General features: G+C 52.4%; 104 protein-coding genes and 2 pseudogenes (1 of these 106 running past the window's edge). 59 read left to right on the top strand and 47 right to left on the bottom strand.

Annotation, left to right across the window (positions count from 1 at the left end; genetic code table 11):
- The 3 genes from glgX to asd all read right to left on the bottom strand — a co-directional run.
- Positions 1 to 393, bottom strand: partial view of a glycogen debranching protein GlgX gene (glgX, locus tag D9742_RS00530; protein WP_130235646.1) — the beginning only. It extends 1,581 nt beyond the left edge of the window; 393 of the gene's 1,974 nt are visible here — the first part of the coding sequence; it begins with the start codon at positions 391 to 393; the stop codon falls past the left edge of the window.
- Positions 390 to 2,576, bottom strand: coding sequence for a 1,4-alpha-glucan branching enzyme (gene glgB / locus D9742_RS00525; RefSeq protein WP_130235645.1), 2,187 nt, complete (start codon positions 2,574 to 2,576; stop codon positions 390 to 392). Before glgB ends, glgX begins: the two co-directional genes overlap by 4 nt.
- Positions 2,577 to 2,847: 271 nt before the next feature.
- A complete protein-coding gene (gene asd, locus D9742_RS00520) occupies positions 2,848 to 3,951 on the bottom strand; it encodes an aspartate-semialdehyde dehydrogenase (RefSeq protein WP_130235644.1) in 1,104 nt (367 codons plus the stop codon).
- Between the two features lie 191 nt (positions 3,952 to 4,142).
- Between asd and yhgN the strand changes: the two genes are divergently transcribed.
- Positions 4,143 to 4,736 (top strand): NAAT family transporter YhgN, encoded by a 594-nt coding sequence (yhgN, locus tag D9742_RS00515; RefSeq protein ID WP_001002544.1) that lies wholly within the window; start codon positions 4,143 to 4,145, stop codon positions 4,734 to 4,736.
- 56 nt (positions 4,737 to 4,792) lie between these two features.
- Here yhgN and gntU read toward each other — a convergent pair whose 3' ends face one another.
- From gntU to D9742_RS00490, 5 genes are all read right to left on the bottom strand, one after another.
- Positions 4,793 to 6,133: a gluconate transporter gene (gntU, locus tag D9742_RS00510; protein ID WP_000210111.1), complete on the bottom strand. Its 1,341-nt coding sequence runs from the start codon at positions 6,131 to 6,133 to the stop codon at positions 4,793 to 4,795.
- A 3-nt stretch (positions 6,134 to 6,136) separates the two neighbouring features.
- Positions 6,137 to 6,664: a gluconokinase gene (gene gntK, locus D9742_RS00505; protein WP_000108320.1), complete on the bottom strand. Its 528-nt coding sequence runs from the start codon at positions 6,662 to 6,664 to the stop codon at positions 6,137 to 6,139.
- A 138-nt stretch (positions 6,665 to 6,802) separates the two neighbouring features.
- Positions 6,803 to 7,798, bottom strand: coding sequence for a gluconate operon transcriptional repressor GntR (gene gntR / locus D9742_RS00500; RefSeq protein WP_096970452.1), 996 nt, complete (start codon positions 7,796 to 7,798; stop codon positions 6,803 to 6,805).
- A gap of 93 nt (positions 7,799 to 7,891) precedes the next feature.
- Positions 7,892 to 8,587: a quercetin 2,3-dioxygenase gene (gene yhhW / locus D9742_RS00495; protein ID WP_130235643.1), complete on the bottom strand. Its 696-nt coding sequence runs from the start codon at positions 8,585 to 8,587 to the stop codon at positions 7,892 to 7,894.
- A gap of 122 nt (positions 8,588 to 8,709) precedes the next feature.
- Positions 8,710 to 9,747 carry an oxidoreductase gene (locus D9742_RS00490; RefSeq protein WP_130235642.1) on the bottom strand — a complete coding sequence of 346 codons (1,038 nt, stop codon included), beginning with the start codon at positions 9,745 to 9,747 and terminating at the stop codon, positions 8,710 to 8,712.
- Between the two features lie 475 nt (positions 9,748 to 10,222).
- On the opposite strand from D9742_RS00490, the gene yhhY reads away from it, so the two are divergent.
- A complete protein-coding gene (gene yhhY / locus D9742_RS00485; RefSeq protein WP_032185336.1) occupies positions 10,223 to 10,711 on the top strand; it encodes an N-acetyltransferase in 489 nt (162 codons plus the stop codon).
- Between the two features lie 60 nt (positions 10,712 to 10,771).
- Here the strand turns inward: yhhY and ggt are convergent, their stop codons facing one another.
- Positions 10,772 to 12,517, bottom strand: coding sequence for a gamma-glutamyltransferase (gene ggt, locus D9742_RS00480; protein WP_130235641.1), 1,746 nt, complete (start codon positions 12,515 to 12,517; stop codon positions 10,772 to 10,774).
- A gap of 121 nt (positions 12,518 to 12,638) precedes the next feature.
- Between ggt and D9742_RS00475 the strand changes: the two genes are divergently transcribed.
- Positions 12,639 to 13,079: a DUF2756 family protein gene (locus D9742_RS00475; RefSeq protein ID WP_130235640.1), complete on the top strand. Its 441-nt coding sequence runs from the start codon at positions 12,639 to 12,641 to the stop codon at positions 13,077 to 13,079.
- On the opposite strand, the gene ugpQ is transcribed toward D9742_RS00475, so the two are convergent.
- The 11 genes from ugpQ to livK all read right to left on the bottom strand — a co-directional run bounded on the left by ugpQ (position 13,066) and on the right by livK (position 24,038).
- Positions 13,066 to 13,809 carry a glycerophosphodiester phosphodiesterase gene (gene ugpQ / locus D9742_RS00470; protein WP_130235639.1) on the bottom strand — a complete coding sequence of 248 codons (744 nt, stop codon included), beginning with the start codon at positions 13,807 to 13,809 and terminating at the stop codon, positions 13,066 to 13,068. The genes D9742_RS00475 and ugpQ overlap by 14 nt on opposite strands.
- On the bottom strand, positions 13,806 to 14,876 hold the full coding sequence (ugpC, locus tag D9742_RS00465; RefSeq protein ID WP_001514613.1) for a sn-glycerol 3-phosphate ABC transporter ATP binding protein UgpC: 1,071 nt from the start codon (positions 14,874 to 14,876) through the stop codon (positions 13,806 to 13,808). Before ugpC ends, ugpQ begins: the two co-directional genes overlap by 4 nt.
- Position 14,877: 1 nt before the next feature.
- The gene (gene ugpE / locus D9742_RS00460) at positions 14,878 to 15,723 is read right to left on the bottom strand and encodes a sn-glycerol-3-phosphate ABC transporter permease UgpE (protein WP_000572183.1); all 846 of its coding nucleotides are present in this window, start codon (positions 15,721 to 15,723) and stop codon (positions 14,878 to 14,880) included.
- Positions 15,720 to 16,607 carry a sn-glycerol-3-phosphate ABC transporter permease UgpA gene (ugpA, locus tag D9742_RS00455; RefSeq protein ID WP_000099272.1) on the bottom strand — a complete coding sequence of 296 codons (888 nt, stop codon included), beginning with the start codon at positions 16,605 to 16,607 and terminating at the stop codon, positions 15,720 to 15,722. The genes ugpE and ugpA overlap by 4 nt, the downstream gene beginning before the upstream one ends.
- A 180-nt stretch (positions 16,608 to 16,787) precedes the next feature.
- Positions 16,788 to 18,104 carry a sn-glycerol-3-phosphate ABC transporter substrate-binding protein UgpB gene (gene ugpB / locus D9742_RS00450; RefSeq protein WP_000803204.1) on the bottom strand — a complete coding sequence of 439 codons (1,317 nt, stop codon included), beginning with the start codon at positions 18,102 to 18,104 and terminating at the stop codon, positions 16,788 to 16,790.
- Positions 18,105 to 18,336: 232 nt separating this feature from the next.
- Entirely contained in the window at positions 18,337 to 19,083 is a 747-nt protein-coding gene (locus D9742_RS00445) for a tetratricopeptide repeat protein (RefSeq protein ID WP_130235638.1), read from the bottom strand.
- 118 nt (positions 19,084 to 19,201) lie between these two features.
- Complete coding sequence (gene livF, locus D9742_RS00440; RefSeq protein WP_000416895.1) at positions 19,202 to 19,915, bottom strand: high-affinity branched-chain amino acid ABC transporter ATP-binding protein LivF; 714 nt, start codon at positions 19,913 to 19,915, stop codon at positions 19,202 to 19,204.
- Position 19,916: 1 nt separating this feature from the next.
- Positions 19,917 to 20,684, bottom strand: a complete 768-nt coding sequence (gene livG, locus D9742_RS00435; RefSeq protein WP_000082101.1) for a high-affinity branched-chain amino acid ABC transporter ATP-binding protein LivG — start codon at positions 20,682 to 20,684, stop codon at positions 19,917 to 19,919.
- Entirely contained in the window at positions 20,681 to 21,958 is a 1,278-nt protein-coding gene (livM, locus tag D9742_RS00430; RefSeq protein WP_054494558.1) for a branched chain amino acid ABC transporter permease LivM, read from the bottom strand. Before livM ends, livG begins: the two co-directional genes overlap by 4 nt.
- The gene (livH, locus tag D9742_RS00425) at positions 21,955 to 22,881 is read right to left on the bottom strand and encodes a high-affinity branched-chain amino acid ABC transporter permease LivH (RefSeq protein WP_001295097.1); all 927 of its coding nucleotides are present in this window, start codon (positions 22,879 to 22,881) and stop codon (positions 21,955 to 21,957) included. The genes livM and livH overlap by 4 nt, the downstream gene beginning before the upstream one ends.
- A 47-nt stretch (positions 22,882 to 22,928) precedes the next feature.
- Positions 22,929 to 24,038, bottom strand: coding sequence for a high-affinity branched-chain amino acid ABC transporter substrate-binding protein LivK (gene livK, locus D9742_RS00420; protein WP_000827696.1), 1,110 nt, complete (start codon positions 24,036 to 24,038; stop codon positions 22,929 to 22,931).
- Between the two features lie 423 nt (positions 24,039 to 24,461).
- On the opposite strand from livK, the gene panM reads away from it, so the two are divergent.
- A complete protein-coding gene (gene panM / locus D9742_RS00415) occupies positions 24,462 to 24,845 on the top strand; it encodes an aspartate 1-decarboxylase autocleavage activator PanM (RefSeq protein WP_130235637.1) in 384 nt (127 codons plus the stop codon).
- A gap of 198 nt (positions 24,846 to 25,043) precedes the next feature.
- Here panM and livJ read toward each other — a convergent pair whose 3' ends face one another.
- From livJ to ftsY, 5 genes are all read right to left on the bottom strand, one after another.
- A complete protein-coding gene (livJ, locus tag D9742_RS00410; RefSeq protein WP_130235636.1) occupies positions 25,044 to 26,147 on the bottom strand; it encodes a branched chain amino acid ABC transporter substrate-binding protein LivJ in 1,104 nt (367 codons plus the stop codon).
- A 271-nt stretch (positions 26,148 to 26,418) separates the two neighbouring features.
- The gene (gene rpoH / locus D9742_RS00405; RefSeq protein WP_000130217.1) at positions 26,419 to 27,273 is read right to left on the bottom strand and encodes an RNA polymerase sigma factor RpoH; all 855 of its coding nucleotides are present in this window, start codon (positions 27,271 to 27,273) and stop codon (positions 26,419 to 26,421) included.
- 244 nt (positions 27,274 to 27,517) lie between these two features.
- Positions 27,518 to 28,576 (bottom strand): permease-like cell division protein FtsX, encoded by a 1,059-nt coding sequence (ftsX, locus tag D9742_RS00400; RefSeq protein ID WP_130209080.1) that lies wholly within the window; start codon positions 28,574 to 28,576, stop codon positions 27,518 to 27,520.
- On the bottom strand, positions 28,569 to 29,237 hold the full coding sequence (gene ftsE, locus D9742_RS00395; protein ID WP_000617723.1) for a cell division ATP-binding protein FtsE: 669 nt from the start codon (positions 29,235 to 29,237) through the stop codon (positions 28,569 to 28,571). The genes ftsX and ftsE overlap by 8 nt, the downstream gene beginning before the upstream one ends.
- A gap of 2 nt (positions 29,238 to 29,239) precedes the next feature.
- Positions 29,240 to 30,769, bottom strand: coding sequence for a signal recognition particle-docking protein FtsY (gene ftsY, locus D9742_RS00390; RefSeq protein WP_130235635.1), 1,530 nt, complete (start codon positions 30,767 to 30,769; stop codon positions 29,240 to 29,242).
- A 149-nt stretch (positions 30,770 to 30,918) separates the two neighbouring features.
- On the opposite strand from ftsY, the gene rsmD reads away from it, so the two are divergent.
- Together rsmD and D9742_RS00380 are read left to right on the top strand one after the other, a co-directional pair.
- Entirely contained in the window at positions 30,919 to 31,515 is a 597-nt protein-coding gene (gene rsmD / locus D9742_RS00385; RefSeq protein ID WP_130235634.1) for a 16S rRNA (guanine(966)-N(2))-methyltransferase, read from the top strand.
- Entirely contained in the window at positions 31,505 to 31,774 is a 270-nt protein-coding gene (locus tag D9742_RS00380) for a DUF1145 family protein (RefSeq protein ID WP_130235633.1), read from the top strand. Before rsmD ends, D9742_RS00380 begins: the two co-directional genes overlap by 11 nt.
- 2 nt (positions 31,775 to 31,776) lie before the next feature.
- Here D9742_RS00380 and D9742_RS00375 read toward each other — a convergent pair whose 3' ends face one another.
- On the bottom strand, positions 31,777 to 32,136 hold the full coding sequence (locus tag D9742_RS00375; protein WP_130235632.1) for a DUF2500 domain-containing protein: 360 nt from the start codon (positions 32,134 to 32,136) through the stop codon (positions 31,777 to 31,779).
- 141 nt (positions 32,137 to 32,277) lie between these two features.
- On the opposite strand from D9742_RS00375, the gene D9742_RS00370 reads away from it, so the two are divergent.
- Both D9742_RS00370 and zntA read left to right on the top strand, forming a co-directional pair.
- Positions 32,278 to 32,904: a lysoplasmalogenase gene (locus D9742_RS00370; RefSeq protein ID WP_064527705.1), complete on the top strand. Its 627-nt coding sequence runs from the start codon at positions 32,278 to 32,280 to the stop codon at positions 32,902 to 32,904.
- Positions 32,905 to 32,976: 72 nt separating this feature from the next.
- Complete coding sequence (gene zntA, locus D9742_RS00365) at positions 32,977 to 35,175, top strand: Zn(II)/Cd(II)/Pb(II) translocating P-type ATPase ZntA (protein ID WP_130235631.1); 2,199 nt, start codon at positions 32,977 to 32,979, stop codon at positions 35,173 to 35,175.
- A 32-nt stretch (positions 35,176 to 35,207) separates the two neighbouring features.
- Here zntA and D9742_RS00360 read toward each other — a convergent pair whose 3' ends face one another.
- A complete protein-coding gene (locus D9742_RS00360) occupies positions 35,208 to 35,516 on the bottom strand; it encodes a hypothetical protein (protein ID WP_130235630.1) in 309 nt (102 codons plus the stop codon).
- 144 nt (positions 35,517 to 35,660) lie between these two features.
- Complete coding sequence (gene tusA / locus D9742_RS00355; RefSeq protein WP_000130621.1) at positions 35,661 to 35,906, bottom strand: sulfurtransferase TusA; 246 nt, start codon at positions 35,904 to 35,906, stop codon at positions 35,661 to 35,663.
- A gap of 209 nt (positions 35,907 to 36,115) precedes the next feature.
- Here tusA and D9742_RS00350 point away from each other — a divergent pair, with 209 nt between their 5' ends.
- Positions 36,116 to 36,781 carry a 7-cyano-7-deazaguanine/7-aminomethyl-7-deazaguanine transporter gene (locus D9742_RS00350; RefSeq protein ID WP_130235629.1) on the top strand — a complete coding sequence of 222 codons (666 nt, stop codon included), beginning with the start codon at positions 36,116 to 36,118 and terminating at the stop codon, positions 36,779 to 36,781.
- 72 nt (positions 36,782 to 36,853) lie between these two features.
- Positions 36,854 to 37,411, top strand: a complete 558-nt coding sequence (dcrB, locus tag D9742_RS00345; protein WP_130235628.1) for a phage sensitivity protein DcrB — start codon at positions 36,854 to 36,856, stop codon at positions 37,409 to 37,411.
- 2 nt (positions 37,412 to 37,413) lie between these two features.
- Here dcrB and D9742_RS00340 read toward each other — a convergent pair whose 3' ends face one another.
- The gene (locus D9742_RS00340) at positions 37,414 to 38,664 is read right to left on the bottom strand and encodes an MFS transporter (RefSeq protein WP_130235627.1); all 1,251 of its coding nucleotides are present in this window, start codon (positions 38,662 to 38,664) and stop codon (positions 37,414 to 37,416) included.
- A 98-nt stretch (positions 38,665 to 38,762) separates the two neighbouring features.
- Here D9742_RS00340 and D9742_RS00335 point away from each other — a divergent pair, with 98 nt between their 5' ends.
- The 33 genes from D9742_RS00335 (at position 38,763) to D9742_RS00175 (ending at position 67,487) form a co-directional block, all read left to right on the top strand.
- Entirely contained in the window at positions 38,763 to 39,812 is a 1,050-nt protein-coding gene (locus D9742_RS00335) for an AI-2E family transporter (protein WP_130235626.1), read from the top strand.
- A gap of 395 nt (positions 39,813 to 40,207) precedes the next feature.
- Positions 40,208 to 40,585: a hypothetical protein gene (locus D9742_RS00330; protein ID WP_130209208.1), complete on the top strand. Its 378-nt coding sequence runs from the start codon at positions 40,208 to 40,210 to the stop codon at positions 40,583 to 40,585.
- 68 nt (positions 40,586 to 40,653) lie between these two features.
- Positions 40,654 to 41,712, top strand: coding sequence for a methyltransferase (locus D9742_RS00325; RefSeq protein WP_130235625.1), 1,059 nt, complete (start codon positions 40,654 to 40,656; stop codon positions 41,710 to 41,712).
- Positions 41,713 to 41,752: 40 nt separating this feature from the next.
- The gene (locus tag D9742_RS00320) at positions 41,753 to 42,475 is read left to right on the top strand and encodes a beta-ketoacyl synthase chain length factor (protein ID WP_130235624.1); all 723 of its coding nucleotides are present in this window, start codon (positions 41,753 to 41,755) and stop codon (positions 42,473 to 42,475) included.
- On the top strand, positions 42,472 to 43,293 hold the full coding sequence (locus tag D9742_RS00315) for a lysophospholipid acyltransferase family protein (RefSeq protein ID WP_130235623.1): 822 nt from the start codon (positions 42,472 to 42,474) through the stop codon (positions 43,291 to 43,293). Before D9742_RS00320 ends, D9742_RS00315 begins: the two co-directional genes overlap by 4 nt.
- Entirely contained in the window at positions 43,268 to 43,525 is a 258-nt protein-coding gene (locus D9742_RS00310) for a phosphopantetheine-binding protein (RefSeq protein WP_001592831.1), read from the top strand. The genes D9742_RS00315 and D9742_RS00310 overlap by 26 nt, the downstream gene beginning before the upstream one ends.
- Before the next feature lie 11 nt (positions 43,526 to 43,536).
- The gene (locus D9742_RS00305) at positions 43,537 to 43,788 is read left to right on the top strand and encodes an acyl carrier protein (protein WP_000139646.1); all 252 of its coding nucleotides are present in this window, start codon (positions 43,537 to 43,539) and stop codon (positions 43,786 to 43,788) included.
- A 4-nt stretch (positions 43,789 to 43,792) separates the two neighbouring features.
- A complete protein-coding gene (locus D9742_RS00300) occupies positions 43,793 to 44,374 on the top strand; it encodes a hypothetical protein (RefSeq protein ID WP_130235622.1) in 582 nt (193 codons plus the stop codon).
- Complete coding sequence (locus D9742_RS00295; RefSeq protein WP_130235621.1) at positions 44,371 to 45,732, top strand: acyl-CoA synthetase; 1,362 nt, start codon at positions 44,371 to 44,373, stop codon at positions 45,730 to 45,732. Before D9742_RS00300 ends, D9742_RS00295 begins: the two co-directional genes overlap by 4 nt.
- Positions 45,719 to 46,072: a beta-hydroxyacyl-ACP dehydratase gene (locus D9742_RS00290; protein ID WP_130235620.1), complete on the top strand. Its 354-nt coding sequence runs from the start codon at positions 45,719 to 45,721 to the stop codon at positions 46,070 to 46,072. The genes D9742_RS00295 and D9742_RS00290 overlap by 14 nt, the downstream gene beginning before the upstream one ends.
- Positions 46,063 to 47,739 carry a glycosyltransferase gene (locus tag D9742_RS00285; RefSeq protein WP_130235619.1) on the top strand — a complete coding sequence of 559 codons (1,677 nt, stop codon included), beginning with the start codon at positions 46,063 to 46,065 and terminating at the stop codon, positions 47,737 to 47,739. Before D9742_RS00290 ends, D9742_RS00285 begins: the two co-directional genes overlap by 10 nt.
- 3 nt (positions 47,740 to 47,742) lie before the next feature.
- Complete coding sequence (locus tag D9742_RS00280; protein WP_097315530.1) at positions 47,743 to 48,165, top strand: thioesterase family protein; 423 nt, start codon at positions 47,743 to 47,745, stop codon at positions 48,163 to 48,165.
- Complete coding sequence (locus D9742_RS00275) at positions 48,162 to 48,767, top strand: outer membrane lipoprotein carrier protein LolA (RefSeq protein ID WP_130235618.1); 606 nt, start codon at positions 48,162 to 48,164, stop codon at positions 48,765 to 48,767. Before D9742_RS00280 ends, D9742_RS00275 begins: the two co-directional genes overlap by 4 nt.
- The gene (locus D9742_RS00270) at positions 48,736 to 51,054 is read left to right on the top strand and encodes an MMPL family transporter (RefSeq protein ID WP_130235617.1); all 2,319 of its coding nucleotides are present in this window, start codon (positions 48,736 to 48,738) and stop codon (positions 51,052 to 51,054) included. Before D9742_RS00275 ends, D9742_RS00270 begins: the two co-directional genes overlap by 32 nt.
- Positions 51,051 to 51,635 (top strand): DUF3261 domain-containing protein, encoded by a 585-nt coding sequence (locus tag D9742_RS00265; RefSeq protein ID WP_130235616.1) that lies wholly within the window; start codon positions 51,051 to 51,053, stop codon positions 51,633 to 51,635. The genes D9742_RS00270 and D9742_RS00265 overlap by 4 nt, the downstream gene beginning before the upstream one ends.
- Position 51,636: 1 nt before the next feature.
- Positions 51,637 to 52,806, top strand: coding sequence for a beta-ketoacyl-[acyl-carrier-protein] synthase family protein (locus D9742_RS00260; RefSeq protein ID WP_130235615.1), 1,170 nt, complete (start codon positions 51,637 to 51,639; stop codon positions 52,804 to 52,806).
- Positions 52,803 to 53,267 (top strand): 3-hydroxy-fatty acyl-ACP dehydratase, encoded by a 465-nt coding sequence (locus D9742_RS00255; protein WP_130235614.1) that lies wholly within the window; start codon positions 52,803 to 52,805, stop codon positions 53,265 to 53,267. Before D9742_RS00260 ends, D9742_RS00255 begins: the two co-directional genes overlap by 4 nt.
- On the top strand, positions 53,267 to 53,998 hold the full coding sequence (locus tag D9742_RS00250) for a 3-ketoacyl-ACP reductase FabG2 (RefSeq protein WP_130235613.1): 732 nt from the start codon (positions 53,267 to 53,269) through the stop codon (positions 53,996 to 53,998). The genes D9742_RS00255 and D9742_RS00250 overlap by 1 nt, the downstream gene beginning before the upstream one ends.
- The gene (locus tag D9742_RS00245) at positions 53,995 to 55,224 is read left to right on the top strand and encodes a beta-ketoacyl-ACP synthase (protein WP_130235612.1); all 1,230 of its coding nucleotides are present in this window, start codon (positions 53,995 to 53,997) and stop codon (positions 55,222 to 55,224) included. The genes D9742_RS00250 and D9742_RS00245 overlap by 4 nt, the downstream gene beginning before the upstream one ends.
- A 1-nt stretch (position 55,225) precedes the next feature.
- A complete protein-coding gene (gene acpT, locus D9742_RS00240; protein ID WP_130235611.1) occupies positions 55,226 to 55,813 on the top strand; it encodes a 4'-phosphopantetheinyl transferase AcpT in 588 nt (195 codons plus the stop codon).
- Positions 55,814 to 56,357: 544 nt separating this feature from the next.
- Positions 56,358 to 57,932, top strand: a complete 1,575-nt coding sequence (nikA, locus tag D9742_RS00235; protein WP_130235610.1) for a nickel ABC transporter substrate-binding protein — start codon at positions 56,358 to 56,360, stop codon at positions 57,930 to 57,932.
- Entirely contained in the window at positions 57,932 to 58,876 is a 945-nt protein-coding gene (nikB, locus tag D9742_RS00230) for a nickel ABC transporter permease subunit NikB (RefSeq protein WP_130235609.1), read from the top strand. Before nikA ends, nikB begins: the two co-directional genes overlap by 1 nt.
- Entirely contained in the window at positions 58,873 to 59,706 is an 834-nt protein-coding gene (gene nikC, locus D9742_RS00225) for a nickel ABC transporter permease subunit NikC (RefSeq protein ID WP_001008957.1), read from the top strand. Before nikB ends, nikC begins: the two co-directional genes overlap by 4 nt.
- Complete coding sequence (nikD, locus tag D9742_RS00220; RefSeq protein WP_130235608.1) at positions 59,706 to 60,470, top strand: nickel import ATP-binding protein NikD; 765 nt, start codon at positions 59,706 to 59,708, stop codon at positions 60,468 to 60,470. Before nikC ends, nikD begins: the two co-directional genes overlap by 1 nt.
- The gene (nikE, locus tag D9742_RS00215; RefSeq protein WP_130235607.1) at positions 60,467 to 61,273 is read left to right on the top strand and encodes a nickel import ATP-binding protein NikE; all 807 of its coding nucleotides are present in this window, start codon (positions 60,467 to 60,469) and stop codon (positions 61,271 to 61,273) included. Before nikD ends, nikE begins: the two co-directional genes overlap by 4 nt.
- A gap of 5 nt (positions 61,274 to 61,278) precedes the next feature.
- Positions 61,279 to 61,680: a nickel-responsive transcriptional regulator NikR gene (gene nikR / locus D9742_RS00210; RefSeq protein ID WP_001190062.1), complete on the top strand. Its 402-nt coding sequence runs from the start codon at positions 61,279 to 61,281 to the stop codon at positions 61,678 to 61,680.
- 198 nt (positions 61,681 to 61,878) lie between these two features.
- A complete protein-coding gene (locus tag D9742_RS00205; RefSeq protein ID WP_130235606.1) occupies positions 61,879 to 62,625 on the top strand; it encodes a GntR family transcriptional regulator in 747 nt (248 codons plus the stop codon).
- 23 nt (positions 62,626 to 62,648) lie between these two features.
- Positions 62,649 to 63,122: a PTS sugar transporter subunit IIA gene (locus D9742_RS00200; protein ID WP_130235605.1), complete on the top strand. Its 474-nt coding sequence runs from the start codon at positions 62,649 to 62,651 to the stop codon at positions 63,120 to 63,122.
- Positions 63,119 to 63,400, top strand: coding sequence for a PTS sugar transporter subunit IIB (locus D9742_RS00195; RefSeq protein WP_000084025.1), 282 nt, complete (start codon positions 63,119 to 63,121; stop codon positions 63,398 to 63,400). The genes D9742_RS00200 and D9742_RS00195 overlap by 4 nt, the downstream gene beginning before the upstream one ends.
- A 76-nt stretch (positions 63,401 to 63,476) precedes the next feature.
- Positions 63,477 to 64,835: a PTS galactitol transporter subunit IIC gene (locus D9742_RS00190; RefSeq protein ID WP_001308116.1), complete on the top strand. Its 1,359-nt coding sequence runs from the start codon at positions 63,477 to 63,479 to the stop codon at positions 64,833 to 64,835.
- Positions 64,828 to 66,336, top strand: a complete 1,509-nt coding sequence (locus D9742_RS00185; protein WP_130235604.1) for an FGGY-family carbohydrate kinase — start codon at positions 64,828 to 64,830, stop codon at positions 66,334 to 66,336. Before D9742_RS00190 ends, D9742_RS00185 begins: the two co-directional genes overlap by 8 nt.
- Positions 66,326 to 66,595, top strand: a complete 270-nt coding sequence (locus D9742_RS00180; RefSeq protein ID WP_130235603.1) for an HPr family phosphocarrier protein — start codon at positions 66,326 to 66,328, stop codon at positions 66,593 to 66,595. Before D9742_RS00185 ends, D9742_RS00180 begins: the two co-directional genes overlap by 11 nt.
- Before the next feature lie 31 nt (positions 66,596 to 66,626).
- On the top strand, positions 66,627 to 67,487 hold the full coding sequence (locus tag D9742_RS00175) for a class II aldolase (protein WP_001131788.1): 861 nt from the start codon (positions 66,627 to 66,629) through the stop codon (positions 67,485 to 67,487).
- Positions 67,488 to 67,536: 49 nt separating this feature from the next.
- Here D9742_RS00175 and D9742_RS00170 read toward each other — a convergent pair whose 3' ends face one another.
- The 6 genes and pseudogenes from D9742_RS00170 to D9742_RS23090 form a co-directional block, all read right to left on the bottom strand.
- Positions 67,537 to 67,896, bottom strand: coding sequence for a type II toxin-antitoxin system HicB family antitoxin (locus D9742_RS00170; protein ID WP_000593555.1), 360 nt, complete (start codon positions 67,894 to 67,896; stop codon positions 67,537 to 67,539).
- Positions 67,893 to 68,168, bottom strand: a complete 276-nt coding sequence (locus D9742_RS00165; RefSeq protein ID WP_130235602.1) for a type II toxin-antitoxin system HicA family toxin — start codon at positions 68,166 to 68,168, stop codon at positions 67,893 to 67,895. Before D9742_RS00165 ends, D9742_RS00170 begins: the two co-directional genes overlap by 4 nt.
- A gap of 58 nt (positions 68,169 to 68,226) precedes the next feature.
- Positions 68,227 to 69,351, bottom strand: a complete 1,125-nt coding sequence (locus D9742_RS00160) for an ABC transporter permease (protein ID WP_001314210.1) — start codon at positions 69,349 to 69,351, stop codon at positions 68,227 to 68,229.
- Complete coding sequence (rbbA, locus tag D9742_RS00155) at positions 69,351 to 72,086, bottom strand: ribosome-associated ATPase/putative transporter RbbA (protein ID WP_130235601.1); 2,736 nt, start codon at positions 72,084 to 72,086, stop codon at positions 69,351 to 69,353. The genes D9742_RS00160 and rbbA overlap by 1 nt, the downstream gene beginning before the upstream one ends.
- Positions 72,083 to 73,150, bottom strand: coding sequence for an HlyD family secretion protein (locus D9742_RS00150; protein WP_021565451.1), 1,068 nt, complete (start codon positions 73,148 to 73,150; stop codon positions 72,083 to 72,085). The genes rbbA and D9742_RS00150 overlap by 4 nt, the downstream gene beginning before the upstream one ends.
- 62 nt (positions 73,151 to 73,212) lie before the next feature.
- Positions 73,213 to 73,327 (bottom strand): annotated as a pseudogene (locus tag D9742_RS23090) (hypothetical protein).
- A 537-nt stretch (positions 73,328 to 73,864) separates the two neighbouring features.
- Between D9742_RS23090 and D9742_RS00145 the strand changes: the two are divergent.
- From D9742_RS00145 to D9742_RS00125, 5 genes are all read left to right on the top strand, one after another.
- Complete coding sequence (locus tag D9742_RS00145) at positions 73,865 to 74,917, top strand: DUF2776 family protein (RefSeq protein WP_130235600.1); 1,053 nt, start codon at positions 73,865 to 73,867, stop codon at positions 74,915 to 74,917.
- Positions 74,918 to 75,898: 981 nt separating this feature from the next.
- Positions 75,899 to 84,748 carry a BapA/Bap/LapF family large adhesin gene (locus D9742_RS00140; protein ID WP_130235599.1) on the top strand — a complete coding sequence of 2,950 codons (8,850 nt, stop codon included), beginning with the start codon at positions 75,899 to 75,901 and terminating at the stop codon, positions 84,746 to 84,748.
- Positions 84,749 to 84,823: 75 nt separating this feature from the next.
- A complete protein-coding gene (locus D9742_RS00135) occupies positions 84,824 to 86,227 on the top strand; it encodes a TolC family outer membrane protein (RefSeq protein ID WP_130235598.1) in 1,404 nt (467 codons plus the stop codon).
- Positions 86,224 to 88,401 carry a type I secretion system permease/ATPase gene (locus tag D9742_RS00130; RefSeq protein ID WP_130235597.1) on the top strand — a complete coding sequence of 726 codons (2,178 nt, stop codon included), beginning with the start codon at positions 86,224 to 86,226 and terminating at the stop codon, positions 88,399 to 88,401. Before D9742_RS00135 ends, D9742_RS00130 begins: the two co-directional genes overlap by 4 nt.
- Positions 88,402 to 88,408: 7 nt before the next feature.
- Positions 88,409 to 89,572, top strand: coding sequence for an HlyD family efflux transporter periplasmic adaptor subunit (locus D9742_RS00125; protein WP_130235699.1), 1,164 nt, complete (start codon positions 88,409 to 88,411; stop codon positions 89,570 to 89,572).
- 119 nt (positions 89,573 to 89,691) lie between these two features.
- Here D9742_RS00125 and D9742_RS00120 read toward each other — a convergent pair whose 3' ends face one another.
- Positions 89,692 to 90,885 carry an NAD(P)/FAD-dependent oxidoreductase gene (locus D9742_RS00120; protein ID WP_130235596.1) on the bottom strand — a complete coding sequence of 398 codons (1,194 nt, stop codon included), beginning with the start codon at positions 90,883 to 90,885 and terminating at the stop codon, positions 89,692 to 89,694.
- Positions 90,886 to 91,115: 230 nt separating this feature from the next.
- On the opposite strand from D9742_RS00120, the gene pitA reads away from it, so the two are divergent.
- Entirely contained in the window at positions 91,116 to 92,615 is a 1,500-nt protein-coding gene (gene pitA, locus D9742_RS00115; protein ID WP_130235595.1) for an inorganic phosphate transporter PitA, read from the top strand.
- A gap of 67 nt (positions 92,616 to 92,682) precedes the next feature.
- Here the strand turns inward: pitA and uspB are convergent, their stop codons facing one another.
- A complete protein-coding gene (gene uspB, locus D9742_RS00110; protein WP_000626187.1) occupies positions 92,683 to 93,018 on the bottom strand; it encodes a universal stress protein UspB in 336 nt (111 codons plus the stop codon).
- A gap of 390 nt (positions 93,019 to 93,408) precedes the next feature.
- Between uspB and uspA the strand changes: the two genes are divergently transcribed.
- Both uspA and dtpB read left to right on the top strand, forming a co-directional pair.
- Positions 93,409 to 93,843, top strand: a complete 435-nt coding sequence (uspA, locus tag D9742_RS00105) for a universal stress protein UspA (protein ID WP_000323571.1) — start codon at positions 93,409 to 93,411, stop codon at positions 93,841 to 93,843.
- A 342-nt stretch (positions 93,844 to 94,185) separates the two neighbouring features.
- Entirely contained in the window at positions 94,186 to 95,655 is a 1,470-nt protein-coding gene (gene dtpB, locus D9742_RS00100; RefSeq protein ID WP_130235594.1) for a dipeptide/tripeptide permease DtpB, read from the top strand.
- Between the two features lie 190 nt (positions 95,656 to 95,845).
- Here dtpB and rsmJ read toward each other — a convergent pair whose 3' ends face one another.
- Complete coding sequence (gene rsmJ / locus D9742_RS00095; RefSeq protein ID WP_130235593.1) at positions 95,846 to 96,598, bottom strand: 16S rRNA (guanine(1516)-N(2))-methyltransferase RsmJ; 753 nt, start codon at positions 96,596 to 96,598, stop codon at positions 95,846 to 95,848.
- 7 nt (positions 96,599 to 96,605) lie between these two features.
- A complete protein-coding gene (prlC, locus tag D9742_RS00090) occupies positions 96,606 to 98,648 on the bottom strand; it encodes an oligopeptidase A (protein WP_001298719.1) in 2,043 nt (680 codons plus the stop codon).
- A 202-nt stretch (positions 98,649 to 98,850) separates the two neighbouring features.
- On the opposite strand from prlC, the gene rlmJ reads away from it, so the two are divergent.
- Both rlmJ and gorA read left to right on the top strand, forming a co-directional pair.
- Entirely contained in the window at positions 98,851 to 99,693 is an 843-nt protein-coding gene (gene rlmJ, locus D9742_RS00085; protein ID WP_001308123.1) for a 23S rRNA (adenine(2030)-N(6))-methyltransferase, read from the top strand.
- A 71-nt stretch (positions 99,694 to 99,764) separates the two neighbouring features.
- On the top strand, positions 99,765 to 101,117 hold the full coding sequence (gorA, locus tag D9742_RS00080) for a glutathione-disulfide reductase (protein WP_130235592.1): 1,353 nt from the start codon (positions 99,765 to 99,767) through the stop codon (positions 101,115 to 101,117).
- Positions 101,118 to 101,170: 53 nt separating this feature from the next.
- On the opposite strand, the gene dinQ is transcribed toward gorA, so the two are convergent.
- Positions 101,171 to 101,254, bottom strand: a complete 84-nt coding sequence (gene dinQ, locus D9742_RS00075; protein WP_001295215.1) for a damage-inducible type I toxin DinQ — start codon at positions 101,252 to 101,254, stop codon at positions 101,171 to 101,173.
- Between the two features lie 943 nt (positions 101,255 to 102,197).
- Here dinQ and slp point away from each other — a divergent pair.
- Both slp and D9742_RS00065 read left to right on the top strand, forming a co-directional pair.
- On the top strand, positions 102,198 to 102,767 hold the full coding sequence (slp, locus tag D9742_RS00070; protein ID WP_130235591.1) for an outer membrane lipoprotein Slp: 570 nt from the start codon (positions 102,198 to 102,200) through the stop codon (positions 102,765 to 102,767).
- Between the two features lie 155 nt (positions 102,768 to 102,922).
- Positions 102,923 to 103,453 carry a LuxR C-terminal-related transcriptional regulator gene (locus D9742_RS00065; protein WP_130235590.1) on the top strand — a complete coding sequence of 177 codons (531 nt, stop codon included), beginning with the start codon at positions 102,923 to 102,925 and terminating at the stop codon, positions 103,451 to 103,453.
- A gap of 42 nt (positions 103,454 to 103,495) precedes the next feature.
- Here the strand turns inward: D9742_RS00065 and D9742_RS00060 are convergent, their stop codons facing one another.
- From D9742_RS00060 to hdeA, 3 genes are all read right to left on the bottom strand, one after another.
- Positions 103,496 to 104,143: an MgtC/SapB family protein gene (locus tag D9742_RS00060; protein ID WP_130235589.1), complete on the bottom strand. Its 648-nt coding sequence runs from the start codon at positions 104,141 to 104,143 to the stop codon at positions 103,496 to 103,498.
- A gap of 63 nt (positions 104,144 to 104,206) precedes the next feature.
- A complete protein-coding gene (hdeB, locus tag D9742_RS00055; RefSeq protein ID WP_130235588.1) occupies positions 104,207 to 104,533 on the bottom strand; it encodes an acid-activated periplasmic chaperone HdeB in 327 nt (108 codons plus the stop codon).
- Between the two features lie 115 nt (positions 104,534 to 104,648).
- Positions 104,649 to 104,981, bottom strand: coding sequence for an acid-activated periplasmic chaperone HdeA (gene hdeA / locus D9742_RS00050; protein ID WP_130235587.1), 333 nt, complete (start codon positions 104,979 to 104,981; stop codon positions 104,649 to 104,651).
- A gap of 254 nt (positions 104,982 to 105,235) precedes the next feature.
- Here hdeA and hdeD point away from each other — a divergent pair, with 254 nt between their 5' ends.
- On the top strand, positions 105,236 to 105,805 hold the full coding sequence (gene hdeD / locus D9742_RS00045; protein WP_130235586.1) for an acid-resistance protein HdeD: 570 nt from the start codon (positions 105,236 to 105,238) through the stop codon (positions 105,803 to 105,805).
- Between the two features lie 720 nt (positions 105,806 to 106,525).
- Complete coding sequence (gene gadE, locus D9742_RS00040; RefSeq protein WP_130235698.1) at positions 106,526 to 107,053, top strand: acid resistance transcriptional activator GadE; 528 nt, start codon at positions 106,526 to 106,528, stop codon at positions 107,051 to 107,053.
- Between the two features lie 19 nt (positions 107,054 to 107,072).
- Here gadE and D9742_RS23760 read toward each other — a convergent pair.
- Positions 107,073 to 107,357: pseudogene (locus D9742_RS23760) on the bottom strand (hypothetical protein); the annotation flags it as partial.
- 107 nt (positions 107,358 to 107,464) lie between these two features.
- On the opposite strand from D9742_RS23760, the gene mdtE reads away from it, so the two are divergent.
- Together mdtE and mdtF are read left to right on the top strand one after the other, a co-directional pair.
- Positions 107,465 to 108,574: a multidrug transporter subunit MdtE gene (mdtE, locus tag D9742_RS00030; protein WP_346476982.1), complete on the top strand. Its 1,110-nt coding sequence runs from the start codon at positions 107,465 to 107,467 to the stop codon at positions 108,572 to 108,574.
- Between the two features lie 24 nt (positions 108,575 to 108,598).
- Complete coding sequence (gene mdtF / locus D9742_RS00025; protein WP_130235583.1) at positions 108,599 to 111,712, top strand: multidrug efflux pump RND permease MdtF; 3,114 nt, start codon at positions 108,599 to 108,601, stop codon at positions 111,710 to 111,712.
- Between the two features lie 363 nt (positions 111,713 to 112,075).
- Here mdtF and gadW read toward each other — a convergent pair whose 3' ends face one another.
- The 3 genes from gadW to D9742_RS00005 all read right to left on the bottom strand — a co-directional run.
- Positions 112,076 to 112,804 (bottom strand): acid resistance transcriptional activator GadW, encoded by a 729-nt coding sequence (gene gadW / locus D9742_RS00020; protein ID WP_130235582.1) that lies wholly within the window; start codon positions 112,802 to 112,804, stop codon positions 112,076 to 112,078.
- A gap of 368 nt (positions 112,805 to 113,172) precedes the next feature.
- The gene (gene gadX / locus D9742_RS00010) at positions 113,173 to 113,988 is read right to left on the bottom strand and encodes a DNA-binding transcriptional regulator GadX (protein ID WP_130235697.1); all 816 of its coding nucleotides are present in this window, start codon (positions 113,986 to 113,988) and stop codon (positions 113,173 to 113,175) included.
- 394 nt (positions 113,989 to 114,382) lie between these two features.
- The coding region (locus D9742_RS00005) for a glutamate decarboxylase (protein ID WP_130235580.1) at positions 114,383 to 115,343 on the bottom strand (961 nt) is incomplete at its 5' end.

The raw sequence follows: 115,343 nt of genomic DNA, 5'->3' as shown, positions 1-115,343 counted from the left end.
CACGACGCATTTCGGTGCAATGGCGGCGTTGTCACGATAATCAGGTTCATTATGGCCTGCATGCAGCAGCGGGTTATCTTTAAACTCACCTTCAATTTGCCGCGCGCAGGGATCAATCAACAACTTCGCCGGGTTAAAGCGATGTCCCACAGCAGGTTGCCAGGGGCCATGTACGCGATACCCATAGTGCAAACCCGGGCGTGCATCCGGCAAGTAACCGTGCCAGACATCGCCGCTGCGTCCTGGCAAGTCATACCGGTGTTCTATGCCCTGAGCGTCAAACACACACAGCTCTACCCGCTCGGCATGAGCGGAAAAGAGAGTGAAGTTGACGCCCTGGCCATCATAGTGCGCGCCAAGGGGAGCAGGTTTGCCAATGGCGAGTTGTGTCATTCTCCCTCCCGCACCAGCCAGATAGTGGCCAGCGGTGGTAGAGTAAGGCTCAATGAATGCTGACGACCGTGGCTGGCGATCTCATCGCTATGTACCGCACCGCCATTGCCAGCATTGCTGCCGTGGTAGTGCATGGAATCGGTGTTGAGAATCTCACGCCATTTACCTGGCTGATTAATGCCGAAGCGATAATCATGGCGCGGCACCGGCGTAAAGTTGCTGGCAACGATAATTTCGTTACCCTCTTTATCGCGACGTACAAAAATCAGCACCGAGCGTTCATGGTCATCCACCACCAGCCATTCAAAGCCGTACGCGTCAAAATCCAGCTCGTGCAGTGCTTTGTGGTGACGATAAGTATGGTTCAGATCGCGCACCAATCGCTGGACACCGTGATGCCAGTTGTCGCCACCTTCCAGCAGATGCCAGTCGAGGCTAGCATCGTGGTTCCACTCACGCCCTTGGGCAAATTCGTTACCCATGAACAACAGTTTCTTGCCCGGGAACGCCCACATCCAGCCATAGTAGGCACGCAGATTGGCAAATTTCTGCCATGCATCGCCTGGCATTCTGTCGAGAATCGATTTTTTGCCGTGCACCACTTCATCGTGTGATAACGGAAGGACGAAGTTTTCAGTGTAGTTGTAGAGCATGCCGAACGTCAGTTTATCGTGATGATATTGACGATAAACCGGGTCGAGCTTCATGTAGTCGAGGGTGTCGTGCATCCATCCCAGGTTCCACTTATACCAGAAACCCAGACCGCCCATATCTTGCGGGCGAGAAACGCCAGGAAAGTCGGTAGACTCTTCCGCCATCGTCACCGCGCCAGGTACTTGTTCACCGATAATACGGTTGGTATTGCGAAGGAATTCAATCGCTTCGAGATTCTCGCGTCCACCATACTCGTTCGGGATCCACTCGCCCTCTTTACGGCTGTAATCACGATAAATCATCGAAGCTACAGCATCGACGCGCAGCGCATCGATACCAAAACGCTCGATCCAATACAGCGCGTTACCAACAAGGAAATTGCTGACTTCGCGACGACCATAGTTGTAGATCAGGGTATTCCAGTCCTGATGGTAGCCTTCACGCGGATCGCTGTGTTCATACAGATTTGTGCCGTCAAATTCGGCAAGTGCAAAGTCATCTGTCGGGAAGTGACCCGGCACCCAGTCGAGAATCACGTTCAAACCTGCTGCGTGGGCGGCATCAATGAAATAGCGGAAATCATCGCGGGTGCCAAAACGGCGAGTTGGCGCATATAAACCAGTCGGCTGATAGCCCCAACTGCCATCGAATGGATGCTCGTTAATTGGCAGCAGTTCGAGATGGGTAAAGCCCATCCATTTCGCATAAGGCACCAGTTGATCGGCCAACTCGCGATAGCTTAACCAGAAGTTGTTGTCGGTATGACGACGCCATGACCCCAGGTGAACTTCATAGATAGAAATTGGCGCATCAAACTGATTCGCTTTTTTGCGCTCTTCGGTCTGCACGACCTTTTCAGGCAGTCCGCAAATAAGGGAAGCGGTTTCCGGGCGCATCTGTGCTTCGAAGGCATAAGGATCAGACTTCAAACGCAGATTGCCATTGGCATCAATCATTTCGTATTTATAGAGCTGACCGTTATGCGCGCCAGGGATAAACAGTTCCCAAATGCCGCTCTCTTTACGCAGGCGCATTGGGTGACGACGACCATCCCAGTAGTTGAATTGCCCAACAACCGAGACACGGCGGGCATTTGGCGCCCAGACAGAAAAACGCGTGCCGGTAACGCCATCCATAGTATCCGCGTGCGCGCCTAAGGTTTCGTATGGGCGCAGGTGGGTACCTTCAGATAACAGCCAGGCGTCCATTTCCTGGATTAAAGGGCCAAAACGGTAAGGATCATCAATCAGATTCTGCTGGCCATGCCAGACAACCGCCAACTGATAGCGGAAAAAATTCTTACGCCGCGGAATGACGCCGCTGAAGAATCCACGAGAGTCGAGACACTCCAGTTTAGCGACTTTGCGTCCAGTTTTTGGTTCAATTACCCACACATCAGTGGCGTCAGGTAAAAGGGCACGGACTTCCAGTCCCGCTGTGGTTTTATGCATTCCAAGTACGGAAAAAGGATCCGCAAAATGACCTGCAATTAGCGCGTTAATCACGTCTCTATCGATACGATCGGACATGCTTGTCTTCCTGTTTTATTGTGTCACCCCATCCAACTAATTTTTGACATCTGGTTGTGACATTTTTTTGACCTGAACGGCGCAGCACTCTGTGCATCCTCTCTACGCCGTCCTCACTTCAGGTAAGGCATTGAATACGTATGTATCCCGCCACCCTTAAAGAATAGCCAATGCTCTATTTAACTCCCGGTAAATCATGAAACATCTGCGCTTACTCCTGTACTACGCACTAAAAGGGGCAGCATTACGCCCCAAATTTAATGAATAAACATTACGCCAGTTGACGAAGCATCCGGCGTAGCGGCTCCGCGGCCCCCCACAGCAGCTGGTCGCCCACAGTAAAAGCTGACAGGAACTCAGGTCCCATATTCAGCTTACGCAGACGGCCTACCGGCGTGGTCAGCGTACCGGTGACGGCAGCTGGGGTTAGCTCACGCATAGTGATTTCGCGATCGTTTGGAACCACTTTTGCCCACGGGTTATGGGCCGCCAACAGTTCTTCCACGGTCGGAATAGACACATCTTTTTTCAATTTGATGGTGAATGCCTGGCTGTGGCAGCGCAACGCCCCGACACGCACACACAAACCATCTACCGGAATAACGGAAGATGTGTTGAGAATCTTGTTGGTTTCCGCCTGCCCTTTCCATTCTTCGCGGCTCTGACCGTTATCAAGCTGCTTGTCGATCCACGGAATCAGGCTGCCCGCCAGCGGCACGCCAAAGTTATCCACTGACAACTCGCCGCTGCGGGTTAAGGTCGTGACTTTGCGTTCAATATCGAGAATAGCAGAGGACGGTGTCGCAAGTTCATCCGCCACATGGCCATACAGTTGGCCCATCTGGGTTAACAACTCACGCATATGTCGCGCACCACCGCCGGAAGCCGCCTGGTAGGTTGCAACGGAAACCCAATCAACAAGATCATTGGCGAATAAACCGCCCAACGACATCAACATCAGACTTACGGTACAGTTACCGCCAACAAAAGTCCTGATGCCTTTATTTAATCCGTCAGTAATGACGTCCTGATTGACTGGGTCAAGAATGATGATGGCGTCATCTTTCATGCGCAGAGACGATGCTGCGTCAATCCAGTAACCTTGCCATCCGCTCTCACGGAGCTTTGGATAGATTTCGTTGGTATAATCGCCGCCCTGACAGGTTACGATGATATCGAGGGCCTTCAGCGCCTCCAGATCAAAGGCATCCTGAAGTGTGCCAGAAGCACTGCCAAAGGAAGGTGCAGCCTGACCAGACTGGGAAGTCGAAAAGAAGACAGGGCGAATGGCGTCGAAGTCGCGCTCTTCAACCATGCGTTGCATGAGAACGGAGCCGACCATACCGCGCCAGCCGATAAAACCAACATTTTTCATAAGCGTTTTTTCCTGCAAAGATGTGTGCTGTATATATGTGCCGGTGTCCTCATGGCACATCTTTCACCATACAAAAAGCAGCCAAAGTCGCAAGTGAAATTAATCAATGATAGCGAAGCCATCAGTAATGCGACTTATCCTGCTTTCGTAGCACGCAGAAAGTCCACGGCAATTATCAGGGAACTTGAGTTATGAATGAAATCATTTCTGCAGCAGTTTTATTGATCCTGATTATGGATCCGCTCGGAAACCTACCTATTTTTATGTCCGTACTGAAACATACAGAACCCAAGCGACGTCGGGCAATCATGGTGCGAGAGTTGCTTATTGCTCTCCTGGTGATGCTGGTGTTCCTGTTTGCGGGCGAGAAAATTCTGGCTTTTCTTAGCCTGCGTGCGGAAACCGTCTCCATTTCTGGCGGCATCATTCTGTTTCTGATCGCCATTAAGATGATTTTCCCCAGCGCTTCAGGAAATAGCAGCGGGCTTCCGGCAGGTGAGGAGCCGTTTATTGTTCCGCTGGCAATCCCATTGGTAGCAGGACCGACTATCCTCGCCACCTTAATGCTGCTGTCCCACCAGTACCCGAATCAGATGGGGCATCTGGTGATTGCGCTGCTGCTGGCCTGGGGCGGTACATTTGTCATCCTGTTACAGTCGTCGCTATTTTTACGTCTGCTGGGCGAGAAAGGTGTGAACGCACTGGAACGTCTGATGGGATTGATTCTGGTGATGATGGCAACCCAGATGTTCCTCGACGGCATTCGGATGTGGATGAAGGGGTAACGAGAGGCATTACCAGGAAGGAGCCCGGTAGCGTAAGACCTACCGGGCAAACAGAATTAACTCAACAACTGGAACGCAATCATCCCGACGATAGCACCGACAGTGCCGAGGATGGTTTCCATCATGGTCCAGGTTTTCAGCGTTTCGGCTTCGGTCGCACCTGTAAATTTACCGAACAACCAGAAGCCTGCGTCGTTAACGTGGCTGACAACAATCGAACCACCGGCGATACAAATCGACAGTGCCGCCATTTGCGCACCGGAGTAATTCAGTTGTTCAATGACCGGCATCACCAGCCCCACCGCCGTTAAACAGGCAACGGTGGCAGAACCCTGAATGATGCGCACAGCCGCTGCCAGCACGAAGCAGGTGATAGCAATCGGCAGGCCCATGCCGGTTAACGCTTCGCCCAGCGCCGGACCTACGCCAGAGTCAACCAGCACCTGTTTGAACACGCCGCCTGCACCAATCACCAGCAGAATGATCCCTGCTGGTTGCAGCGCATGACCGCAAATCTCCATGACCTTGTCTTTTGGCATACCCTGACGCATTGCCAGGCCATAAATTGCTACCAGACAAGCAACCAGAATCGCGGTAAATGGATGACCAATAAACTCAAACCATTCGTAAGCAGTTGATCCTTCCGGTACAAAACGCGCGGCAATGGTTTTAAGACCTACCAGTACCAGCGGCAGCAGGATCAGCGACAGGCTGAATCCGAAGGATGGCATTTTGCCTTCACCGAGATGCGGTTCACTGATGTCGTCAGGAATGTGCAGCTCAACGTAACGGCTGATGAAGTTGCCCCACAGCGGCCCGGCAATAATCATTCCTGGAATTGCAGCACACAGGCCAATCAGGATCATCCAGCCAAAGTCGGCATTCATCTGCGATGCCAGCAGCATCGGCGCTGGTCCAGGAACCAGAAATGCCGCCGCTGCCGCCACGCCTGCGAATAATGGGATCACCAGTTTCACCAGGTTCGTACCAGTGTGGCGCGCCATCGAGAAAGCAACGCTAATCAGCAGAACAATCGCCACTTCAAAGAACAGCGGCAGCGCACAAACCAGCCCTGCAAGGCCAATGGCATAATGCGCGCGGCTGTGACCGAAGGATTTGAGCATTTTGACGGCAATCTGATCGACTGCGCCGGTTTCATGTAAGATCTTGCCAAACATGGCTCCCAGGGCGACAACCACCGCCAGGAAGCCGAGGGTGCCTCCCATCCCTTTTTCCATTGTCGCTGCGATTTTATCGAGCGGCATACCGGAAAAAAGGCCAGCCCCCATAGACACCACCATCAAAGCCAGGAAAGCGTGCATACGCGCTTTCATGACTAAAAACAGCAGCAGTAAAACAGACCCTACTGCTGTTAAAACAAGCGTTAATGTAGTCACTACTTATTTGCCTTTTTTAATAACCTCAATGGTGCTTGCCACAACACCTTCCAGCGGTTGATCGATATCCACCACCAGTACATCGGTTTCGTCCGCACCCGGCTCCTGCAGCGTTTCAAACTGCGTCACCAGCATTTGGGTTTTAAAGAAATGGCCTTTGCGCGCTTTCAGGCGGCTTTCAATCACATCAAAATCGCCTTTCAGGTAGATGAAAGAGAGATTCGGATTGCCCTCACGTAGCAGGTCGCGATAGTGCTTTTTCAGTGCGGAACAGACAATCAGCGACACTTTATTGGTACGCTGCATGGCAAATGCGGCGTCGTTCAGCGCCTGTAACCACGGTTTACGATCGTCGTCATTCAGCGGTTCACCAGACGCCATTTTTTCAATATTGCAGCGCGGATGGAGGAAATCGCCATCAAGAAACGCGGCATGAAGTTGATGCGCCACTTCACTGGCGACCGCAGATTTGCCGCTGCCCGATACGCCCATTAAGACGTAAATGTGGTGATCATGATTAGTCGTGCTCAAAGTGGTGCCCCCACAGTACAAGAATTAAGAATGTTACGGGTAACTGTTATCGGTAACATTCTCCAGCCGGACAAAAACAGAAGCAATATCCATCCGTGCCTTAAGTGTATAAGTGTGAGCTACTTCAAATTTGTGAGCTTAAATAGATCCGCCCGGTGACAAGGTGAAACCTAAATCTAACATTTTTGGTGTTACGGCTTCGCCACGAATACGCGCCAGCAGGCGTTCAGCGCCAATGCTGCCCATCCGCTCACGCGGCGTCAGCACGCTCGCCAGCCGCGGCTCCATCACCTGGCCGATATCATGACCGTGGAAACCGGCAATCGCCATATCGTCAGGAACTTTCAACCCCAGACGCTGGCATTCAAACGCTGCGCCGACCGCCAGGTCATCGTTGGTACAGAATACGCCATCCAGCTGCGGATATTCCCGTCTCGCCTGGCGAATCAGTTCAATACCGGAAGAGTAAGATGAAGACTGCTCAACCATCACGCTATACGGCACCAGGCCTGCATCCAGCATCGCCTGTTCATATCCCTTCTGTTTGATGATAGTTCGTTCGTCGAGGCGTGCGCCGAGATAGGCAATGTGGCGATGCCCGCGAGCAATAATCGCGGTGGTCATCTGGCGTGCCGCTTCAAAGTTATCAAAACCGACGGCGATATCGAGGCACGGCGACTTGCTGTCCATCAACTCCACCACTGGAATACCCGCCACTTCAATCATCTTTAAGGTGCGCGGCGTATGGGTGCGTTCGGTGAGGATCAGGCCATCGATATTCCAGGAGAGCATTGATTCAAGGCGTTCTTGCTCCATTTCCGGTTTATAACCGTAGTGCGCCAGCATGGTTTGATAACCGTGCGCGTCGGTGACGCTTTCGATTCCGCGTAATACTTCGGCGAAAACCTGGTTGGTGAGAGAAGGTAACAGGACGCCAATCGCCCGGCTGGTGGCGTTTGAGAGGATATCGGGCGCGCGATTGGGAATATAACCCAGTTCATCAAGAGCGGCGGCAATCTTGCCACGTAGAGCAACGGAAACCTGCTCCGGGTTGCGTAAAAAGCGGCTGACCGTCATTTTGGTCACGCCTACACGGTCAGCCACATCCTGAAGTACGGGTCTTTTCTTTTTCATCGTCCTGAAAGGTACAAAAGGGATAGATTCCTTTAGTTTACCACGGACGCATCACAACCTTCCTGATTCCTCAGGAAGGTTTGTGAGATAAATTTAGACTGGCGGTAAATCGAACAGCAGGATTTCACTGTCGCTATCAGCATGGATGGAAATCGCCTGCTCATCCCAGATTGCCAGACCATCGCTGGTCGAGGCTTTCACGCCGTTAATGGTGACATGACCTTTCACTACCTGGATCCAGACGCGGCGTTCAGCGGCAATCTGATGTATCGACTGCTCATCTTTTACCAGCGCCCAGCGGTACAGTTCCATATCCTGATACACTTTCAGCGAACCGTCACGCGCATCCGGCGAAAGCACCAGTTGTTTGCCCTGCACGGCATCGAAGCGACGCTGTTCATAACGCGGCGTAATACCGTTTTCTTCTGGCATGATCCAGATCTGATACAGGTGCAGACGCTCGGTGCTGCTTGGGTTGTACTCTGAGTGACGAATCCCCGTACCCGCACTCATAATCTGGAACTCGCCCGCCGGAACCTGCTCTTTATTGCCCATGCTGTCCTGGTGCTCAACAGTACCTTCCAGCACGTAGGTCAAAATTTCCATATCTTTATGTGGGTGAGTGCCGAAGCCCTGCCCTGCTTCAATCACGTCGTCGTTAATCACACGCAGCGCGGAGAAGCCCATAAAGTTCGGATCGTAATAGTTGGCAAAAGAGAAAGTATGCCAGGAGTCCAGCCAGCCATGATTTGCATGACCGCGTTCATTTGCTTTGCGTAAGTAGATCATTTGTATTCGCCCCCTGAATGATTTCGATGGGCTTAGTGTGGACCCGATCCGCCTGGGATGATAGAGGGTGAAAATTGACCCCTCTGTTCAAAAAAATTGAACTATTCGAGGGGCCATCAAACTTACTTCGCGAGAGTCACTGTGAAGGGAGAGGCTTGCTCAAATCCGCGTTCAAGGATTTCCAGATTGGTAAGAACTTCAGATTCCTTGACGTAATTTGGCGCCCCGCTGGTGATGGTTTGGTACAACGCATCATAAACGCGCCCATAATCGCCCATCTCCGGCTTCATCTCTTCTCTGACCGTCACGCCCTCGTCATTGACATACTCCAGCACACCGACCGAATCATCCGCCGCGAATCCCGGTTCGCCCGGCATAATATTAGCCTTCAGGCTGGTTTCCTGCTGGTCGATGCCGTATTTAATAAATGTACCTTTCTTACCGTGAACGATAAATTTCGGATAATCGATTTTCACCAGATGGCTGGTTTTGACGATCGCTTTCAGGTCACCATAAAACAACTGCGCTTCGAAGGTGTCGTCAGGATTAGCTTTATTACGCAGGCTGCGGATGTCATAGGCTACATGATCCGGGCGACCAAACAGCGAGATAATCTGGTCCATCGTATGCACGCCAAGACCATAGAACGCGCCATCCTGCGGCAGTCCAGGTTTGGTTTCTACCACCGGGCGGTAATAGTCAAAATGGCTTTCCACTTCAACAATCTCTCCCAGCTTGCCGCTTTCAATCGCTTTTTTCGCCGTCAGGAAGCAGGAGTCAAAGCGACGATTCTGATACGGCGTGACGGTCAGCCCTTTGCTTTTCGCCAACGCAAACAGCTCTTTCGCCTGGGCAAGCGTCGGGGTGAACGGTTTTTCGACCAGCACATTTTTCCCGGCTTCCAGCGCGCGTTTCGCGTACTCGTAGTGGCTGTCCGCGTGGGTGCAGACGACAACCAGCTCAACATCGGGATCGTTTAACACTTCGTCGAGATCGCTGGTGAAATGGATATGGGAATAAATGGGGGCCTGTTCTTCCGACTTCGCATGGCGGCGAAAAATATGCGCGACATGCCAGCTATCCTTGCGGTTAAGTACATACGGCAGATGGTAACGGGTGGTGCTTTTGCCGAAGCCAATAAAGGCGCAGTTGATGACCATGATTTCGTCCTTTTTAAGGTGGTTATTTACACCTTAGCGCAAAGCGGACGTGGTTCCTATGCCTGTGCTTCAGTACGTCAGATTGTTGGCAAAGTGTACTTTGTTCATGCCGGATGCGGCGTGAACGCCTTACCCTGCCTACACAAAATGGCATCGGTTTGTAGGCCTGATAAGCGTAGCGCATCAGGCAATTTTGCATTTGTCTCAACACGAGGAACACTTCCCGTGGACAAAGTAGCAATCAAACCAGTACGAAAGCAAAAAAAAAGCCAGCACCCGGCTGGCTAAGTAATACTGGAAGCAATGTGAGCAATGTCGTGCTTTCAGGTTCTCCGCGAGGGTCTTCCTGATCGCGAGACAATAATAATCATTCTCATTCGCACTTGTCCAACACTTTTTGCAAAAAAATGCATTTGACTCGCATTTGAAAGTCAATGATGTTGAAAGGGACATTTACCCTAAAGAGGACAGAAGAATGAGTGAGATAGTGATACGCCATGCTGAAACGCGCGATTACGAGGCCATCAGGCAGATTCACGCCCAGCCAGAGGTGTATTACAACACGCTACAGGTGCCTCATCCGTCAGAGCCAATGTGGCAGGATCGACTCGCCGATCGCCCCGGCATCAAGCAACTCGTCGCCTGTATTGATGGAGACGTCGTAGGCCATCTCACCATTGACGTGCAACAACGCCCGCGACGCAGTCATGTTGCCGATTTTGGTATCTGTGTCGACTCTCGTTGGAAGAACCGCGGCGTCGCCAGCGCCCTGATGCGAGAGATGATTGAAATGTGCGACAACTGGTTGCGGGTAGATCGTATTGAGCTAACGGTGTTCGTCGATAACGCGCCAGCGATTAAGGTCTATAAAAAATTCGGCTTTGAGATTGAAGGGACCGGTAAGAAGTACGCATTGCGAAACGGTGAATATGTTGATGCGTATTATATGGCGCGGGTGAAATAAAGGATTTGCAATCCAGGGTTGTCACTTAAGCCCTCACCTACCGGGAGAGGGCTTAAGATATTAGTACCCCGCCGTTAAATCATCCACCGAGCGCGGATCGGATGCACCGTACAACTCACCGTCAGGCCCAACCATAATGCTTTGCGTGCTACCCATCGCCTCTTTCAGCGCCACTTTCTGACCTTTTGCTTCCAGCAGTTTGAGCGTATCCGGGCTAAACCCTTTTTCGACACGTAGCTCGTCCGGCAACCACTGATGGTGGAAACGCGGCGCATTGGTCGCTTCGGCGACATTCATGCCATAATCGATGCTATTCACCACCATTTGCAGCACGGTGGTGATAATCCGGCTTCCGCCAGGGCTTCCGGTGACCAGCCAGGTTTTACCATCTTTCACCACAATGGTTGGTGACATCGATGACAGCGGGCGTTTGTTCGGCCCGACGGCATTGGCATCCCCGCCCACCAGCCCGTAAACGTTCGGTACGCCCGGTTTGGCGGAGAAATCATCCATCTGGTTATTGAGCAAAATACCGCTCTCGCCCGCGACAATCCCCGTACCGAAGGTGGTGTTCAGCGTATAGGTCACCGCCACCGCGTTACCGTCTTTATCCACCACTGAGTAATGGGTAGTTTGATTACTCTCATAAGGTGCAAGCTTGCCAGGACGAATTTCGCTGGATGGCTTCGCTTTATTGATATCAATTTGATCGGCAATAGATTTGGCATAGGCTTTATTGGTCAACGCCTGCCACGGGACTTTGACAAAATCCGGGTCGCCAAGATATTCCGAGCGGTCGGCGTAGGCGTGTTTCTCAGCTTCTGCCATGATTTGCATCGCATCGGCACTGCCAAAGCCGTATTTCTGCATATCGAAGTTTTCCAGAATATTGAGGATCTGTACGATATGAATCCCGCCGGAAGATGGCGGTGGCATGGAGTAAACCTGATACCCACGATAATCGCCGCTAATCGGTGTACGTTCGACCGCTTTATAGGCCGCTAAATCCTCTTTAGTGATCAAACCACCATTTTTCTGCATCTCCTGGGCAATCTGTTCCGCTATCGTGCCTTTGTAGAATTCGTCCGGGCCGTTTTCGGCAATCATCTCCAGGCTCTTTGCCAGGTTCGCCTGCACCAGCTTGTCGCCCTTTTTCAGCGGCTCGCCCTCTTTCCAGAAGATAGCTTTGCTGTTTTCGTGATTTGGTAGCACTTCACTGCCGTAGGTTTTGAGATCGTCGGCCAGCGCGTCGTTAACGATAAAACCATCGCGTGCCAGTTTAAACGCCGGTTGCACCACTTTATTCAACGGCATGGTGCCGTATTTATCCAGCGCCAACGAGAAGCCCGCTACCGTACCTGGTGTGCCGGAAGCCAGATGCGAAGTGAGTGATTTTTTGCTGTCCGGGTTGCCCTGGTCATCGAGGAACATATCGCGTGTTGCTTTGGCGGGCGCCATTTCGCGGAAATCGATAGCGGTGGTATTGCCATTTTTCGATCGGATCAGCATAAAACCACCGCCGCCCAGATTCCCTGCCTGCGGATGTGTTACCGCCAGCGCATACCCCACTGCCACAGCGGCATCAACGGCATTCCCGCCCTCCTTTAGAATATCTACCCCCACCTGGGTGGCAGTGGCGTCCACAGACGCTACCATTCCCTGCTTCGCGCGTACCGGATGGAAGACATCTTCCTCCACGCCATACGAAACGGGCGGCGGCGCAGGTGGCGCGGCGGCAGCACTAAAACAGCATCCTGAAAGCAAAGTAGCAATCGCCACCCGGCGTAAAAACGTCGGTTTTATCATCGTTATTCTCCAGTTATGTGAGGGGCCTTCCCCACTTAAGCCTGGTGTATAACTCTGAAATAATCATCGTTTCGCCGGGAACAGAGTAAACTTAAAGGATATCTTCAGAGGAGGATACGCGATGAAACGACTTCTGCTTTTGACGGCACTCCTGCCGTTTGTCGGCTTTGCACAGCCCATTAATACTCTGAATAACCCCAACCAGCCGGGATATCAGATCCCCAGCCAGCAGCGGATGCAAACCCAGATGCAGACTCAGCAAATCCAGCAAAAAGGGATGCTGAATCAGCAACTGAAAACGCAGACGCAATTACAACAGCAGCATTTAGAAAATCAGATTAATAGCAACTCTCAGCGGGTATTGCAGTCGCAGCCGGGGGAGCTAAACCCCGCCCGGCAGCAAATGCTGCCCAACACCAACGGCGGGATGTTAAACAGCAACCATAATCCGGATAGTTCGCTAAATCAGCAGCATATGCTGCAACAGAGGAAAAACGGCGACATGCTGAATCCACCCGGCACGTCGCAGCCTGACATTCCGTTGAAAACTATTGGGCCGTAAAGTTCGGACCAATAACATCAATCGCATCAGTACAGATGCAATCCACGCCCCAGCGCAGCAACTCTGCCGCGCGCTGGGGTTTGTTGACGGTATACACCAGAATCCGCAGTCCGGCGTCTTTCAACTGCATCACTCGCGCTTTATCGAGCAACTTATGATTGAGATGAATAGAGACGCAGCCCAGCCGCGTGGTCAGTTCGCGCCAGTCGTCGCGCCACTCATCAAGCAATAAACCACGCGGCAGTTCCGGTGCCGCCAGCTGTGCGGCTTCTAAAGCATCAATCTCAAACGATGACAGCAGCGGTGGCGTCATACCAGCCCACAGTTCGCGTGCCGCCAGCGCCACCATTTTGCCCGTTAATGGTCCGGTGCCAGTGGTGGGTTTGATTTCGATATTCGCCATCATCCCGTGTTCGCGGCAGCGTTCTGCGACCTGCGAAAGTAATGGCAGAGGCTCGCCTTTGAACTCACCACCAAACCAACTGCCCGCATCCACGCGCAGTAAATCCTGCCAGTTCAGTTCGCCCGCAACCCCCCAGCCGTTGCTGGTACGTTCAAGATTGTCGTCATGGAGCAGGAAGATCTCGCCATCTTTCGATAACTTCGCGTCAAATTCGATCATCTTATGACCGTATTTTGCCCCGACGTCGATTGCCGCCAGGGTGTTTTCCGGGGCCAGTTTACCGCCGCCACGATGGGCGACAATGCGGGGATAAGGCCAGTTACTCATACTCGTTGTCCTGTTTCACCATCAAAAAGATGTAGCTGATTTTCCGGCAGATGCAGCCACAGCGTGCTGCCTGCCGTCGGGCGCTCCTGATGCGCCAGCCGTACCACCAGCTTCTGTTCGCCCCAGCGTCCGTGCGCCAGGTTATCTGCGCCGAGGATCTCCAGCGTGTCCATCACCAGCGGCACACCACCTTCTGCCTGCGAGCTTAGCGCTATATGTTCCGGGCGAATGCCGAGAGTCATTTTACGCCCGGCATACTGACGGTAGCCACCGTTTAGCGGTAGCACGATACCGCCGTCCAGTTCGAAATGCGTGCCTTCATTATTCACGCGGCCTGTCAGCAGGTTCATCGCCGGGCTGCCGATAAAACTCGCTACAAACAGGCTGGCGGGCTTTTCGTACACTTCCACCGGTGTGCCAATCTGTTCGGCAACGCCGCCGTTCATAACCATTACCCGCTGAGCGAGCGTCATTGCTTCAACCTGATCGTGAGTAACGTAGAGTGAAGTCGTTTTCAGCCGACGGTGCAGCTGTTGCAGTTCAAGACGCATCTGTACGCGCAGCTTGGCATCGAGGTTAGAGAGTGGCTCATCAAACAGGAACACCGCCGGATCGCGCACAATCGCGCGGCCCATCGCCACACGCTGACGCTGACCGCCGGAAAGCTCGCGCGGGCGGCGCTTAAGCAGACCGTCCAGTTCCAGAATGCGCGCCGCCTCTTTAACGCGCTCGGCAATTTGCTGCTTGCCCATGCCGCGAATTTTCAGCCCCCACGCCATGTTTTCTTCAACACTCATATGCGGATAAAGCGCGTAGTTCTGGAACACCATCGCAATCCCGCGATCTTTCGGCTCCATTTCGGTCACCCGCTGGTCGTTGATCCAGATATCGCCTTCCGTCACCCGCTCCAGCCCGGCAACCATGCGCAGCAGCGTCGATTTCCCGCAGCCAGACGGCCCGACCATCACGATAAATTCGCCATCCGCCACATCAAGGGTCAGCGGTTTAATGACCTGGGTTTTGCCATCCCAGCTTTTGGTTACTGCCTGTAATTTCAGTCCTGCCATCTTATTTCTCACTATCGACCAGGCCGCGCACGAAGGCACGCTGCATCACTAAAACAATCACTACCGGAGGGATAAGCGTTAACAACATCGCCGCCATCACTGAGTTCCATTCCGTGGTGCCTTCGCCAGTGGCGATCATCCCTTTGATCCCTGCCACGGTGGTGCCGAGATCCACGTCGGTAATAATCAACAACGGCCACAAATACTGGTTCCAGCCGTAAATAAAGGTGATCACAAACAACGCCGCCAGATTAGTTTTGGACAACGGAAAAACGATGTCGCAAAAGAAGCGCATTGGCGACGCGCCGTCGATCCGCGCGGCTTCCACCAGTTCATCCGGCAGCGTCATAAAGAACTGGCGGAACAGGAAGGTAGCGGTCGCCGAGGCCATCAGCGGCAGCGTTAAACCTGCGTAGCTGTCGAGCATCTTCAGGTTGGCGATGACTTCCACCGTCGGGAAGATACGTACTTCAACTGGCAGCATCAGGGTGATAAAAATCATCCAGAAGAAGAGGTTACGTAGCGGAAAACGAAACCAGACAATGGCGAATGCCGAGAGCATCGAGACGGTTATTTTGCCGAGCGTAATGCTGAACGCCATCACGAAGCTGTTAAGCAACATCCGCCAGAACGGCGCGCTATTCGTGCCTACCCCGTTCACCCAGATGTTGTGGATGTTTTCCAGCAGATGCGTGCCGGGGATGAGCGTCATCGGTGCGGCGTAGACTTCTTGTTTATCCAGCGTCGCCGCGACAAACGCCACGTACAGCGGGAAGAGGATCACCGCGATCCCGAGGATCAGCATGGTATGGCTGAATATCGTCAGCCACGGACGGTTCTCAATCATTGGTAACGCACCTTGCTTTCAACATAGCGGAACTGCACCACCGTCAGCACGATGACGAGGAACATCAACACCACCGACTGTGCGGCAGACGAAGCCAGATCCAGTCCGGTAAAGCCTTCGCGGTAAATCTTATAAATCAGTGTCGTGGTGGCCTGAACCGGCCCGCCGGACGTGGCGGCGTCGATCACCGGGAAGGTGTCGAAGAAGGCATACACCAGGTTCACTACCAGCAGGAAGAAACTCACCGGGGCGATAAGCGGCAGCGCAATCTTAAAGAAGCGGCGAATCGGCCCTGCACCGTCGATGGCTGCGGCTTCGATCAACGAACGGGGAATGGATTGCAGCGCGGCATAGAAGAACAGGAAGTTGTAGCTGATTTGCTTCCATACTGAGGCAAACACCACCAGAAACATTGCCTGACCGCTGTTTTGCGCGTGGTTCCAGTCGTAGCCGAACTCAGCGAGAAAATGGGTGATCAGCCCGCGACCGGGGTTAAACAGGAAGATCCACAATACGGCGGCAACGGCGGGAGCCACGGCATACGGCAGCAGCATCAAGGTTTGATAGAAACGACTGCCGCGCACGATGTACTCCACCAGCGCCGCAAAGAACAGCGATACCAGCAAACCGCTGACGGTGACAAAGGTGCTGAATTTTATCGTCGTCCAGAAGGAGTCGATATAGTAGCTGTCATGAAACAGCGCGACGAAGTTATCCAGGCCGACAAACTGGCTGGAGAAACCAAACGGATCGACGCTTTGCAGCGAGTACCACAACGCTTCGCCCGCAGGCCAGATAAAAAAGATAACGGTGATGATGAGCTGCGGCGCGACCAGCAGATAAGGCAGCCAGCGCGAGCGGAACACCGGACGGGATGATGACATAGTTAAACTCTTCGTGTTGTGTTCCCCTCACCCCAGCCCTCTCCCCTGAGGGGCGAGGGAGAAAGGCGGTGCATACTTTTCCCACCGAGCAAAGTTGCAAACCTATACGGCATTTTTCCACCACGCCGATCGGTCCCCTCTCCCTTAGGGAGAGGGTTAGGGTGAGGGGTAAAGCTCGAATTAAGACTTCGTCGATTTCTCAAAACGGCGCAGCAACTGATTTCCACGCTCAACGGCAGTATCCAGCGCCTGCTGTGGCGTCTTCTTACCAGTCCACACGCTCTCCAGCTCTTCATCCACAATCACGCGGATCTGCGGCATGTTGCCCAGACGCAGCCCTTTGGTGAACGGCAACGGCGGCTTATTCAGCATCTGACGCGTCGCGGTATCCGCCCCTGGGTTTTTCTCATAAAAGCCCTGCTCACGGGTCAGGTCATACGCTGCTTTGGTGATTGGCAGATAACCGGTTTTCTGATGCCACTCGGCAGCGTTTTCTGGCTTCGCGAGGAAGTCGAGGAACTTCGCCACGCCGGTATACGTTTCTTTATCTTTGCCCTGCATCACCCACAGGCTGGCCCCGCCGATAATGGCGTTTTGCGGTGCATCTTTCGCATCGGCGTCGTAAGGCATCATGCCTACGCCATAGTTAAATTTGGCGTACTCACGAATATTAGCGAGAGAACCGGAAGAGGCGGTGGTCATCGCGCAATCACCGTTATAGAACTTCTCGGTGGATTCATCCTTACGCCCGACGTAGCTGAAATCGCCCTTCTTGTTCATCTCTTCAAGCATGGCGATGTGTTTCACCTGCTCCGGCTTGTTGAACTCCAGCACCGCATCCGTGCCGTCAAAGCCGTTGTTTTTGCTGGCAAACGGCAGACCGTTCCAGGCGCTAAAGTTTTCCAGTTGGATCCAGCCCTGCCAGCCGCTGGCGTAGCCGCACTTCATACCGGAGGCTTTCAGTTTTGCAGAATAGTCCGCCAGATCCTGCCAGGTTTTCGGCGGCTGTTCCGGGTCTAATCCTGCTTTCTTGAAGGCGTCTTTGTTGTAATAGAGAACGGGGGTCGAGCTGTTAAACGGCTGGGAGAGTAAGTGGCCCGTTTTGCTGTCGGAGTAGTAACCTGAAACCGTCGGCACAAACTGCGACTCATCGAATTGAATCCCCGCCTCTTTAAACACGTCATACACCGGTTTAATGGCTTTCGACGCCATCATGGTGGCGGTGCCAACTTCATAAACCTGCAAAATAGCCGGCGCGTTGCCGGTGCGAAATGCGGCGATTCCCGCACTTAAATTCTGCTCGTAGTTGCCTTTATAGGTCGGTACAATTTTGTAATCCGGGTTTTCGGCGTTAAAACGTTGGGCCAGAGAATCCACCTCTTTACCCAGTTCCCCTTCCATAGAATGCCAGAACGGAATGGTCGTCACTGCCTGTGCATTCCCCATTAACGCCAGTCCGAGCGCCAGTGCTGAAGCTGTATAATGTAACGGTTTCATCGTTTATCTCTCTTGTTGTACCGAATGCGCGAATTCACGCGTTTTATGCTCGCGGGGTAACATGACATGCTCGAATTACAGAAAAATAACCTTTTTGTTACATTTGTAAGATAGTAAGGTGTCAGAAAGATGACAAGGCGGTGACGGTACGGGTGAGGGAAAATGGGAGATGGGGCACGGATAATGCTACGTTGGGGAAAATTAACGCGCCAGAGACTATCTGGCGCAGCGCTTACTGAACAATACTCTGCTTCAGCCGATCATTGGCGGTCTTAATCCATTCCCGGTGGTGTTTTCTATAATGTGGTCTTGAACGTTTAGCCGTATCAACCACGGCAATATACTGCTCGTTGGCTTCACGTAACCGACTCATTTTCGCCAACATTTCCGCATAGTAAATACGCGCCTGCGGGCCGGGGTAATAAGAAATCAATACTTCAAACTCGCTTTCCGCATCAGCGTATTTTTCTTGTGCGGCTAACGTTCTGGCAAATAACAAATGCCCGTCTGCCGACTGAAAATCAGGGTTATAACGCATCACATCTTCCAGCGTCTGCTGACAGGCGGCGAACTCCTGAATAGCAAACTGTGCCTGCGCCAGGCTGAGCATCATTGCCGCTTCATGGGCGAATATCCCGCTTAACGCCTGCTGATAATGGGGAACAGCTTCGTGATAACGCCCCAGACGCGCCAGTTCATTAGCCAACGCATAATGGTTTTGATTCGTCTCGGCAATCGCCAGCTCTTCGGTTAATTTGTGCAGGTGGCGTTCCGGGTTGATTTTGTCCTGCAGGCGCATCAGAAAGGTGCGCCCGTGACGGTCAGCGCCCGTTTCAGGCAGCATCACCATGACAAAATACGCCACGCAGCCAATCACCGGAAAACAGAAGATGATAAAAAACCAGTATCGCTCTTGTCCGGTACGGTAAGCGTGAATACAGCAAAGCATTTCAAACATGGCGACAACGGCATAATGCATAGGAGGGAACCTTTCCGTGGCAAATAAGTGGTCTGGTTTTAATCCTCCCGGTCAGTTGAAACAAGTCTGTATACGGACGAATAACCCGGCAGAACTTAGCTGCCGGGTTATTGATAATTTACCCGCCTAAATACGCACTTCTCACCGCTTCGTTCGCCAGTAGTGCATCACCAGTATCGGAGAGCACCACATGACCGTTTTCCAGCACGTAGCCGCGATCGGCGAGCTTTAGCGCCTGGTTGGCGTTCTGCTCGACGAGGAAGATGGTCATCCCCTGCTCGCGCAGTTGTTCGATGGTGTCGAAAATTTGCTGGATGATAATCGGCGCAAGACCGAGCGATGGCTCATCAAGCAACAACAAACGCGGGTTGCTCATCAGCGCGCGACCAATCGCCAACATCTGCTGTTCACCGCCGGACATGGTGCCTGCCCGCTGAACACGGCGCTCATGCAGACGCGGGAACAGTTCATACACCCACTTTATGCGCTCCTGAAACTGGTCGCGTTCGGCAAAAAAGCCGCCCATCGCCAGGTTCTCTTCCACCGTCATCCGCGAGAAGACGCGACGCCCTTCCGGGACAATCGCTACCGCTTCGCGCATGATTTTCGCCGTCTGCCAGTCGGTAATGTCTTTATCATCAAACACAATTCGCCCACTGGTGGCACGCGGATCGCCGCATAATGTGCCGAGCAAGGTGGTTTTCCCCGCCCCGTTTGCGCCAATGAGGGTGACAATCTCGCCCTGATTGATATGCAGGCTCACCTCATGCAGCGCCTGGATTTTGCCGTAGTGGGCGCTGACTTTGTCAAAGGACAACATGACTTTTTCCATCTTATGCCTCACCTAAATAGGCACGGATCACGTCCGGGTTATTACGGATTTGCTCCGGCGTACCGTTTGCCAGCGGCGTCCCCTGATTGACCACGTAAATTCGGTCTGAAATTCCCATCACCAGCTTCATATCGTGTTCAATCAACAAGATAGTGGTGTTGTGATGGTTACGCAGTTCGGCAATCAGCTCATCCAGTTCTTTCGTCTCTTTCGGGTTAAGACCCGCCGCCGGTTCGTCGAGCATTAAAATCTCCGGCTGCGTCACCATGCAGCGGGCGATCTCAAGACGGCGCTGGTCACCGTAGGCCAGGTTACTCGCCTGACGGTTGGCGTGTTCCAGCAAACCAATGCGCTCAAGCCAGGTCGCGGCGCGGTCGAGGGCTTCGCTCTGGGCACGACGGAAAGAAGGCGTTTTCAACAGGCCAGAGAACAGCCCGGTTTTCAGTTGCTGATGCTGTGCCACCAGCAGGTTTTCAATCACCGTCATTTCACGGAACAGACGCACATGCTGGAAGGTGCGCACCACGCCCATGCGGGCAATTTGCTGCCCCGGCAAACCTTCCAGATGCTGATCGCGCAGTAAAATGGTGCCTCCGGTGGGTTTGTAGAATCCGGTCAGGCAGTTAAAAACCGTGGTTTTTCCGGCACCGTTAGGGCCGATTAACGAGACGATCTCCTGCGGGTACAGTTCAAGATTGACGTTGTTCACCGCCAGCAGGCCGCCGAAACGCATCATCAGGCCGTTAACAGATAATAATGGCTGACTCATGCCTGCTCTCCTTTCGCTGCGCCGTTTTTCAGCTTGAGTTGCGGGCGCGTCATGGGCAGCAAGCCCTGCGGACGCCAGATCATCATCAGCACCATCAAACCACCGAGCATTAACATGCTGTATTCGTTGAAATCACGCATCAATTCGCGCGACACCACCAGCAAAATTGCCGCCAGAATCACCGCAAATTGCGAGCCCATACCGCCGAGCACCACTATCGCCAGCACGAACGCCGATTCGGCAAAGGTGAAGGATTCCGGGCTGACAAAGCCCTGGCGCGCCGCAAACAGCGTTCCGGCAAAACCGGCAAACGCGGCGCTGATGGTAAAGGCAGTCAGCTTGATACGACGCGGGCTTAAGCCCAGCGAACGGCAGGCTATCTCGTCTTCACGCAACGCTTCCCACGCGCGACCCAGCGGCATCCGCAGCAGGCGGTTAATGACAAACAGGCTTAACACCACCAGCAGCAATGCCACCAGGTAGAGGAAGATAACGCGATCGGAGGGATCGTATTTCAGGCCAAAGAAATTACTAAACGTGTCCCAGCCGCCTTCACGGGCGGTACGGCTAAACTCAAGCCCGAAGAAGGTCGGTTTTGGGATCTGGCTGATGCCATTCGGGCCGCCGGTAATTTCGGTATTATTGAGCAGCAATATGCGCACAATTTCGCCGAAACCGAGGGTAACGATCGCCAGATAGTCACCGCGCAGACGCAGCACCGGAAAGCCGAGCAGGAAGCCCGCCGCCGCTGCCATTAACCCGGCAATCGGCAGACAGGTCCAGAAGCCCAGACCGTAATAGTGATTGAGCAGCGCAAAAGTGTAAGCGCCGATGGCGTAAAAGCCGCCGTAACCGAGCACCAGCAGGCCAGAAAGCCCTACCACCACGTTCAGCCCGAGGCCGAGGATAATGTAGATCATGGTCAGGGTGGCGATATCCACCGTCCCGCGTGAGACCATAAACGGCCACGCCACCGCAAGCACCAGCAGCGCCACGAGAAACAGCTTTTGCTTCACCGTGGAGCCATCAATGGCTGGCAGAATAAACTTCGGCCCGGAAACGCTTTTCAGCCCTTTCTGGAAAGCAGGTCGCAAAAGCTGGAAGAAAAAGACCACCGCCGTGCCGATAAACACCCACTCCCAACGGACATCCGAAGCGCTGTCGACCACCAGTTTGGTGCCGTCCAGCTCCAGTTGCACGCCCATAAAGACGCCCGCCAGCACAAAAAACATCGCGGCAGAGAGCAACGCCATTGCAATATGCATCGGTTTCATACTTTCTCTACCTCCGGGCGCCCCAGAATACCGGTCGGCATCACCAGCAGCACCAGAATCAGCAGGGCGAATGAGACCACATCTTTATATTCCGTACTCAGATAGGCAGAAGAGAGCGCCTCCGCAATCCCCAGGATCAGCCCGCCAATCATCGCTCCCGGAATGCTGCCAATCCCACCGAGCACCGCAGCGGTAAAGGCTTTCATCCCGGCCATAAAGCCGATGTAGGGGTTAATCACGCCGTAGAACTGGCCGAGCAGTACTCCCGCCACCGCCGCCATCGCCGCACCAATCACAAAGGTCAGCGCAATCACCCGGTCGGTGTTGATGCCAAGCAGACTCGCCATTTTCAGATCTTCCGCGCAGGCACGACACGCGCGCCCCATGCGGGAATAGCGAATGAAAATCGTCAGCGCCAGCATGGCGAGGAAGGTGACAATCCAGATCACCGCCTGCATGGTAGTAATAGAAGCAGAGAAGTTTTCGCTATGGCCCACCACCCACTGACCGTTAAACAGGCTGGGCAGCGCCACGTCGCGCGAACCTTCGGTCAGGCTAACGTAGTTTTGCAGGAAGATGGACATACCGATTGCGGAAATAAGCGCAATCAGGCGCTTAGAGTTGCGCACCGGGCGATAGGCTACCCGTTCGATACTCCAGCCGTAGGCGCTGGCAATGACGATTGCGCCGACGAATCCCGCCGCCACCAGCAGCCAGCCGGTATCAATGCCCAGCATCATCAGCGCGGCGATGATCATAAAGGAGACGTAGCTGCCGATCATGTAAACCTCGCCGTGGGCGAAGTTGATCATGCCGATAATGCCGTAAACCATGGTGTAGCCGATGGCTATCAGCGCGTAGGTACTGCCCAGCGTGACGCCGTTAAACATCTGCTGCAAGAAATACAAAAACTGCTCAGACATAAGGTAACCTTTCTAAACCCGCCCGCATTTCACGGGCGGTGGGATTTTCACTTGGCTGCCGTGGATGAACCGTCGGCGTGCCACTGGAAGACACCAAAATCAAATCCCTTAAGATCGCCTTTTTCATCCCAGTTCAGCGGCCCAATCACGGTGTTTGCACCGTTAGCTTTTAAATCTTTCACCAGCGCCAGCGGCTCATCGCTGCCGGTACGCTCAAGGGCAGTCGCCAGAGATTGCACCGCCGCGTAGGTGATCCAGACATATGGCCCGGATGGATCTTTCTTGTCTGCTTTCAGCGCATCAACGATGCCCTGGTTTGCAGGATCCTGGTCATAGCGTTTTGGCATAGTGACCAACATGCCTTCGGCAGCATCACCGGCAATATTCGACAATGATGCGTTACCCACACCTTCCGGCCCCATAAACTGAGTTTTCAGGCCAACGGAACGGGCCTGGCGCAGCATCTGGCCCATTTCCGGGTAGTAACCGCCGTAGTAAACGAAGTCGATGTTTTCTTTTTTCAGGCGGGCGATCAGTGCGGAGAAATCTTTCTCGCCAGCGGTAATGCCGTCGAAGAAGACGACGTTGGCGTTAGCCGCTTTCAGCCCGTCCTGCACCGAACGTGCCAGCCCTTCGCCATACTGTTGTTTGTCGTGAATGATGGCGATGCGCTGGGGCTTCACCGTCTCAAGAATGTATTTTGCCGCCGTTGGCCCCTGGGAAGAGTCCAGCCCGGCAGTACGCATGATGTGTTGATAACCGCGTTGGGTCAGCTCCGGGTTGGTCGCTCCCGGCGAGATCATCAGAATACCTTCGTCTTCGTAGATATCTGATGCAGGTTGGGTAGAAGAAGAACACAGATGACCAATAACATATTTAATGCCGTCGTTAACGATTTTGTTGGCGACCGCAACGGCTTGTTTCGGGTCGCAGGCGTCGTCATATTCCACGCCAACCAGCTTATCGCCTTTAATTCCCCCTTTGGCATTAATGTCTTTAATTGCCTGACGCGCGCCGTTAAATTCCATATCGCCCCACTGGGCAATCGGGCCGGACATCGCGCCGACAACGGCAACCTTAATATCGTCAGCCATAGCAGTGTGTGAAATTGCCAGTGCAATCATCCCTGCGATGATAGTTTTCGCATTCCGTTTCATTATTCAAAATCCCCACTCGTAATGTTGTGCTGCTTTGTTTTTATGTATTCAAAAATCAGACTGTTCTTTTTTTATACTGCACTGTTTTTACCTGTCTGATTAAGGGTTTAGCACAGTATATTGTGATAATAGCGATTAAAATCCCTATTTTTCAGTCGATTAAGAACAGATAATATTCTGAATATGTTGATAGATAAACAGAAAAAAGCGCCTTTGTCAGCATAAAATAACGGCACAAAGGGCGGAATAATTCACTACCATTCAGGGGATTATGCTGGACATTTTTCATTCTCTAATGTTTTAACTTTGTAATTATTGCTGAAAAAAAATTAATCACCTGCCAAAAGAAATAAAAAAGAGAAAGCCTCCGATTAAATTATTTCGTTACACTGGTTCCACTTTTGTGATTTACACGGGTTCCCCATGAAGCTGACCATCATTCGATTAGAAAACTTTAGCGACCAGGACCGGATTGACCTGCAAAAGATCTGGCCGGAGTATTCCCCTTCCTCTTTACAGGTTGACGATAACCACCGTATTTACGCCGCGCGTTTTAACGAGCGCCTGCTCGCTGCCGTGCGGGTGACCTTAAGCGGCACCGAGGGGGCACTGGATTCCCTGCGCGTGCGGGAAGTCACCCGGCGTCGCGGTGTGGGGCAATATCTGCTGGAAGAGGTTTTGCGTAACAATCCTGGCGTTTCAGGCTGGTGGATGGCGGATGCTGGCGTGGAAGATCGCAGCGTAATGACAGCGTTTATGCAGGCACTGGGGTTTACGGCACAACAGGGCGGCTGGGAGAAGCGTTAATCGTCAAGTTTGATTTCAAAAGTGATGACCAACGAGAAATTGCCTGATGCGCTACGCTTATCAGGCCTACATGTGTGTTGCAATTTACTGATTTATTTGGATCTTGTAGGCCGGATAAGGCGTTTACGCCGCATCCGGCATGAAGCAACGTACTCGATATTAGCAATTTGGCGGCAACCCAAAGTTGCCGATTAACAATTACTTCGCATCGGTCGCCGTGCCGTTGGCGTGCCAGTCAAATACACCGAACTCAAAGCCTTTCAGGTCGCCTTTCTCATCCCAGGTCAGCGGCCCCATCACGGTATCAACCGAGTTCGCTTTCAGGTATTTGGCAATCTCCGCCGGATCGTCAGACTGATTCAGGCCCGCCTGCAAAGATTGCAGCGCGGCGTAGGTGGTCCAGACGAACGCGCCGCTTGGATCCTGTTTTTTCGCTTTGATCGCGTCAACAATTGGTTTGTTTGCCGGAACCTGGTCGTAGTTCTTCGGCTTGGTTACCAGCAGCCCTTCCGCTGACTCACCTGCAATGTTAGACAGCGAGACGTTAGCCACACCTTCCGGCCCCATAAACTGAGTTTTCAGCCCTGCCGCGCGTGCCTGACGCAGGATTTGTCCCATTTCCGGGTGATAACCGCCGTAGTAAACGAAGTCGATATTCTCTTTCTTCAGACGCGCCACCAGCGTTGAGAAATCTTTTTCCCCGGCGGTGATACCATCAAAGAACACCACGTTAGCATTGCCTTTCTTCAGGCCGTCCTGAACCGCACGCGCCAGACCTTCACCGTACTGTTGTTTGTCGTGGACGATAGCAATACGCTGCGGTTTCACTTTCTCAAGAATATATTTCGCCGCCGTTGGTCCCTGGTCGGAGTCCAGGCCGGTGGTGCGCATAACCAACTTATAGCCGCGCGCGGTCAGTTCTGGCGCGGTTGCCGCTGGGGTGATCATTAAAATGCCTTCGTCTTCGTAGATGTCAGACGCAGGCTGCGTTGATGAAGAGCAGAGGTGACCAATCACGTATTTAATGCCGTCGTTAACGACCTTGTTCGCCACCGCAACCGCCTGTTTCGGATCACAGGCATCGTCATATTTTACGATTTGCAGTTTATTGCCTTTGATACCACCTTTAGCATTGATATCCGCAACCGCCTGTTCTGCGCCAGTAAACTCCTGGTCACCGTACTGGGCCACCGGACCGGACATCGCGCCCACGACCGCAACTTTAATATCTTCTGCCAGAGCCATATTGCTGAATGCCAGCGCGATACATCCTGCCAGTAACGCTTTACCCTTCATGTTCATCCTGAGAATCCCCATTCTTCTGGTTATTACGTGTGTTGTGATGTTGTTGTTCAGCACTTTATTTCGTTTTATGCATGACTACCCGTGCTTTAGCAGCATACTCTGCTAAAACATACCCGATTTTTATGATATTGGAATAGCTATTTTGACAGTTTATTAACAATCTGCGTGGGGATTGACGTTTTGCCGGAGGCGGGAATTGATTATTGCAGTGGCCTAAAAAACAAAAACCCCGGACTCTCATCCAGGGTTCTCTGCTTAACAGCGGAAATTACGCTTCAATCGCGGCGCGCAGTTTTTTCATCGCATTCTTTTCCAGCTGGCGCACACGCTCAGCGGAAACACCGTAACGGTCAGCCAGTTCCTGCAACGTGGACTTGTTGTCTTCGTCCAGCCAGCGCGCACGGATGATATCCTGGCTGCGTTCGTCCAGGCCCTGCATCGCGTCGGTCAGACGGTTTGCCGCCTGCTCTTCCCAGTTATCATCTTCAATGCCGTCAGCAAAGTTAGATGATTTATCCTGCAGATAGAGCACCGGTGCCATCGGCTGGCTGTCGGAATCGTCGTCGGAAGACAGGTCAAAGGTCATGTCCTGTGCCGCCATACGTGATTCCATCTCACGTACGTCTTTGCTGGTTACACCCAGTTCACGGGCCACCATTTCGACTTCATCCTGGTTAAACCAGCCCAGACGCTGCTTGGTTTTACGCAGGTTGAAGAACAGTTTGCGTTGCGCTTTGGTGGTCGCAACTTTGACGATACGCCAGTTACGCAGAACGTATTCGTGGATCTCTGCTTTGATCCAGTGAACGGCGAAGGAGACCAGGCGCACACCCACTTCCGGGTTAAAACGGCGCACTGCTTTCATCAGGCCGATGTTACCTTCCTGAATCAAATCCGCCTGTGGCAGGCCATAGCCCGCATAATTACGAGCAATATGAACAACAAACCGCAGGTGAGACAGGATCAGCGTTTTAGCTGCTTCCAGATCGCCATGGTAATGCAGCTTTTCAGCCAGCGCCCGCTCCTCGTCAGCCGACAACATCGGCCACGCGTTAGCTGCCCGGATGTAGGAATCCAGGTTGCCAACAGGGGCTAAAGCTAAACTTTGCATTTTGTCAGTCATTCAAATCCTCTCAATCGATATCTTCTGGCGCCTCAGTGGTAGCAACAACTGTGCCAGAGCTTAAGAGCAATGAGGTTATCATTCACTGTTTTATCAGACCGTGATTTTATCCACAAGTTCAATGCAACGCTGTGAATAAATTACGCACAAAATGTGACATAGAGATGAAATACCGGGAAGAGACAACGGGGTCTCTTTCCCTGCTACGGAACCCATTGCAGGGAAAGAGTATAACACGCTTTTATTATTCAGGCGTAAAATGGCGTAAATGTTGTACCGTGGCAAGCCAAGCTGCCACCCAGCCAATCATCGAACACACCAGCAGCAAAAGCAGACATTCATCGAACGATAAGCCATTGATATCAAACTTCGTTCCGAAAACCTGCGCCACTTCCGCCACCGCTGATGACAAACGTAGTACCAGAATTTCTGACAAAATTAATGACAGCAATGCGCCAGAAAATCCCAACAGCGCGCCGCCGTACAGGAATGGGCGAAGGATGAAACCATCCGTCGCACCAATCAGTTTCTGCACGTTAATGGAGTCACGGCGAGCAAATATGCTCAGACGCACACTGTTGCCGATGACGAGGAATACTGCCGCCACCATCAATACGCCAATCATCGCCGAAACGCGCCCGACCAGCCCGGTTAACGCCGCCAGACGGGCAAACCAGCTGTCATCCATCCGCACTTCATCAATGCCGTTAATCTGGGTGATACGGTCGCGCAGCGTATTCAGTGATTCCGTTCCCTGAAAATCGAGTTTCGGGATCACCACCGCTACTGCCGGAAGCGGGTTTTCCTCCAGCATATCCAGCGCACCACCAAAACCAGACCAGTTACGGAACTCGCCCAGTGCGTCTTCACGAGAAAGATAATTCACTTTCTCCACGCCCTGCTCGGCCTGTAGCTGCGCCACCACGCCCGCAGCGGCGTCATCATCCAGCGTTTTTTGCAGATAAACGGTAATTTGCGGTGACGGATAATATTGCGTCGCCGCCTGGTTAACGTTTTTGTACACCATATAGCAGACGCTGGGCAGCGTCAGGGAGATGGCGATGACCATCACGGTTAAAAACGTGGCGAACGGTTTGCTTTTCAGATCCTGCAAAGCGCCGTGGAACGCATAGCGTACCTGTTCGTTGAAAACGTTAGTTTTGCGATTTGCCGGTTTTGGCGAAGACTTCGCGCGTTTCGGCGCGTTACGACCACCGTCGCCAGAGCCGCCAGCCGATTTACGGAAGCGATCAAGACGCCCGCCAAACTGCCGGATATGATTGATTGCATCGCGCTTATTCATGGCCCACGCCTCCATGCAAGTGACCATCGCTCAGAGTGAGCATGCGATAGGAACGTCGTGAAATCAGGTTGATGTCGTGCGTTGCCATCAATACTGTTACCCCAACGCGATTAAACTCTTCAAACAGACGTAAAATCCCTTCTGACAGCGCATCATCCAGGTTACCGGTCGGTTCGTCCGCCAGCAGTACCGCAGGTTTGTTCACCACCGCGCGGGCAATGCCAACGCGCTGCTGTTCACCGCCAGAAAGCTGTATCGGAAAGTTTTTCGCTTTGTCCAGTAGCCCGACTTTGTCCAGCGCAGCAGAAACGCGGCGACGAATATCGTCACCGCTGGCACCGGCGATAATCAGCGGGATCGCCACGTTATCGTAGACAGTACGGTCCATCAGTAGATGGTGATCCTGGAAAATCATGCCGATCTGGCGACGCAAAAACGGAACTTCACGGTTTTTCAGACGCGTGATGTCATGGCCGCTAAACCAGATTTTCCCGGCGCTGGGCCGCTCAATCCCACAGATCAGCTTCAGGAGGGTACTTTTCCCTGCGCCGGAATGGCCGGTCAGAAACGCCATCTCACCCGGCTGCATATGGAACGTAACGCCCTGCAGCGCCTGTCTCCCACCGAGATAAGCCTTGCTGACATGTTCAAAGCGAATCATTGTTAATCCTCTCGGGCAAAAAGTGCCTCTATAAAGTCGTCCGCTTTAAACGGACGCAAATCCTCAATACGTTCGCCGACACCAATATAGCGGATAGGAATACCAAACTGGTCAGCCACCGAGAAAATTACCCCGCCTTTCGCTGTGCCGTCCAGTTTCGTTAGCGTGATGCCGGTTAAGCCAACCGCTTCGTGGAACAGTTTGGCCTGGCTTACCGCATTCTGCCCGGTGCTGGCGTCGATAGTCAGCATAACCTCATGCGGCGCATCTTCATCGAGTTTCTTCATCACGCGGACGATTTTTTTCAGCTCTTCCATCAGGTGCGATTTGTTCTGCAGGCGTCCGGCGGTATCGGCAATCAGGACGTCAACATTACGCGCCTTCGCAGCCTGAATCGCGTCGAAGATAACAGAGGCGGAATCCGCACCAGTATGCTGGGCAATCACCGGGATATTGTTACGCTGGCCCCAGACCTGCAACTGCTCAACCGCTGCCGCACGGAAAGTATCGCCCGCCGCCAGCATGACCGATTTACCTTGCTGCTCAAACTGACGCGCCAGCTTACCAATCGTCGTGGTTTTCCCCACTCCGTTGACGCCTACCATCAGGATCACGAACGGCGCTTTGCCTTCGACGTTAAGCGGTTCATCGACTTTCGCCAGAATCTCGCCCATCTCTTCTTTCAGCAGGCCATAGAGCGCCTCGGCATCACGAAGCTGCTTGCGGGATGCGCCTTCTGTCAGGTTGGTGATGATTTTACGCGTGGTTTCCACGCCCACATCGGCGATCAACAGCTGTTCTTCCAGCTCTTCAAACAGATCATCGTCGATTTTTTTACCGCGGAACAGGCTGATAAATCCGGAACCGAGGTTTTCTTTAGTTTTTAACAGGCTGCGTTTCAGGCGCGCGAAGAAACCTTCTTTGGTCGGTTTTTCCTGCTCCTGAGCGATTTCTTCCACCGGCTGCTCTTCTTTTGCCGGAGAAACCACCATTACCGCCTCTTCTGCCGCCAGCGCCTGTGCTTCCAGCTCTTCGTCGGTGATTTCTTCTTTAGCCGCTTCTTCTTGCGCCGCTTCGACAATCTCCACGGTTTCCGCTTCAGCCTGCCACTCTTCTGGCGAAACCTCTTCGGCGTTGACCTCTTCCGGCAACGGCAGCTCTTCACGCTCAATAGCCACTGGCTCCGGCGTAACTTCAGGTTCAACTACCGGTGCTGGCGATTCTTCCACTACGGGTTCTGGCAGCGCACTGACTTCCGCTTCGATAACAGCTTCAGGCTGCACTTTCTCGCTTTCGGCAACCTGTTCCGTTACTTCCACCACTTCGGCAGCAAAAGTTTCCGCCTCGGCTTCAGTATGGGCCTGCGGCAACTCCTCAACAGGTTGTTCAGCAAGCTTCGCAGGCTCTTCTGCCTGGACAGTTTCTTCTACAACCGGTTGATCGTTCTGGACTTCTGTCTCTTTTTCCGGGGTCTGCTCTTTTTGACCAAAGCCCAGCCAGGAAAAAAAGCCACGTTTTTTTTCTTTCGCCATCTGCGACTACACTCCTCGCTGTTGCTTCATGGCACAGCGTTAACGCTATGTACATAGCAGCTAAAAAAATGATGAAATAGTCTATCACTTAACTGAATACACATCACCGCCTGCAATTATGTGTTATCTGGCGGATTGAGCAATTTATCATGAAAAAACCGAATCATTCCGGTAGCGGCCAAATCCGCATTATTGGCGGGCAGTGGCGAGGCCGTAAACTCCCGGTTCCGGACAGCCCAGGCCTGCGCCCCACCACCGATCGCGTGCGCGAAACGTTATTTAACTGGCTGGCTCCGGTTATCGTCGATGCGCAATGTCTGGATTGCTTCGCCGGTAGCGGCGCGCTGGGGCTGGAAGCCTTGTCACGCTACGCTGCGGGCGCCACGCTGATTGAGATGGATCGCGCGGTGCATCAGCAATTAATCAAGAATCTGGCAACCCTGAAAGCAGATAATGCGCGGGTGGTTAACAGTAATGCAATGTCATTCCTGGCGCAAAAAGGCACACCGCATAATATCGTGTTTGTCGATCCACCATTCCGCCGAGGCTTGTTGGAAGAAACCATTAATTTACTGGAAGAGAACGGCTGGCTGGCTGACGAAGCCTGGATATATGTCGAGAGCGAAGTAGAAAATGGCCTGCCTACTGTTCCGGCAAACTGGGCGTTATATCGGGAGAAAGTGGCGGGTCAAGTTGCTTATCGCTTGTATCAGCGTGAAACACAAGGAGAAAGTGATGCTGATTAATATTGGACGTTTGTTAATGCTTTGCGTATGGGGATTTTTAATCCTCAATCTTGTTCAGCCATTTCCGCGACCACTGAATATTTTCGTTAACGTGGCGCTGATTTTTACGGTGCTGATGCATGGTTTGCAACTGGCATTACTGAAATCCACCTTACCGAAAGATGGCCCGCAGATGACCACCGCCGAAAAGGTGCGTATTTTCCTTTTCGGCGTGTTTGAACTGCTGGTCTGGCAGAAGAAATTCAAGGTCAAAAAATAACCTTATTGTTCGCCAACAAAGCTGACAAATCGCGTGCCTTTATAGCTCAGCGTACCTTTATCCCCCACTGTCAGGGCATGGTATTGCTGGGCATCCAGACGGAACGTCTGCTCCAGTCCGCCGCTTTGCGGTTTGAAGCTTGCCTCATAGCGCATACTGGTGCCAGCCGGAGTCACTTCCTGCTGGCGCGAACGGCGATCGTTAATTGGTTTTTCCCGCTTGTTACTCACCACCACCAGCTTTTGCTGGAGCGGTGCCATATCATTATCAGCTTTTTCCCGCCGCTGCTGCATAAAGCGAAACGATGCAGCGACAACAATTAAACCAATGATAACAATAAAGAAAAGAGGTGGTTTACTCATCTTTGTACCTTATCGGAAAATGCGGAAATAAGCATACCCTGCCCGTTATGGTGTTGTCATCTGTCCACCCTCGCCACTAAACTGAATAGCAAGACTGTAGGCATTCCGCTTACTAAATAATAACGAATTCAAGGAACTAAGATGCTTTGGTCGTTTATCGCTGTCTGTCTTTCCGCATGGCTATCTGTGGATGCCTCCTATCGTGGTTCAACCTGGCAACGCTGGGTGTTTAAACCGTTAACTCTTCTTCTCCTGCTATTGCTGGCCTGGCAAGCGCCGATGTTCGACGCCATTAGCTATCTGGTGCTGGCAGGGCTATGTGCGTCGCTGCTGGGCGATGCGCTAACGCTATTACCACGTCAGCGTCTGATGTACGCCATTGGCGCATTTTTCCTCTCGCACCTGCTGTACACCATCTATTTTGCCAGCCAGATGACGCTCTCTTTCTTCTGGCCGTTGCCGCTGGTGCTGCTGGTACTGGGCGCGCTGTTGCTGGCCATTATCTGGACGCGCCTGGAAGAGTTACGCTGGCCCATTTGTACCTTTGTCGGGATGACGCTGGTGATGGTGTGGCTGGCAGGAGAATTGTGGTTCTTCCGCCCGACCGCTCCGGCCCTTTCTGCGTTTGTCGGTGCTTCGTTACTGTTTATCAGTAACTTTGTCTGGCTGGGTAGTCACTATCGCCGCCGCTTCCGGGCCGATAACGCCATTGCCGCAGCTTGTTACTTTGCCGGTCACTTCCTCATCGTCCGCTCGCTGTATCTCTGATAAAACTTGACTCTGGAGTCGACTCCAGAGTGTATCCTTCGGTTAATGAGAAAAACTTAACCGGAGGATGCCATGTCGACTCCTGACAATCACGGCAAGAAAGCACCTCAATTTGCCGCGTTCAAACCGCTAACCACGGTACAAAACGCTAACGACTGTTGCTGCGACGGCGCATGTTCCAGCACGCCAACTCTCTCTGAAAACGTCTCCGGCACCCGCTATAGCTGGAAAGTTAGCGGCATGGACTGCGCCGCCTGTGCGCGCAAAGTGGAAAATGCCGTGCGCCAGCTTTCTGGCGTAAATCAGGTGCAAGTGTTGTTCGCCACCGAGAAACTGGTGGTTGATGCCGACACTGACATCCGTGCACAAGTTGAATCTGCGGTGCAAAAAGCAGGCTATTCCCTGCGCGATGAACAGGCCGCCGACGAACCGCAAGCATCGCGCCTGAAAGAGAATCTGCCGCTGATTACGCTTATCGTGATGATGGCAATCAGCTGGGGACTGGAGCAATTTAATCATCCGTTCGGTCAACTGGCATTTATCGCCACCACGCTGGTTGGGCTGTACCCGATTGCTCGTCAGGCATTACGGCTGATCAAATCCGGCAGTTACTTTGCCATTGAAACATTAATGAGCGTAGCCGCCATTGGCGCACTGTTTATTGGCGCAACGGCAGAAGCCGCGATGGTATTGCTGTTGTTTTTGATTGGCGAACGACTGGAAGGCTGGGCTGCCAGCCGCGCGCGTCAGGGCGTCAGCGCGTTGATGGCGCTGAAACCAGAAACCGCTACGCGTTTACGTAACGGTGAGCGTGAAGAGGTGGCGATTAACAGCCTGCGTCCGGGCGATGTGATTGAAGTTGCGGCAGGCGGGCGTTTGCCTGCTGACGGTAAACTGCTCTCGCCCTTTGCCAGCTTTGATGAAAGCGCCCTGACCGGCGAATCCATTCCGGTGGAGCGCGCGACGGGCGATAAAGTTCCTGCAGGCGCCACCAGCGCAGACCGTCTGGTGACGCTGGAAGTATTGTCAGAACCGGGTGCCAGCGCCATTGACCGCATTCTGAAACTGATCGAAGAGGCCGAAGAGCGCCGCGCACCGATTGAGCGGTTTATCGACCGTTTCAGCCGTATCTACACGCCAGCGATTATGGCCGTCGCTCTACTGGTGACACTGGTTCCACCGCTGCTGTTTGCCGCAAGCTGGCAAGAGTGGATTTATAAAGGCCTGACGCTGCTGCTGATTGGCTGCCCGTGTGCGTTAGTTATCTCAACACCTGCGGCGATTACCTCCGGGCTGGCAGCAGCTGCACGTCGTGGGGCGTTGATTAAAGGCGGTGCGGCGCTGGAGCAGCTGGGTCGTGTTACCCAGGTGGCGTTTGATAAAACCGGTACGCTGACTGTTGGCAAACCGCGCGTCACCGCGATTCATCCGGCAACGGGTATTAGCGAATCTGAACTGCTGACACTGGCGGCGGCGGTAGAACAAGGGGCAACGCATCCGCTGGCCCAGGCCATCGTGCGCGAAGCACAGGTCGCTGCACTAAACATTCCCGCCGCCGAATCACAGCGGGCGCTGGTCGGGTCTGGCATTGAAGCGCAGGTTAACGGTGAGCGCGTATTGATTTGCGCTGCTGGTAAACATCCCGCTGATGCATTTGCTGGTTTAATTAACGAACTGGAAAGCGCAGGGCAAACGGTAGTGCTGGTCGTACGTAACGATGATGTGCTGGGTGTCATTGCATTGCAGGATACTCTGCGCGCCGATGCCGCAACTGCCATCAGTGAACTGAACGCGCTGGGCGTCAAAGGAGTGATCCTCACCGGCGATAATCCACGCGCCGCGGCGGCAATCGCCGGAGAATTGGGGCTGGAATTTAAAGCGGGCCTATTGCCGGAAGATAAAGTCAAAGCGGTGACCGAGCTGAATCAACACGCACCGCTGGCGATGGTCGGCGACGGTATTAACGACGCGCCAGCGATGAAAGCTGCCGCCATTGGGATTGCAATGGGTAGCGGCACAGACGTCGCACTGGAAACCGCCGACGCGGCATTAACCCATAACCACCTGCGCGGTCTGGTGCAAATGGTTGAACTGGCGCGCGCCACTCACGCTAATATCCGTCAGAACATCACTATTGCACTGGGGCTGAAAGGGGTCTTCCTCGTCACGACGCTGTTGGGGATGACCGGACTGTGGCTGGCGGTGCTGGCAGATACGGGTGCGACGGTGCTGGTGACGGCGAATGCGTTAAGGTTGTTGCGCAGGAAGTAAAGGTGTTGCCTGATAGCCTCTGGCTATCAGGCTTAGTGCTGAGGCGGGAACGGCGGCATGGTCAGGAAAGCATAATAAAGCGCTAACATCAGAATGACGGAGATAACACAACATGTAGCAACCAGGCGGGACGTGAATGATGGCCTTTTGAACATCAACCACAGGGCATAAGCAAGCCCGACGCCGTTAAGTAAAGGTAAAAAAATCATTAGCCAGAGCCAACCACAGGCAAGTACCCCCAGCCATCCCCCCACGGCGATTAAAACAGGCATCAGCCAATTGGGGGCGAACATCGCGAACAATCCCAGCAATCCCAGGCAAACAGGAATTAAATAATCCATTTGTGTATTCCATTACACTAGCTTGCCGGATGCGGCGTGAACGCCTTATCCGTCCTACAAACCGGTTTCAAGCAGCAACATTGAGTTCGATCGGTCCCCTCGCCCCTCTGGGGAGAGGGTTAGGGGAACAGTCCGTGATCCACCTTAACCACCTTTACGAATCAAATAGCGATAAGGCAATCCATCCGTCTCTTTGGCCACCAGTTCGTGCTCCATAAAGGTACAAAACCCAGGGATATCGCGGGTCGTCGCCGGATCGTCAGCAATAATCAGCAACGTTTCACCAGGCTGCATATTGCGCACGGTTTTGCGCACCATCATTACTGGTTCCGGGCAGCGCAGGCCAAGTGCGTCGAGTGTGTGGTCAGGGCTGGAAAAGAGATCGGTCATTTTCTTCTCATCACATAAAAAAACGGCGCTAGTTTACGCCCTGTGAGTCCGTAAGCAAACCAGGTTAACGATTGCGTGAAAATTAACCATTGCATTGTCAACGTAAAGCAGTATCATGCGGCGGCTCGAAAAAAGGGTAAGCACGTATAAAATAGCGTGTCGCACGTATTGGGTTCCCTCACCCCAATGGTTAATCAAAAAGGTACAATATGAACGTTTTCTCGCAAACTCAACGCTATAAGGCGTTGTTCTGGTTATCGTTATTTCATCTACTGGTGATCACCTCCAGTAACTATCTGGTTCAGCTTCCCGTCTCCATTTTTGGTTTTCATACCACCTGGGGCGCGTTTAGCTTTCCATTTATTTTTCTTGCTACCGACCTGACCGTGCGTATTTTTGGCGCACCGCTGGCTCGTCGTATTATCTTCGCGGTGATGATCCCTGCGTTGCTGATCTCCTACGTCATCTCGTCGCTATTCTATATGGGTTCCTGGCAGGGATTCGGCGCTCTCGCCCACTTCAACCTGTTTGTCGCCCGTATTGCCACCGCCAGTTTCATGGCCTACGCGCTGGGACAGATCCTCGACGTGCACGTTTTTAACCGCCTGCGCCAGAATCGCCGCTGGTGGCTGGCACCGACGGCTTCCACACTGTTCGGTAACGTCAGTGACACGCTGGCCTTCTTCTTCATTGCGTTCTGGCGCAGTCCGGATGCCTTTATGGCCGAACACTGGATGGAAATCGCGCTGGTTGATTACTGTTTCAAAGTGTTAATCAGTATCGTTTTCTTCCTGCCAATGTATGGCGTATTACTCAATATGTTATTGAAAAGACTGGCAGATAAATCTGAAATCAACGCTTTGCAGGCGAGTTAAAGGTTCGTTATCGGAGTTGTGATAAGATGGATGAATGAGCCGTTATGGCCGTTTATCAAAAGGAAGATGTCAATGCGCAATCTGGTTAAATATGTCGGAATTGGCCTGCTGGTTATGGGGCTTGCGGCCTGTGATGATAAAGACACTAACGCTACAGCGGAAGGTACAGTCGCGGAAAGTAACGCTACCGTGAATACCGTCAACCTGCTTGATGGCAAGTTAAGCTTCTCGCTGCCAGCGGATATGACCGACCAGAGCGGTAAGCTGGGGACACAGGCCAATAACATGCACGTCTGGTCCGACGCCACCGGGCAGAAAGCAGTCATCGTCATCATGGGCGATGATCCGAAAGAAGACCTGGCTGTGCTGGCGAAGCGTCTGGAAGATCAGCAACGTAGCCGCGATCCACAGCTGCAAGTGGTAACCAATAAAGCCATTGAGCTGAAAGGTCACAAAATGCAGCAGTTAGACAGCGTTATCTCTGCGAAAGGCCAGACGGCGTACTCTTCCGTCATTCTGGGTAACGTGGGCAACCAACTGCTGACGATGCAAATCACACTGCCTGCTGACGATCAGCAAAAAGCGCAGACCACCGCAGAAAACATCATTAATACGCTGGTTATTCAGTGATTTTAAGATGACGAGACGGCCTCAGGTGCTTCCACCGGAGGCCGTTTTTTTAACCGCCAGGTCAGCAATAACGCGATTGCTACCAGTCCCGCCGCCGCCAGATAAATCACCGGTACGCCCGCCCAACTCATCACCAGCCCTGCCAGTGGTCCGGTCACGCCCAGCGATAAATCCATAAATACGGTGTAGGTTGCCAGCGCCGCCCCCTGATTTTGCTGCGGAACCGCTTTTACCGCCACTACGCCCAATGCCGGGAACACCAGCGAAAACCCTGCCCCCGCCAGTAAGACGCCGATTTTCGCCATCCACGGCATAGTCGCCACGCCAACCAGTAGCAGGCCGATAATCTCAACGCTAAAGCAGAGCATCGCCACATTTAAGCCGCCGATACGATTTATGCCGTTAGGGAATAACAATCGCGTTCCGACAAACGCACAGCTAAACAGCGTCAGCGCAAAAGCCGCACCGTCCCAACCTTTAGCGTCATAAAACAGCGTGATAAAGGTGGCGATAACGCCAAATCCGGCAGAAGCCAACGCCAGCGCCATGCCGTATAACCAGACACGCCCGAGCACCGCGCGAAACGGCAGCGGTTTGCCTTTGCTGGCTTTCACCGTTGGACGCGGTATAGCCAACAAAATTGCCACCAGCGCCACGCCCATGATGATTAACGCTAACGCCTGCAAGCCGCCCCAGTGATAAAACACGACACCTAACGGCGCACCCATCGCCATCGCCCCATAAGTGACAATACCGTTCCACGAAATCACCCGTCCGATATGCAGCGAGCCAACCACGCCAACGCCCCACAGGGTCGATCCCGTTCCGGCAAAACTTTGCCCAATCCCAAGGATGACGCGTCCCAGGCAAAGTAATAACAGGCTGATAATTGGCAGACTGGCGGTTAACCCAGCACTCAGATACCCCAGGCCGCTCAAAAAGCAGCCGCACAAACCGAAGACGACAATCTTTTTGGGCCCCAGTAAATCGGCATAACGTCCGGCATGAGGGCGGCTCAGCAAGGTGGCGAAATATTGCAGACTGATAACTAACCCTGCCCAGAAGGCGCTAAAGCCCATCACATCATGGACATAGCCCGGCAGCACAGCGAGCGGTAACCCAATGGTCAGATAGCTGGCAAAGTTAAACATGACAATGGAGACAATGCGCAAATTCAGGCGCAATCCGTTAAGCGCCGGTTCGGCAACGGGTACGGGCATGAGGATCACCACATTTTTACAACAGTGTTTCATTTTTACCACGTGGTGGCGTGAAAATCAGCAGGAAAAATCAGAATATTGCTGGCGTGACTCCCGCTACACTTAATACAAAAAGTCACAAGGAAGCCCCAATGGAAACCCCTCAACCCGATAAAACGGGCATGCATATTCTACTCAAGCTGGCTTCACTGGTAGTGATCCTTGCGGGGATTCACGCAGCGGCAGATATCATTGTTCAATTGTTACTGGCGCTGTTTTTTGCCATCGTCCTCAACCCACTGGTCACCTGGTTTATTCGTCGCGGAGTTCAGCGTCCCGTTGCCATTACGATTGTGGTCGTAGTGATGCTGATTGCGCTTACTGCGCTGGTCGGTGTGCTGGCGGCATCATTTAACGAATTCATCTCTATGCTGCCGAAGTTTAATAAGGAGCTAACGCGCAAGCTTTTTAAATTGCAGGAAATGCTGCCTTTTCTTAATTTGCATATGTCGCCGGAACGAATGCTGCAGCGGATGGATTCAGAAAAAGTGGTTACCTTCACCACCGCATTAATGACCGGGCTTTCCGGGGCAATGGCGAGCGTACTTCTGCTGGTGATGACCGTTGTTTTTATGCTGTTTGAAGTACGCCACGTCCCTTACAAAATGCGCTTTGCGTTGAATAACCCACAGATTCATATCGCCGGATTACACCGCGCATTAAAAGGCGTTTCGCACTATCTGGCATTAAAAACGCTGCTAAGTTTATGGACGGGCGTTATCGTCTGGCTGGGGCTGGCGCTGATGGGCGTACAGTTTGCGCTAATGTGGGCAGTGCTGGCGTTTTTACTCAACTACGTCCCCAATATCGGCGCGGTGATCTCCGCCGTGCCGCCAATGATCCAGGTGTTGCTGTTTAATGGCGTTTACGAATGTATTCTGGTCGGTGCGCTGTTTTTAGTTGTCCATATGGTCATCGGCAATATTTTAGAACCACGGATGATGGGCCATCGCCTGGGGATGTCCACGCTGGTGGTATTTCTTTCGTTGTTAGTTTGGGGATGGCTGCTCGGTCCGGTAGGAATGCTACTCTCGGTGCCATTAACCAGCGTCTGTAAAATCTGGATGGAAACCACGAAAGGCGGTAGCAAACTGGCGATTTTATTGGGACCAGGCAGACCGAAAAGTCGGTTACCGGGATAATAGCGCCTCCTTATCAGGCAATGGTCACCGTTTATCTAACGGTGGCCATTTGATTTGAGAAAATGATGAAATATTATTCATAAAATTAATTTATAAAAACCACTCCCTAAGTCAAATATATATAAACACGGAATAACTATTAAATTTCTATCCCAGAGAATGCACTGATTACATTGTGTTATTTTTATTGCCTCATTTTTCTCACTCACTTATAGTTGGTCCCCGCTGGCAGTAAGTTAGTCATCTCAAAATGTTTTTTGTTCTGATATGCACTTACTGACTTATCTCATAAGTAAATTTTTCGCTAAATAAAGAAGAGTGATACCAGCAATTACAGTTAAATCCTGCTTTACTCGTAAAAACAATACCTTAATGGGGTTCTAATGAAACACTACATGAAATGGTTTGCTGCTATTGCTGTTGTGGGCGCTTTAGCGGGTTGTGCGCGTACTGCGCCAATTGATCAAGTTCACTCAACCGTCAGCGCCGGTCATACCCAGGATCAAGTTAAAAAAGCGATTCTGAAAGCTGGCGTTGAACGCAAATGGATTATGTCCGAAGCCGGACAAGGCGTAATTAAAGCACGTCAACAATCACGCGATCATTCAGCAGAAATTCGCATTAACTACACGGCATCCAGCTACGATATCAATTATGAAAATAGTCAGAACCTGCAAGCATCAGGCGGACAAATTCATAAAAACTATAATCGCTGGGTCCGCAATCTCGACAAAGATATTCAACTGAATTTGTCGGCTGGCGCAGATTTGTAATTTCCCCTAAAGTCGGGCCGCTTCGGTCCGATAATAATTTAATTCCCTCTTAACAGGTTGTGCCCAACATGTACGAACAGGATTCTCTTAGCGCACTGGATGCGATTACCGAAGCTCAACGCATTGCCTTTGCCCCTATGCTTTTTCAAACAGCTCTCTGCCTGCGGAATGCGGGTGTGCTTTCTTATCTGGATCGGCAAGGCAAACATGGCGCAACGCTGGCTGATATCACCGAAAATAGTCATATCAACGAATATGCTGCCAGCGTCCTGTTAGATATGGGCTTAAGCGGGCGAATTATTACCTGCAAAGAGGGAATTTATTACCTGGCGAAAATCGGTCATTACCTCCTGCATGACACCATGACGCGCGTGAATATGGATTTCACCCAGGATGTCTGTTATCAGGGGCTATTCTTCCTCGCCGATTCACTCAATGAAGGCAAACCTTCCGGGTTAAAAGTATTTGGCGACTGGCCGACGATATATCCGGCACTTTCACAATTACCTGACGCCGCCCGTGAAAGCTGGTTCGCGTTTGATCATTACTATTCAGATGGCGCATTTAACGCCGCACTGCCTTATGTATTCGCCAACAACCCCACAACCTTGTACGATGTAGGCGGCAATACCGGTAAGTGGGCTTTGCGCTGCTGTAAATACAACGAAAACATCACCGTTACGTTATTAGATCTGCCACAACAAATTGTGCTCGCCAAAGAAAATATCGCGAATGCAGGCTTTTCTGATCGTATAGATTTCCATGCTGTGGATATGCTAAGCGATGCGCCGTTGCCGGGCGAGGCTGATATCTGGTGGATGAGTCAATTTTTAGACTGTTTTTCACCCGAACAAATAATTAGCATACTCAGCAAAGTTGCCAGCGTAATGAAGCCCGGCGCAAAACTCTGCATTATGGAGTTGTTCTGGGATGCGCAGCGGTTTGAAGCGGCATCGTTTAGCCTGAATGCCTCCTCACTTTATTTCACCTGCATGGCAAACGGTAACAGCCGTTTCTATAGCGCAGAGAAATTTTACGACTATCTGAATAAAGCAGGATTTCAGGTAGCAGAGCGCCACGATAATTTAGGCGTTGGGCATACATTATTGATATGCCAAAAGAAATAATCGTCACTTAATAATTTTGGTTTACCGCGGGCGCGCGTTGATGAAATTTACATTAAATATTACCGACTGGAAGGCACTGGCGCCTGGACTTAGCGAAGCCCAGCAATGGCAAGCATGGTCGCGCCAGCCGTGGGCGGTTGACCCTGCTGCACCGTTGGCAAAATTAAGCGAATTGCCAATGATGACCGCCCGCCGTCTCAGTTCTGGCAGCAAACTGGCCGTGGAGTGCGGTCTGGCAATGCTGCGCCGCCATCAGCCAGAGGCCGTTTTGTATACCAGTCGTCATGGCGAACTGGAACGCAATTACCGCATAGTTCATGCACTGGCAACCGAACAGGCGCTCTCTCCGACGGACTTCGCGCTCTCCGTACACAACTCTTCCGTGGGTAACCTGACCATTGCGGCCAAACAGCCGATCGTTTCATCATCGCTTTCAGCTGGTCGCGACACTTTTCAACAAGGTTTGTGTGAAGTGCTTAGTCTGTTACAGGCGGGATACCAGCGCGTGTTGATGGTCGACTTCGATGGTTTTCTGCCTGAGTTTTATCACCCGCAGCTCCCAGCAGAAATGCCGACCTGGCCATATGCTGTCGCGCTGGTGATTGAAGCGGGAGATAAGTGGCAGTGTGAAACGCAGCCAGCCATCGCAGGAGATGAAACATCACTGCCGCAAAGCATGTTGTTTTTACAGCACTATTTACAAAATGCAGATGCTTTTTCACTGCCTGGCGAGCGCGTGCAATGGCGCTGGAGCCGCAGATGAGTAAGCTGATGTCGCGCCTGGAATGGGCATGGCGACTGGTTATGACCGGGTTGTGTTTTGCCCTGTTTGGCCTCGGCGGACTATTGCTCTCTGTGGTGTGGTTTAACGTATTGTTAGTGTTGGTGTGGAATACTTCCCGCCGCCGTCGTTTGGCGCGCCGCAGCATTGCCGCCAGTTTTCGCCTGTTTTTAACAGTCGCAAAAGGGCTTGGCGTGCTGGATTATCGGATTGATGGGGCTGAAATTTTACGTCAGGAACGGGGTTGCCTCGTCGTAGCTAATCATCCCACGCTGATCGATTACGTACTGCTGGCGTCAGTCATGCCAGAAACTGACTGCCTGGTGAAAAGCGCGCTGTTAAAAAATCCTTTTCTTGGTGGCGTCGTGCGGGCGGCAGATTATTTAATCAACAGCGAAGCTGAAACCCTGTTACCCCGCTGCCAACAGCGACTGGCACAGGGTGACACTATCCTGATTTTCCCCGAAGGCACGCGGACGAAGCCTGGTGAAAAAATGACGTTACAGCGCGGTGCGGCGAATATTGCCGTGCGCTGCGCCAGCGATATGCGCATCGTAACGATCGGCTGTAGCGAGCATCTGCTGGATAAACAAAGTAAATGGTATGACGTTCCACCTGCCCGACCGTTTTTTACGGTTGAAGTCCGTGGGCGGGTAGAAATTCAAGAATTTTACGATGCAACTTCACAAGAACCGGCGCTGGCAGCAAGGCAGCTAAACCGGCATCTTTTGCTTCAATTACAACAAGGTTGTTTACCTCTCTCAGGAATAAATAATGCAAGCGCTTTATCTGGAAATTAAAAATCTCATCATCAGCACCCTCAATCTGGACGAGTTGACTCCTGATGATATCGAGACCGATGCGCCGCTGTTCGGCGACGGTTTAGGGCTGGACTCTATCGATGCCCTGGAACTGGGACTGGCAGTAAAAAATGAGTACGGCATCGTGCTCTCTGCGGAAAGCGAAGAGATGCGTCAGCACTTTTTCTCCGTCGCCACTCTGGCCTCTTTCATTGCTGCGCAACGCGCCTGAGGAGAGTCATCATGACAGAACAACAAACCGTCTATCAGGAAGTCTCAGCCCTGCTGGTTAAGCTGTTTGAAATCGATCCGCAGGACATCAAACCTGAAGCGCGCCTGTACGAAGATCTGGAACTGGACAGCATCGACGCCGTTGACATGATTGTGCACCTGCAAAAGAAAACCGGTAAGAAAATCAAGCCGGAAGAGTTTAAAGCTGTGCGTACAGTCCAGGATGTGGTCGAGGCTGTAGAACGCCTGCTACAAGAAGCCTGATCTGATGTCGGGCATTCGCTCGCTACCGATGATTAAGCTGCTGACCGGATTATTACTGCTCGCCTGGCCGTTTGTGGTTTGGCTTGGTTTGGCGCATAACGGCCTGTACTGGTTGTTGCCGCTAATGGCGTTGCTGCTTTTGTTGCGCCTGCGCCAGACCCGTCGCCAGGCTGGGCCGCTCCAGGTCGTCACACAAATCGTCGCTGTCGTGGGCATCGCCTTGTGTGTCGCCAGCTTTCTGTTGAAAACACACCAGCTACTGCTGTTTTACCCGGTAGTGGTTAACGCGGTCATGCTGGCGGTTTTTGGCGGTTCGCTGTGGTCGGCAATGCCGATTGTTGAGCGGCTGGCGCGTTTGCAGGAGCCAGATCTGCCGGAAAAGGGCGTGCGCTATACCCGCCACGTTACGCAAATCTGGTGCGGTTTTTTCATCATTAACGGTGGAATTGCCCTCTTTACCGCGCTGCATGGCGATATGTCGTTATGGACTGCCTGGAACGGCATGATTGCTTATTTGTTGATGGGAACATTAATGGCTGGTGAATGGCTGGTGCGCCGTCAGGTGATGAAAAGAGATCGCTCATGAAGCAGACCTTACCGCTTGCACGCTGGCTGACTGCGCCACGCCCTGATGACACGCCCATTGCGTGGCTGGACGAAAGCACCTGGACGCTGGGCGATTTGCGTCACGATGTCGCGCAACTTATCTGCCGTTTGCAGCAACAGCCGGGTGAACGTTGGGCGCTGTGCTTTGAGAACAGCTATCTGTTTATCGTTGCCCTGCTCGCCACGCTACACGCCGGAAAAACACCGGTGCTTCCGGGGCATAACCGTGTCATCCAGCTTAACGAGCAACGTGAACTGTTCGATGGTGTGCTTAGCGACAGCGAACTTAACTGGCAAGGTTCATTGCTGTTGGTAGCAAGTTCCCCACAAGTCGCGACACAATCATTCACCTTTGCCGCCATAGCGCCAGAGGCTTATATCGAGCTGTTTACCTCTGGTTCCACGGGACAGCCGAAGCGGGTGATTAAACCTGTTCATTTGCTGGACCGTGAAGCAGAACTGCTGGCTGAACGATTAGGCGCACGTCTTGCCGGATGTCGTGTCATCGGTTCCGTATTGCCGCAGCATTTGTACGGCCTGACTTTTCGCGTTTTCCTGCCAATGGCGCTGGGATTACCGCTCCACGCCGCCATGCTCTGGTATGTCGAACAGTTTGCCGCGTTGAGTCATCAGCATCGCTATATCTTCATCAGCAGCCCGGCATTTTTGAAGCGTCTGGATACCCAGCTTTGTCCGCCGCCTGTTCAGGTGCTTCTGTCCGCTGGCGGTGAGCTACCGTGGCAGGACGTACAACACACCGCGAGCTGGCTGCGCGTCTGGCCTGATGAAATCTACGGCAGCACGGAAACCGGCGTCATTGCCTGGCGTTACCGCGAACAGGAGCAACGCCGCTGGCTACCCTTCCCAGGTATGCAGTTCCAGGCCGAAGGGAATGCATTTCGTCTCTTTTCACCGCTGATGACGGAAGATAACGGCCTGTTGCTCGACGATAACTTACAGTTTAGCGAAGACGGCCAGTTCCATCTGATGGGGCGTCGCGGACGCATCGTTAAGATTGAAGAAAAACGTATTTCTTTGCAGGAAGTGGAACAACGTCTGCTGGCGCTGGACGGCATTCGCGAGGCGGCGGCTGTTCCTGTTATGCGCGGCGGGCGTCAGAGTATTGGCGTTTTGCTGGTGCTGGATGACAAAGCTCGCCTGCAATGGCAGAACGGCGGCGGGCATAGCCAGGAAATAGCCTGGCGGCGATTACTGCGCCCGACGCTGGAGCCTGTTGCCATTCCGCGTTACTGGCGCGTTATTGATGAAATGCCAGTAAACAGTATGAACAAGCGTGTCTATGCGCAATTACAGGAGTTATTTCATGAAGCCCCATGAAATCGAGCGCCATCAGGCACAAGCGAATCACCTTGAGATTGTTTTGCATCTCAGGGCAGAGCTGTTCTGGTTTCGCGGCCATTTTGCCGTGCAACCGTTACTCCCTGGCGTGGCACAAATCGACTGGGCAATGAGTTACGCGCTTGCCCTGCTCGCGCCTGGCTGGCGTTTTCACTCCATTCAGAACATAAAATTCCAGTCTCCGTTGCTGCCGGAAAACCGCGTCACGCTCACGCTTAACTGGCAGGAAGATCGCCAGATTCTGAGCTTTAGCTATCAGCGTCACGACGGTGACGCCCGCCACACCGCCAGTAGCGGGAAGATCCGCCTATGCCGGTAAACTTTTCTCCCTGCGTGTTGATCCCCTGCTACAACCACGGCGCAATGATGCCGGGCGTGCTGGCGCGTCTTAAGCCATTTAATCTGCCCTGTATTGTGGTGGATGACGGCAGCGATGCCGCCACGCAACAGCAACTGGACAGTCTGCTTGCCGAACAGCCTGGCGTGACCTTAATCCGCCTGGCAGAAAACGCAGGTAAAGGCGCGGCGGTGATGCGCGGCTTACAGGCGGCGAAAGACGCGGGCTTCAGCCATGCAGTGCAGGTGGATGCTGACGGTCAGCACGCGATTGAAGATATCCCTAAACTGCTGGCACTTGCCGAACAGCACCCTGCTGCGCTGATCTCCGGCCAGCCGATTTACGATGAATCCATCCCCCGCTCACGGCTGTACGGGCGCTGGGTCACTCACGTCTGGGTATGGATCGAAACGCTCTCCCTGCAACTGAAAGACAGCATGTGCGGCTTTCGCGTTTATCCGGTTGCGCCGACGCTGCAACTGGCAAAACACGCCACCATCGGCAAGCGGATGGATTTCGACACCGAAGTGATGGTGCGCCTCTACTGGCAGGGAAATACCAGCTATTTCGTGCCGACCCGCGTCACCTATCCGCTGGACGGGCTTTCGCATTTTGATGCCCTGAAAGATAACGTCCGCATCTCGCTCATGCACACACGGCTGTTTTTCGGCATGTTGCCGCGTATTCCTTCGCTGCTGATGCGCCGCTCTTCCAGCCACTGGGCGCGGCAGAGTGAAGTGAAAGGATTATGGGGAATGCGCCTGATGCTACTGGTCTGGCGTCTGCTGGGAAGAACGGCGTTTAGCGCGCTGCTTTACCCGGTAGTGGGCGTCTACTGGCTCACTGCTTCTCGTGCGCGCAAAGCGTCGCAAGACTGGCTCGCCCGTGTGCGCCAGCATCAACCACAGGCAGCAAAACTCAACAGCTATCAGCACTTTCTACGTTTCGGTAACGCCATGCTCGACAAAATCGCCAGTTGGCGCGGCGAGCTGCAACTGGGGCGCGATGTGCTGTTTGCGCCAGGCGCAGAAGCGGCGCTTAACGTCAGCGATCCGCGCGGCAAATTGCTGCTGGCCTCGCATCTTGGCGATGTGGAAGTGTGCCGGGCGCTGGCAAAAATTCAGGGCTACAAAACCATTAACACGCTGGTGTTTAGCGAAAACGCCCAACGCTTTAAACAGATAATGCAAGAGATGGCTCCGCAGGCCGGCATCAACCTGATGCCGGTAACGGATATCGGCCCGGAAACCGCCATCCTGCTGAAAGAGAAGCTGGATAACGGCGAATGGGTGGCGATTGTCGGTGACCGCATCGCCGTCACCCCGCAACGCGGCGGCGACTGGCGCGTCTGCTGGAGTCCGTTTATGGGCCAGCCTGCGCCTTTCCCACAGGGGCCGTTTATTCTCGCCTCTATTTTGCGCTGCCCGGTGAATCTGATTTTCGCCCTGCGCCAGCACGGCAAGCTGCATATTCACTGCGAAACCTTTGCCGACCCGCTGCTGTTGCCACGTGGCGAACGCCAGCAGGCGCTGCAAAACGCTATCGACCACTACGCCGCGCGTCTGGAACATTACGCGCTCCAGTCGCCCCTCGACTGGTTTAATTTTTTCGATTTCTGGCAACTGCCGGAAGTCCAGGACAAGGAGTAAAGGGTGCTGAACGATCCCCGATTTACCGCTGAAGTCGAGCTGACCATTCCCTTTCACGACGTCGATATGATGGGCGTGGCCTGGCACGGTAACTATTTTCGCTACTTTGAAGTGGCCCGCGAGGCGCTGCTCAACCAGTTCAATTACGGCTATCGGCAGATGAAAGAGTCCGGTTATTTGTGGCCAGTGGTCGATGCGCGGGTGAAATATCGCCACGCCCTCACTTTTGAGCAACGCATTCGCGTACGTGCGCATATCGAAGAGTTCGAAAATCGCCTGCGGATTGGCTATCAGATTTTCGATGCCGAAACGGGCAAACGCGCCACCACCGGATACACCATTCAGGTCGCGGTCGACGAGAAAAGCCGCGAACTGTGCTTTGTCAGCCCCGATATTCTGTTTGAACGCATGGGAGTCAAACCATGAAATTTTTACCGCTGCTGGCGCTGCTGATTAGCCCGTTTGTGTGCGCTCTGACCCTGGACGATCTTCAGCAACGCTTTACCGAACAGCCGGTGATCCGCGCCCATTTCGATCAAACCCGGACGATTAAAGATCTGCCGCAGCCGCTGCGATCTCAGGGCCAGATGTTGATCGCCCGCGACCAGGGGCTGTTGTGGGATCAAACCTCACCGTTCCCCATGCAGCTATTGCTGGACGATAAACGCATGGTGCAGGTGATCAACGGTCAGCCGCCGCAAATCATCACGGCAGAAAATAACCCGCAGATGTTCCAGTTTAACCACCTGCTGCGTGCGCTGTTCCAGGCCGATCGCAAAGTGCTGGAACAAAACTTCCGCGTCGAATTTGCCGACAAAGGCGAAGGCCGCTGGACGCTGCGCCTGACGCCGACCACCACGCCGCTGGATAAAATTTTCAACACCATCGATCTCGCCGGGCAAACCTATCTGGAGAGCATTCAGCTTAATGATAAACAGGGCGACCGCACTGATATCGCTCTTACCCAACATCAACTGACGCCAGCGCAACTGACCGATGACGAACGCCAACGTTTTGCCGCCCAGTAAACGCCCCGCGCTGTTATGGGGGCTAGTCTGCCTGGTCATGGCGGCGGCGTTACTGATCCTGCTGCCGCAATCACGACTGAACAGTAGCGTGCTGGCCATGTTACCCAAACAGGCGATGGGCGATATTCCTCCGGCGCTGAATGACGGCTTTATGCAGCGTCTGGACCGCCAACTGGTGTGGCTGGTCAGCCCCGGTAAAGAGGCTAATCCCCTGGTCGCTCAGGAGTGGCTGACGCTGCTGCAAAAATCCGCTGCGCTCGGCGACGTTAAAGGGCCAATGGATGCCGCCAGCCAGCAGGCGTGGGGAGCATTTTTCTGGCAGCATCGCAACGGCCTGATTGACCCCGACACCCGCGCCCGCCTGCAAAACGGCGGCGAAGCGCAGGCGCAGTGGATCCTCTCCCAGCTTTATTCTGCGTTCTCCGGGGTAAGCGGCAAAGAGCTGCAAAACGATCCGCTGATGTTAATGCGCGGCTCGCAGCTGGCGATGGCGAAAAACGGCCAGCGTTTGCGGCTGATGGACGGCTGGCTGGTGACGCAGGATCCCCAGGGCAACTACTGGTATCTGCTGCACGGTGAACTGGCGGGATCGTCGTTTGATATGCAGCAAACCCACCAGCTCATCACGACCCTGAATACGCTGGAAAAGGATCTGAAAACGCGTTACCCGCAGGCGCAGTTGCTCTCGCGCGGCACGGTATTTTACAGCGATTACGCCAGCCAACAGGCGAAGCAGGATATCTCCACCCTGGGCGTGGCAACGCTGCTAGGGGTGATATTACTGATTGTGGCGGTGTTCCGCTCTTTACGCCCGTTGCTGCTTTGCGTGATTTCCATCGGCATCGGCGCACTGGCGGGAACGGTTGCCACATTGTTGATTTTCGGCGAATTACACCTGATGACGCTGGTGATGAGCATGAGCGTTATCGGCATTTCCGCTGACTACACGCTCTATTACCTCACCGAACGGATGGTGCACGGCAACGACGTTTCGCCGTGGCAAAGCCTGGCGAAAGTGCGCAATGCCTTGCTGCTGGCGCTGCTCACTACCGTGGCGGCATATCTGATTATGATGCTCGCCCCCTTCCCCGGAATTCGCCAGATGGCGATTTTTGCCGCCGTCGGGTTGAGCGCCTCTTGTCTGACCGTCCTGTTCTGGCATCCGTGGCTGTGCCGTGGCCTGCCGGTGCGTCCGGTTCCGGCGATGGCGCTGATGCTACGCTGGCTGGCAGCGTGGCGGCGCAATAAAAAACTGTCGCGGGGTCTGCCCGTCGCGCTGGCGCTGTTTTCGCTGGCGGGGATGTCAATGCTACGCGTCGATGACGATATCTCGCAGTTACAGGCGCTACCGCAGCATATTCTGGCACAGGAAAAAGCCATTACCGCCCTGACCGGGCAGAGCGTCGATCAAAAATGGTTTGTGGTTTACGGCGACTCCCCACAGCAAACATTGGGACGGCTGGAGACATTTACCTCCTCGCTGGAGAAGGCGAAAAAAGACGGTCTTATCAGCAATTACCGCACTATTCCGCTGAACTCTCTGGCGCGACAGGAGGAAGATTTAGACCTGCTGAAAACGGCGGCCCCGACGATAACAAAAGCACTGCAAAACGCCGGGCTGGCGGCGGTGAAACCAGATCTCAACGCCATGCCAGTGAACGTTGATGAATGGCTGGCAAGCCCCGCCAGTGAAGGCTGGCGTCTGCTGTGGCTGACGCTGGAAAACGGCGAAAGCGGCGTACTGGTGCCGGTTGAAGGGGTTAAAAGTAGCGCGTTGTTGCAGGAAATCGCCAGCTATTACCCTGGCGGCATTGCCTGGGTTGATCGCAAAAGCACCTTTGATGAATTGTTCGCACTTTACCGCTACGTCTTAACCGGCTTGTTGCTGGTGGCGCTGGCGGTGATTGCCTGCGGCGCAGTGGCCCGTCTCGGCTGGCGCAAAGGGCTTATCAGCCTGGTGCCTTCGGTGCTTTCTCTGGGCTGCGGTCTGGCGGTGCTGGCGATTAGCGGGCAGGCGGTGAATCTCTTTTCACTGCTGGCGCTGGTGCTGGTGCTTGGCATCGGCATCAATTACACGCTGTTTTTCAGTAATCCGCGCGGTACACCGTTAACTTCGCTACTGGCGATCACGCTGGCAATGCTCACCACCTTGCTGACGCTGGGAATGTTGGTATTCAGCGCCACCCAGGCCATCAGCAGTTTTGGCATTGTGCTGGTGAGCGGTATTTTCACCGCCTTCCTGCTTTCGCCGCTGGCGATGCCCGATAAAAAGAGAACAAAAAAATGATCAAACCCACATTCTGGCGAGCGTTCGCCCTGACCGCTACGCTTATCCTCACCGGCTGTAGCCACTCGCAACCGGAACAGGAAAGCCGCCCGCAGGCGTGGCTGCAACCTGGCACACGCATCACACTGCCTGCGCCGGGGATTTCACCCGCCGTCAATTCCCAGCAACTGTTGACCGGCAGCTTCAACGGCAAAACCCAGTCGCTGTTAGTGATGCTTAACGCCGACGACCAGAAAATCACCCTTGCCGGGCTGTCGTCGGTCGGCATTCGCCTGTTTCTGGTGACCTACGATGCAAAAGGGCTACGCGCCGAGCAATCCATCGTCGTCCCACAGTTACCGCCCGCAAGTCAGGTACTGGCTGACGTGATGCTCAGCCACTGGCCGATTAGCGCCTGGCAACCGCAACTTCCCACAGACTGGACGCTTCGCGACAACGGCGACAAACGCGAGCTGCGTAACGCCAGCGGCAAGCTGGTCACGGAAATCACCTATTTGAATCGCCAGGGCAAACGCGTGCCAATCAGCATTGAGCAGCATGTCTTTAAATACCACATCACCATTCAATACTTAGGTGACTGATATGATTTATATTTCCGCCATCGGCATGATCAACGCCCTGGGAAATAACCTTGACGATATCGCAGCCAACCTGACTCGCGGTGTCGCTCCCGGCATGCGCCCGCGCGCAGGCTGGTTGCAGGGGCATCCGCAGGCGGTCCTGGCTGGCGTGGATGGCGAGCTTCCGCTTATCCCGGAAAAATTCGCGGCGCACCGCTCGCGCAACAATCAGATCCTGCTGGCGGCGCTGGCGCAGATACAGCCGCAGGTTGATGACGCTATCGCGAAATATGGTCGCGAGCGCATCGCGATTGTACTTGGCACCAGCACCTCCGGCCTGCATGAAGGCGACACGCACGTTAACCTGTGCACCAACGGGCAGCCGAGCACCACATGGCACTACGCACAACAGGAACTCGGCGATCCGTCGCGCTTTCTCAGCCACTGGCTGGCGCTCGACGGCCCGGCCTATACCCTTTCGACCGCCTGCTCTTCCAGCGCCAGAGCGATGATCAGCGGGCGCAGGCTTATCGAGGCGGGGCTGGTCGATGCCGCCATTGTGGGTGGCGCAGACACCCTGAGCCGGATGCCGATTAACGGTTTTCACAGCCTCGAATCGCTCTCGCCAACTTTATGTCAGCCGTTCGGTCGTGACCGCGCAGGTATCACCATTGGCGAAGGCGCGGGGCTAATGCTACTGACCCGCGAACCGCAGCCCATCGCATTGCTGGGCGTTGGTGAATCGAGCGACGCTTACCATATTTCAGCCCCTCATCCGCAGGGCGAAGGGGCGATCCGCGCTATTAATCAGGCGCTGACCGATGCGCAGCTTACGCCAGATGACGTCGGCTATATCAACCTGCACGGCACCGCCACACAACTCAACGATCAGATTGAATCAATGGTGGTTAACGCCCTGTTTGGTGAACGCGTACCTTGCAGCTCCACCAAACATTTGACCGGACACACGCTGGGCGCGGCGGGCATTACCGAGGCGGCAATCAGCATGTTGATTTTACAGCGTGATTTACCGCTGCCCGCTCAGGACTTCAGCCTGTCGCCGTGCGATCCCACGCTGCCACCGTGCGGCATTATCGAAAAACCACAGCCGCTGGCACGTCCGGTGATCCTGTCCAATTCCTTCGCCTTTGGCGGCAATAACGCCAGCATTCTGCTCGGGAGGGTTTCGTGAGCCACTATTTATCCCCCGGCGCTTATCTGCCCCACGACGCGCCCATGTTACTGCTGGAAGACGTGGTGAGCGTCAGCGATGACAGCGCGGTGTGCCGCGTAACGGTCTCGCCCAGTGGCGTACTGGCACCGTTTCTCGACCCGGACGGCAATCTCCCTGGCTGGTTTGCCCTTGAACTGATGGCGCAAACCGTCGGCGTCTGGTCTGGCTGGCATCGCCACCAGCAGGGCAAAAACAGTATTGCGTTAGGGATGGTACTGGGCGCGCGTGAATTGCTTTGCGCCGCTGGCATTCTGCCCGCAGGCCAGACGCTAACCATTACCGTCAAACTGCTGATGCAGGACGATCGCTTCGGCAGTTTTGAGTGCAGCATCAACGACGGCGAGGCGACGGGCCGCATTAACACCTTCCAGCCGACCGCGGAAGAACTTACCACCCTGTTTCAACAAGGAGCGTCCTGATGAGTCGTTCAGTTCTGGTTACTGGTGCCAGCAAAGGCATTGGTCGCGCCATCGCCTGCCAACTGGCGGCAGACGGCTTTAACATTGGCGTTCACTATCACCGTGACGCTACAGGCGCTCAGGAAACGCTGAATGCCATTGTCGCCAACGGCGGTAACGGGCGTTTGCTCAGTTTCGACGTCGCAAACCGCGAACAGTGTCGGGAAGTGCTGGAGCACGAAATCGCGCAATACGGTGCCTGGTACGGCGTGGTTAGTAACGCCGGGATCGCCCGCGATGCCGCTTTTCCGGCTTTAAGCGATGACGACTGGGATGCGGTGATCCACACCAACCTCGACAGTTTCTACAACGTCATTCAGCCGTGCATTATGCCGATGATCGGCGCGCGCCAGGGTGGACGCATCATCACGCTGTCCTCGGTTTCCGGCGTAATGGGCAATCGCGGCCAGGTGAACTATAGCGCCGCCAAAGCCGGAATTATCGGCGCAACAAAAGCACTGGCTATCGAACTCGCGAAGCGCAAAATCACCGTCAATTGCATCGCGCCAGGGCTTATTGATACCGGGATGATCGAAATGGAAGAGAGCGCCCTGAAAGAGGCAATGTCGATGATCCCCATGAAACGCATGGGCCAGGCGGAAGAAGTTGCCGGGCTTGCCAGCTATTTAATGTCTGATATTGCGGGTTACGTCACCCGCCAGGTTATTTCCATCAACGGAGGGATGTTATGACACGTCGCGTAGTGATTACAGGAATGGGCGGCGTGACTGCCTTTGGTGAAAACTGGCAGGACGTTTCTGCACGTCTGCTGGCGTATGAGAACGCAGTGCGCAAAATGCCGGAGTGGCAGATTTATGATGGACTGCACACCCTGCTTGGCGCACCTATTGATGATTTTACGCTACCGGAGCACTACACCCGCAAGCGTATCCGTGCGATGGGCCGCGTGTCGCAAATGTCGACCCGCGCCAGCGAACTGGCGTTAGAGCAGGCAGGGTTGATTGGCGATCCGATATTAACCAGCGGCGAAACGGGCATTGCGTACGGTTCATCGACCGGCAGTACCGGTCCGGTAAGCGAATTCGCCACCATGCTGACGGAAAAGCACACGAATAACATCACTGGCACCACCTATGTGCAGATGATGCCGCACACCACCGCCGTTAATACTGGCCTCTTTTTCGGCCTGCGCGGGCGGGTGATCCCAACCTCCAGCGCCTGTACCTCCGGCAGCCAAGCGATCGGTTATGCGTGGGAAGCCATTCGCCACGGTTATCAAACGGTGATGGTTGCCGGTGGTGCCGAAGAGTTATGCCCTTCAGAAGCGGCGGTATTTGATACGCTTTTTGCCACCAGCCAGCACAATGATGCGCCGAAAACCACACCTTCACCGTTCGATGAAAACCGCGACGGGCTGGTGATCGGTGAAGGCGCAGGGACGCTGATTCTCGAAGAACTGGAGCACGCTAAAGCGCGCGGCGCGACCATTTACGGTGAAATCGTCGGCTTTGCCACCAACTGCGACGCGGCACATATTACCCAGCCGCAGCGCGAAACCATGCAGTATTGTATGGAGCAATCGCTGAAAATCGCCGGGTTAAGCGCAAGTGATATCGGCTATATATCGGCGCATGGCACGGCGACCGATCGTGGTGATATGGCAGAAAGTCTGGCGACAGCAGCCATTTACGGTGATAATGTGCCGCTCTCCTCGCTGAAAAGCTATTTTGGTCATACGCTTGGTGCCTGTGGCGCGCTCGAAGCCTGGATGAGTCTGCAAATGATGCGCGAAGGTTGGTTTGCGCCTACGCTAAACCTGAAGAAACCAGATGCCAACTGCGGCGAGCTGGATTACATCATGCATGAAGCTCGCAAGATTGATTGTGAGTTTTTGCAGAGCAACAACTTTGCCTTTGGCGGCATTAATACATCCATCATCATAAAACGTTGGCCCTGATATGTATCGGATAGTTCTGGGGAAAGTTTCGACCTTAAGCGCAGCTCCACTGCCACCGGCTTTGCGCGATCAAGCACCGCAAGGCCCACGGCGCGAACGCTGGCTGGCGGGGCGTGCATTGCTTTCGCACACGCTTTCTCCACTACCGGACATCATCTACGGTGAACAAGGCAAACCCGCTTTCGCCCCGGAGACTCCGCTATGGTTCAACTTAAGCCATAGCGGTGACGATATCGCCCTGCTGTTGAGCGATGAAGGCGAAGTTGGCTGCGATATCGAAGTGATTCGCCCGCGCGCCAACTGGCGCTGGCTGGCGAACGCCGTATTCAGCCTCGGGGAACACGCTGAGATGGACGCCGTGCATCCTGATCAGCAACTGGAAATGTTCTGGCGCATCTGGACGCGCAAAGAAGCCATCGTTAAACAGCGTGGTGGCAGCGCCTGGCAAATCGTCAGCGTAGACAGCACCTATCACTCCTCGCTGTCAGTCAGCCATTGTCAGCTAGAAAATTTAAGCCTTGCGATCTGCACCCCTACTCCCTTTACGCTCACCGCCGATAGTGTGCAATGGATCGATTCGCTTAACTGATCCGCCCCTTCGACTGCCCATCTATTGATCCAGAACAGGTAATCAGTATGACGAATACTTAAAATCGTCATACTGAAAACTGATGACTCAACATAAGCGCGTACGTCCGGATTTCTGAATTTTCAGGGAGTAGGTTACAGGGATTTGTCAGCGTATTTTACCCTCACCCCAGCCCTCTCCCTGGAAGGGAGAGGGGGCACACCGTGCAGAACCTGGCTATTGCAGTTACAGCCACAAAAGTGCACGGACAGTCCCCTCGCCCCTCTGGGGAGAGGGAGGGCACCGAGCAAAGGGTGGCTATTGCAGTTACAGCTACAAAAGTGCACGAACAGTCCCCTCGCCCCTCTGGGAAGAGGGGGCACACCGTGCAGAACCTGGCTATTGCAGTTACAGCCACAAAAGTGCACGGACAGTCCCCTCGCCCCTCTGGGGAGAGGGTTAGGGTGAGGGGGAACAGGCCGCATATGCAGAGTCACTACCAGATTTCAACATAGCGAATCGTCGCCATACTTATTTCGCCAACCATTTATCCATTGGGGCTACTATGTTCTCCACACTCCGCCGCACTCTATTTGCGCTGCTGGCTTGTGCGTCTTTTATCGTCCATGCCGCCGCACCAGATGAAATCACCACCGCCTGGCCGGTGAATGTCGGGCCACTAAACCCGCACCTTTACACGCCTAACCAGATGTTCGCCCAGAGCATGGTTTATGAACCGCTGGTGAAATATCAGGCAGACGGTTCGGTGATCCCGTGGCTGGCAAAAAGCTGGACCCATTCGGAAGATGGCAAAACCTGGACCTTCACCCTGCGCGATGACGTGAAATTCTCTAACGGCGAACCGTTTGATGCAGAGGCGGCGGCAGAAAACTTCCGCGCAGTGCTCGATAACCGTCAACGTCACGCCTGGCTGGAGCTGGCAAACCAGATTGTTGATGTTAAAGCACTCAGTAAAACAGAGCTGCAAATCACCCTGAAAAGCGCCTACTATCCTTTCCTGCAAGAACTGGCCCTGCCCCGTCCTTTCCGTTTTATCGCCCCCTCGCAGTTTAAAAACCATGAAACCATGAACGGAATTAAAGCGCCGATTGGCACCGGACCGTGGATTTTGCAGGAATCGAAACTGAATCAGTACGATGTCTTCGTCCGTAACGAAAACTACTGGGGCGAAAAGCCAGCGATTAAAAAGATCACCTTTAACGTCATCCCGGACCCGACTACCCGCGCGGTGGCGTTTGAAACTGGCGATATCGACCTGCTGTACGGAAACGAAGGGTTATTACCGCTCGATACCTTCGCCCGCTTTAGCCAGAATCCGGCTTACCACACCCAACTGTCACAGCCGATCGAAACCGTGATGCTGGCACTCAATACCGCCAAAGCCCCTACCAACGAGCTGGCAGTACGTGAAGCTCTTAATTACGCGGTAAACAAAAAATCGCTGATTGATAACGCGTTGTATGGCACCCAGCAGGTCGCCGACACCCTGTTTGCCTCTTCTGTGCCCTACGCCAACCTCGGCCTGAAACCGCGCCAGTACGATCCGCAGAAAGCGAAAGAGTTGCTGGAAAAAGCTGGTTGGACGCTGCCTGCGGGCAAAGACATCCGTGAGAAAAACGGTCAGCCGCTGCGCATTGAACTGTCGTTCATCGGCACCGATGCGTTAAGTAAATCAATGGCGGAAATCATTCAGGCTGATATGCGCCAGATTGGCGCAGATGTCTCGCTGATCGGCGAAGAAGAGAGCAGTATCTATGCTCGTCAGCGCGACGGTCGTTTTGGCATGATTTTCCACCGCACCTGGGGCGCGCCATACGATCCACACGCCTTCCTGAGTTCAATGCGCGTACCGTCACACGCTGACTTCCAGGCACAGCAAGGATTAGCCGACAAACCGCTGATTGATAAAGAGATCGGCGAAGTGCTGGCGACCCATGACGAAACGCAACGTCAGGCGCTGTATCGCGACATTCTGACCCGTCTGCATGACGAGGCGGTTTATCTGCCTATCAGTTACATCTCAATGATGGTGGTATCAAAACCGGAGCTGGGTAACATCCCCTACGCGCCGATCGCCACCGAAATCCCGTTCGAACAGATTAAACCGGTGAAACCTTAATGTTGCGTTACGTATTACGCCGCTTTCTGCTGCTGATCCCGATGGTGCTCGCCGCCTCGGTGATCATTTTTCTGATGCTGCGCCTCGGTACCGGCGACCCGGCGCTCGATTATTTGCGTTTATCTAACCTGCCGCCAACGCCGGAGATGCTGGCCTCTACCCGCACCATGCTCGGGCTGGATCAGCCGCTGTACGTCCAGTACGGAACCTGGTTGTGGAAGGCGCTGCATCTTGATTTCGGCATCTCGTTTGCCACGCAGCGCCCGGTGCTGGACGATATGCTGAACTTCCTGCCCGCCACGCTGGAACTGGCAGGCGCGGCGCTGGTATTAATTCTGCTCACTTCCGTACCGCTCGGTATCTGGGCGGCACGTCATCGCGATCGTCTGCCGGATTTCGCCGTGCGCTTTATCGCGTTTCTCGGCGTGTCGATGCCCAACTTCTGGCTGGCGTTTTTACTGGTGATGACGTTTTCGGTGTATCTGCAATGGCTACCCGCGATGGGTTACGGCGGCTGGCAGCACATCATTTTGCCTGCGGTTTCCATCGCCTTTATGTCGCTGGCGATTAACGCGCGGCTGCTGCGCGCCAGTATGCTGGACGTCGCCGGTCAGCGTCACGTCACCTGGGCGCGGCTGCGCGGCCTGAACGACAAACAGACCGAACGCCGCCATATTCTGCGCAATGCCTCGCTGCCGATGATCACCGCTGTTGGGATGCACATCGGCGAACTGATCGGCGGGACGATGATTATCGAAAACATCTTTGCCTGGCCGGGCGTCGGGCGCTATGCGGTGTCGGCGATTTTTAACCGTGACTATCCGGTGATCCAGTGCTTTACGCTGATGATGGTGGTGGTTTTTGTGGTCTGTAATTTGATTGTTGATTTGCTCAACGCCGCGCTGGACCCGCGCATTCGTCGTCATGAAGGAGCGCACGCGTGAACTTTTTCCTCTCTTCCCGCTGGTCGGTTCGCCTGGCGCTGATCATTATCGCCCTGCTGGCGCTGATTGCGCTTACCAGCCAGTGGTGGCTGCCGTATGACCCTCAGGCGATTGATCTGCCGTCGCGCCTGCTTTCGCCGGATGCGCAGCACTGGCTGGGCACCGATCATTTAGGGCGTGATATTTTCTCGCGGCTGATGGCGGCGACCCGCGTGTCGCTCGGCTCGGTAATGGCCTGCCTGCTGCTGGTGCTGACATTAGGGCTGATTATTGGCGGCAGCGCCGGGCTGATTGGCGGGCGCGTTGATCAGGCTACCATGCGCGTCGCCGATATGTTTATGACCTTCCCGACCTCGATTCTGTCGTTCTTTATGGTCGGCGTGCTCGGCACCGGGTTGACCAACGTGATTATCGCCATCGCCCTGTCGCACTGGGCGTGGTATGCACGCATGGTGCGCAGCCTGGTGATTTCACTGCGCCAGCGCGAGTTTGTGCTGGCGTCACGGCTTTCTGGCGCGGGCCATGTGCGAGTGTTTGTTGATCATCTGGCAGGTGCGGTGATCCCTTCGCTGCTGGTGCTGGCAACGCTGGATATCGGCCATATGATGCTGCACGTCGCGGGGATGTCCTTCCTCGGCCTCGGCGTGACCGCGCCGACCGCCGAATGGGGCGTGATGATTAACGACGCGCGTCAGTATATCTGGACCCAGCCGCTGCAAATGTTCTGGCCGGGGCTGGCGCTGTTTATCAGCGTGATGGCCTTTAACCTGGTGGGTGACGCTCTGCGCGATCATCTGGACCCTCATCTGGTGACGGAGCATGCACACTAATGCCGCAACAGATTGAACTACGTAATATCGCGCTACAGGCCGCGCAGCCGCTGGTGCACGGCGTATCGTTAACCCTGCAACGCGGGCGCGTGCTGGCGTTAGTTGGCGGTAGCGGCAGCGGGAAATCACTGACCTGCGCCGCGACGCTGGGCATTCTGCCCGCAGGCGTTCGCCAGACGGCGGGGGAAATTTTAGCCGATGGCAAACCGGTTTCTCCCTGCGCCCTGCGCGGCATCAAAATTGCCACCATCATGCAGAACCCGCGCAGCGCCTTTAATCCGCTGCACACCATGCACACCCACGCGCGTGAAACCTGCCTGGCGCTGGGGAAACCCGCCGATGACGCTACGCTTACCGCTGCCATAGAAGCGGTGGGGCTGGAAAACGCCGCGCGCGTATTGAAGCTCTACCCGTTCGAGATGAGCGGCGGTATGTTGCAGCGCATGATGATTGCGATGGCGGTGCTGTGCGAATCACCGTTTATCATCGCCGATGAACCGACCACCGACCTCGATGTAGTAGCGCAGGCACGCATTCTCGATCTGCTGGAAAGCATTATGCAAAAACAGGCGCCGGGGATGCTGCTGGTCACCCATGATATGGGCGTGGTGGCGCGTCTGGCGGATGACGTAGCGGTAATGTCTGACGGTAAGATTGTCGAACAGGGCGATGTCGAAACGCTGTTTAACGCCCCCAAACATGCGGTGACGCGCAGCCTGGTTTCTGCTCACCTCGCCCTTTATGGTATGGAGTTGGCATCATGACTTTACTTAACGTCTCCGGCCTTTCACATCACTATGCGCACGGTGGCTTTAGCGGAAAACATCAGCGCCAGGCGGTGCTGAATAACGTTTCCCTGACCCTGAAAAGCGGCGAAACCGTCGCCCTGCTGGGGCGCAGCGGCTGCGGGAAAAGCACCCTCGCGCGGCTGCTGGTAGGCTTAGAGTCTCCCTCACAAGGGAATATTAGCTGGCGCGGCGAACCGTTGGCAAAGCTCAATCGTGCCCAGCGTAAAGCGTTCCGCCGCGATATTCAGATGGTATTTCAGGACTCCATCAGCGCCGTGAATCCGCGCAAAACCGTGCGCGAGATCCTGCGTGAACCGATGCGCCACCTGCTATCGCTGAAAAAATCCGAACAACTGGCGCGCACCAGCGAAATGTTGAATGCGGTCGATCTCGACGACAGCGTGCTCGACAAGCGCCCACCGCAGTTAAGCGGCGGCCAGCTCCAGCGCGTCTGCCTGGCGCGCGCCCTGGCGGTCGAACCGAAACTGCTGATTCTGGATGAAGCCGTTTCTAACCTTGATCTCGTGTTACAGGCGGGCGTCATTCGCCTGCTGAAAAAGCTGCAACAACAGTTTGGCACCGCCTGCCTGTTCATCACCCACGACTTACGTCTTGTAGAACGCTTTTGCCAGCGGGTGATGGTAATGGACAACGGGCAAATCGTCGAAACCCAGGCGGTGGGAGAGAAATTAACCTTTTCCTCTGACGCCGGACGTGTGCTACAAAACGCGGTATTACCCGCATTCCCCGTGCGCCGTCGCGCCACAGAAAAGGTTTAACGCAAATGCAACGAGTCACCATCACGCTTGATGACGATTTACTGGAGACGCTGGACAGCCTGAGCCAGCGTCGTGGTTATAACAACCGTTCCGAAGCTATCCGCGATATTCTGCGTAGCGCTCTGGCGCAAGAGGCAACCCAGCAGCACGGCACGCAAGGTTTCGCGGTGCTCTCCTATGTGTATGAACACGAAAAACGCGACTTAGCCAGCCGTATTGTCTCCACCCAGCATCATCACCACGATCTCTCGGTCGCCACGCTACATGTGCACATTAATCACGACGACTGTCTGGAAATCGCCGTGCTGAAAGGTGACATGGGCGACGTGCAGCATTTTGCCGATGACGTTATCGCCCAACGCGGCGTGCGGCACGGGCATTTGCAGTGCTTGCCGAAGGAAGATTAACACCGCCCAACGCGCCGTTATTTCCTCACGGCGCAGTAAATTCCTGCCAAACTTCGACTTCCATCACATTTTTTTGATCACGATTTGGTCCCTCAAAATGTGAGACATTTCGATCCTCTTTTTCTCCCGTTCACCTACTATACGCTTGAAGTTGTCCATGATTGTCCATAGACAACTGTAAATGTTCAGGTGCGCGCCATGAAATCATTAAGTAAGTCGTCACAAATACCGCTCTATCAACAAGTGGTGGAGTGGATAAGAGAAAGCATTTATACCGGGGAACTGGTGGAAGACGATCGCATCCCTTCGGAATACCAGATTATGGATATGCTGGAAGTGAGTCGGGGAACCGTTAAAAAAGCGGTCGCCCAACTGGTAAAAGAAGGCGTGTTGATACAGGTCCAGGGCAAGGGAACATTTGTCAAAAAAGAGAACGTGGCATATCCGTTAGGTGAAGGATTATTGTCATTCGCGGAATCGCTGGAAAGCCAGAAAATACATTTTACCACTGAAGTTATTACGTCACGGATTGAACCGGCTAATCGTTATGTTGCAGAGAAATTAAGAATAACGCCCGGCCAGGATATTCTTTACCTTGAACGTTTACGTTCGATTGGTGATGAAAAAGCGATGCTGATAGAGAACCGTATCAATATTGAGCTATGCCCCGGCATCGCGGAAATCGATTTTAATCAACACAATTTATTTCCAACAATAGAAACGTTGTCGCAAAGAAAAATTCGTTACTCGGAAAGTCGCTATGCCGCGCGATTAATTGGTAATGAACGCGGTCATTTTTTAGATATCAGTGAAGATGCGCCCGTTTTGCATCTGGAGCAGTTAGTCTTTTTCTCCCGCGATTTGCCCGTTGAGTTTGGCAACGTCTGGTTAAAAGGCAATAAATATTATCTTGGCACCGTGCTGCAACGGCGGGAAGTGAGTTAAATACACTTTTTATGAGGAAGAAAATGCAAGGCATACAGTTTCAGGAAAATTTTATTCAACGGCTACCGGCAGGGTTAAGCGTTGAACAGATAATCCCTCAGTTAGCGCAACCGTTGGTTGCCGCCGAGCTGGTGGTCCCTGATTTTGCCGATCACGTACTGAAACGTGAGGCTACGTACCCAACGGGGCTGCCTACCGAACCACCGTGCGTCGCCATTCCGCACACGGACCATAAACATGTCAGGCACAATGCAATTGCCGTCGGCATCCTGCCGGAACCGGTAGAGTTTGCCGATATGGGTGGCGATCCTGATCCCGTGCCTGTCAGGGTGATTTTTTTGCTCGCCTTAAGCGAAAGTAACAAACAATTAAATGCCCTGGGCTGGATTATGGAAATGATTCAGGATACGCCCTTTATGCGCGCCCTGCTGACGATGGAAACAACAGAAATACACACAGTAATCTTAAACAAAATGAAAGAACGAGGTGAAATATGAGTCAAACCATTTTATTTGTCTGCGCCACGGGTATTGCCACATCCACGGCGGTAACAGAAAAAGTCATGGAATATTGCAAAGAGCAAGGTCTTAACGTCAATTATTCCCAAACCAACGTTGCCTCTTTACCTGGAAATACTGACGGCGTAGCACTGGTAGTTTCAACAACTAAAGTGCCTTATGAACTCGACGTCCCGGTGGTCAACGGCTTGCCGATTATTACCGGTATTGGCGAAGAAAAAGTACTGGCGCAAATTGTTTCTATCCTTAAAAAGTAATTAATAATAATTAATTTCAACACACTCCATCAGGCGCTAACGCGAGGTGCGCTCTCGCCTGAAAAAGAGGTTTATTATGAACGATATCGCGCATACTCTCTATAATATTGTGCAATATATATTGGGATTTGGCCCGACGGTAATGTTGCCGTTGGTGTTATTTATTCTTGCTCTCTGTTTTAAAGTAAAACCCGCTAAAGCCTTACGTTCGTCATTAACAGTCGGCATTGGTTTTGTCGGTATTTATGCCATTTTCGATATTCTTACCAGCAATGTCGGGCCAGCGGCCCAGGCGATGGTTGAACGCACCGGAATTAATTTACCGGTGGTGGATTTAGGCTGGCCACCGCTTTCCGCTATTACATGGGGTTCGCCAATTGCCCCGTTTGTTATTCCCCTGACCATTCTGATTAACGTGGCGATGCTGGCGTTAAATAAAACCCGCACCGTTGACGTAGATATGTGGAACTACTGGCATTTTGCCCTTGCTGGTACGCTGGTTTATTACAGCACCGGCAGTCTGTTCTTTGGTCTGCTGGCGGCGGCGATTGCCGCGGTGGTGGTGCTCAAACTCGCCGACTGGTCTGCGCCACTGGTACAAAAATACTTTGGTCTGGAAGGGATCTCATTGCCGACGCTCTCCTCGGTGGTGTTCTTCCCGGTCGGTCTGCTGGTCGACAAAATCATCGACCATATCCCTGGCCTCAATCGTATTCATATCGACCCGGAAACCGTACAGAAAAAGTTTGGCATCTTCGGCGAACCGATGATGGTTGGCACTATTCTGGGCATTCTGCTCGGCGTAATTGCCGGATACGATTTCAAAAAAGTCTTGCTGCTTGGCATCAGCATTGGCGGTGTGATGTTCATCCTGCCACGCATGGTACGCATCCTGATGGAAGGTTTATTACCGCTGTCTGAAGCTATTAAAAAGTATCTCAATGCCAAATACCCTGACCGTGACGATCTCTATATCGGCCTGGATATCGCCGTTGCCGTAGGTAACCCGGCGATTATCTCCACCGCCCTGCTGCTGACGCCAATCTCGGTCTTTATCGCGTTTGTCCTTCCGGGTAATGAAGTCCTGCCGCTTGGCGACCTTGCCAACCTGGCGGTAATGGCGTCGATGATTGCTTTAGCCAGCCGTGGCAATATTTTCCGCACCGTTCTGGCGGCGATCCCGGTGATTATTGCCGACCTGTGGATTGCTACCAAAATCGCGCCGTTTATTACCGGAATGGCGAAAGACGTTAATTTCAAATTTGCCGAAGGCTCCAGCGGCCAGGTTTCCAGTTTCCTTGATGGCGGTAACCCGTTCCGCTTCTGGCTGCTGGAAATATTCAACGGCAATATCATCGCCATTGGTCTGGTGCCGGTTATCGCCCTGGTACTGTATGGCATTTTCCGAATGACGCGGAGCACGGTTTATGCCTGATAACAGCGCAGCTATCGTTATCGATATTGGCACCACCAATTGCAAAGTCACCTGTTTTTCCTGCCTGGATGCAACGACGTTGGGCGCGCATAAATTCGTGACGGCAAAACAGATCTCCCCACAGGGCGATGTTGATTTCGATATCGACGCCCTCTGGCAGGAGGTCCGCCAGGCGATAGCGCAACTGAACGCCGCTTCGCCGCTGCCAGTCAGGCGGATCAGCATTGCCAGTTTTGGCGAGTCAGGCGTGTTCCTTGACGAGCATGGCGAGATCCTGACGCCAATGCTGGCCTGGTATGATCGTCGCGGTGAAGAGTATCTGACAACGCTTAGCGAGGCAGACAGTGCGGCACTTTATGACATCTGCGGGCTACCACTGCACAGCAATTACTCTGCCTTCAAAATGCGTTGGTTGCTGGAGCATTATCCGCTGCGCAATCGCCGCGGTCTGCGTTGGCTACATGCGCCGGAAGTACTGCTCTGGCGGCTGACCGGCGAACAGCGCACGGATATCACCTTAGCAAGCCGCACGCTGTGTCTGGACGTGCGTAAAGGCGAATGGTCAGCGAAAGCGGCGGCGTTGTTACACGTTCCCTGTTCAGCATTTGCGCCATTAGTGCAACCAGGCGAACACGCCGGATGGGTCAGCGAGTCACTCTGTAAGGCGCTTGGGTTCTTGCAGCCGGTCAGCGTGACGCTGGCCGGACATGACCATATGGTGGGCGCACGGGCGTTGCAGATGATGCCAGGCGATATCCTTAACTCGACGGGGACCACGGAAGGCATTCTGCAACTGGATACACAACCGACGCTGGATGAACAGGCCAAACGTGACAAGCTGGCAAACGGCTGTTACTCACTTGCCAACCAGTTCACCCTGTTTGCGTCGCTGCCCGTGGGCGGTTTCGCGCTGGAGTGGCTGCGCAACACGTTCCGGCTAACCGATGAGGAGATCGCCGCATCACTTACTCGCGGACATGCTGATTATCTGGCGGGGAATTGGTTGCTCGATGACATTCCCGTCTTTATTCCACATCTTCGCGGTTCGGGTTCGCCCTATAAAAATCGCCATACCCGTGGATTATTTTATGGGCTTGGCGATACGTTAAGTATCGACATGTTAATTGCCAGCGTATCACTGGGATTAACCATGGAATTTGCCAACTGCTTCGCCTGTTTTAACGTGCCTGGCACCAGCGCGTTAAAAGTGATCGGTCCGGCAACCCATAATCCCCTTTGGCTGCAATTAAAGGCGGATATTTTACAGCGTCCGGTTGAAGCAATTGCATTTAACGAGGCGGTTTCTGTCGGAGCATTATTAACCGCCGCACCGGATATTCCACCGCCGCCAGTCGCTATAGCCCAACGTTTGTTACCGAATCGGGCGAGATACCATCAATTACAGCGTTATCAGTACAAGTGGAAAAGCTGGTATCAGTTGAAATTACAGCAAGAAGGCGTGATGCCATTACATCATCGGGAGGAGCACTATGTTGAGTAAAACCGTGGAAGTCAGAAACAGTACTGGCCTGCATGCACGTCCGGCGGCCTGTCTGGCGAAAGCCGCCAAAAAATATAGCTGTAAAGTGACGCTGCACTATGAGGGTAATGATATTAATGCCACCAGCATGATGAATATTATGCGCGCCGGAATAAAAGGCGGAAAAACGGTGGAAATACGCTGCGAAGGCGATGATGAAAACGAGGCCATACAGACTCTCACCGACTTATTTCGCGACCGCTTCGGTGAAGCTGAATAATTAACTGATATTAAAAGATGAGGTTTTCAATATGCCATTAGTTAATGGACGGATACTGCTCGACCGCATTCAGGAAAAACGGGTATTAGCGGGCGCATTTAATACCACCAATCTGGAGACGACAATTTCAATTTTAAACGCTATTGAGCGTTCGGGATTACCCAACTTCATTCAGATTGCGCCAACCAATGCACAACTCTCGGGATACGATTACATTTATGAAATCGTGAAACGTCACGCCGATAAAATGGATGTTCCGGTCAGTCTTCATCTGGATCACGGGAAAACTCAGGAGGATGTGAAACAGGCGGTGCGCGCGGGCTTTACCTCGGTCATGATTGACGGTGCCGCATTCTCTTTTGAAGAGAATATCGCTTTCACCCAGGAAGCTGTCGATTTCTGTAAATCCTATGGTGTACCGGTTGAAGCGGAGCTGGGGGCGATTCTCGGCAAAGAAGATGATCATGTCAGCGAAGCCGATTGCAAAACGGAACCGGAAAAGGTGAAGACCTTTGTCGAGCGTACCGGTTGCGACATGCTGGCAGTTTCTATTGGCAACGTTCATGGCCTGGACGATATACCGCGTATCGATATCCCCCTGCTGAAGCGCATTGCCGAAGTCTGTCCGGTGCCGTTGGTTATTCACGGCGGCTCCGGTATCGCCCCGGAGATATTACGCAGCTTTGTTAATTATCGCGTCGCTAAAGTAAATATCGCCAGCGATCTGCGCAAAGCGTTTATCACCGCCGTCGGCAAAGCGTATGTGAATAATCACAACGAGGCGAATCTGGCACGAGTCATGGCATCAGCAAAAAACGCCGTCGAGGAAGATGTGTATAGCAAAATCCTGATGATGAATGAGGGGCATCGGTTGGTTAGAAAGGCATCTTAAGAGCCGCAAAAATATAGCGGCGCAACAGAAATTGTTGGGCCGCTATAAGTTATAAATGATTCAAACGCTCATTCAGTGTTTCAATAATATAGGTATTAACAGAGACTTGTTGCTGCGCAGCCGCATTATTAAGGCGTTCACTCAGCGATTCTGGATAGCGTAACGTAAAGGTCTTAATCTTTTCTGTACGCGCATAAGGCTCAATACCCGCAGCTTTACAATCCTCAAGATACTCTCGCAGGGAAAGCTCCCCCTCTTTTTGCAGCCCCTGAATGCTGTCAGAGACAAAATCACAATAACCTGACAAACCCAGGAATTTGCCACGAAATGCATTCAGTTCTGGCACATAGGTGATTACAGCAGGTTGCCCGGCAATCTCCATAGAGTTTGGCGTCTTCAGTTTGATCATGGTTTTACCCCTATACTTAGTAACCAGTCACGCACGCTTTCTACAGCGCCTTTATCGGTATCTGGCGACGGATGAGGCCGATGGAAACACGCAACGCTCATATTGAGTATGAACTTACAGCGCGAACCTCTTCCTTCCTTAATTTCTCCGCCTAATGCTTTAACCAGTGACTCTATATCTGACCACTTGATCCCTTGAGGAACATGAGATTTAAATATTTGATCCAATGTGTTTTTTTGTTTCTTCCGTAAAGCCTGTACCTGGATTCTCATGGCATGTCCTTATGACTTCACTTTATGACATCACAGTATGAAGTCAAGTTTCCCTTCCTTACGCCATTGTCCCAATCGTCTTCCTGAATCGCAGCAGCGCAATGGTGAAAAACGCGCCGCCAATTGCCATCAGCGTCAGGAACTGCGGCCAGACGATTTCGAATCCGGCACCCCGGTAGAGGATGGCCTGCGCTAGGCTAACAAAGTGTGTCGTCGGCATGGTCAGCATAATGTCCTGCACCATCTGCGGCATACTTTCGCGCGGCGTGGATCCACCGGAAAGCATTTGCAGCGGCAGCAGCACCAGAATCACCAGCAGCCCCAGTTGCGGCATTGAACGCGCTATCGTCCCCATAAAAATGCCGATTGACGTGGTGGCAAACAGACTGAGCGCCACGCCCAGCATAAACAGCGGGATCGAGCCTTCAATCGGTACGCCCAGCACGCCTTTCACCATCAGCACCAGCGATAATCCCGATACCACCAGCACCACTAGCCCCATCGACCAGACCTTTGCCATCATGATCTCAAACGGCGTTATCGGCATCACCAGTAAGTGTTCCACTGTGCCGTGTTCACGCTCGCGGATCAGCGCCGATCCGGTCAATACAATCGCCAGCATGGTAATGTTGTTGATGATCGCCATCACCCCGCCAAACCACGCGGGATCAAGGTTCGGGTTAAAGCGCATCCGGGTTTCCAGCGATACCAACGGTTCGCTGTTATCACGGTAGCGCGCAACAAAACTGTTCACTTCACCATTGATAATATTCTGGATATACCCGTTGCCGGTAAATGCCTGGCTCATGCGCGTGGCATCGACATTCACCTGAATATCCGGCTGGCGTCCAGCGAGGACATCACGCTGAAAATTAGGCGGGATATTTATCGCGAAGGTATAGCGCCCGGCGTCCAGTCCGGCATCCATCTCATCGGCGGTGATCATCTCCGGTGGCAAAAACCACGGGCGATAGAAGCTGTTAACGATCCGATTCGACAACTGCGATTGATCCATATCGGCAATAGCGATCGGTGCCAGGTTCAATGATCCTGGCGTCACGGTCGCTGACGAATACACCGACACCGTAAACGAGAAGACAATCAATGTCAGCATCGCTTTATCACCGAGTAGACTGCGCAACTCTTTGATACCCAGATTAAAAATATTGCGTAAATGGCGCATCATCCCTCCTGTTTTTTCAGCAGCAGGATGCTTAAGCCCATCACCAGCGGTATGGCTATCAGCAACGGGATAAAAAGTTGCCACAAATCAGTCAGATCCAGCGCTTTCGAGAACGTCCCGCGGGCGATAGTCAGAAAATGACTGGTCGGGTAAACCTCGCCGATCCAACGTCCCGGCCCTTCCAGCGAAGCTACCGGATCGATCATCCCGGAAAACTGTGTCGCCGGGATCAACGTGATAATCGCCGTACCGAAAATGGCGGCAATCTGGCTTTTCATAAAGGTGGAGATCAGCAGCCCCATTCCGGTGGCGATGATGATATACAGCAGCGCCGCCAGGGTGAGCGTCAGGAAACTGCCTTTATGCGGTACGCCAAACACAAACACCGACAGGCCGCAGAGCAGGAAAAAGTTCAGCATCCCCAGCGCGATGTACGGCAGCTGTTTGCCAAGCAAAAATTCGCTACGAGTGGTAGGAGTCACGTAAAGGTTGATAATCGACCCTAGCTCTTTTTCCCGCACCACGCTAAGGGCGCTTAGCATTGACGGGATCATCATCAACAGAAGCGGGATCACCGCCGGAACAATCGCTGGCAGACTTTTTACATCCGGGTTATAGCGATAGCGCGTCTCAATGTTCATCAGCCCGCTTTGGCTGGCAGGTGTGGACTGTCGGCTCGCCACATCCTGTAGCCAGCTCTGGTGCATGGCCTGCACGTAACCTTTTACCGTTTCGGCACGGCTCGGCATCGCTCCGTCGATCCAGACGCCGAGTTCCACGGGCGTACCACGCGCGATATCGCGCCCGAAATTGGGAGGGATCTCAATTGCCACCGTGATATCGCCCGCACGCATCCGACGGTCAAGCTCGTCATAACTGGTGAGCGGCGGCTGTTCGATAAAGTAACGGGAACCGGAGAGATTGAGCGTCCACGCCTGGCTACTGACGGTCTGGTCGCGGTCAAGCACCGCAAAGCGCAGGTTTTCCACATCCATACTGATACCGTAACCCATTATCAGCATCAGGATCACCGTTCCCATCAGCGCCAGCGTCGAACGTACCGGATCGCGGCGCAGTTCCAGTGCTTCGCGGCGGCTGTAGCTAAACAGACGGCGCAGGCTAAATCCCTGACGTGGCGCGTGGGTGGTGTCATGTACCACGGGCGGCGCTTCGGCTTCGTTGCTCTGCCTTGCCGCTTCCTGCAAATAGGCGATAAATGCCTCTTCCAGACTTGCGGCTCCGCGTTTCTCAACCAGTTCCTGCGGTGTACCGCTGGCGAGCACTTTTCCGGCGTGCATCAGTGAGATACGGTCGCAACGTTCCGCTTCGTTCATAAAGTGGGTGGAGATGAAAATGGTCACTTTGTCCTGGCGCGAGAGATCGACCATCAACTGCCAGAACATATCCCTCGCCACCGGATCGACGCCAGAAGTAGGCTCATCGAGGATTAACATCTCCGGGCGATGAATCACCGCCACCGCCAGCGAAAGCCGCTGGCGAATGCCGAGCGGCAATGACTCCGGCAGAACATCTTCAACGTCGTTGAGCTTAAAACGCTCGCTCATTTCAGCCACTCTTGCGGGAATTTCCGCTTCCGGGATGTGAAACAAACGGGCATGTAACTCAAGGTTTTGCCGCACGGTGAGCTCGGTATAGAGCGAAAACGCCTGCGACATATAGCCCACCCGACGGCGAGTATCGATATCTTTTGGATCAACCGGTTGCCCGAACAACCACGCCTCACCTTCGCTGGCGGGCAGCAATCCGGTAAGCATTTTCATGGTGGTGGATTTACCGCAGCCGTTCGAACCAAGAAAACCAAAAATCTCCCCGCGTGGAATGCGGAAATTGACGTGATCAACGGCAACGAAGGAACCAAAACGCATGGTCAGATCGCGCGCTTCAATGGCAATCTCTGCGTTTTCAGGTTGATATGGTGGGATCACTACCGCCTGATGCGCCTGGCGTTGCGCTTGCGGTAACAGATTTATAAACGCCTCTTCCAGCGTGGCACTTTGCGTTTGCTGCCGCAGCTCTTCGGCGCTGCCGGTTGCCAGCACTTCTCCGGCATTCATCGCTACCAGCCAGTCGAAGCGTTCGGCCTCTTCCATGTAGGCGGTGGCGACCAGCACGCTCATATTGCTCTGCCGCTGGCGAATACTGTCGATAAGATCCCAGAACTGGGCGCGGGAGAGCGGGTCAACCCCCGTTGTTGGCTCATCAAGAATCAACAGTTCCGGGTCGTGGATTAACGCACAGCACAGCCCCAGTTTTTGCTTCATCCCGCCGGAGAGTTTCCCTGCCGGACGATCGCGAAACGGTGCTAACCCGGTGCTGGTCAGCAGCTCATTAATTCGGACTTCCCGCTCCGCTTTGTCGTGACCGAACAGGCGAGCGAAAAAATCGACGTTTTCATACACCGACAAGGTGTGGTAGAGGTTTTTGCCCAGCCCCTGCGGCATCCAGGCGATGCGCGGGCAGACGTCGCGGCGATGCTTCGGGTCGCGCATATCGCCGCCCAGCACCATCACATTGCCCTGCTCAATGACGCGGGCTCCGGAAATCAACGACAACAAACTCGACTTCCCGACGCCATCCGGACCAATCAGCCCGACCATACAGCGGGCCGGAATATCGAGTGTGATATTGTTCAGCGCAACGGTTTTTCCATAATGCTGGCTCACGCCCGCCAGTTGCGCGACAGGCGGGACGGGAACCAGTTCCAGATGCGTCATTGTGGCAACCTCACCACGAGGTCGTCAGGCCACGGAAGTTCTTCATTCACCCGCACCCACGCTACGCCCGGCAAGCCCGTTTTGACATATTCCAGATGCTGCTGGAGTAATTCCGGTGGGATACGCGCTTTGACGCGGAACATCAGTTTCAGCCGTTCATCGCTGGTTTCGACGGTTTTTGGCGTGAACTGGGCGACACTGGCGACAAAACTGATGGTTGCAGGAATACGCAGATCTGGCGCGGCATCGAGGATCAGCCGGGCTTCACCGCCCAGTTTCAGCGTGCCCGCCTGTTCGGTTGGCAGGAAGAAGGTCATATAGACGTCGCTGAGATCGACCATATTCAGTACCCGACCACCTGCCGCCAGCACTTCACCTGGCTCGGCAACCCGATACTGCACGCGTCCGTCACGCGGGGCTTTCAGTTCGCTGTCATCGATATCTGCGGCAATGCGCCGTTCAGTGGCTTGCGCGGCTTCGACGCGAGTTTGCGCCTGAATGATATTGGTGCGTGCCGCTTCTATAGCGGCTTTAGAGGCAGAAACCTGAGCTTTTGCCGATTCCAGGGCAGCTCGGGCGCTCTCAGCGGCGGCACGGTCGTCATCTAGCTGTTGCGCAGAAATAGCCCCACGTTGGGCAAGCGAGCGGGAACGCGTATGACGTTTAGCCACGGAGTCCAGTTCGGCCTGGCGTTGATTAACCAGCGACTGTGCGGCGCGAGTTTCACTTTGCCGTTGCTCCAGCAAAGCCTGCGCGGCGGCAACGGCACTTTGTGCCTCTTTGATTTGCGCGATGGCTTCCAGTCGTTGCTCCTGCAACACGCGAGTATCCATCTTCGCCAGCACTTCACCTTCGCGAACAAACTGGCCTTCTTTCACCAGAATGGTGTCGATACGCCCGGCAATTTTGCTGGCGATATCCACTTCCGTCGCTTCAATGCGCCCATTGCTGACGGCAAAGCCTTCCGGCACACCTGCCGGACGCAACAGCCACCATGCCACGACGGCAGCCACCACCAGAACCCCGACAACCCACCACGCCAGATGGCGCTTAATATTATCCATAATCGACCCGCCATAATCCCTGTAAGCAATCGACGCGTGTTACAACTGCCACCGAACGACGTTCAGCGAATTATTCCATCCGGGATAAGAAGGAAACGGCAAAGGCGGCCAGGGCGCAGCAAACTGAGCGCCAACGGGGGAAGGTCTGGTGAAAACGGGTAGTAATGTTGTCATCATCAGCATTCCTGGCCGTAAATGAAACACGCATACTCATAAGTGAAATCAATTAAATACTAACAGTTATATTCATGTTGTCTATTTGATTACCATCAGCTTGTGATACATCGCGATGTTCTTCTGTCCGATAGCGTTTTTTAACCAAAAATCTTCTGCACAGGTTCTCAGGTACTGCTGCACAGGTTTCCGTAACAGAAAACCCGATGACTATCACATAGCGTTATTATCGCCCGAGGTGAAAATATTTACCGAATGTGAAATAATTTTTTGAAAAGATGATAAAGGCTTATGTATTAAATAAAGCAGTCTCGAACAAGGTCATTTAAAAAAATAATATATTAATTCAGAATTTATCGTAGGATAAATATTTATTTAGTAGCGTTAACTCACATCTAAAACTTGATACCCAGAACACTAAATCCGACTATAGTAAAGTTACTTTTTACAATTAGTGGTATCTGATTGTTATATTTAACTGACTAAAAATACTACTGATACGCTTTCTTATATTAGCAGAAAGTACACATGGAGTTTAAAATGAATATATATATCGGATGGCTATTTAAATTAATCCCTTTAATTATGGGGATAATATGTATTGCATTGGGTGATTTTGTATTAGCAGGTTCCGGGCAAAGTGAGTATTTTGTGGCGGGGCATGTACTTATTTCGCTTTCTGCAATCTGTCTGGCGTTATTCACTACCGCATTTATTATTATCTCTCAGTTAACTCACGGCGTGAATAAGTTCTACAACACGTTATTTCCTATTATTGGTTATGCCGGTTCTGCAATAACTATGATTTGGGGATGGTCACTGTTGGCAAGCGATAATGTCATGGCCGATGAGTTTGTTGCCGGGCATGTTATTTTTGGTGTTGGGATGATTGCTGCTTGTGTATCCACCGTGGCGGCGTCTTCCGGCCATTTTCTGCTGATCCCCAAAAACGCCTCGGGCAGTAAGAGTGATGGTACGCCGTTGCAGGCTTATTCTTCAACAATCGGTAACTGCTTAATTGCCGTTCCCGTTCTGCTTACTCTCTTTGGTTTCATTTGGTCAGTCGCGCTGTTACGTAGCGCTGATATCACACCACATTATGTTGCAGGCCATGTGCTATTGGGATTAACGGCAATTTGCGCTTGCCTTATTGGCCTTGTCGCCACTATTGTCCATCAAACGCAGAATACGTTCTCAGTGAAAGAGCATTGGCTGTGGTGCTATTGGGTTATTTTGCTCGGCTCACTTACTGTTATTCAGGGTATCTACGTATTAATCAGTTCAGATGCAAGCGCCCGTCTGGCCCCCGGCATTATTCTCATTTGTCTGGGGATGATCTGCTACAGTATTTTCTCCAAAGTGTGGTTGTTGGCGCTGGTATGGCGACGCACCTGTTCGTTAGCCAATAGAATCCCCATGATTCCGGTATTTACCTGTCTGTTTTGCCTGTTCCTCGCAGCGTTCCTTGCTGAAATTGCGCAAACCGATATGGCTTATTTTATTCCTTCGCGAGTTCTGGTTGGTTTAGGTGCAGTGTGTTTTACACTCTTTTCCATCGTTTCTATATTAGAAGCAGGTTCTGCAAAAAAATAATATCTGCCGCCGGATTATGCTATTAAGCCAACCCGGCGAACACATTAATACTTACCATCAGTCAGGTGATTCGAAGTTCCTTCAATAAAGGTGATTAACACTGGCAATGATGCCAGTAATTGCCACAAGGCTTATTTTGCTACTGTGTAGAACCAATAAAACTGTGCCCTTAAATCAGGAAAAGACTTTAAAGTTTTACCATTGCGTCTGTTTAGCTATACAACATAAAGTGAAGTACACATTACGCTATGTGTTAACAGTCTCTATACTCGTCATACTTCAAGTTGCATGTGCTGCGTCTGCGTTCGTTCACCCCAGTCACTTACTTATGTAAGCTCCTGGGGGAGTCACTCACTTGCCGCGTTACTCGGCCTTCGGCCTCGCCCTTTCAGGGCCAACTCAAGCGTTGTTCAAAACGCCCCTGGTGTTTTGTCCTGCAACTCGAATTATTTAGAGTATATCTTCTGGTTATGCCCGTCATAACAAATGTTTTATAAGATGATGCAGAGCATACAATCACAGGATTACTTATCGGATTTTGTATTCCACAATTCATTTGGGGATAATTAGCGATCTTATGTAGCCAGGAACAAAGCGTCTGACCGAAAATATATCTTCTCACGTCTTGTTTAATTGGATTAAAAAGTCATCAGTGCCTTCATCGAAGGAATATTGTTTACCAACTGAAATCATTACTCTTTTACGTAATGGTGCAACGCTATCTTTTATATTTAACATTAATTTTATAGTGCAAAATTTGCATAAATCTATCTTTCTGACTATATCATCTAATACAAAAGAACTAGTCCATCAAAATAAGACAGGACTTACAAAATAAAATCCAGCTCTCTGCGCCGCCCGTAATTAATAGTGTCTAAAGAAATTCATCCAGGATGATGTATGTAATCGCTCGTCTGAAATTTAGACCTGGGTTAGTTGAAAACAGCTACTACGAGAGCAAAGATCATCAGGAGTGAAGAAATGCAGCAGCTTACTGTTGTCTCAAAATTGACGGGTGTTTCCAGCGATGTTCAGGCTTCTGAAATTAACCTTAATGCACCGTCCATTATTAAACTTGCGGTCTCTCGCGATGAAATCAGCAAACTGGCGCGGGTAAACCAGGATCTGGTTATTACTCTCCATTCTGGTGAAACAATTGTTTTAAAAAACTTTTACGTAACCAACGATCAGGGGGCCAGTCAGCTTGTTCTGCAAGAGGATAACGGGACGCTGTGGTGGGTACAGGATACCGACGGTGCATTTCATTTTCAGCCCATTGATGATTTAACACCGCTCATGTCTGGTGAAAGCAGCCATGAAGGGGGAGCGGTTTGGCCGTGGCTTCTGGGTGGCGCAGCGGTCGCAGGAGGTGTGGCAATAGCAGCCAGCAGTGGTGGCGGCGGTGGAAGCTCTCATCATGATGATCCGGGCAACGGTAATCCTGGCGGTGGGGATGGTGGAACTGATGACGGTGGTGATCCGGGAAACGGTTTTCCTGGCGAGGGAGGATCAGATGATGGAAATGGCACGACGCCTCCCAGTGCTCCGGAGATAACTGGCATTACAGATAATACGGGTTCGATTACAGGAACAGTGCCTGCCAATGGCGTTACCGATGACGCTACACCGACCCTGAGCGGTAGAGGCACTGCGGGTAATATCATTTCTGTTTATGACAGTAATGGCGTACTACTGGGTAAAACAGAAGTCGCCAGTAACGGTACCTGGAGTTTTACCCCGAACACCCCGTTAGGCGAAGGCGAACATAATCTGACAATTACCCAGACCGATGCTGACGGGAACGTCAGCTCGGCAACGACTGTTCCTCCGTTTAACGTCGATACCACGCCCCCCTCGGCAGTCACTAATCCAACAGTTAACAGCGAAGGTACAATAGTTTCCGGTACTACCGAACCGGGTAACACCGTAGTAATTGTCGATAGCAATGGCGATACCGTGGGAAGCGGCATCGCAAACTCAGACGGCAAATTTAACATTCCCATTACCCCGCCTCAGACGAATGGGGAAATACTGACTATTATCGCCACCGACCCTGCAGGAAATATCGGTACCCCCACAGGTGTGACAGCTCCCGACACAACCGCCCCTGCTGCCCCGGAAAATGTCTTAGTGGCAGAAAACGGCACCTCTGTAAGCGGCACTGCCGAACCTGGCAGTACCGTGACTATTACCGACAGCAGCGGCAATAAACTGGGCGATGCGCAAGCGGATGGCAACGGTAATTTCACCGTTCCGCTGTTCCCTAACCAGACCACTGGCGATACGCTGACGGCTGTGGCAACCGATCCTGTGGGTAATAACAGCCCTGGCTCATCCGCTACCGCACCCACGATTGCAGATACTACCGCGCCTGCCGCGCCGGAAAATGTTCTGGTCGCGATTGATGGTACCTCTGTGAGCGGTACTGCTGAACCTGGCAGCACGGTCCATATTAAAGACAGTGAGGGTAATGACCTCGGTGAAGCGATGGCCGATATTAATGGCAATTTCACCGTTGCGTTGACGCCTGCGTTAACTGATGGCGAAACCGTTGAGGCCAGCGCTACCGACAGTAGCGGCAATACCGGGCCGGGAACCACGGCGACGGCACCGGATCTCACCGCTCCGCCCGCGCCAGTTATTACCCAAATTACCGACGATGTTGCAGGCAATATCGGCGCTATCTCAAACGGCGGCCTGACCAACGACGATAAACCGCAAATCAGTGGCACTGCGGCGGCTGGCTCGCTGGTGAAGATTTATGATAACGGCACCTTGCTGACAACGGTCACCGCCGATGGCGACGGCAACTGGTTATGGACACCGACAACGGCACTCGCTCAGGGAAGTCACACCCTGAGCTTTACCGCCAGCGATGCCAGCAATAACACCAGTGGCAGCACTACCTGGAGTTTATTTGTCGATAGCGTGGCCCCCACGGCCCCAACCATTACACTGGTGAATGATGATGTCGGTTCGATTACCGGCAACGTGGCAAATAACAATGGGGCAACCGACGATACCCGCCCGACCATTTCAGGAACGGGCGAACCCGGCTCGCTGGTAAGCCTCTATGATAATGGCATCCTGTTAACCACTGTACTTATCGGCACGTCTGGCTCCTGGAGTTACGCTGTCGCAGCTAATCAGGCATTTACCCCTGGCGAACATCGGTTAACGGTTACTTCACTCGACGCAGCAGGCAACAGCACCGCACAGCCTGCCGTTATCACCATCAACGTTGATACCTCGAAACCCGACGCACCGACCATTGCCACCGCGACGGATGATGTCGGTAGCATTCAGGGCAATCTCCTGACCGAAAGCCGTTCGGATGACAATCTACCGGTGCTGAACGGTACAGGCCCGGAAGGGACGAGCATCACGCTGTATGATGGCGATATCCCCATCGCCACCTTTGCCGTTCCGGCGGGCGGCAACTGGAGTTATCAACTGACTCAACCGTTGAGCGAAGGTTCCCATACGCTGACAGCCATCGCCACCAACGCCGCCGGAACGGCCAGCAATGCTGGCACCTTTATTCTGACCATCGATACCACGCCGCCACCCGCGCCAGTGATTCTGGCGGCCGAAGGGCTTGTCGGCGATACCTCACACTCTCTCAATAATGGCGGCAGTACAAAAAGCACATCGCCAGAGCTCACCGGCAGCGGTGAACCTGGCGCGACCATCACTGTTTACGATAACGACACAGAAATTGGCACAGCCGTCGTTCAGACTGACGGCACATGGAGCTTCACGCCGCCAGAGGCCCTTGACGAGGGGCAGCATATTTTCACCACCACGGCAACTGACGTCGCAGGTAACACGGGTATCCTGTCGCCTGGCTTCACGCTCAATGTTGATAACACGCCGCCGACGCAGCCAGGTGCGCCGATAATCAGCGACAATCGCGATCCGGTCACCGGTGTTGTCACTAATGGCAATACCAACGACACCACACCAACCTTTAGCGGCACGGGCACCGCAGGTGATGTCATTTCGGTTTATCTTGATGACAACACCACGCCGCTGGGAACGGCAATCGTCGATGCTGACGGCAACTGGAGCTTTACCCCACAAACTGAACTTCCTGAGGGCAGCTATCAGATAACCATCACGGCAACCGATCCGGCGGGCAATATCAGCGAGCCGTCGACGGCAATTTCGCTCAATATCGATCTCACCCCACCTGCTGCACCGACCATTGATACTGTCAATGATAATGCGGGCACCTACACGGGCAATCTGGCAAACGGGGCGATCACCGACGACAACACGCCGACCATCAATGGTCGCGGCATCGATGGCACAACAATCACCTTATACAATGGCACTACGGTTATCGGCACAGCCACGGTGACCGAGGGTCAGTGGAGTATTACCCCAACAACCCCGCTGACCAATGGTAGCTACACGCTGACCGCCAGAGCGACCGATGCGGCAGGCAACCCCAGCGGCGATTCCAACAGCGTATCGTTTAGCGTGAATACCACGCCGCTACTGGTAACCGATATTGAGGATGATGTGGCGGCAATTACCGGGCCGTTAACCAATGGCGGCCTGACCAACGATACCTCGCCAACAGTGAGCGGCAGCGGGATCCCCGGCTCGACTATTGCGATTTATAACAATAATGGGGCCGTTCCCGTGGCGACGGTTACCGTCGGGGAAAATGGCACCTGGTCGGTGGATGTTCCATTAACGAACGGTGTAAACGCCCTCACCTTCATAGCCCAGGACAGCAACGGTAATGCCATTTCGTCGGCAACACCCGTCACGCTCAATCTTGATACCGTAGCGCCTGATGCGCCAGAAGTGACCTTTGTCGCCGACGATGGCACCAGAATCAGCGGTGTGGCAGAAGCAGGCAGTACGGTAATTATCTATAGCGGCGACACCGTGCTCGGCAGCGCCGTGGCTAATGCCACAACCGGCGAATACAGCGTTACGCTCTCTCCGGCACAAACCTCTGGCGCGGCCCTGATTGCTATCGCACAGGATGCGGCAGGCAACCTGGGGCCAGGCACACCGTTTACTGCGTCAAACTCGGGCCTGCCGTTACCGCCTACGCTTGAAGTGGTTGATGATGTGGCGCCAGGTCTGGGCGTTACCGGCAACGGAAGCACCACTAACGATACGCTGCCGCTACTGCGGGGAACCGCCGAAGCGGGAGCTGTGGTGACGATTTATCAAAATGGTGATGAGCTGACCACGGTCACCGCCGATGGCAGCGGCAACTGGAGCTACCAGCTAACCGAGCCGCTGAGCGAGGGCGGCACTTACAACTTTACCGCCTCGCAGCTCACCAGCGATGGCAGTAGCGGTCAATCACCCAATTATGCCATCACCATTGATACCGTCGCGCCCGTTGCGCCAACGATCACCAGCATTACGGATGACGTTTCGCCAGATATCGGTACGGTCGCTAATGGCGAGGCAACGAACGATCCGCTGCCGACGCTGAACGGCACGGCGGAAGCGAACGCCCTTATCACTATTTATGACAACGGCGCAGAAATAGGCACCACCAGCGCCGATAGTGACGGCAACTGGCGCTTTACGCCGCAAACGACGCCGGGGGAAGGCGACCATACGTTTACTGTCCGCGCCAGCGACGGCGCGGGTAACCTGAGCGATCCTTCCGCGCAATACACCATTACCATTACGACAACGTTACCAGACGCCCCGCTGATTAATTCGGTAACCGATAACGTCGGCAGCGAGCAAGTTCTGACCTCCGGGCAGATTACCAACGACAACACCCCTACCCTTGAGGGTACTACGGCTGCCAATGCGCTGGTGACCATCCGCGATAACGGCGCTGTCATTGGCACGACCACAGCCGATGAAAATGGCAACTGGAACTACACCCCCACGACACCGCTGGGTGAGGGCTTCCATGCGCTGACCGCGACGGTCACCGACGCGGCGGGTAACGTCAGCAATCCCACCTCTGCGTTTGAACTGGTGGTCGATACACTGCCACCTGCCATCCCGGTCATTACCACGGTGATTGATGACCAGCCAGGCAGCAGCCAACTCAATAACGGGCAGCTCACTAACGACGCGCAACCCACCCTGAACGGCACAGCTGAAGCCAACGCCACTATTACTATTTTTGATAATGGTACGGAAATTGGCACCACCCGTGCCGACGATGACGGCAACTGGAGCTTTACGCCTGATGAGGCGCTGGATCAGGGCGAGCATCGCTTTACGGTGGCAGCAACGGATAGCGCCGGGAATACAGGCGGAGAATCAACGCCATTCACGATTAAGCTGGATTCCATGGCACCGCTGGCGCCAACGCTTGTGACAGTGCAGGATCATACCACGCCGGTGACAGGCACCATCGCCAACGGTCAAACCACCAATGAAACCCGCCCGGCGCTCAGCGGCACCGGGGAAGTGGGCGCAACCATCACGGTTCTCAGCGATGGCGTCGCAATTGGCACCACCATGGTCAACGCTCAGGGCAACTGGAGCTTAACGCCGCAAACACCGCTGGGCGAGGGCTTCCATACGCTGACCGTCACCGCCACTGACAGCGCCGGTAATACCAGCCCAGCATCGCCAGACTTTACCCTGACGGTGGACACCGTACTGCCCGCCGTACCCACACTTTCGTCTGTTGTGGATGATGTGGCCGGGGGCGTCTTTAATGGGCCGTTGGCTAACGGGCAAGCCACCAACGACGCGCGCCCTGAACTCAGCGGAACCGCCGAAGCGAACGCCACCATCAATATTTATGACAACGACACCCTAATCACCAGCGTGACGGCGGATGAGGACGGGAACTGGACTTACACCCCAGCGGAAGATTTAGCCCAGGGGTCACATGCGTTTGCGATTTCTGCGACCGATGCCGCAGGTAATACCAGCGGTATGTCGCTGGAAACCACCATTGTGGTTGATACCACACCACCGCCCTCTCCCACGGCGCAAATGAGTGCCGATGGCAGCACCATCAACGGTATTGCCGAAGCGGGAAGCACCGTCACCATCACCTTACCGGGTGGTACAACTGTCACGGCGACGGCGAATAACAACGGTGTTTACAGCGTAACGCTGCCGGTGCGGCAAATAGACGGCGAAGTGCTTTCGGTAAGCGCAACGGATGCGGCGGGCAACAGCTCTCCGGCCATTTCAGTAACCGCACCGATAGTGCCACTGCTGGCTGAAGACAACGTGATTAACCTGGCGCTGCAAACCAACGCCAGCATTACCAATGAACACCATAGCGATTACGGTTTCCTGCTGGTTAATGCCCTGGGAACGGTCGCAGATGTGCTGGGCACCGACACCGCAGCGGTGAATTTCAGTATTGATGAAGGCGGTAGCGGCGCTATCACCATCAATGCCGCCGCAACCGGCGTGGTGCTGTCGTTGTTAAGCACAATGGAGATTGTCATTCAGCGTTTTGATACCGAACTCAACGCCTGGGTCACCATTGTCGATACCGCCAAACCGCAGTTTGCTGATTTGCTCACTCTCGGCGCATCGGGCGTTACGCTCAACTACGACGGTCTCTCCGGTGGCGATTATCGGGTCGTTAGCTATAACACCAGCCTGCTGGCAACCGGCGCGTATACCAGTCTGGATGTTTCGCTGGCGAAAACCAGCGCAGGAACGCTTACCGGCGAATTAACCGATACCGGCAACGTGATTACCGATATCGATCCCGGCAATGGTCAGGATAACGCCCCTGCCGGAACCTTAGTGACATCTGTCACCGATGCTACCGGTAATGTGATTACTGTACCTTCCGGCGGTATAGATGTGCAGGGGCAATTCGGCTTCCTGCATATTAACCAGGACGGGAGCTACACCTATACACTGACCAATACCTCGGCATCGGTTTATGGGCGTAGCGAAAGTTTCACCTACACACTCAGCCACGATGGCGCTCAGTCCTCAGCGAAACTGGTCGTGACGCTGGGAGACGCGCCAGCACCGGGTAGCGTCACCGCCGCCGATGACAGCGCCTCACTCATCTTTAATACCCAGGTGAGTGCAACCGACAACGGCCCGTCGGATCAAACGGGCTTTACGCTTGCAAGCGTAGGCCTTGGCAATCTGCTGGATGTCAGCCTGGTGGAAGGGCTGACCGATCCCATTATTTTCAACGTTGAGGAGGGCGAAACCCGCACCATTACGGTTCAGGCAAGCGTTCTTGGCGTGACCCTTGGCGGTTTTGATCTCTACATCTATCGCTTTAACGATGCCATTCAACAGTATGAACAATACCGGGTAGAACCACGCTGGGTCACGGCACTGTTGGGCGGTGGCTCAACGCCGTTAACCGTCACGCTACCGGGCGGTGACTATCTGTTCCTGCTCAACTCCTCCGGCGGTCTGGCGCTGGCGACGTTTTATAATCTCGATATTCAGGCCGATCACAGCTACGCCGTCAGTTCGCTTGCCGGAACCACTCAGGGAGAGATTCTGACTAACGACTCGGCGCCAGCAGGTACGGTCGTTACCGCCGTCAATGGCGTGGCGATTGCGGCGACGGGCACCACGGAAATTGAAGGGCAATATGGCACGCTGACCATCGACGCTGCCGGGAATTACAGCTATACCCTGCGTAGCGGTATTGGCGCAGACAGCATTAAAACGCCAGACAGCTTTGTTTACACAGTAACCGCGCCGAACGGCGATACCAGCAGCGCCTCGCTGAATATCACCGCCACGCCACAGCCGCTGGATGCGGTGAATGACACCAGCAGTCTGATGCCGGTCACCACATTGCAGGATACCTCGCAGAGCTTTACGGATAACAGCGTGGGGAATGCCTCGTGGGCGGCAAAACTGTTATCCGCCACATCTGGTTCCGGTAGCGGAATCATTGAAGTCGCCGCCGGAACCGCCGTCCATAACGCAGTGTTGCACTTTAATGTCTCCTCACTCTTATCGCTGGGCGGTTTAACCGTTAACTGGACTCTGCTTGACAGTAATGGCGCTCAGGTAACTGCCGGTTCGTTTAATGGTGGCCTGCTGCTCGGCGGCAATCTCGATATTCCATTGACCGGCATTGACTTACATGCGGGTAACTATCAGCTGCATTATGTGGGTAATGTCGGCGCGTTAGGCGTAGGCCAAATCACCGTTACCCCGAGTCTGCGCGGCACGCTGGTCGATCTGGATAACTTCGAAACCAGCGGCAGCAACAGTGTCACGGGCAATATTTATGACGATGACCATATTGCCAGCGTCCATACCCTTCTCACGGTCACTGGCGCGGGCGGCAGTAGTGCAACGCTTGATCCCCAGAGCGGCAGTGAGGCAACCGCCACCATCAACGGTAAGTACGGCGTACTGACTATGGGGCTGGACGGGAACTACACCTACCAACTCAACAGCGGCGTTTCACTGGCTAACATCACCTCGAAGGAGACCTTCACCTACACCCTCAATGACCAAAACGGGCACAGCGACAGCGCCACGCTAACCATTGAGATGAACCCGCAGGTGGTCAGCACCGCCGAAGCCGACCGCGTTATCGGCAGCGCCTACGGCGATACGTTGATCTATGAGCTACTCAATACCACCGATGCCACCGGCGGGAACGGCACCACGGATAGCTGGAGCAACTTCTCGCTGGCACAGGGCGACAAGATCGATATTGGCGATCTGTTAGTCGGCTGGAACGGCGATAACGCAACCCTTGGCAACTATCTCAGCGTCACCAGCAACGGCAGCAACACGGTGATCGCCATTGACCGCGACGGCAGCGGCGCCACCTTCAACTCAACCAACCTCGTGACCCTGGAGAACGTCACCACCACGCTCGATGAGTTAATTCAACAAAATCACATTGTGACCTGACAAAAACGCGAAACAGCCCCGGAGGCGATGACCGCCGGGGCAACGGTAGTTATTTTGATTTTCAAAGGGATAGTTATGGGAAAAATGGCCTGCGTCGCGGCATTAGTGACATTGGCGCTCAGTTGCGGGCGTCTCAATGCACAAGAACTACCGATCTCCTCTGAAACCCTCGCCGCAGACCAGATGCTACCCGCTCTCGATGGCTCGGCGGCGCAATTACCGCTCAGCCCGGCAGCGCCAGGAACATTAACGCTTAATGAGGCGGTCGATCGTGCAGTGAACTGGCATCCTTCAATCAGCGAAGCCGTCGGCAAATTACTGTCGCAAAATGAACAGATTGAAGTGGCGAAAGCAAAATACTACCCACAGATTAGCGCCGGGGTGAACAACGGCTACAGCAATACCTATCTCGATCACGGTTACAGCCCCGCGCTGGTGTTGTCGATCTCCCAAATGCTCTATGACTTCGGCAAAGTCGCAAGCCAGGTGCGCGCCGAAAGCGCAGGCGCTGCCGAAGAGCAGGCCAACGTGTTGTTGAGTATTGATAGCGTGGCGCATGAAACGGCAAACGCCATTGTACAGGTGCAGGCGGCGCAGCAGATGGTCGAAACAGCGGAAGAACAACTGGTTGCGCTTAACGGTATCGGCAAACTGACCCGGCAGCGCAACGATGAAGGCGCCACATCGATGTCTGACGTGGTGCAAACCGATGCGCGAATCGAGGCGGCACGCTCGCAACTGGCACAGTATCAAGCCGATCTCGACAGCGCTAAAGCCTCGCTGATGAGTATGCTTGGCTGGAACTCGCTCAACGCCATCAGCAATGATTTCCCCCAAAAACTGGACGGTAGCTGTGAGCAAGCCAAACCCGACGATCGCTTAGTCCCCGCCGTGTTAGCGGCCTGGGCGCAGGCAAATGTAGCGCAGGCTAATCTCGATTACGCCAATGCGCAAATGACGCCCACCATCTCGCTGGAACCGTCCGTTCAGCACTATCTCAACGACAAATACCCCAGCCACGATGTGCTCGATAAAACGCAATATACCGCGATGGTCAAAGTGGAGATGCCCATCTATCAGGGCGGCGGGCTGACCGCGCGGCGTAACGCCGCCAGCCACGCAGTGGAATCGGCACAATCGGCAATTCAACGCACCCGCCTTGAGGTGCGGCGAAAACTGCTGGATTCACGCAGCCAGTCAATGAGCCTCGCCAGCGCGTTACAAATTCTGCGCCGCCAGCAACAGCTCAGCGAACGCACGCGCGAACTGTATCAACAGCAATATCTCGATCTCGGTTCGCGCCCGTTGCTGGATGTGCTCAACGCCGAGCAGGAAGTGTATCAGGCTCGTTTTGCAGAACTGCAAATCCAGAGCCAGCTTCGGCAGTTGCAACTGAACTGCCTGTATAACACCGGCACGCTGCGTCAGGCATTTGCCCTCAACAACCGCCGCATTCAGTCCGTGGAGATCCAGCCATGACCCGCACCGCGCCGCCGTTTAACCAGGTTTGTGATGAACGCGTCCTCAGCCAGTGGGCGCGAGCCATCAGCCATACTGCCAGCCATTACCGCATCGCCTGCTCACCGGGAGCGATTCAGGCTAACGCTCCGTGGTTTGCCGGGAAAAATAAAACGCAGGCCCTGACCCAGCTGGCGCGCCAGGGCGGCCTCTCCTTTCATCTTCTCGAGGCAGACAATCCCGATTTTAATCAGTGGCGCTTACCGCTGGTGGCTGAGTTAAAAAATGGGCAACTGATTGTTATCGAAAACTTTAACGGTGAAGATGCGCTGGATGTGTTTATCACAGGCGAAGAAGAAGGCCAACGCAACCGCCTCACTCTCAGCCAGCTATTACCGGAGATCGGCACCCTCACGGCACTGCGCCCGCTCTCGGCACTGAAAGACCGTCGCGTCGACAGCTATATTTCCCGCTTTAAGCCCGACTGGATGCGCGAACTGGTGATGCAGGATGTTCGCCCGTATCTGCCGGTGATGATTGCCGCATTTTTGATTAATGTTCTTTCGCTGGCCGGGATCGTCTTTTCCATGCAGGTGTACGATCGGGTGATCCCCGCGCAATCTTATCCCACGCTGTATGTGCTCTCGCTGGGCGTGCTGGTCGCAGTGATATTTGGCTTTTTGCTGCGCGAAGCGCGTACTCACATTATGGATGTGCTCGGCAAACGCGCCGATATGCGTATTTCCGACCGCGTATTCAGCCACGCCCTGCGGCTACGAAACAGCGCCATCCCCCGCTCCACCGGCAGCTTTATTTCCCAACTGCGCGAGCTGGAACAGATCCGCGAGATGATCACCTCCTCCACGCTTTCGACCATTGTCGATCTGCCATTTTTCTTCTTGTTTATCATCGTGCTGGCGATTATCGCCCCACCGCTGGCGTGGATCGCCCCGGTCGCAGCCTTGCTGATGATTTTGCCAGGGCTTTTGTTGCAGAAAAAACTGGCCGTACTGGCGAATCAGGCGGCGCACGAAGCAACGTTGCGCAATGCCGTGCTGGTCGAGAGCGTACAGGGGCTGGAAGATATCAAACTGATGCAGGCAGAAAACCGTTTTTTGCAGCAATGGAACAGTTACATCCGTATCACGGGCGAGTCTGGCTTACGCACCCGCCGACTGACGCAGGGGTTAATCAACTGGGGGATGTCGGTTCAAAGCCTGGTTTACGCGGCGGTAATTATGTTCGGCGCGCCAATGGTGATTGATGGCACCCTGACCACCGGAGCCGTGGTGGCGGCATCAATGCTCGGTTCGCGGATGATTGCGCCGATGGCAAATCTCTGCGGCGTGCTGGCCCGCTGGCAGCAGGTCAAAGCAGCCAAAACGGGACTCGACAGCATTATGCAACTACCCAGTGAAACCGGAGGCGACGAAAACCGGGTGCATCAGGAAATCTTCCACGGTCACTATGTTTTTGAGAATGCGCAGTTTCGCTACCACCATGAAGATCAACGCATTCCACTTCGGATCTCACATCTGGAAATCAGGCCCGGCGAGAGGCTTGCAATCCTCGGTCGTAACGGTGCCGGAAAATCAACGCTATTACAGGCGCTGGCAGGCGGCATGGAGCTGGTTGAAGGGGATGTCCGTCTTGATTGTCTCAGTTTGTCGCAAATCGATATGGCGGATTTACGCCGCAACATAGGCTTCCTCAGCCAGAACGCCCGCCTGTTTTATGGCACGCTGCGGGAAAATTTAACGCTTGGCGCTCCACATGCCAGCGATGCGCAGCTCTTCGAGGCGCTGGAGATAAGCGGCGGCGCAACGTTTGTTAAGCGGCTGGCAAAAGGGCTGGATCACCCGGTGATGGAAGGCGGTAATGGCTTATCGGGTGGGCAGCGGCAGTCGATTCTACTGGCACGTATGTTATTGCGATCGCCAAACATTGTCCTGCTGGATGAACCCAGCGCCGCGCTGGATGAGCATACCGAGCGGGAGTTTATCCAGCGGATGATCCCCTGGCTTGGCAACCGCACGCTCATCGTTGCAACTCATCGGGTGCCGATTCTTGAACTGGTTGAGCGCGTAGTGGTGCTAAAAGAAGGGCAACTGGTGATGGACGCACCGAAAGCACAGGCACTCAGCGGCAGCCGGGCAAACGCAAAGGAGTGGAAGAATGAAAACCAGTCCGCATGATACTGCAATGGAAGATCTGGATATCCGCCGCGAGCGCGAGTTTTCCGGGGCCAGCCGGATTATTTTTCTCTGCACGCTGTTGTTTGCCATCCTTGGCGTCTGGGCCTGGTTTGGTAAAGTCGATGAAGTCTCCACCGGCAATGGAAAAGTGATCCCCAGCTCCCGCGAGCAAATTTTGCAATCGCTGGATGGCGGTATTCTGGCAGAGCTCACCGTCCGTGAAGGCGACCGGGTAGAGGCGAATCAAGTCGTGGCTCGCCTCGATCCGACTCGCTCACAATCAAATGTCGGAGAAAGCGCAGCAAAATATCGTGCCTCTCTGGCTTCCAGTGCGCGTTTGACCGCTGAAGTGAACGATTTACCGCTCACTTTCCCGGCCTCGCTCAACAACTGGCCAGAACTGCTCGCCTCTGAAACTCGCCTGTATAAAAGCCGCCGTGCGCAACTGGCAGACACCGAAGCCGAACTGCGGGAAGCCCTGGTTTCGGTCAATAAAGAGTTGCAAATCACCCAGCGGCTACAAAAAAGCGGTGCCGCCAGCCATGTTGAAGTGCTACGCCTGCAACGACAAAAAAGCGATTTAGGATTAAAAATCACTGACTTGCGCGCGCAATATTACGTTCAGGCACGCGAAGCCTTATCGAAAGCGAATGCCGAAGTGGAAATGCTCTCAGCAATTATTAAAGGCCGTGAGGATTCCGTCACCCGCCTCACCGTGCGCTCTCCCATGCGTGGCATCGTCAAAAACATCAAAGTCACCACCATTGGCGGCGTCATTCCCCCCAACGGTGAGATGATGGAAATTGTCCCCGTCGACGATCGCCTGCTGATTGAAACGCGCCTCTCACCGCGCGATATCGCCTTTATTCACCCCGGACAGAGAGCACTGGTCAAAATCACCGCCTGGGATTACGCCATCTACGGTGGTCTTGAAGGGGTAGTGGAAACCATCTCACCCGACACCATCCAGGATGAAGTAAAACCAGAAATCTTCTACTACCGCGTGTTTATCCGCACCCACCAGGATTACCTGCAAAACAAGTTGGGACGACGCTTTTCCATCGTGCCGGGGATGATCGCCACGGTAGACATCAAAACCGGCGAAAAAACCATCGTCGACTATTTAATCAAACCGTTCAATCGGGCCAGAGAAGCGTTACGAGAGCGTTAAACATCATGACAAAAAGCACGTTCGCAGGCTGACTGCCATATTGATGCTACACCGTGGGTAAACCACGTTGAGCGGCTATGGCAGGCACTTCACGACGCCATAGCCCTATACCACAAGGCTTATTTTGCTACCAAATCCTGCGCACAGGCCCAGGCACTCGACCAGGCCCACTGGAAGTTATAGCCACCAAGCCAGCCAGTCACATCCATGACTTCACCAATAAAGTACAAACCCGGCACTTTACGTGCTTCCATTGTCCGTGATGAGAGTTCGTTAGTATCCACACCGCCAAGGGTAACTTCAGCGGTACGGTAACCTTCCGTACCATTTGGCTGTACACGCCATTCGGTGAGCGTGGGGATAAGCGCCTGCTGCTGACGAACATTCAACTGCTTTAAAGCCACATCCGGGATTTGCCCCAACTGTTGCAGGCACTCTACCAGACGTTTTGGCAGATGAATCGCCAGCGTATTTTTCAGGCTTTGATTCGGATGCGCCTGGCGTTGCTCATTGAGAAACGCATCGACATCGATATCGGGCAATAAGTTAACTGTTACAAACTCACCGGGTTGCCAGTAACTGGAAATTTGTAGCACTGCCGGACCGGAAAGGCCACGGTGGGTAAAGAGAAGATTTTCACGAAAGACTTTGCCGTTTTCCGCCGTGATAACGGATGGCACCGAAACGCCTGCCAGAACGTGTAGTTGTTCGAGTAATGGCTTATGTAAGGTAAATGGCACCAGCCCGGCACGGGTCGGCAATACCTTAAGACCAAATTGCTCGGCAATTTTATAACCCAATGGCGAGGCACCAAGACCAGGCATCGAAAGCCCACCGCTGGCGATAACTAATTTATCTGCCGCCACGCTGGCACCGTTTAGTTCAATGATGAATCCATCTTCACCACGACTGACACTCAATACTTCACTGCGAAGTCGGAATGTCACATTGCCCTTCTCACACTCAGCCACCAGCATGTCGACAATCTGCTGAGCGGAGTCATCACAGAAGAGTTGCCCTAACGTTTTCTCGTGCCAGCCGATGCCGTGTTTATTGACCAGATCAATGAAATCCCACTGGGTAAAACGCGCGAGTGCAGACTTACAAAAATGTGGATTTTGGCTCAGATAGGCACCTGGTTCGACATAAAGGTTGGTAAAGTTGCAGCGCCCACCGCCAGACATGAGGATTTTGCGCCCTGGTTTTTTACCATTATCGATCAGCAGAACCCGGCGTCCTGCCTGACCTGCCAGCGCAGAACAGAACATACCCGCCGCACCAGCGCCTATAATAATGGCATCAAACCTTTCCACGTTGCGCTCCTCTTAGAAAAAATGGGCGTGAATTGTAAAGATTCCTCAGTGGCCGCACCAGCGTCAATATTACTTAGGGGAAGTATTTATCTGAATTATATAAGATAATTATTTTTTGCGCGAAATTCATACAGGAGGCAAATCAAAAAAATCTATATTTCACTTTGCCCGCGCCGCGAAAGTCACTGATAATGCGCCGCGTTCATGTCCTCAAAATGGCGTAACGTCCTATGCTACATTTGTTTGCTGGCCTGGATTTGCATACCGGGCTGTTATTATTGCTTGCACTGGCTTTTGTGCTGTTCTACGAAGCCATCAATGGTTTCCATGACACAGCCAACGCCGTGGCAACTGTCATCTATACCCGCGCGATGCGTTCTCAGCTCGCTGTGGTTATGGCGGCAGTGTTCAACTTCCTGGGTGTTTTGCTGGGTGGTCTTAGTGTTGCCTATGCCATTGTGCATATGCTGCCGACGGACCTGCTGCTTAATATGGGATCGTCCCATGGTCTTGCCATGGTGTTCTCTATGTTGCTGGCAGCGATTATCTGGAACCTGGGTACCTGGTACTTTGGTTTACCTGCATCCAGCTCCCATACGCTGATTGGCGCGATCATCGGTATTGGTTTAACCAATGCGTTGATGACCGGTACGTCAGTGGTGGATGCACTCAATATCCCGAAAGTATTAAGTATTTTCGCATCTCTGATCGTTTCCCCTATTGTCGGCCTGGTGTTTGCTGGCGGTCTGATTTTCTTGCTGCGTCGCTACTGGAGCGGCACCAAGAAACGCGCCCGTATCCACCTGACCCCAGCGGAGCGTGAAAAGAAAGACGGTAAGAAAAAGCCGCCGTTCTGGACGCGTATCGCGCTGATCCTTTCCGCTATCGGCGTGGCGTTCTCTCACGGCGCGAACGATGGTCAGAAAGGCATTGGTCTGGTTATGTTGGTGCTGATTGGCGTCGCACCAGCGGGCTTCGTGGTGAATATGAATGCCACTGGCTACGAAATCACCCGTACCCGTGATGCCATCAACAATGTGGAAGCTTACTTTGAGCAGCATCCTGCGCTGCTTAAACAGGCGACCGGTGCTGATCAGTTAGTGCCGGCTCCGGAAGCAGGTGCAACACAACCTGCGGAGTTCCACTGCCATCCGTCAAATACCATTAACGCACTCAACCGCCTGAAAGGCATGCTGACTGCCGATGTGGAAAGCTACGACAAGCTGTCGCTTGACCAACGTAGCCAGATGCGCCGCATTATGCTGTGCGTTTCTGACACCATCGACAAAGTGGTGAAATTGCCTGGCGTAAATGCTGACGATCAGCGTCTGTTGAAGAAACTGAAGTCCGATATGCTAAGTACCATCGAGTATGCTCCGGTGTGGATCATCATGGCGGTCGCGCTGGCGTTAGGTATCGGTACGATGATTGGTTGGCGTCGTGTGGCGACCACTATCGGTGAGAAAATCGGTAAGAAAGGCATGACCTACGCTCAGGGGATGTCTGCTCAGATGACGGCGGCAGTGTCCATCGGCCTGGCGAGTTATACCGGGATGCCGGTTTCCACCACTCACGTACTCTCCTCTTCCGTAGCGGGGACGATGGTGGTTGACGGCGGCGGCTTACAGCGTAAAACCGTGACCAGCATTCTGATGGCCTGGGTGTTTACCCTTCCAGCCGCGGTACTGCTTTCCGGTGGGCTGTACTGGCTCTCCTTGCAGTTCCTGTAATCGCACGCATAAAAACGAGCGGGTCAGTTTACTGGCCCGCTTTTTTTATGCGTTATTACCGTGGAGCTTAATGCCAAATCATCAACGCAATCAGGCTTACCACCACCAGGCCACACAATGCGCTGGTCAGAATAAACTGACGACGCACGCGCTCACAGCGACGGATAAACTCATCATCGTGATGATCGCGATAACGTTGGGCATAGATATACCAAACGAGACGCACCTGTTTGTTGGGTTGGCCATGTGAGGTAAAAAAGCCCCCTCCATCAACATATTGATAGAGCAATGGATCGCAATTACGCAGTACCACTAACAACGCGCGTAGTGATGAGAAATAGCGCGCCATGTTAACAATGCAAACGACACATAAAGCCCAAAATAATGCGACGGTGCTTATCATACCCCCTCCCCGGCGACCTGCCCGCGGAGTTCCCCTCCGGGGCTACCGCTCCCGATACGCTGCCAATCAGTTAACACCAGGTCCTGGAGAAACCGCTTTTGTGATGACGAACATCCGAGCGGCTCTATAGATAGTGTAGGAGATTAGGTTGTTTTTTTTCCATAAGGTTAACCACTATCAATACATTCATGTAGAAAATTTGATTATCTGATTGGTAAGCAAGGCGGATTGACGGATCATCCAGGTCGCTATAAGGTAAGGGTGGTCTTTTCACTGAATCTTTACGGCTGGGTTAGCCCCGCGCACGTAGTTCGTAGGACGCGGGTGACGTAACGGCACAAGAAACGCTAGCTGGCCAGTCATCGACAACTTTATGGAAGGAGTAACACTATGGCTTATAAACACATTCTCATCGCGGTCGATCTCTCCCCGGAAAGCAAAGTTCTGGTAGAGAAAGCAGTCTCTATGGCTCGCCCCTACAATGCGAAAGTTTCTCTGATCCACGTAGATGTAAACTACTCTGACCTATACACCGGACTTATTGATGTAAATCTGGGTGACATGCAAAAACGCATTTCCGAAGAGACTCACCATGCATTGACCGAACTCTCCACCAACGCAGGATACCCAATCACTGAAACCCTTAGCGGCAGCGGCGATTTGGGTCAGGTTCTGGTTGATGCGATCAAGAAATACGATATGGACCTGGTTGTTTGTGGTCACCACCAGGACTTCTGGAGCAAACTGATGTCTTCCGCACGTCAGCTGATCAACACCGTTCACGTTGATATGCTGATTGTTCCGCTGCGCGACGAAGAAGAATAATCATCTCCCCCACTTGCTCCTGAACGTCCGCTGATGCGGGCGTTCTGCTTTTTGTGTTGTACCCCGGTTACAAACACAAGAGCGCTCAATCAAGCCGGTATTCATCTGCGGTCAGAAACTTCAACTACGCATCGAATAATTCAAATTTACCCCGCCAAAAACAGCATTTAACGCCATCATAATTCAAACAAACAGCATGATTGTCTGGTTATTTTTTGCTGAGATAGTGCATTAATTCATTCATTGCATCAATATTAAGAATTTTAGACATGTGTAAACTCTTTCGCGCGCAATCACTTACGCGTTCATACTTTTCATGATGGTATTGAAAGGCTCAAAATTATGAATACAACAACACCCACGGGGATGCTGCAACAACCTCGCCCATTCTTCATGATCTTTTTTGTCGAACTATGGGAGCGATTCGGTTACTACGGCGTACAAGGCGTCCTGGCCGTTTTCTTCGTTAAACAGCTCGGTTTCTCACAAGAGCAGGCCTTTGTCACCTTTGGTGCCTTCGCTGCGCTGGTCTATGGCCTTATCTCGATCGGTGGTTATGTTGGCGACCATCTGTTAGGGACTAAACGCACCATTGTCCTTGGGGCAATTGTTCTGGCAATAGGCTACTTCATGACCGGGATGTCGCTACTCAAGCCAGACCTGATCTTCATCGCGCTGGGAACAATCGCCGTCGGCAACGGCCTGTTTAAAGCCAACCCGGCAAGCCTGCTTTCGAAGTGCTATCCACCGAAAGATCCACGTCTCGACGGCGCCTTCACCCTGTTCTATATGTCGATCAATATCGGCTCGCTGATTGCGCTATCGCTAGCACCAGTTATCGCTGACAGATTTGGCTATTCCGTCACCTATAACTTATGCGGGGCAGGATTAATTGTCGCGCTACTGGTTTACATCGCCTGTCGTGGAATGGTGAAATACATTGGTTCTGAACCAGATTTCCGACCGATGAGCTTCAGCAAATTGTTGTACGTGCTGTTTGGCAGTGTGGTGATGATTTTCGTCTGCGCATGGCTGATGCACAACGTGGAAGTCGCCAATCTGGTACTGATTGCTCTCTCTATCGTCGTGACCATTATCTTCTTCCGCCAGGCATTCAAGCTGGATAAAACCGGGCGCAATAAGATGTTTGTCGCCTTTGTGCTGATGCTTGAAGCGGTGGTGTTTTACATCCTCTACGCCCAGATGCCAACGTCGCTGAACTTCTTTGCTATCAACAACGTGCATCATGAAATTCTCGGTTTTTCCATCAACCCGGTGAGCTTCCAGGCGCTTAACCCGTTCTGGGTGGTGCTCGCCAGCCCAGTACTGGCAGGTATCTACACCCATCTGGGGAATAAAGGCAAAGACCTCTCCATGCCGATGAAATTTACCCTCGGTATGTTTATGTGCTCGCTGGGCTTTTTGACAGCCGCCGCTGCGGGAATGTGGTTTGCGGATGCTCAGGGGCTGACATCGCCGTGGTTTATCGTGTTGGTGTACTTATTTCAGAGCTTAGGTGAACTGTTTATTAGCGCCCTGGGCCTGGCAATGGTTGCCGCTCTGGTGCCACAACATTTGATGGGCTTTATTCTCGGGATGTGGTTCCTGACGCAGGCTGCCGCGTTCTTGCTGGGTGGCTATGTGGCAACATTTACCGCGGTGCCAGACAACATTACCGATCCGCTTGAGACGTTGCCCGTCTATACCAACGTGTTTGGTAAGATTGGTCTGGTCACGCTGGCCGTTGCTGTAGTAATGCTGTTGATGGTGCCGTGGCTAAAACGAATGATTGAGACGCCGGAAATCCATTAATCTTTGTTGCAACAAACGAATCGTTATTTCACGCTCGCCCTTCAGGAAGAGCGTTGGAGTGAGGGGCATGGTTCACTCCGGTGCAAACCTGTTCCCCTCACCCTAACCCTCTCCCCAAAGGGGCGAGGGGACTGTCCGGGTACTTTTGGAACTTTGTCATCAGTCGGCAACCAGGTACCCAATTTCACGCTTACATCGGCGTTCCGGCATAAATATCAAAGCGATGCCCTTTGGTGACAACCGCGTTTGGCGTGGCGACATTCGCCAGCGGCGGCGCGTAGTCCGGGCGTTTCACCACCACGCGTTTGCTCGCCAGCAGCCGCGCAGGCTCCAGCAATCCATCAGCGTCGAGATCCGGCCCCACCAGCGACTGAAACACGCGCATCTCTTTTTTCACCAGCGCGCTTTTCTGCTTATGCGGGAACATCGGGTCGAGATAGACCACCTGCGGGCGCGGGGTAATATCGGTCAGCGCCGTCAGGCTGGAGGCGTGAATTAACTGCAAACGCTCCTGCAACCAGCCGCCGATTTCCGCATCCGCATAACCACGCGCCAGGCCGTCGTCGAGCAATGCGGCAACCACTGGATTACGCTCCAGCATCCGCACCCGGCAGCCGACCGAAGCCAGCACAAAGGCATCGCGCCCCAGTCCAGCGGTAGCGTCCACCACGTCCGGCAAATAATCGCCTTTAATGCCCACCGCTTTCGCCACCGCCTCACCGCGTCCGCCGCCGAATTTGCGTCGGTGCGCCATCGCTCCGCCAACAAAATCAACGTAAATGCCGCCAAGCTTCGGCTCATCGCGCTTACGCAGTTCCAGATGCTCCGGCGTTAACACCAGCGCCATCAGGTTATCTTCATCGTGCTCCAGCCCCCAGCGGGCAGCAAGAACAGATAAGGCGCCGTCTCCGGCGCCTGTTTCATCAATTAAGCAGATTTTCACTGAATGATCAGCCCTTAATGCCGTAATGCTCCAGCATCGCATCCAGCTGCGGTTCACGGCCACGGAAGCGTTTGAACAGATCCATCGGCTCTTCTGAACCGCCACGGCTCAGAATGTTGTCGAGGAATGACTGCCCGGTTTCACGGTTGAAAATGCCCTCTTCCTCAAAGCGCGAGAAGGCATCTGCCGCCAGCACATCGGCCCACAGGTAGCTGTAGTAACCTGCGGCATAACCACCGGCAAAAATGTGGCTAAAGGCATGCGGGAAGCGGCCCCAGGACGGAGAAGGCACCACAGCAACCAGTTTCTTGATTTCTGCCAGAGTTTCGAGGATTTTCGCCCCCTGATCCGGGCGGAACTCTGCATGGAGGCGGAAATCGAACAGACCGAACTCCAGCTGACGCAGAATAAACAGCGCCGCCTGGTAGTTCTTCGCCGCCAGCATTTTATCCAGCAACTCTTTCGGCAGCGGTTCGCCGGTTTCATAGTGACCGGAGATAAACGCCAGCGCCTCAGGCTCCCAGCACCAGTTTTCCATAAACTGACTCGGCAGTTCGACTGCATCCCACGGCACCCCGCTGATACCAGACACACCGGCGGTTTCAATGCGGGTCAGCATATGATGCAGGCCGTGACCGAACTCGTGGAACAGGGTGATCACTTCGTCATGGGTAAACAGCGCCGGTTTACCATTTACCGGGCGGTTGAAGTTACAGGTCAGATACGCGACCGGTTTTTGCAGAGAACCGTCGGCTTTACGCATCTGGCCTACGCAGTCATCCATCCACGCCCCGCCGCGTTTGTTTTCACGGGCATACAGGTCGAGGTAGAAGCTGCCGCGCAGCTCGTTGTTCTCGTCATACAGTTCGAAGAAACGTACATCCGGATGCCAGACATCAACATCTTTACGCTCTTTGGCGGTGATGCCGTAAATACGTTTCACCACTTCAAACAGGCCGTTAACTGCTTTGTTTTCCGGGAAGTACGGACGCAGCTGTTCGTCACTGATGCTGTAGAGGTGCTGTTTTTGTTTTTCGCTGTAGTAAGCGATATCCCACGGCTGCAACTCATCCACGCCAAATTCGGCTTTGGCGAAGGCGCGCAGTTGTGCCAGCTCTTTTTCGCCCTGCGGACGCGCGCGTTTTGCCAGATCGGTTAAGAAATCAAGCACCTGCTGCGGGTTTTCCGCCATTTTGGTAGCCAGTGATTTAAACGCGTAGTTTTCAAAGCCCAGCAGTTGCGCCAGTTCGTGACGCAGAGCGAGGATCTCTTCCATCACCTTGCTGTTATCCCATTTACCGGCGTTTGGACCTTGATCTGAAGCGCGAGTGCTATAAGCGCGATACATCTCTTCACGCAAGGCCTGGTTGTCGCAGTAGGTCATTACCGGCAGGTAGCTTGGGATATCCAGCGTCAACAGGTAGCCTTCCAGCTCTTTCGCTTCGGCCTGGGCTTTTGCCGCAGCCAGCGCGCTTTCTGGCATCCCCGCCAGCTCCGCTTCGTCGGTGACGAGTTTGGTCCAGCCCATCGTCGCATCAAGGACGTTGTTGCTGTACTGGTTGCCCAGCTCGGAAAGACGGGTAGCAATCTCGCCGTAGCGCTGCTGTTTCTCTTTCGGCAGACCGATGCCAGAGAGTTCGAAGTCGCGCAGTGCGTTATCAACCGCTTTTTTCTGCGCCGTGTTCAGCGTGGCGTAATGATCGCCATCGCGCAGGTCGCGGTATGCTTTATACAGCCCTTCATGTTGCCCTACCCAGGTGCTGTATTCCGACAGCAGCGGCAGAGTTTGTTCGTACGCTTCACGCAGTTCCGGGCTATTTTTCACCGAGTTCAGGTGGCTGACCGGAGAGAAAATACGCCCCAGCACATCATCCACTTCCGCCAGCGGCTGGCAGAGATTTTCCCAGGTGTACGGTGCCCCTTGCGCTACTACGCGCTCCACATTTTCGCGGCAGTCGTTCAGCGCCTTAGTCACGGCTGGAACGACATGTTCCGGGAGAATTTTAGAAAACGGAGGTAATTCAAAGGGAGTCAGTAACGGATTCGTCATTAGCGCAGTCCTGGTTAAAGAGGTTAAGGAAGCGCTCAACAGGCGCTTTACATAATGTGTGTAGCATGGGGTTAAGTGTAGTGAATTTCAATGAGAAACGTTACGCTTTCGCGGCGACGGCCTCTTTTCGGTATACTGTCCTGATATGCTTTTGTGCGCCCCGAATACGGGCCGATTTTTACTTACCGGAACACCTTTACCCATGCTCAGTTATCGCCACAGCTTTCACGCTGGCAACCACGCCGACGTCCTTAAACATACCGTTCAGAGCCTGATCATCGAGTCACTGAAAGAGAAAGATAAGCCGTTTCTCTATCTCGATACCCACGCAGGAGCCGGACGTTATCAGTTAGGCAGCGAACATGCCGAGCGTACCGGTGAATATCTCGAAGGTATTGCCCGTATCTGGCAGCAGGACGATTTGCCTGCAGAGCTGGAGCCGTACATCAATGTGGTAAAACACTTCAACCGTAGCGGTCAGTTGCGTTACTACCCCGGTTCACCGTTGATTGCTCGTCAGTTACTGCGTGAACAGGACAGCCTGCAACTGACCGAGCTGCACCCGAGCGATTACCCGTTGCTACGTTCTGAATTTCAGAAAGACAGCCGTGCGCGCGTCGAAAAAGCCGACGGTTTCCAGCAGCTTAAGGCCAAGCTGCCGCCGGTTTCCCGCCGTGGTTTAATCCTTATCGACCCGCCGTATGAAATGAAAACCGACTATCAGGCGGTAGTCAGCGGGATAGCAGAAGGTTACAAACGTTTCGCCACGGGCACTTACGCATTGTGGTATCCGGTGGTGCTACGCCAGCAAATTAAGCGCATGATCCACGACCTGGAAGCGACCGGCATTCGCAAAATTCTGCAAATTGAACTGGCTGTACTGCCAGACAGCGATCGCCGTGGCATGACCGCTTCCGGCATGATTGTGATTAACCCGCCGTGGAAGCTGGAACAGCAGATGAATAACGTGCTGCCGTGGCTGCACAGCAAACTGGTTCCGGCAGGTACTGGTCACGCTACCGTAAGCTGGATCGTGCCGGAGTAATTGCAGCCATCGCTGGCACCTATTACGTCTCGCGCTACAATCGCGGTAATCAACGATAAGGACACTATGTCATGACTAAACACTATGATTACATCGCCATCGGCGGCGGCAGCGGCGGTATCGCCTCCATCAACCGCGCGGCTATGTACGGCCAGAAATGCGCGCTGATAGAAGCCAAAGAGCTGGGCGGCACCTGCGTGAACGTTGGTTGCGTACCGAAAAAAGTGATGTGGCACGCGGCACAAATCCGTGAGGCGATCCACATGTACGGCCCGGACTATGGTTTCGATACCACCATCAATAAGTTTAATTGGGAAACGTTGATCGCCAGCCGTACCGCCTATATCGACCGTATTCATACCTCCTATGAAAACGTGCTCGGTAAAAATAACGTTGATGTGATCAAGGGCTTTGCCCGCTTCGTTGATGCCAAAACGCTGGAAGTTAACGGCGAAATCATCACGGCCGATCATATTCTGATCGCTACTGGTGGCCGCCCGAGCCATCCAGACATTCCGGGCGTGGAATACGGCATTGATTCCGATGGTTTCTTCGCCCTTCCTGCTTTGCCAGAGCGCGTAGCGGTTGTTGGCGCGGGTTACATCGCCGTTGAGCTGGCGGGCGTGATTAACGGCCTCGGTGCTAAAACGCATCTGTTCGTGCGTAAACATGCGCCGCTGCGCAGCTTCGACCCGATGATCTCTGAAACGCTGGTCGAAGTGATGAACGCCGAAGGCCCGCAATTGCACACCAATGCCATCCCGAAAGCGGTAGTGAAAAATGCCGATGGCAGCCTGACGCTGGAGCTGGAAGATGGTCGCAGTGAAACGGTGGATTGCCTGATTTGGGCGATTGGTCGCGAGCCTGCCAATGACAACATCAACCTGGAAGCCGCTGGCGTTAAAACTAACGAAAAAGGCTATATCGTCGTCGATAAATATCAAAACACCAATGTTGATGGTATTTACGCGGTGGGCGATAACACGGGCGCGGTGGAACTGACGCCGGTAGCCGTAGCTGCAGGTCGACGTCTCTCTGAGCGCCTGTTTAATGACAAGCCGGATGAGCATCTGGATTACAGCAACATTCCGACCGTGGTCTTCAGCCATCCGCCGATTGGTACTGTTGGTTTAACGGAACCGCAGGCACGCGAGCAGTACGGCGACGATCAGGTGAAAGTGTATAAATCCTCTTTCACTGCGATGTATACCGCCGTCACCACTCACCGCCAGCCGTGCCGCATGAAATTGGTATGCGTTGGGCCAGAAGAGAAGATTGTGGGTATTCACGGCATTGGCTTTGGTATGGACGAAATGTTGCAGGGCTTCGCGGTGGCGCTGAAGATGGGCGCAACCAAAAAAGACTTCGACAACACGGTGGCCATTCACCCGACGGCGGCAGAAGAGTTCGTGACAATGCGTTAAATGTTAAAGGGCAAAGAGTGGTGTGCTCTTTGCCCTTAGCTACGTTTCCGCTATCAGTTCAGAAGCTGAAGCAGGAAGCGGATCAGTTCCAGCAGCGCAATTAACGCTCCAAGAACGATGATTGCTTTATCAATCACCCGTTTTCTCCATGCGATGGAGTGAGAATGCAACCGCTTACTCATCCATTGCCTGTCACGGCGCATGCCCCATTGTTAGATAATGGCATTCTCACTCCAGCCAGAGCATCAGTTAACGGCACCACCCGTACCACTGATCAGGACTTTGAAAGCGTTTATGCGCATTGCCAGAGTGAAAATGCCTCAGAGCTAACTGGATAATCACACAGTATATTCAGGTTATAAAACCAGCATGTCCTTGCAATAGTTTCAGTATGGTATTAGCATTGATGCGTTAGATGATGGCATTCTCACTCCAGCCAGAGCCACCAACTCAGGGCTGAAAAGTAAAAAACCGACGTAAAGTCGGTTTTTTTACGTCCTGATTCGGACAACGTCTGCATAATCATTTATCGCCTTATCCAGGCTAAGTCGAAATTCTTTACGCACGATTTCCTTTCCTCTGCGCACAACCCTCTACTACAGCAATAATCAGCAGAGAATCTTAGAAAAGTTCGAATACCTCACATCAGAAAACAAAATCGCGAAAATTTAAAAACGATCGATATAGCGGAAAGCGAATTTATGATATTAGAATAATTCAAAACAACACATTTTCACTGTTCAATTCTTCAGGAAAACTGTTCATATAATAATGAGAAAACAATGAGATAGCTATCAATAAGTCTATATTTAAAACTGTATATCTCGAGAACGATAACAGTTAAGTTCTCTGGTCATGAGAGAAAATAATAAGCTATTTGTAATGACCCAATAAATGGCTAGCATTATACTGCGGCATATATTAGCATCGCGTCCTACGCTTTCTTTACTGAACCATAGCTGAAGCCATATAAATATCAGACAGTTTTTCACTACTATCAGGCATATCACTTAAGAATCGGATGAAAACCATAAATAAATATCTATTATGGTTTTAACATTTGTTGATAAGGATAGTAACATGAACAAGTCAAAAGGTGCTCTCATCGTCAGCCTTGCATTATTGCTTGCCGCGTGTAGTTCTATTCCACAAAATATCAAAGGTAATAACCAGCCTGATATTCAAAAAAGTTTTGTTGCTGTTCATAACCAACCAAATTTATACGTTGGTCAGCAGGCTCGCTTTGGCGGTAAAGTGATTAACGTCATTAATGGCAAAACAGATACGTTGTTAGAAATCGCAGTATTACCGCTGGATAGCTATGCAAAACCTGATATTGAAGCAAATTATCAAGGCCGACTTCTTGCCAGGCAAAGTGGTTTCCTTGACCCAGTAAACTACCGTAATCACTATGTCACCATCCTCGGGACCATTCAGGGCGAACAACCTGGCTTTATCAACAAAGTCCCATATAACTTCCTTGAAGTGAATATGCAGGGGATTCAGGTGTGGCATTTACGAGAAGTGATGAACACAACCTACAACCTGTGGGATTACGGCTACGGCGCATTCTGGCCAGAACCCGGCTGGGGTGGCACTCCTTACTATACCGATGCGGTTAGCCAGGTAACGCCAGAACTGGTCAAATAACATTACCTGAAGATGCAGATATTGATGAAATATCTGCATCTTCAAACACATTCAATTAATGCACAGCAAGCTAATTAATATAATTATAAGCACTGTCCTGTTAATTACTTTTGGCAGCCTGATTATAAAGTTAATGTCCGCAACAGGAGTCGGTTATGTTTCTTATAATTACCAGGGATACGATGTTCTTCACCGCGATGAAAAACATCCTGAGTAAAGGTAATGTCGTCCATATACAGACCGAAGAAGAGATCGACTTAACGTTGCACCAAAATGCCTTAGTCATTATTGATACATTAATGAATAATGTATTCCATTCAACATTGCTCAATAAAATTAAACGACTGAATCCCATTCATGTAATCATTTTCTCCCCGTTTAATATAAAACGCTGTCTGGGGAAAATACCGGTGACGTTTGTTCAGCGGGCCATCACGATCATCGACTTTATTGCACTCATCAATGGCAGTTACTGCTCTGCGCCAGAGGCTGATGTTTCGCTCTCATGCAAACAGCATCAGGTTCTTACCTGCATTGCCAATCAAATGACGACAGAAGATATTCTGGAAAAACTAAAAATATCATTAAAAACGTTCTACTGTCATAAACACAATATCATGATGATCCTCAACCTTAAGCGGATCAATGAACTGGTGCGCCATCAACATATTGATTATCTGGTCTGAGTTGTGAGTAGTGCGGCGAACCAGGCTTCTCTGCCGCACACATTAACTTATCGAGACACCTTTCACGCCCGCCATTCCCTTCAATAACCGCAATAGATTTTCAATTGATGTCATAGCCCGAAGCTGGATATCAATAGCAACCACGTCATGATCTTCATTTTCTTGTAGTGAGACTAAGTCAGCTTTGATTTTTTGCTGTTTAAACCAATCGAGCATCGACACCGTATGACCGTTCACCAACGTAAGCTGTAAATGGTAATTTTTATTCATCAAGCGGTAGGTTAATTGATGAAAAACTTCCAGCACCAGCAAAGCCATTACTGAACCGTAGATACCCAGCTCATACATACCGCTGCCAATCACCATGCCGATGGCTGCCGTTACCCAGATATCCGCTGCGGTGGTGAGGCCGACAATATTTTGATTACGAACGAGGATATTACCCGCGCCTATAAAACCGACGCCAGTGACAACCTGAGCGGCAATACGGCTGGGATCAAGCCCGACGTGATCCAGCGCCAGCACATCAGCGAAACCATATTTCGACACAATCATAAACAGGGCGCTACCCATACCGATTAAGACATGTGTACGAAGCCCTGCCCCCTTGCCGCGCATTTGTCTTTCCATGCCAATAGCACCACAGGCAATTGCAGCCAGGATCAAACGAATAATAAATTCAGTAGTCATATAAAAACGCAAAAAGGAGCAGCAAGATGGCTCAACTTGCTACTCCTTTTTGCTTTAACCCCATTAATTCGGCAGATCATCAGATGCTTGATTTTTGAAGGTATACAGATTTTTCTGCGGATTTTTCTTGCAGTATTCGATCACTTTAGGGATTTGAGTGAGATCGGTTTCATTTAAGGTTACAGTATCACCACCTTTATATACTGTTTCTTCATGCAGCATCCACCACGCAACCGGAGTCATCGCTTTTGGATTCAAATCAATAAATTCCTGGCACGTCATATCTTTGGAAGATTCATTTGCAGCCAAAGCAGATTGTGCATTCACCAATGACAAAGCCGCTACAGCGCCCAGGAAAACGAACGCTTTACGTATAGATGAAATATTCATTTTGTAACCCATTCAACAAAGAATTTATATATGAACAGAAGGAATACCCGCTGTGGAAGAAGGTATTCCGGCCTGTTCAATATGCAAGGAATTATGACGTAGCATATTCCTGAAATTACATATCTTTCTTAATTTTGTTCCATTCGCCTTTAACTTTATCTTTAAAGCTGGCTTGTTTATCCTGAGTACAAGCCTGAACGATAGCTGGGGTTACGGTTGCAATGCCCTGAACATCTAAAACCGCATCTTCTGGTTTATCTTTGTTATTCAGTGCTTCAGCAAAACCGACTGCAGTCGGCTGGAAGGATTCGTCCACAGCCAGGAAATCTTCACAGGTCCAGGAGTTGACAGGTTTTTTATTGTCAGCTGCTTTTTGTGCATCCGCTGCATTGCTCACAACTGGCAAAAGAAGCAGGCCACCGAGAATTACACCTAATACTTTTTTCATCGTAATATCCTCAACTAGAAAGTGAAAGAGCCGTCACGAATCAATTTCGACATTGAGGTTATAACCTGGTTTTGGGGGTATGTCATGTTGAGATAAAATATCAAAATCAGATATTTTTATTTAAATACAATAAGTTACATTGGCTTCACACACATGAATTAGGAAATTTTTATTAAATCACATGCATTCCTTGATGCATTTTTGGCATAAATTGATAGTAGGGGTTTTTCTTCTTAAATTTATAGGGTGGTTCTATGTTATATATAGATAAGGCAACAATTTTAAAATTTGATCTGGATATGCTTAAGAAGCATCGGAGAGCAATCCAGTTTATTGCTGTGCTACTGTTTATTGTCGGTTTGCTGTGTATAAGCTTTCCGTTTGTCTCTGGCGATATCCTTAGCACGGTCGTTGGTGCATTATTAATCTGCTCAGGCATTGCGCTTATTGTTGGTTTATTCAGCAACCGGAGTCATAATTTCTGGCCTGTATTATCCGGCTTCCTTGTTGCTGTCGCCTATTTGTTGATCGGCTATTTCTTCATCCGCGCACCGGAACTGGGAATTTTTGCTATTGCGGCGTTTATCGCTGGCTTGTTCTGTGTCGCTGGGGTTATTCGCTTGATGAGTTGGTATCGCCAGCGTTCAATGAAAGGCAGCTGGCTACAGCTAGTCATTGGTATCCTGGATATCGTCATCGCATGGATATTCCTGGGTGCAACGCCAGTGGTTTCTGTAACATTAGTTTCTACTCTGGTGGGGATAGAACTAATATTCAGCGCTGCCAGCTTGTTTAGCTTCGCTAGTTTATTCGTTAAAAAATAATCAATATCAGGTTTCTACAAAGCATTTCCCACACCGCCTCATAATCACTCATAGTGACTATGAGGCATATAATACTCCCACTTCATATAGCCACCATGACAAAACATAAACCATCGTTGAAATAATAACCGTGCGAATCATTAAATAACTCTCTAAAAACTTTATGTTTTTACTTACCTCACAGCAAATTAGCCATTTCAAACATTATCATGGCTGATATTTTCTGTAGTCAGGTTTAATGTTTAAAAGTGCTGTGGGAAAATGAAATCAAGATTTGGCAAGCATCGACTCAATAAGCGGAGAATTAATGCAATTGATATTAATTTTCCAGGAAAATTAAAAAGAAAGCTGGCAATCCAATTGCCAGCTTAAGTAGAAACAAGGAGACTCGATATTTAAATCGGATTACTTTTTTATTTTAGTTTTATTATTCAGAAATCACAAACTTTAAATTGATAACTTATTCTTGGTAAAAACATAGAAGATGTTAATTTCCTGTTGGCACTAACAAACTTATAACAACCAGGAATGTTACCTAGGACCAATATATGGAGTACGTGATGGATAAATCTCAAGTTTTGATTAGTGTTAATAGACGTATTAGTTCACGAAGGGCAACGTTCTTATAGGCGTTTACTATATTGAACAACGAATTCGGACATGGATGTAAATAATGAAAAGGATGACATGTTCGAAACAATAACGGCTAAGGAGCAAGTTATGATTTTTCTCATGACGAAGGATTCTTTTCTTTTACAGGGCTTTTTGCAGTTGAAAGATAATCACGAAATGATAAAAATCAATTCCCTGTCAGAGATCAAAAGCATAGACAACAAACCATTCAAGGTGATCATTGATACCTATCATAATCATATCCTTGATGAAGAAGCGATTAAGTTTCTTGAGAATTTAGATGCCGAAAGAATCATTGTTCTGGCACCTTACCACATCAGTAAACTTAAAAGTCAGTCGCCTATCTTTTTTATCAGCCGTAAAGAAAGCATTAAAAACTTGATTGATATTACTTATGGAAAACACTTGCCCCATAAGAATTCTCAATTATGTTTCTCGCATAATCAATTCAAAATTATGCAATTAATCCTGAAGAACAAAAATGAAAGTAATATCACATCAACGCTGAAAATTTCGCAGCAGACATTAAAGATCCAGAAATTCAATATTATGTACAAGCTGAAACTTAGACGTATGAGCGACATCGTGACTCTGGGGATCTCTTCTTATTTTTAAGAAGGAGTTGATGTGGCCCAGCGATAAGTGCCTGAAATTGACGGCTGGCATGATGAGGGATGCAAATGCTTACTCCATTACTCCCGGTGATAACCAAAGGAGAAGCGAAAACGAACTTATTCCCCTGGTTTATGTATCCACCAGTAGAAACATTCGTTGCCCGGATGCAGGCAGATACTGTCAGCAGAACGGCAACATTTTTTTTGCCATCAACATCGCCACATTGGCCACTCGGCCTGCATGCTCCATCACAGGCATATTTCCCCATGGTCGGCACTATGCCGCAGGTCAGTAAATCCCTCATGCCTCTCCCCGCGCACATTCAAAAAATCCGTAATTTTTCACGAATTTTCAGGGAATAAAATGAACAGAAAAAGAAAACTGTTAATACCGTTGTTATTCTGCGGCGTAATACTTACCGCATGCGACGACAAATCAGCGCAAAAGGCTGCCTCCATGACGCCAGAAGTGGGCGTGGTGACGCTCTCCCCCGGCTCAGTCAATGTCATGAGCGAATTGCCCGGCAGAACTGTTCCTTATGAAGTTGCTGAGATTCGCCCGCAGGTAGGTGGCATCATCATTAAACGCAATTTTATCGAAGGCGATAAAGTTAACCAGGGCGATTCGTTGTATCAGATTGACCCTGCTCCGTTACTAGCTGAATTAAACTCTGCCAAAGGTTCGCTGGCTAAAGCCCTCTCTACCGCCAGCAATGCCCGCATTACCTTTAACCGCCAGGCATCGTTGCTGAAAACCAACTACGTCAGCCGCCAGGACTACGACACGGCGCGAACTCAACTTAATGAAGCAGAAGCGAATGTCACCGTCGCCAAAGCTGCCGTTGAGCAGGCGACCATCAATCTGCAATACGCTAATGTCACCTCGCCTATTACTGGCGTCAGTGGGAAGTCATCGGTGACCGTCGGCGCATTAGTTACTGCTAATCAGGCAGATTCGCTGGTTACCGTACAACGTCTGGACCCGATTTATGTCGATCTCACGCAGTCGGTGCAGGATTTCTTGCGCATGAAAGAAGAGGTCGCCAGTGGGCAAATCAAACAAGTTCAGGGCAGTACGCCGGTACAGCTCAATCTGGAAAATGGTAAACGTTACAGCCAGACCGGCACGCTGAAATTCTCCGACCCGACGGTGGATGAAACCACGGGCTCCGTGACGTTACGGGCGATTTTCCCCAATCCGAATGGCGACTTGTTGCCAGGCATGTACGTCACGGCATTAGTGGATGAAGGTAGCCGACAGAACGTTTTACTGGTGCCGCAGGAAGGTGTTACCCATAACGCCCAGGGCAAAGCAACGGCACTCATTCTTGATAAAGATGATGTCGTGCAGTTACGTGAAATTGAGGCCACTAAAGCCATCGGCGACCAGTGGGTCGTCACTTCTGGCTTGCAGGCTGGCGATCGCGTGATCGTTTCCGGTTTGCAACGCATTCGTCCGGGTATCAAAGCACGCGCAATTTCCTCCGGCCAGGAAAACGCCAGCACCGAATCGAAACAGTAACGTTGCAGGCTTAAGGGGACTTTCATGGCTAACTATTTTATTGATCGCCCAGTTTTTGCCTGGGTACTTGCCATTATTATGATGCTCGCGGGCGGGCTGGCGATCATGAACCTGCCCGTTGCGCAATATCCACAAATCGCGCCGCCAACAATTACCGTCAGCGCAACCTATCCAGGTGCCGATGCGCGAACGGTAGAAGACTCTGTCACCCAGGTGATTGAGCAAAATATGAATGGGCTGGATGGCTTAATGTATATGTCATCAACCAGCGACGCTGCGGGTAATGCCTCCATCACTCTAACCTTCGAGACGGGTACATCACCTGATATCGCGCAGGTTCAGGTACAGAACAAGCTGCAACTGGCTATGCCCTCATTACCCGAAGCGGTGCAACAGCAAGGGATAAGTGTTGATAAGTCGAGCAGCAATATCTTGATGGTGGCGGGGTTTATCTCTGACGACGGTAGTCTGAACCAGTACGATATCGCGGACTATGTCGCGTCGAATATCAAAGACCCGTTAAGCCGTACCGCAGGTGTAGGTAGCGTACAGTTATTTGGTTCGCAATACGCCATGCGTATCTGGCTGGACCCGCAAAAACTCAATAAATACAATCTTGTACCGTCTGATGTTATTTCCCAAATCAAGATACAGAATAACCAGATTTCCGGTGGTCAATTGGGGGGGATGCCACAGGCGGCGGACCAGCAACTGAACGCCTCTATCATTGTGCAGACACGTCTGCAAACACCGGAAGAATTTGGCAAAATTTTGCTTAAAGTTCGGCAAGATGGCTCGCAAGTATTGCTACGTGATGTTGCCCGCGTCGAGTTAGGCGCAGAAGACTATTCTACCGTGGCGCGTTTTAATGGCAAACCTGCCGCCGGGATCGCCATCAAACTGGCTGCCGGGGCGAACGCCCTGGATACCTCGCGAGCGGTGAAAGCAGAGCTGAACAGGCTATCGGCCTTTTTCCCGGCCAGTCTGAAAACAGTTTATCCTTACGACACCACGCCATTTATTGAAATTTCAATTCATGAAGTTTTCAAAACGCTGATCGAGGCTATCATCCTCGTCTTCCTGGTCATGTATCTGTTTTTACAAAACATTCGCGCTACGATTATCCCGACAATTGCCGTTCCGGTCGTTATTCTCGGCACATTTGCGATTTTGTCGGCGGTCGGTTTTACCATCAACACTCTCACGATGTTCGGGATGGTGTTGGCGATAGGGTTGCTGGTTGATGATGCGATCGTGGTGGTAGAAAACGTCGAGCGCGTGATAGCGGAAGATAAACTGCCGCCGAAGGAAGCGACGCATAAATCGATGGGGCAAATCCAACGCGCGCTGGTCGGGATTGCCGTTGTTCTGTCTGCGGTGTTTATGCCGATGGCCTTTATGAGCGGTGCTACGGGCGAGATTTATCGCCAGTTCTCCATCACGCTTATCTCATCCATGCTGCTTTCGGTGTTTGTGGCAATGAGTCTGACCCCTGCCCTTTGCGCCACCATTCTGAAAGCTGCGCCGGAAGGCGGTCACAAGCCGAACGCCTTATTCGTTCGCTTCAACAACCTGTTTGAAAAATCGACTCAGCACTATACCGACAGCACACGCTCTCTGCTACGTTGCACTGGTCGCTACATGGTGGTTTACCTGCTGATCTGCGCTGGGATGGCGGTGCTGTTCCTGCGCACGCCAACCTCTTTCTTACCGGAAGAGGATCAGGGGGTGTTTATGACCACCGCGCAATTACCTTCCGGCGCTACGATGGTAAACACCAGCAAAGTGCTACAACAGGTGACTGATTATTATCTGACAAAAGAGAAAGATAATGTCCAGTCAGTGTTTACCGTTGGTGGCTTCGGCTTTAGCGGCCAGGGGCAAAACAACGGTCTGGCGTTTATCAGCCTGAAGCCCTGGTCTGAACGTGTCGGCGAAGAAAATTCGGTAACGGCGATTATTCAGCGGGCGATGGTGGCTCTTAGCCGCATCAATAAAGCAGTTATTTTCCCGTTCAACTTACCGGCGGTAGCAGAACTGGGGACAGCGTCAGGTTTTGATATGGAACTGCTGGACAACGGTAACCTGGGGCATGAAAAGCTAACCCAGGCAAGAAACGAGTTGCTGTCTCTGGCAGCACAATCGCCTGACCAGGTCACCGGGGTACGCCCGAACGGCCTGGAAGATACGCCGATGTTCAAAGTCAACGTCAACGCGGCGAAAGCTGAGGCGATGGGCGTGGAGTTGTCCGATATCAACCAGACCATTTCCACCGCTTTCGGTAGTAGCTACGTGAACGACTTCCTTAACCAGGGACGGGTGAAAAAAGTGTATGTCCAGGCGGGAACACCGTTCCGCATGCTGCCGGACAATATAAACCAATGGTATGTGCGCAACGCCTCCGGCACGATGGCGCCACTTTCTGCTTATTCTTCAACAGAGTGGACTTACGGCTCACCACGTCTGGAACGCTACAACGGTATTCCAGCAATGGAGATTTTAGGTGAAGCGGCGGCTGGAAAAAGTACCGGTGATGCAATGAAATTTATGGCGGATCTGGTCGCAAAACTTCCGACTGGCGTTGGCTACTCATGGACCGGGCTGTCATATCAGGAAGCGTTATCTTCCAACCAGGCTCCGGCACTATATGCCATCTCGCTGGTCGTGGTATTCCTTGCCCTTGCCGCACTTTACGAAAGCTGGTCGATTCCGTTCTCGGTAATGCTGGTCGTACCGCTTGGGGTAATTGGCGCGTTACTGGCTACTGACCTGCGCGGGTTAAGCAATGACGTCTACTTCCAGGTTGGTCTGCTGACCACCATTGGGCTTTCCGCCAAGAACGCCATCCTGATTGTCGAGTTTGCGGTTGAGATGATGCAAAAAGAAGGGAAGACGCCGATGGAAGCGATTATCGAAGCGGCACGGATGCGCTTACGCCCCATCCTGATGACCTCTCTGGCCTTTATACTCGGCGTGCTGCCGCTGGTTATCAGTCATGGCGCAGGCTCCGGTGCGCAAAACGCAGTAGGTACAGGCGTTATGGGGGGGATGTTTGCAGCAACGGTGCTGGCGATTTACTTCGTTCCGGTCTTTTTCGTAGTGGTGGAACATCTCTTTGCCCGCTTTAAAAAAGCGTAACGTGTAAACGAGAGCAAGGTTGAACATAAGGGTTCAGCCTTGCTCTTTCCCGCAAACCACTCGCCACTCAACAACCAACTTACCGCCAGGAACATCAGACTCAGTAAACAGCATTGAAAGTAGAAACCGCTCCAACCGTTGGTGATCAATTTAAACAACACGACACTGACCAGAATTCCCGTAGTTGTATGAATTGCAAACTTAATAATCCTGAACATGCCGCGTCTTTTCCTCCTGAAAATACGTTTACTGTTTTGCAAACTGCGAAAGCAAACTTGCCGGTGACCCGGCAGAGTTGATGAGGAAAGATTTTCACATGAAGTGTGAGGGAGATCCTGACCGACTTTCGAATGAGAAATCCAGTCAGGAAAAGGTCCCCGTTGACTGTTGCGCAAACTGATGTGGGGTTACGCCATAGTACTGGCGGAAAGTATTAATAAAGTACAACGTACTGCTATAGCCACATTTTTCTGCAATCATCGGCAGCGGGATTTGTCGTAACTCGAGTAATCGTCTGGCCATCGACATTCGTGAAGCCAATAATATTTTGCTAAAGCAGGTGTTTTCATCCTGCAATTTTTTCTTGATTAGGCTTTCACTGGTATACATTTTTTCGGCGATATCACGCAGATACCAACGTTTGGCGATATCAAAGCTAATAATGCGTTCAACTTTACCTGAAATAGTGCTAATGCTATTAAAAAGGAAGGGAATAAGTTCTTTATTTCGTGAAAACATCGAAAGGCAGGAAAAGTACAGCATATTATTTAATGTCCTGGACGCAATATCTTCTTGAGCAAAACTATCAAATATTGCAGTGACCAGCGGCATCGGTGGTGTTGGGTTAACTAACAACCGTTTTTTACCATGCAGCCCTAAACACCGACCCGAAAGACGGATATTGTGCAAGTAATGGCTAATGATCCTTTCATCGATATCTAGTCTGCGGGCGAAGGATTCATCAAAAGGAAAATTTTCCACCATATTTTTGTCCATCAAAAGAATACTCTCTTTTTGCAAAGAGAGTTTTTGCTGCTCATGATAAATATCAAATGAACGGCGAGTGAGGATCACTGAGCAAACGTGTGTCATGACAAGCCCTTATATTCCATTGCTACAACCATTACAATTTCAGTATACAAATGAAATGATGTATGACTCATTTAAAAAACCAAAACTGCCAAAATTGGTAGGACCAAAAGTAATCGCATACACAAGCGCACATATCGGTAAAGACATAAAAAGTAAATGCATGCGTGATATATCTTAAATTCGTGTATAGCTTATGTTTATAAAAAATTGGCTGATCTTATCTCCAGTAAAAGTTATATTTAAACCACTGAGAGCACAAAGTTTCCCGTGCCAACATGGAGTGTTATAACGGCTTATTAGTCTGGAGACGGCAGACTATCCTCTTCCCGGTCCCCTATGCCGGGTTTTTTTTTAACTTCAAAAAGCAATTATAACCTTACTATCCTTTCAGGGTGACAACACTTTTCTGGTACACAAACATCCATCATCAGATGGTTATTACACCCTCTTTCAGCTATGCGTTCATGATACTCTGTCGGTGTCATGCCATAATAATTGCGAAAAACATAAATAAAATACGATACACTGTTGTAGCCACACAACGCGGCCACTCTCTTTATAGAAAAACCATGTCTTACAATGAGTTGTAACGCGCGTCGCATTCTACATTCGGTAAGCAGTTGTGAATAAGACGTCTCTTCTTCACGCAATTTTTTCTTTAACAAACTTGGACTCATCAATAACTCACTGGCTATTTTCGCCAATGACCATTCATGAGCGATATTACGGTTAATGACCGTACAAACCCGCATTCGCATATTGGGCTGTAAGATATTCATGAGTAGCGTTATAAACTGTTCATCTTCAAGAAAAACAGACAATATCGCGAATATTAATGCCCTTTTACGTAAAACCTCACCATAGCGAAGATTTTTACTCTGCGAAAGCTGTACAACTTCCTGAAAAACAGGAATATCTCGGGTGCAGTGATGAACAATTAGCGAAGGAACTTTTTTATAGGCATGAATATTTAATGCCTCCTCCTTGAGCATCGGAAGGAATAATGAAAGAGTGTCCTTCGTGACAAAGACTGCGTTCTCAATGCACTGATCAAATAAGATCTGGCTCGCATCCGCAAAAACTAAATCACCACTGTTAAAACTATAGGACTCACCGTTAACCATGGTGAGAATATATTCATGCTTTGCATACGCAATTAAACAAGTTCCATTTAGTGATTGCATCATTAATACACTATAACAAAAACATATTGCTGTATTTAATGTAGCACGCCAACACCCTAAGTCAAATCATCACTTAAACTAAGCTTAAACGAAAAAATGAATAGCCTGCTAAGTGGTTAGAAGCATTGTTCCAGGTCACTTATTTTTCAATCTATTAGAGCAAAAATGAGCAATAATAACGGATATGAATAATATCGCATGCATTCTACTATAATTTGCACAAAATTTAATTTGTATTGCAAATTATTCAACTATATGAGCTTCCTCCCCCCCAAAAAAATGACCAGAATTAGCATTCTGATCATTACGCCACAGCTCTTATTTATAGGATATATTTCTTTACCATGAAGGCATTAAACCTGCATGCTCCTGGCATGCAGGTAACATCCTGTTATCAGGTATGTTTAAAGCTGTTCTGTTGGGCAATACCCTGCAGTTTCGGGTGATCGCTGAGATATTTCAGGGAGGCTTTGTAGTCTTCCAGTAACAGTTCAGCGAAGTCCATTTCGAAGCCACGACGGCACATAATGCGCATTACCACGATGTCGGTGGCTTCACCGCCGAGGGTAAATGCCGGAACCTGCCAGCCGCGCAGACGCAGACGTTCAGAGAGGTCATACAGGGTGTATCCTGGATTTTCCCCGTCTTTCAGTTTGAAGCACACCGCCGGGATACCTTCATCCGGGCGCCCCGTACAGATGAACTCATACGGCCCCAGTTTAGCGATTTCATCCGCCAGATAAGCAGCAACCTGGTAAGAGGCGTTCTGTACTTTGGTATAACCTTCACAGCCGAGGCGCAGGAACTCATAGTACTGTGCAATCACCTGACCCGCCGGACGGGAGAAGTTGATGGCGAAAGTACCAATCTGACCGCCGAGGTAGTCAACGTTGAATACCAGTTCCTGCGGCAGCGCTTCTTCGTCACGCCAGATCACCCAGCCGCAGCCCAGCGGAGCCAGACCGAATTTATGGCCTGAAGCACTGATGGATTTCACGCGCGGCAGGCGGAAGTCCCAGACAATATCCGGCGCCACGAACGGCGCAAGGAAGCCACCACTGGCGGCGTCGATGTGCATGTCGATGTCGATACCGGTGTCGGCCTGGAATTTATCCAGTGCATCGTGCAGCGGTTGCGGGAACTCATAGTTACCGGTGTAGGTCACGCCGAAAGTCGGCACCACGCCGATGGTGTTTTCGTCGCAGGCCTCGATCATGCGTTTCGGATCCATGAATAGCTGGCCGGGACGCATAGGGATCTCACGCAGCTCTACATCCCAGTAGCGGGCAAATTTATGCCAGCAGATTTGCACCGGACCGCAGACCAGGTTTGGTTTGTTGGTCGGCTTACCTGCG

Origin of the sequence: Escherichia sp. E1V33, from assembly GCF_004211955.1 — a bacterium.
Taxonomy (GTDB): Bacteria; Pseudomonadota; Gammaproteobacteria; order Enterobacterales; family Enterobacteriaceae; genus Escherichia.
Note: the sequence above shows the minus strand (reverse complement) of the source record. Positions and strands in the feature narration are given on the sequence as shown.

What these genes read in the sequence shown, in the direction of transcription:
- glgB (WP_130235645.1), bottom strand. Translation starts at nt 2,576, where the DNA reads ATGTCCGATCGTATCGATAGAGACGTGATTAACGCGCTAATTGCAGGT.
- asd (WP_130235644.1), bottom strand. Translation starts at nt 3,951, where the DNA reads ATGAAAAATGTTGGTTTTATCGGCTGGCGCGGTATGGTCGGCTCCGTT.
- yhgN (WP_001002544.1), top strand. Translation starts at nt 4,143, where the DNA reads ATGAATGAAATCATTTCTGCAGCAGTTTTATTGATCCTGATTATGGAT.
- gntR (WP_096970452.1), bottom strand. Translation starts at nt 7,798, where the DNA reads ATGAAAAAGAAAAGACCCGTACTTCAGGATGTGGCTGACCGTGTAGGC.
- yhhW (WP_130235643.1), bottom strand. Translation starts at nt 8,587, where the DNA reads ATGATCTACTTACGCAAAGCAAATGAACGCGGTCATGCAAATCATGGC.
- D9742_RS00490 (WP_130235642.1), bottom strand. Translation starts at nt 9,747, where the DNA reads ATGGTCATCAACTGCGCCTTTATTGGCTTCGGCAAAAGCACCACCCGT.
- yhhY (WP_032185336.1), top strand. Translation starts at nt 10,223, where the DNA reads ATGAGTGAGATAGTGATACGCCATGCTGAAACGCGCGATTACGAGGCC.
- ggt (WP_130235641.1), bottom strand. Translation starts at nt 12,517, where the DNA reads ATGATAAAACCGACGTTTTTACGCCGGGTGGCGATTGCTACTTTGCTT.
- D9742_RS00475 (WP_130235640.1), top strand. Translation starts at nt 12,639, where the DNA reads ATGAAACGACTTCTGCTTTTGACGGCACTCCTGCCGTTTGTCGGCTTT.
- ugpQ (WP_130235639.1), bottom strand. Translation starts at nt 13,809, where the DNA reads ATGAGTAACTGGCCTTATCCCCGCATTGTCGCCCATCGTGGCGGCGGT.
- ugpC (WP_001514613.1), bottom strand. Translation starts at nt 14,876, where the DNA reads ATGGCAGGACTGAAATTACAGGCAGTAACCAAAAGCTGGGATGGCAAA.
- ugpE (WP_000572183.1), bottom strand. Translation starts at nt 15,723, where the DNA reads ATGATTGAGAACCGTCCGTGGCTGACGATATTCAGCCATACCATGCTG.
- ugpA (WP_000099272.1), bottom strand. Translation starts at nt 16,607, where the DNA reads ATGTCATCATCCCGTCCGGTGTTCCGCTCGCGCTGGCTGCCTTATCTG.
- ugpB (WP_000803204.1), bottom strand. Translation starts at nt 18,104, where the DNA reads ATGAAACCGTTACATTATACAGCTTCAGCACTGGCGCTCGGACTGGCG.
- D9742_RS00445 (WP_130235638.1), bottom strand. Translation starts at nt 19,083, where the DNA reads ATGCATTATGCCGTTGTCGCCATGTTTGAAATGCTTTGCTGTATTCAC.
- livF (WP_000416895.1), bottom strand. Translation starts at nt 19,915, where the DNA reads ATGGAAAAAGTCATGTTGTCCTTTGACAAAGTCAGCGCCCACTACGGC.
- livG (WP_000082101.1), bottom strand. Translation starts at nt 20,684, where the DNA reads ATGAGTCAGCCATTATTATCTGTTAACGGCCTGATGATGCGTTTCGGC.
- livM (WP_054494558.1), bottom strand. Translation starts at nt 21,958, where the DNA reads ATGAAACCGATGCATATTGCAATGGCGTTGCTCTCTGCCGCGATGTTT.
- livH (WP_001295097.1), bottom strand. Translation starts at nt 22,881, where the DNA reads ATGTCTGAGCAGTTTTTGTATTTCTTGCAGCAGATGTTTAACGGCGTC.
- livK (WP_000827696.1), bottom strand. Translation starts at nt 24,038, where the DNA reads ATGAAACGGAATGCGAAAACTATCATCGCAGGGATGATTGCACTGGCA.
- panM (WP_130235637.1), top strand. Translation starts at nt 24,462, where the DNA reads ATGAAGCTGACCATCATTCGATTAGAAAACTTTAGCGACCAGGACCGG.
- livJ (WP_130235636.1), bottom strand. Translation starts at nt 26,147, where the DNA reads ATGAACATGAAGGGTAAAGCGTTACTGGCAGGATGTATCGCGCTGGCA.
- rpoH (WP_000130217.1), bottom strand. Translation starts at nt 27,273, where the DNA reads ATGACTGACAAAATGCAAAGTTTAGCTTTAGCCCCTGTTGGCAACCTG.
- ftsX (WP_130209080.1), bottom strand. Translation starts at nt 28,576, where the DNA reads ATGAATAAGCGCGATGCAATCAATCATATCCGGCAGTTTGGCGGGCGT.
- ftsE (WP_000617723.1), bottom strand. Translation starts at nt 29,237, where the DNA reads ATGATTCGCTTTGAACATGTCAGCAAGGCTTATCTCGGTGGGAGACAG.
- ftsY (WP_130235635.1), bottom strand. Translation starts at nt 30,769, where the DNA reads ATGGCGAAAGAAAAAAAACGTGGCTTTTTTTCCTGGCTGGGCTTTGGT.
- rsmD (WP_130235634.1), top strand. Translation starts at nt 30,919, where the DNA reads ATGAAAAAACCGAATCATTCCGGTAGCGGCCAAATCCGCATTATTGGC.
- D9742_RS00380 (WP_130235633.1), top strand. Translation starts at nt 31,505, where the DNA reads ATGCTGATTAATATTGGACGTTTGTTAATGCTTTGCGTATGGGGATTT.
- D9742_RS00375 (WP_130235632.1), bottom strand. Translation starts at nt 32,136, where the DNA reads ATGAGTAAACCACCTCTTTTCTTTATTGTTATCATTGGTTTAATTGTT.
- D9742_RS00370 (WP_064527705.1), top strand. Translation starts at nt 32,278, where the DNA reads ATGCTTTGGTCGTTTATCGCTGTCTGTCTTTCCGCATGGCTATCTGTG.
- zntA (WP_130235631.1), top strand. Translation starts at nt 32,977, where the DNA reads ATGTCGACTCCTGACAATCACGGCAAGAAAGCACCTCAATTTGCCGCG.
- D9742_RS00360 (WP_130235630.1), bottom strand. Translation starts at nt 35,516, where the DNA reads ATGGATTATTTAATTCCTGTTTGCCTGGGATTGCTGGGATTGTTCGCG.
- tusA (WP_000130621.1), bottom strand. Translation starts at nt 35,906, where the DNA reads ATGACCGATCTCTTTTCCAGCCCTGACCACACACTCGACGCACTTGGC.
- D9742_RS00350 (WP_130235629.1), top strand. Translation starts at nt 36,116, where the DNA reads ATGAACGTTTTCTCGCAAACTCAACGCTATAAGGCGTTGTTCTGGTTA.
- dcrB (WP_130235628.1), top strand. Translation starts at nt 36,854, where the DNA reads ATGCGCAATCTGGTTAAATATGTCGGAATTGGCCTGCTGGTTATGGGG.
- D9742_RS00340 (WP_130235627.1), bottom strand. Translation starts at nt 38,664, where the DNA reads ATGAAACACTGTTGTAAAAATGTGGTGATCCTCATGCCCGTACCCGTT.
- D9742_RS00335 (WP_130235626.1), top strand. Translation starts at nt 38,763, where the DNA reads ATGGAAACCCCTCAACCCGATAAAACGGGCATGCATATTCTACTCAAG.
- D9742_RS00330 (WP_130209208.1), top strand. Translation starts at nt 40,208, where the DNA reads ATGAAATGGTTTGCTGCTATTGCTGTTGTGGGCGCTTTAGCGGGTTGT.
- D9742_RS00325 (WP_130235625.1), top strand. Translation starts at nt 40,654, where the DNA reads ATGTACGAACAGGATTCTCTTAGCGCACTGGATGCGATTACCGAAGCT.
- D9742_RS00320 (WP_130235624.1), top strand. Translation starts at nt 41,753, where the DNA reads ATGAAATTTACATTAAATATTACCGACTGGAAGGCACTGGCGCCTGGA.
- D9742_RS00315 (WP_130235623.1), top strand. Translation starts at nt 42,472, where the DNA reads ATGAGTAAGCTGATGTCGCGCCTGGAATGGGCATGGCGACTGGTTATG.
- D9742_RS00310 (WP_001592831.1), top strand. Translation starts at nt 43,268, where the DNA reads ATGCAAGCGCTTTATCTGGAAATTAAAAATCTCATCATCAGCACCCTC.
- D9742_RS00305 (WP_000139646.1), top strand. Translation starts at nt 43,537, where the DNA reads ATGACAGAACAACAAACCGTCTATCAGGAAGTCTCAGCCCTGCTGGTT.
- D9742_RS00300 (WP_130235622.1), top strand. Translation starts at nt 43,793, where the DNA reads ATGTCGGGCATTCGCTCGCTACCGATGATTAAGCTGCTGACCGGATTA.
- D9742_RS00295 (WP_130235621.1), top strand. Translation starts at nt 44,371, where the DNA reads ATGAAGCAGACCTTACCGCTTGCACGCTGGCTGACTGCGCCACGCCCT.
- D9742_RS00290 (WP_130235620.1), top strand. Translation starts at nt 45,719, where the DNA reads ATGAAGCCCCATGAAATCGAGCGCCATCAGGCACAAGCGAATCACCTT.
- D9742_RS00285 (WP_130235619.1), top strand. Translation starts at nt 46,063, where the DNA reads ATGCCGGTAAACTTTTCTCCCTGCGTGTTGATCCCCTGCTACAACCAC.
- D9742_RS00275 (WP_130235618.1), top strand. Translation starts at nt 48,162, where the DNA reads ATGAAATTTTTACCGCTGCTGGCGCTGCTGATTAGCCCGTTTGTGTGC.
- D9742_RS00270 (WP_130235617.1), top strand. Translation starts at nt 48,736, where the DNA reads ATGACGAACGCCAACGTTTTGCCGCCCAGTAAACGCCCCGCGCTGTTA.
- D9742_RS00265 (WP_130235616.1), top strand. Translation starts at nt 51,051, where the DNA reads ATGATCAAACCCACATTCTGGCGAGCGTTCGCCCTGACCGCTACGCTT.
- D9742_RS00260 (WP_130235615.1), top strand. Translation starts at nt 51,637, where the DNA reads ATGATTTATATTTCCGCCATCGGCATGATCAACGCCCTGGGAAATAAC.
- D9742_RS00250 (WP_130235613.1), top strand. Translation starts at nt 53,267, where the DNA reads ATGAGTCGTTCAGTTCTGGTTACTGGTGCCAGCAAAGGCATTGGTCGC.
- D9742_RS00245 (WP_130235612.1), top strand. Translation starts at nt 53,995, where the DNA reads ATGACACGTCGCGTAGTGATTACAGGAATGGGCGGCGTGACTGCCTTT.
- acpT (WP_130235611.1), top strand. Translation starts at nt 55,226, where the DNA reads ATGTATCGGATAGTTCTGGGGAAAGTTTCGACCTTAAGCGCAGCTCCA.
- nikA (WP_130235610.1), top strand. Translation starts at nt 56,358, where the DNA reads ATGTTCTCCACACTCCGCCGCACTCTATTTGCGCTGCTGGCTTGTGCG.
- nikB (WP_130235609.1), top strand. Translation starts at nt 57,932, where the DNA reads ATGTTGCGTTACGTATTACGCCGCTTTCTGCTGCTGATCCCGATGGTG.
- nikD (WP_130235608.1), top strand. Translation starts at nt 59,706, where the DNA reads ATGCCGCAACAGATTGAACTACGTAATATCGCGCTACAGGCCGCGCAG.
- nikE (WP_130235607.1), top strand. Translation starts at nt 60,467, where the DNA reads ATGACTTTACTTAACGTCTCCGGCCTTTCACATCACTATGCGCACGGT.
- nikR (WP_001190062.1), top strand. Translation starts at nt 61,279, where the DNA reads ATGCAACGAGTCACCATCACGCTTGATGACGATTTACTGGAGACGCTG.
- D9742_RS00205 (WP_130235606.1), top strand. Translation starts at nt 61,879, where the DNA reads ATGAAATCATTAAGTAAGTCGTCACAAATACCGCTCTATCAACAAGTG.
- D9742_RS00200 (WP_130235605.1), top strand. Translation starts at nt 62,649, where the DNA reads ATGCAAGGCATACAGTTTCAGGAAAATTTTATTCAACGGCTACCGGCA.
- D9742_RS00195 (WP_000084025.1), top strand. Translation starts at nt 63,119, where the DNA reads ATGAGTCAAACCATTTTATTTGTCTGCGCCACGGGTATTGCCACATCC.
- D9742_RS00190 (WP_001308116.1), top strand. Translation starts at nt 63,477, where the DNA reads ATGAACGATATCGCGCATACTCTCTATAATATTGTGCAATATATATTG.
- D9742_RS00185 (WP_130235604.1), top strand. Translation starts at nt 64,828, where the DNA reads ATGCCTGATAACAGCGCAGCTATCGTTATCGATATTGGCACCACCAAT.
- D9742_RS00180 (WP_130235603.1), top strand. Translation starts at nt 66,326, where the DNA reads ATGTTGAGTAAAACCGTGGAAGTCAGAAACAGTACTGGCCTGCATGCA.
- D9742_RS00175 (WP_001131788.1), top strand. Translation starts at nt 66,627, where the DNA reads ATGCCATTAGTTAATGGACGGATACTGCTCGACCGCATTCAGGAAAAA.
- D9742_RS00170 (WP_000593555.1), bottom strand. Translation starts at nt 67,896, where the DNA reads ATGATCAAACTGAAGACGCCAAACTCTATGGAGATTGCCGGGCAACCT.
- D9742_RS00165 (WP_130235602.1), bottom strand. Translation starts at nt 68,168, where the DNA reads ATGAGAATCCAGGTACAGGCTTTACGGAAGAAACAAAAAAACACATTG.
- D9742_RS00160 (WP_001314210.1), bottom strand. Translation starts at nt 69,351, where the DNA reads ATGCGCCATTTACGCAATATTTTTAATCTGGGTATCAAAGAGTTGCGC.
- rbbA (WP_130235601.1), bottom strand. Translation starts at nt 72,086, where the DNA reads ATGACGCATCTGGAACTGGTTCCCGTCCCGCCTGTCGCGCAACTGGCG.
- D9742_RS00150 (WP_021565451.1), bottom strand. Translation starts at nt 73,150, where the DNA reads ATGGATAATATTAAGCGCCATCTGGCGTGGTGGGTTGTCGGGGTTCTG.
- D9742_RS00145 (WP_130235600.1), top strand. Translation starts at nt 73,865, where the DNA reads ATGAATATATATATCGGATGGCTATTTAAATTAATCCCTTTAATTATG.
- D9742_RS00140 (WP_130235599.1), top strand. Translation starts at nt 75,899, where the DNA reads ATGCAGCAGCTTACTGTTGTCTCAAAATTGACGGGTGTTTCCAGCGAT.
- D9742_RS00135 (WP_130235598.1), top strand. Translation starts at nt 84,824, where the DNA reads ATGGGAAAAATGGCCTGCGTCGCGGCATTAGTGACATTGGCGCTCAGT.
- D9742_RS00130 (WP_130235597.1), top strand. Translation starts at nt 86,224, where the DNA reads ATGACCCGCACCGCGCCGCCGTTTAACCAGGTTTGTGATGAACGCGTC.
- D9742_RS00125 (WP_130235699.1), top strand. Translation starts at nt 88,409, where the DNA reads ATGGAAGATCTGGATATCCGCCGCGAGCGCGAGTTTTCCGGGGCCAGC.
- pitA (WP_130235595.1), top strand. Translation starts at nt 91,116, where the DNA reads ATGCTACATTTGTTTGCTGGCCTGGATTTGCATACCGGGCTGTTATTA.
- uspB (WP_000626187.1), bottom strand. Translation starts at nt 93,018, where the DNA reads ATGATAAGCACCGTCGCATTATTTTGGGCTTTATGTGTCGTTTGCATT.
- uspA (WP_000323571.1), top strand. Translation starts at nt 93,409, where the DNA reads ATGGCTTATAAACACATTCTCATCGCGGTCGATCTCTCCCCGGAAAGC.
- dtpB (WP_130235594.1), top strand. Translation starts at nt 94,186, where the DNA reads ATGAATACAACAACACCCACGGGGATGCTGCAACAACCTCGCCCATTC.
- prlC (WP_001298719.1), bottom strand. Translation starts at nt 98,648, where the DNA reads ATGACGAATCCGTTACTGACTCCCTTTGAATTACCTCCGTTTTCTAAA.
- rlmJ (WP_001308123.1), top strand. Translation starts at nt 98,851, where the DNA reads ATGCTCAGTTATCGCCACAGCTTTCACGCTGGCAACCACGCCGACGTC.
- gorA (WP_130235592.1), top strand. Translation starts at nt 99,765, where the DNA reads ATGACTAAACACTATGATTACATCGCCATCGGCGGCGGCAGCGGCGGT.
- slp (WP_130235591.1), top strand. Translation starts at nt 102,198, where the DNA reads ATGAACAAGTCAAAAGGTGCTCTCATCGTCAGCCTTGCATTATTGCTT.
- D9742_RS00065 (WP_130235590.1), top strand. Translation starts at nt 102,923, where the DNA reads ATGTTTCTTATAATTACCAGGGATACGATGTTCTTCACCGCGATGAAA.
- D9742_RS00060 (WP_130235589.1), bottom strand. Translation starts at nt 104,143, where the DNA reads ATGACTACTGAATTTATTATTCGTTTGATCCTGGCTGCAATTGCCTGT.
- hdeB (WP_130235588.1), bottom strand. Translation starts at nt 104,533, where the DNA reads ATGAATATTTCATCTATACGTAAAGCGTTCGTTTTCCTGGGCGCTGTA.
- hdeA (WP_130235587.1), bottom strand. Translation starts at nt 104,981, where the DNA reads ATGAAAAAAGTATTAGGTGTAATTCTCGGTGGCCTGCTTCTTTTGCCA.
- hdeD (WP_130235586.1), top strand. Translation starts at nt 105,236, where the DNA reads ATGTTATATATAGATAAGGCAACAATTTTAAAATTTGATCTGGATATG.
- gadE (WP_130235698.1), top strand. Translation starts at nt 106,526, where the DNA reads ATGATTTTTCTCATGACGAAGGATTCTTTTCTTTTACAGGGCTTTTTG.
- mdtF (WP_130235583.1), top strand. Translation starts at nt 108,599, where the DNA reads ATGGCTAACTATTTTATTGATCGCCCAGTTTTTGCCTGGGTACTTGCC.
- gadW (WP_130235582.1), bottom strand. Translation starts at nt 112,804, where the DNA reads ATGACACACGTTTGCTCAGTGATCCTCACTCGCCGTTCATTTGATATT.
- gadX (WP_130235697.1), bottom strand. Translation starts at nt 113,988, where the DNA reads ATGCAATCACTAAATGGAACTTGTTTAATTGCGTATGCAAAGCATGAA.